Annotated in this window: 104 protein-coding genes, 1 other RNA gene and 1 pseudogene (1 of these 106 running past the window's edge); 53 read left to right on the top strand and 53 right to left on the bottom strand. The window is 63.3% G+C overall.

Features of this window, described 5'->3' with window-relative positions; all coding sequences use genetic code 11:
* Window positions 1-855: the start of a DNA gyrase subunit A gene (gene gyrA / locus BTM36_RS05475; RefSeq protein ID WP_077235494.1), read on the bottom strand. The gene continues 1791 nt to the left of window position 1, outside the view; only the first 855 of its 2646 coding nucleotides appear in the window; the start codon lies at window positions 853-855; its stop codon lies beyond the left edge, outside the window.
* A gap of 774 nt (window positions 856-1629) precedes the next feature.
* On the opposite strand from gyrA, the gene ompA reads away from it, so the two are divergent.
* The 12 genes from ompA (at window position 1630) to BTM36_RS05420 (ending at window position 12471) form a co-directional block, all read left to right on the top strand.
* Window positions 1630-2244: an outer membrane protein OmpA gene (ompA, locus tag BTM36_RS05470; RefSeq protein ID WP_006462111.1), complete on the top strand. Its 615-nt coding sequence runs from the start codon at window positions 1630-1632 to the stop codon at window positions 2242-2244.
* Between the two features lie 145 nt (window positions 2245-2389).
* On the top strand, window positions 2390-3115 hold the full coding sequence (gene ubiG, locus BTM36_RS05465) for a bifunctional 2-polyprenyl-6-hydroxyphenol methylase/3-demethylubiquinol 3-O-methyltransferase UbiG (RefSeq protein WP_006462110.1): 726 nt from the start codon (window positions 2390-2392) through the stop codon (window positions 3113-3115).
* Between the two features lie 66 nt (window positions 3116-3181).
* On the top strand, window positions 3182-3838 hold the full coding sequence (locus tag BTM36_RS05460; RefSeq protein WP_006462109.1) for an HAD family hydrolase: 657 nt from the start codon (window positions 3182-3184) through the stop codon (window positions 3836-3838).
* Between the two features lie 212 nt (window positions 3839-4050).
* Window positions 4051-6003 carry a DUF748 domain-containing protein gene (locus BTM36_RS29420; protein ID WP_306460530.1) on the top strand — a complete coding sequence of 651 codons (1953 nt, stop codon included), beginning with the start codon at window positions 4051-4053 and terminating at the stop codon, window positions 6001-6003.
* Window positions 5949-7472, top strand: coding sequence for a DUF748 domain-containing protein (locus BTM36_RS29415; protein WP_306460529.1), 1524 nt, complete (start codon window positions 5949-5951; stop codon window positions 7470-7472). The genes BTM36_RS29420 and BTM36_RS29415 overlap by 55 nt, the downstream gene beginning before the upstream one ends.
* Window positions 7473-7661: 189 nt before the next feature.
* Window positions 7662-8042: a transfer-messenger RNA gene (gene ssrA / locus BTM36_RS05450) on the top strand.
* Between the two features lie 225 nt (window positions 8043-8267).
* A complete protein-coding gene (locus BTM36_RS05445; RefSeq protein ID WP_077235493.1) occupies window positions 8268-8474 on the top strand; it encodes a helix-turn-helix domain-containing protein in 207 nt (68 codons plus the stop codon).
* Window positions 8475-8683: 209 nt separating this feature from the next.
* Entirely contained in the window at window positions 8684-8812 is a 129-nt protein-coding gene (locus BTM36_RS29250) for a hypothetical protein (protein WP_256385234.1), read from the top strand.
* 56 nt (window positions 8813-8868) lie between these two features.
* Window positions 8869-9099 (top strand): hypothetical protein, encoded by a 231-nt coding sequence (locus BTM36_RS05435; RefSeq protein ID WP_139347083.1) that lies wholly within the window; start codon window positions 8869-8871, stop codon window positions 9097-9099.
* Window positions 9100-9144: 45 nt separating this feature from the next.
* Window positions 9145-10320: an AAA family ATPase gene (locus tag BTM36_RS05430; RefSeq protein ID WP_077235491.1), complete on the top strand. Its 1176-nt coding sequence runs from the start codon at window positions 9145-9147 to the stop codon at window positions 10318-10320.
* Entirely contained in the window at window positions 10313-11014 is a 702-nt protein-coding gene (locus tag BTM36_RS05425; RefSeq protein WP_077235490.1) for a hypothetical protein, read from the top strand. Before BTM36_RS05430 ends, BTM36_RS05425 begins: the two co-directional genes overlap by 8 nt.
* On the top strand, window positions 11011-12471 hold the full coding sequence (locus tag BTM36_RS05420; RefSeq protein ID WP_077235489.1) for a class I SAM-dependent DNA methyltransferase: 1461 nt from the start codon (window positions 11011-11013) through the stop codon (window positions 12469-12471). The genes BTM36_RS05425 and BTM36_RS05420 overlap by 4 nt, the downstream gene beginning before the upstream one ends.
* A 398-nt stretch (window positions 12472-12869) precedes the next feature.
* Here the strand turns inward: BTM36_RS05420 and BTM36_RS05415 are convergent, their stop codons facing one another.
* Both BTM36_RS05415 and BTM36_RS05410 read right to left on the bottom strand, forming a co-directional pair.
* Window positions 12870-14369 (bottom strand): FAD-binding oxidoreductase, encoded by a 1500-nt coding sequence (locus BTM36_RS05415; protein ID WP_077235488.1) that lies wholly within the window; start codon window positions 14367-14369, stop codon window positions 12870-12872.
* Between the two features lie 249 nt (window positions 14370-14618).
* Window positions 14619-15533, bottom strand: a complete 915-nt coding sequence (locus BTM36_RS05410) for a LysR family transcriptional regulator (protein ID WP_077235487.1) — start codon at window positions 15531-15533, stop codon at window positions 14619-14621.
* A 119-nt stretch (window positions 15534-15652) separates the two neighbouring features.
* Between BTM36_RS05410 and BTM36_RS05405 the strand changes: the two genes are divergently transcribed.
* A complete protein-coding gene (locus tag BTM36_RS05405; RefSeq protein WP_077235486.1) occupies window positions 15653-16426 on the top strand; it encodes an SDR family oxidoreductase in 774 nt (257 codons plus the stop codon).
* 8 nt (window positions 16427-16434) lie between these two features.
* Here BTM36_RS05405 and BTM36_RS05400 read toward each other — a convergent pair whose 3' ends face one another.
* From BTM36_RS05400 to BTM36_RS05390, 3 genes are read right to left on the bottom strand one after another with little or no spacing between them, the layout of a single operon-like run.
* Window positions 16435-16743 carry a Dabb family protein gene (locus BTM36_RS05400; protein WP_039874383.1) on the bottom strand — a complete coding sequence of 103 codons (309 nt, stop codon included), beginning with the start codon at window positions 16741-16743 and terminating at the stop codon, window positions 16435-16437.
* 1 nt (window position 16744) lies between these two features.
* A complete protein-coding gene (locus tag BTM36_RS05395; protein WP_077235485.1) occupies window positions 16745-17812 on the bottom strand; it encodes a maleylacetate reductase in 1068 nt (355 codons plus the stop codon).
* A 12-nt stretch (window positions 17813-17824) separates the two neighbouring features.
* A complete protein-coding gene (locus BTM36_RS05390; protein ID WP_077235484.1) occupies window positions 17825-18691 on the bottom strand; it encodes an intradiol ring-cleavage dioxygenase in 867 nt (288 codons plus the stop codon).
* Window positions 18692-18820: 129 nt separating this feature from the next.
* Between BTM36_RS05390 and BTM36_RS05385 the strand changes: the two genes are divergently transcribed.
* The 17 genes from BTM36_RS05385 to BTM36_RS05305 all read left to right on the top strand — a co-directional run bounded on the left by BTM36_RS05385 (window position 18821) and on the right by BTM36_RS05305 (window position 43738).
* Window positions 18821-19738, top strand: coding sequence for a LysR family transcriptional regulator (locus tag BTM36_RS05385; protein WP_077235483.1), 918 nt, complete (start codon window positions 18821-18823; stop codon window positions 19736-19738).
* Window positions 19739-19882: 144 nt separating this feature from the next.
* Entirely contained in the window at window positions 19883-20485 is a 603-nt protein-coding gene (locus BTM36_RS05380; RefSeq protein WP_077235482.1) for a chalcone isomerase family protein, read from the top strand.
* A gap of 50 nt (window positions 20486-20535) precedes the next feature.
* A complete protein-coding gene (locus BTM36_RS05375) occupies window positions 20536-21726 on the top strand; it encodes an MFS transporter (protein WP_139347087.1) in 1191 nt (396 codons plus the stop codon).
* Between the two features lie 9 nt (window positions 21727-21735).
* Window positions 21736-23298: a cryptochrome/photolyase family protein gene (locus tag BTM36_RS05370; RefSeq protein ID WP_077235480.1), complete on the top strand. Its 1563-nt coding sequence runs from the start codon at window positions 21736-21738 to the stop codon at window positions 23296-23298.
* Window positions 23299-23534: 236 nt separating this feature from the next.
* Window positions 23535-24170, top strand: coding sequence for a response regulator (locus BTM36_RS05365; protein ID WP_006462088.1), 636 nt, complete (start codon window positions 23535-23537; stop codon window positions 24168-24170).
* A 53-nt stretch (window positions 24171-24223) separates the two neighbouring features.
* Window positions 24224-25870 (top strand): ATP-binding protein, encoded by a 1647-nt coding sequence (locus tag BTM36_RS05360; protein ID WP_006462087.1) that lies wholly within the window; start codon window positions 24224-24226, stop codon window positions 25868-25870.
* A gap of 15 nt (window positions 25871-25885) precedes the next feature.
* Complete coding sequence (locus BTM36_RS05355; protein ID WP_077235479.1) at window positions 25886-26281, top strand: Hpt domain-containing protein; 396 nt, start codon at window positions 25886-25888, stop codon at window positions 26279-26281.
* 47 nt (window positions 26282-26328) lie between these two features.
* Window positions 26329-28647, top strand: a complete 2319-nt coding sequence (locus BTM36_RS05350; RefSeq protein WP_139347081.1) for an ATP-binding protein — start codon at window positions 26329-26331, stop codon at window positions 28645-28647.
* 114 nt (window positions 28648-28761) lie between these two features.
* A complete protein-coding gene (locus tag BTM36_RS05345; protein ID WP_077235477.1) occupies window positions 28762-30498 on the top strand; it encodes a methyl-accepting chemotaxis protein in 1737 nt (578 codons plus the stop codon).
* A 15-nt stretch (window positions 30499-30513) separates the two neighbouring features.
* Window positions 30514-31476, top strand: coding sequence for a chemotaxis protein (locus BTM36_RS05340; RefSeq protein WP_077235476.1), 963 nt, complete (start codon window positions 30514-30516; stop codon window positions 31474-31476).
* A gap of 316 nt (window positions 31477-31792) precedes the next feature.
* Window positions 31793-32230: a bacteriohemerythrin gene (locus BTM36_RS05335; RefSeq protein WP_006462082.1), complete on the top strand. Its 438-nt coding sequence runs from the start codon at window positions 31793-31795 to the stop codon at window positions 32228-32230.
* Window positions 32231-32692: 462 nt separating this feature from the next.
* On the top strand, window positions 32693-34360 hold the full coding sequence (locus BTM36_RS05330; RefSeq protein WP_077235475.1) for a PAS domain-containing methyl-accepting chemotaxis protein: 1668 nt from the start codon (window positions 32693-32695) through the stop codon (window positions 34358-34360).
* Window positions 34361-34417: 57 nt separating this feature from the next.
* Window positions 34418-35845 (top strand): ATP-binding protein, encoded by a 1428-nt coding sequence (locus BTM36_RS05325; RefSeq protein WP_254426933.1) that lies wholly within the window; start codon window positions 34418-34420, stop codon window positions 35843-35845.
* Window positions 35842-37188 carry an HD domain-containing phosphohydrolase gene (locus BTM36_RS05320; RefSeq protein ID WP_077235474.1) on the top strand — a complete coding sequence of 449 codons (1347 nt, stop codon included), beginning with the start codon at window positions 35842-35844 and terminating at the stop codon, window positions 37186-37188. The genes BTM36_RS05325 and BTM36_RS05320 overlap by 4 nt, the downstream gene beginning before the upstream one ends.
* 191 nt (window positions 37189-37379) lie before the next feature.
* Entirely contained in the window at window positions 37380-41885 is a 4506-nt protein-coding gene (locus tag BTM36_RS05315) for a CHASE domain-containing protein (protein WP_254426932.1), read from the top strand.
* A complete protein-coding gene (locus tag BTM36_RS05310) occupies window positions 41882-42844 on the top strand; it encodes a diguanylate cyclase (RefSeq protein ID WP_077235472.1) in 963 nt (320 codons plus the stop codon). The genes BTM36_RS05315 and BTM36_RS05310 overlap by 4 nt, the downstream gene beginning before the upstream one ends.
* 264 nt (window positions 42845-43108) lie before the next feature.
* The gene (locus BTM36_RS05305; RefSeq protein ID WP_077235471.1) at window positions 43109-43738 is read left to right on the top strand and encodes a response regulator transcription factor; all 630 of its coding nucleotides are present in this window, start codon (window positions 43109-43111) and stop codon (window positions 43736-43738) included.
* 32 nt (window positions 43739-43770) lie between these two features.
* Here the strand turns inward: BTM36_RS05305 and BTM36_RS05300 are convergent, their stop codons facing one another.
* The 6 genes from BTM36_RS05300 to BTM36_RS05275 all read right to left on the bottom strand — a co-directional run bounded on the left by BTM36_RS05300 (window position 43771) and on the right by BTM36_RS05275 (window position 49141).
* Window positions 43771-44493, bottom strand: coding sequence for a GGDEF domain-containing protein (locus BTM36_RS05300; protein WP_077235470.1), 723 nt, complete (start codon window positions 44491-44493; stop codon window positions 43771-43773).
* Entirely contained in the window at window positions 44493-44882 is a 390-nt protein-coding gene (locus tag BTM36_RS05295) for a DUF1987 domain-containing protein (protein WP_077235469.1), read from the bottom strand. Before BTM36_RS05295 ends, BTM36_RS05300 begins: the two co-directional genes overlap by 1 nt.
* A gap of 44 nt (window positions 44883-44926) precedes the next feature.
* On the bottom strand, window positions 44927-45490 hold the full coding sequence (locus BTM36_RS05290) for a SiaB family protein kinase (protein ID WP_006462073.1): 564 nt from the start codon (window positions 45488-45490) through the stop codon (window positions 44927-44929).
* The gene (locus BTM36_RS05285) at window positions 45487-46767 is read right to left on the bottom strand and encodes a SpoIIE family protein phosphatase (RefSeq protein WP_077235468.1); all 1281 of its coding nucleotides are present in this window, start codon (window positions 46765-46767) and stop codon (window positions 45487-45489) included. Before BTM36_RS05285 ends, BTM36_RS05290 begins: the two co-directional genes overlap by 4 nt.
* A 122-nt stretch (window positions 46768-46889) precedes the next feature.
* Window positions 46890-48518: a rhodanese homology domain-containing protein gene (locus tag BTM36_RS05280; protein WP_077235467.1), complete on the bottom strand. Its 1629-nt coding sequence runs from the start codon at window positions 48516-48518 to the stop codon at window positions 46890-46892.
* Window positions 48515-49141 (bottom strand): cysteine dioxygenase, encoded by a 627-nt coding sequence (locus BTM36_RS05275; protein ID WP_077235466.1) that lies wholly within the window; start codon window positions 49139-49141, stop codon window positions 48515-48517. The genes BTM36_RS05280 and BTM36_RS05275 overlap by 4 nt, the downstream gene beginning before the upstream one ends.
* A gap of 264 nt (window positions 49142-49405) precedes the next feature.
* On the opposite strand from BTM36_RS05275, the gene BTM36_RS05270 reads away from it, so the two are divergent.
* Together BTM36_RS05270 and BTM36_RS05265 are read left to right on the top strand one after the other, a co-directional pair.
* The gene (locus BTM36_RS05270) at window positions 49406-50266 is read left to right on the top strand and encodes an SDR family oxidoreductase (protein ID WP_077235465.1); all 861 of its coding nucleotides are present in this window, start codon (window positions 49406-49408) and stop codon (window positions 50264-50266) included.
* 129 nt (window positions 50267-50395) lie between these two features.
* Window positions 50396-50755 (top strand): PleD family two-component system response regulator, encoded by a 360-nt coding sequence (locus tag BTM36_RS05265; protein ID WP_077235464.1) that lies wholly within the window; start codon window positions 50396-50398, stop codon window positions 50753-50755.
* On the opposite strand, the gene BTM36_RS05260 is transcribed toward BTM36_RS05265, so the two are convergent.
* From BTM36_RS05260 to BTM36_RS05230, 7 genes are all read right to left on the bottom strand, one after another.
* Window positions 50748-53228 carry a hypothetical protein gene (locus BTM36_RS05260; protein WP_077235463.1) on the bottom strand — a complete coding sequence of 827 codons (2481 nt, stop codon included), beginning with the start codon at window positions 53226-53228 and terminating at the stop codon, window positions 50748-50750. The genes BTM36_RS05265 and BTM36_RS05260 overlap by 8 nt on opposite strands.
* Window positions 53228-54499: a DUF3142 domain-containing protein gene (locus BTM36_RS05255; RefSeq protein WP_254426931.1), complete on the bottom strand. Its 1272-nt coding sequence runs from the start codon at window positions 54497-54499 to the stop codon at window positions 53228-53230. The genes BTM36_RS05260 and BTM36_RS05255 overlap by 1 nt, the downstream gene beginning before the upstream one ends.
* A 120-nt stretch (window positions 54500-54619) precedes the next feature.
* On the bottom strand, window positions 54620-55930 hold the full coding sequence (locus tag BTM36_RS05250) for an MFS transporter (protein WP_006462064.1): 1311 nt from the start codon (window positions 55928-55930) through the stop codon (window positions 54620-54622).
* Between the two features lie 420 nt (window positions 55931-56350).
* Window positions 56351-57061 carry a response regulator transcription factor gene (locus BTM36_RS05245; RefSeq protein ID WP_039874370.1) on the bottom strand — a complete coding sequence of 237 codons (711 nt, stop codon included), beginning with the start codon at window positions 57059-57061 and terminating at the stop codon, window positions 56351-56353.
* A 166-nt stretch (window positions 57062-57227) separates the two neighbouring features.
* A complete protein-coding gene (locus BTM36_RS05240) occupies window positions 57228-57638 on the bottom strand; it encodes a response regulator (protein ID WP_077235462.1) in 411 nt (136 codons plus the stop codon).
* Window positions 57639-57899: 261 nt separating this feature from the next.
* The gene (locus BTM36_RS05235) at window positions 57900-58295 is read right to left on the bottom strand and encodes a response regulator (protein WP_039874365.1); all 396 of its coding nucleotides are present in this window, start codon (window positions 58293-58295) and stop codon (window positions 57900-57902) included.
* A gap of 2 nt (window positions 58296-58297) precedes the next feature.
* Window positions 58298-59773: an ATPase domain-containing protein gene (locus tag BTM36_RS05230; protein ID WP_077235461.1), complete on the bottom strand. Its 1476-nt coding sequence runs from the start codon at window positions 59771-59773 to the stop codon at window positions 58298-58300.
* Window positions 59774-59967: 194 nt separating this feature from the next.
* Between BTM36_RS05230 and BTM36_RS05225 the strand changes: the two genes are divergently transcribed.
* Window positions 59968-60396, top strand: coding sequence for a hypothetical protein (locus BTM36_RS05225; RefSeq protein ID WP_077235460.1), 429 nt, complete (start codon window positions 59968-59970; stop codon window positions 60394-60396).
* 106 nt (window positions 60397-60502) lie between these two features.
* Here the strand turns inward: BTM36_RS05225 and nfsB are convergent, their stop codons facing one another.
* Entirely contained in the window at window positions 60503-61156 is a 654-nt protein-coding gene (gene nfsB / locus BTM36_RS05220) for an oxygen-insensitive NAD(P)H nitroreductase (protein ID WP_077235459.1), read from the bottom strand.
* Between the two features lie 188 nt (window positions 61157-61344).
* Between nfsB and BTM36_RS05215 the strand changes: the two genes are divergently transcribed.
* On the top strand, window positions 61345-62250 hold the full coding sequence (locus tag BTM36_RS05215; RefSeq protein WP_006462057.1) for a LysR family transcriptional regulator: 906 nt from the start codon (window positions 61345-61347) through the stop codon (window positions 62248-62250).
* 20 nt (window positions 62251-62270) lie between these two features.
* Here the strand turns inward: BTM36_RS05215 and BTM36_RS05210 are convergent, their stop codons facing one another.
* The gene (locus BTM36_RS05210; protein ID WP_077235458.1) at window positions 62271-63227 is read right to left on the bottom strand and encodes a DMT family transporter; all 957 of its coding nucleotides are present in this window, start codon (window positions 63225-63227) and stop codon (window positions 62271-62273) included.
* Window positions 63228-63273: 46 nt separating this feature from the next.
* Here BTM36_RS05210 and BTM36_RS27675 point away from each other — a divergent pair, with 46 nt between their 5' ends.
* Window positions 63274-63534: a hypothetical protein gene (locus BTM36_RS27675; protein ID WP_139347080.1), complete on the top strand. Its 261-nt coding sequence runs from the start codon at window positions 63274-63276 to the stop codon at window positions 63532-63534.
* Here the strand turns inward: BTM36_RS27675 and BTM36_RS05205 are convergent.
* Window positions 63524-65128, bottom strand: a complete 1605-nt coding sequence (locus tag BTM36_RS05205; RefSeq protein ID WP_077235457.1) for a methyl-accepting chemotaxis protein — start codon at window positions 65126-65128, stop codon at window positions 63524-63526. The two genes, BTM36_RS27675 and BTM36_RS05205, sit on opposite strands and share 11 nt — an antisense overlap.
* A 303-nt stretch (window positions 65129-65431) precedes the next feature.
* Between BTM36_RS05205 and BTM36_RS05200 the strand changes: the two genes are divergently transcribed.
* The 4 genes from BTM36_RS05200 (at window position 65432) to BTM36_RS05185 (ending at window position 68319) form a co-directional block, all read left to right on the top strand.
* Complete coding sequence (locus tag BTM36_RS05200; RefSeq protein ID WP_077235456.1) at window positions 65432-66223, top strand: enoyl-CoA hydratase; 792 nt, start codon at window positions 65432-65434, stop codon at window positions 66221-66223.
* A 117-nt stretch (window positions 66224-66340) separates the two neighbouring features.
* Window positions 66341-67207 carry a TorF family putative porin gene (locus BTM36_RS05195; protein WP_006462053.1) on the top strand — a complete coding sequence of 289 codons (867 nt, stop codon included), beginning with the start codon at window positions 66341-66343 and terminating at the stop codon, window positions 67205-67207.
* Window positions 67208-67239: 32 nt separating this feature from the next.
* Window positions 67240-67647, top strand: a complete 408-nt coding sequence (locus BTM36_RS05190) for a hypothetical protein (protein ID WP_077235455.1) — start codon at window positions 67240-67242, stop codon at window positions 67645-67647.
* 99 nt (window positions 67648-67746) lie between these two features.
* Entirely contained in the window at window positions 67747-68319 is a 573-nt protein-coding gene (locus BTM36_RS05185) for a hypothetical protein (protein ID WP_077235454.1), read from the top strand.
* A gap of 18 nt (window positions 68320-68337) precedes the next feature.
* Here BTM36_RS05185 and BTM36_RS05180 read toward each other — a convergent pair whose 3' ends face one another.
* The 7 genes from BTM36_RS05180 to BTM36_RS05150 all read right to left on the bottom strand — a co-directional run bounded on the left by BTM36_RS05180 (window position 68338) and on the right by BTM36_RS05150 (window position 79107).
* Window positions 68338-69048, bottom strand: coding sequence for a response regulator (locus BTM36_RS05180; RefSeq protein ID WP_077235453.1), 711 nt, complete (start codon window positions 69046-69048; stop codon window positions 68338-68340).
* Window positions 69049-69056: 8 nt separating this feature from the next.
* Window positions 69057-71822: a sensor histidine kinase KdpD gene (locus BTM36_RS05175; RefSeq protein ID WP_077235452.1), complete on the bottom strand. Its 2766-nt coding sequence runs from the start codon at window positions 71820-71822 to the stop codon at window positions 69057-69059.
* A 91-nt stretch (window positions 71823-71913) separates the two neighbouring features.
* Window positions 71914-72525 carry a potassium-transporting ATPase subunit KdpC gene (gene kdpC / locus BTM36_RS05170; protein ID WP_077235451.1) on the bottom strand — a complete coding sequence of 204 codons (612 nt, stop codon included), beginning with the start codon at window positions 72523-72525 and terminating at the stop codon, window positions 71914-71916.
* A gap of 29 nt (window positions 72526-72554) precedes the next feature.
* The gene (gene kdpB, locus BTM36_RS05165) at window positions 72555-74657 is read right to left on the bottom strand and encodes a potassium-transporting ATPase subunit KdpB (RefSeq protein ID WP_254426947.1); all 2103 of its coding nucleotides are present in this window, start codon (window positions 74655-74657) and stop codon (window positions 72555-72557) included.
* Between the two features lie 157 nt (window positions 74658-74814).
* The gene (kdpA, locus tag BTM36_RS05160; protein ID WP_077235449.1) at window positions 74815-76596 is read right to left on the bottom strand and encodes a potassium-transporting ATPase subunit KdpA; all 1782 of its coding nucleotides are present in this window, start codon (window positions 76594-76596) and stop codon (window positions 74815-74817) included.
* A 1-nt stretch (window position 76597) separates the two neighbouring features.
* On the bottom strand, window positions 76598-76687 hold the full coding sequence (gene kdpF / locus BTM36_RS05155) for a K(+)-transporting ATPase subunit F (RefSeq protein ID WP_017452361.1): 90 nt from the start codon (window positions 76685-76687) through the stop codon (window positions 76598-76600).
* Window positions 76688-77025: 338 nt separating this feature from the next.
* A complete protein-coding gene (locus BTM36_RS05150; RefSeq protein ID WP_368730704.1) occupies window positions 77026-79107 on the bottom strand; it encodes a diguanylate cyclase in 2082 nt (693 codons plus the stop codon).
* Here BTM36_RS05150 and BTM36_RS28570 point away from each other — a divergent pair.
* Window positions 79097-79384 carry a hypothetical protein gene (locus BTM36_RS28570; protein WP_174616811.1) on the top strand — a complete coding sequence of 96 codons (288 nt, stop codon included), beginning with the start codon at window positions 79097-79099 and terminating at the stop codon, window positions 79382-79384. The genes BTM36_RS05150 and BTM36_RS28570 overlap by 11 nt on opposite strands.
* 96 nt (window positions 79385-79480) lie before the next feature.
* Here BTM36_RS28570 and BTM36_RS05145 read toward each other — a convergent pair whose 3' ends face one another.
* The 5 genes from BTM36_RS05145 to BTM36_RS05125 all read right to left on the bottom strand — a co-directional run bounded on the left by BTM36_RS05145 (window position 79481) and on the right by BTM36_RS05125 (window position 86302).
* The gene (locus BTM36_RS05145) at window positions 79481-81064 is read right to left on the bottom strand and encodes a gamma-glutamyltransferase family protein (RefSeq protein ID WP_077235448.1); all 1584 of its coding nucleotides are present in this window, start codon (window positions 81062-81064) and stop codon (window positions 79481-79483) included.
* Between the two features lie 71 nt (window positions 81065-81135).
* A complete protein-coding gene (gene hpxZ, locus BTM36_RS05140; RefSeq protein ID WP_077235447.1) occupies window positions 81136-81549 on the bottom strand; it encodes an oxalurate catabolism protein HpxZ in 414 nt (137 codons plus the stop codon).
* Window positions 81550-81567: 18 nt separating this feature from the next.
* Window positions 81568-84174, bottom strand: a complete 2607-nt coding sequence (locus BTM36_RS05135; RefSeq protein WP_077235446.1) for a branched-chain amino acid ABC transporter ATP-binding protein/permease — start codon at window positions 84172-84174, stop codon at window positions 81568-81570.
* The gene (locus tag BTM36_RS05130; RefSeq protein ID WP_077235445.1) at window positions 84171-85049 is read right to left on the bottom strand and encodes a branched-chain amino acid ABC transporter permease; all 879 of its coding nucleotides are present in this window, start codon (window positions 85047-85049) and stop codon (window positions 84171-84173) included. Before BTM36_RS05130 ends, BTM36_RS05135 begins: the two co-directional genes overlap by 4 nt.
* Window positions 85050-85117: 68 nt before the next feature.
* Window positions 85118-86302, bottom strand: coding sequence for an ABC transporter substrate-binding protein (locus BTM36_RS05125; RefSeq protein WP_077235444.1), 1185 nt, complete (start codon window positions 86300-86302; stop codon window positions 85118-85120).
* 211 nt (window positions 86303-86513) lie between these two features.
* Here BTM36_RS05125 and BTM36_RS05120 point away from each other — a divergent pair, with 211 nt between their 5' ends.
* Genes BTM36_RS05120 through BTM36_RS05105 form a run of 4 tightly spaced genes read left to right on the top strand, consistent with a single transcriptional unit; the run spans window position 86514 to window position 90068 of the window.
* Window positions 86514-86945 (top strand): hypothetical protein, encoded by a 432-nt coding sequence (locus BTM36_RS05120; RefSeq protein ID WP_077235443.1) that lies wholly within the window; start codon window positions 86514-86516, stop codon window positions 86943-86945.
* Between the two features lie 10 nt (window positions 86946-86955).
* Entirely contained in the window at window positions 86956-87924 is a 969-nt protein-coding gene (locus tag BTM36_RS05115) for a polysaccharide deacetylase family protein (protein ID WP_254426930.1), read from the top strand.
* Window positions 87925-87951: 27 nt separating this feature from the next.
* Window positions 87952-89205 carry an amidase gene (locus BTM36_RS05110; protein WP_077235442.1) on the top strand — a complete coding sequence of 418 codons (1254 nt, stop codon included), beginning with the start codon at window positions 87952-87954 and terminating at the stop codon, window positions 89203-89205.
* 32 nt (window positions 89206-89237) lie between these two features.
* Window positions 89238-90068: a GntR family transcriptional regulator gene (locus BTM36_RS05105; protein WP_077235441.1), complete on the top strand. Its 831-nt coding sequence runs from the start codon at window positions 89238-89240 to the stop codon at window positions 90066-90068.
* 77 nt (window positions 90069-90145) lie between these two features.
* On the opposite strand, the gene BTM36_RS05100 is transcribed toward BTM36_RS05105, so the two are convergent.
* The 4 genes from BTM36_RS05100 to BTM36_RS05085 form a co-directional block, all read right to left on the bottom strand.
* The gene (locus BTM36_RS05100) at window positions 90146-91156 is read right to left on the bottom strand and encodes an LLM class flavin-dependent oxidoreductase (RefSeq protein ID WP_077235440.1); all 1011 of its coding nucleotides are present in this window, start codon (window positions 91154-91156) and stop codon (window positions 90146-90148) included.
* Between the two features lie 91 nt (window positions 91157-91247).
* Complete coding sequence (locus BTM36_RS05095) at window positions 91248-92276, bottom strand: NADP-dependent oxidoreductase (RefSeq protein WP_077235439.1); 1029 nt, start codon at window positions 92274-92276, stop codon at window positions 91248-91250.
* A 65-nt stretch (window positions 92277-92341) separates the two neighbouring features.
* Complete coding sequence (locus BTM36_RS05090; protein ID WP_006462032.1) at window positions 92342-92941, bottom strand: TetR/AcrR family transcriptional regulator; 600 nt, start codon at window positions 92939-92941, stop codon at window positions 92342-92344.
* A 58-nt stretch (window positions 92942-92999) separates the two neighbouring features.
* Window positions 93000-94262 (bottom strand): MFS transporter, encoded by a 1263-nt coding sequence (locus tag BTM36_RS05085; protein WP_077235438.1) that lies wholly within the window; start codon window positions 94260-94262, stop codon window positions 93000-93002.
* 101 nt (window positions 94263-94363) lie between these two features.
* Here BTM36_RS05085 and BTM36_RS05080 point away from each other — a divergent pair, with 101 nt between their 5' ends.
* Window positions 94364-95356, top strand: coding sequence for a GlxA family transcriptional regulator (locus BTM36_RS05080; RefSeq protein WP_077235437.1), 993 nt, complete (start codon window positions 94364-94366; stop codon window positions 95354-95356).
* Here BTM36_RS05080 and BTM36_RS05075 read toward each other — a convergent pair.
* Window positions 95328-96491, bottom strand: coding sequence for a metallophosphoesterase (locus BTM36_RS05075; protein WP_077235436.1), 1164 nt, complete (start codon window positions 96489-96491; stop codon window positions 95328-95330). The two genes, BTM36_RS05080 and BTM36_RS05075, sit on opposite strands and share 29 nt — an antisense overlap.
* Before the next feature lie 9 nt (window positions 96492-96500).
* On the opposite strand from BTM36_RS05075, the gene BTM36_RS27670 reads away from it, so the two are divergent.
* On the top strand, window positions 96501-96812 hold the full coding sequence (locus BTM36_RS27670) for a hypothetical protein (protein ID WP_139347079.1): 312 nt from the start codon (window positions 96501-96503) through the stop codon (window positions 96810-96812).
* Window positions 96809-97351 carry a hypothetical protein gene (locus BTM36_RS05070; RefSeq protein ID WP_006462028.1) on the top strand — a complete coding sequence of 181 codons (543 nt, stop codon included), beginning with the start codon at window positions 96809-96811 and terminating at the stop codon, window positions 97349-97351. Before BTM36_RS27670 ends, BTM36_RS05070 begins: the two co-directional genes overlap by 4 nt.
* Before the next feature lie 99 nt (window positions 97352-97450).
* Here BTM36_RS05070 and ppk2 read toward each other — a convergent pair whose 3' ends face one another.
* Window positions 97451-98362: a polyphosphate kinase 2 gene (gene ppk2 / locus BTM36_RS05065; RefSeq protein WP_006462027.1), complete on the bottom strand. Its 912-nt coding sequence runs from the start codon at window positions 98360-98362 to the stop codon at window positions 97451-97453.
* 233 nt (window positions 98363-98595) lie between these two features.
* On the opposite strand from ppk2, the gene BTM36_RS05060 reads away from it, so the two are divergent.
* Window positions 98596-99540 carry a LysR substrate-binding domain-containing protein gene (locus BTM36_RS05060; RefSeq protein WP_006462026.1) on the top strand — a complete coding sequence of 315 codons (945 nt, stop codon included), beginning with the start codon at window positions 98596-98598 and terminating at the stop codon, window positions 99538-99540.
* On the opposite strand, the gene BTM36_RS05055 is transcribed toward BTM36_RS05060, so the two are convergent.
* The 6 genes from BTM36_RS05055 to ugpB all read right to left on the bottom strand — a co-directional run bounded on the left by BTM36_RS05055 (window position 99537) and on the right by ugpB (window position 104649).
* Window positions 99537-99896 (bottom strand): DUF86 domain-containing protein, encoded by a 360-nt coding sequence (locus BTM36_RS05055; RefSeq protein ID WP_006462025.1) that lies wholly within the window; start codon window positions 99894-99896, stop codon window positions 99537-99539. The two genes, BTM36_RS05060 and BTM36_RS05055, sit on opposite strands and share 4 nt — an antisense overlap.
* Window positions 99893-100183 carry a nucleotidyltransferase family protein gene (locus tag BTM36_RS05050; RefSeq protein WP_077235435.1) on the bottom strand — a complete coding sequence of 97 codons (291 nt, stop codon included), beginning with the start codon at window positions 100181-100183 and terminating at the stop codon, window positions 99893-99895. Before BTM36_RS05050 ends, BTM36_RS05055 begins: the two co-directional genes overlap by 4 nt.
* Before the next feature lie 86 nt (window positions 100184-100269).
* Window positions 100270-101364 carry a sn-glycerol-3-phosphate import ATP-binding protein UgpC gene (locus tag BTM36_RS05045; RefSeq protein WP_077235434.1) on the bottom strand — a complete coding sequence of 365 codons (1095 nt, stop codon included), beginning with the start codon at window positions 101362-101364 and terminating at the stop codon, window positions 100270-100272.
* Between the two features lie 40 nt (window positions 101365-101404).
* Complete coding sequence (ugpE, locus tag BTM36_RS05040; protein ID WP_077235433.1) at window positions 101405-102256, bottom strand: sn-glycerol-3-phosphate ABC transporter permease UgpE; 852 nt, start codon at window positions 102254-102256, stop codon at window positions 101405-101407.
* 52 nt (window positions 102257-102308) lie between these two features.
* Window positions 102309-103193, bottom strand: coding sequence for a sn-glycerol-3-phosphate ABC transporter permease UgpA (gene ugpA / locus BTM36_RS05035; RefSeq protein WP_006462021.1), 885 nt, complete (start codon window positions 103191-103193; stop codon window positions 102309-102311).
* Between the two features lie 142 nt (window positions 103194-103335).
* Window positions 103336-104649: a sn-glycerol-3-phosphate ABC transporter substrate-binding protein UgpB gene (gene ugpB / locus BTM36_RS05030; protein WP_006462020.1), complete on the bottom strand. Its 1314-nt coding sequence runs from the start codon at window positions 104647-104649 to the stop codon at window positions 103336-103338.
* A gap of 253 nt (window positions 104650-104902) precedes the next feature.
* Here ugpB and ubiA point away from each other — a divergent pair, with 253 nt between their 5' ends.
* Window positions 104903-105757 carry a 4-hydroxybenzoate octaprenyltransferase gene (ubiA, locus tag BTM36_RS05025; RefSeq protein ID WP_006462019.1) on the top strand — a complete coding sequence of 285 codons (855 nt, stop codon included), beginning with the start codon at window positions 104903-104905 and terminating at the stop codon, window positions 105755-105757.
* Between the two features lie 37 nt (window positions 105758-105794).
* On the top strand, window positions 105795-106454 hold the full coding sequence (locus tag BTM36_RS05020; RefSeq protein ID WP_077235432.1) for a thiopurine S-methyltransferase: 660 nt from the start codon (window positions 105795-105797) through the stop codon (window positions 106452-106454).
* Window positions 106455-106470: 16 nt separating this feature from the next.
* Here BTM36_RS05020 and BTM36_RS05015 read toward each other — a convergent pair whose 3' ends face one another.
* The 4 genes from BTM36_RS05015 to BTM36_RS05000 form a co-directional block, all read right to left on the bottom strand.
* Window positions 106471-106698 (bottom strand): hypothetical protein, encoded by a 228-nt coding sequence (locus tag BTM36_RS05015; protein ID WP_077235431.1) that lies wholly within the window; start codon window positions 106696-106698, stop codon window positions 106471-106473.
* Window positions 106699-106746: 48 nt separating this feature from the next.
* Window positions 106747-107484 carry a peptidoglycan DD-metalloendopeptidase family protein gene (locus BTM36_RS05010; RefSeq protein ID WP_077235430.1) on the bottom strand — a complete coding sequence of 246 codons (738 nt, stop codon included), beginning with the start codon at window positions 107482-107484 and terminating at the stop codon, window positions 106747-106749.
* Entirely contained in the window at window positions 107484-108296 is an 813-nt protein-coding gene (gene proC, locus BTM36_RS05005; protein WP_006462011.1) for a pyrroline-5-carboxylate reductase, read from the bottom strand. The genes BTM36_RS05010 and proC overlap by 1 nt, the downstream gene beginning before the upstream one ends.
* A 73-nt stretch (window positions 108297-108369) precedes the next feature.
* Entirely contained in the window at window positions 108370-109071 is a 702-nt protein-coding gene (locus BTM36_RS05000) for a YggS family pyridoxal phosphate-dependent enzyme (protein ID WP_077235429.1), read from the bottom strand.
* A 73-nt stretch (window positions 109072-109144) separates the two neighbouring features.
* On the opposite strand from BTM36_RS05000, the gene BTM36_RS04995 reads away from it, so the two are divergent.
* Together BTM36_RS04995 and BTM36_RS04990 are read left to right on the top strand one after the other, a co-directional pair.
* Window positions 109145-110167, top strand: a complete 1023-nt coding sequence (locus BTM36_RS04995) for a type IV pilus twitching motility protein PilT (RefSeq protein WP_077235428.1) — start codon at window positions 109145-109147, stop codon at window positions 110165-110167.
* Window positions 110168-110239: 72 nt separating this feature from the next.
* A complete protein-coding gene (locus BTM36_RS04990; protein ID WP_077235427.1) occupies window positions 110240-110725 on the top strand; it encodes a glutathione peroxidase in 486 nt (161 codons plus the stop codon).
* A gap of 7 nt (window positions 110726-110732) precedes the next feature.
* Here BTM36_RS04990 and BTM36_RS04985 read toward each other — a convergent pair whose 3' ends face one another.
* Both BTM36_RS04985 and BTM36_RS04980 read right to left on the bottom strand, forming a co-directional pair.
* A complete protein-coding gene (locus tag BTM36_RS04985; protein ID WP_254426929.1) occupies window positions 110733-111653 on the bottom strand; it encodes a phosphate/phosphite/phosphonate ABC transporter substrate-binding protein in 921 nt (306 codons plus the stop codon).
* Window positions 111650-113935: an EAL domain-containing protein gene (locus BTM36_RS04980; protein WP_077235593.1), complete on the bottom strand. Its 2286-nt coding sequence runs from the start codon at window positions 113933-113935 to the stop codon at window positions 111650-111652. Before BTM36_RS04980 ends, BTM36_RS04985 begins: the two co-directional genes overlap by 4 nt.
* Before the next feature lie 417 nt (window positions 113936-114352).
* Between BTM36_RS04980 and BTM36_RS04975 the strand changes: the two genes are divergently transcribed.
* A complete protein-coding gene (locus BTM36_RS04975) occupies window positions 114353-115057 on the top strand; it encodes a hypothetical protein (protein ID WP_139347078.1) in 705 nt (234 codons plus the stop codon).
* Between the two features lie 85 nt (window positions 115058-115142).
* Here BTM36_RS04975 and BTM36_RS04970 read toward each other — a convergent pair.
* Window positions 115143-115343: pseudogene (locus tag BTM36_RS04970) on the bottom strand (ketol-acid reductoisomerase); the annotation flags it as partial.

Genomic DNA, 115343 nt, shown 5'->3' with positions numbered 1-115343 from the left:
CTTCTTGTCGCGCACCAGCTCGGCGATACGTTCCAGCAAGGCCTTCTTGTTGACCTGGTAGGGCAGCTCATCGACGATGATGGCGATACGACCTTCGCGGCCATACTCCTCGAAGTGGGTCTTGGCGCGCATGACCACGCGGCCACGCCCGGTGCGATAACCGTCGCGCACGCCGGATACGCCGTAGATGATGCCGCCGGTGGGGAAGTCAGGCGCCGGCACCAGTTCGATCAGTTCATCGATGGTGCAATGCTCGTTGGCCAGCAGGTGCAGCGCGCCGTTGATCACCTCGGTGATGTTGTGCGGCGGGATGTTGGTGGCCATGCCCACGGCGATGCCGGAGGAGCCGTTGACCAGCAGGTTGGGGATCCGGGTCGGCAGGACCGAAGGTTCCTTTTCCTTGCCGTCGTAGTTGGGCACGAAATCGACGGTTTCCTTCTCGATGTCGGCCAGCAATTCGTTGGAGATCTTGTCCAGGCGGCACTCGGTGTAACGCATCGCCGCAGCGCCGTCGCCGTCGATGGAACCGAAGTTGCCCTGGCCGTCGACCAGGGTATAGCGCAGCGAGAAGTCCTGGGCCATGCGCACCAGGGTGTCATAGATCGAAGCGTCACCGTGCGGGTGATACTTGCCCATCACTTCACCGACCACGCGCGCGCACTTCACGAAGGGACGGTTCCAGACGTTGTTCATCTCGTGCATCGCGTACAGCACGCGGCGGTGCACCGGCTTCAAGCCATCGCGCACGTCCGGCAGTGCCCGACCCACGATCACGCTCATGGCGTAATCGAGGTAACTCTTGCGCATCTCTTCTTCGAGGGAAATGGGGATGGTTTCTTTAGCGAATTGATCCATTGGAGAGTCGAAAGATGTTTCCCGGCCAGAAAATCCTGCCGGGCGGGCGTGGCCCTTGGACTGATCAGAACAGTGGATTCTAGCACGCCAGGAGGGTCAAAAGCCCTTCAACCGCCCTCAAAACGCCTCCAACGGCGCGCTTCACCGCCCGCCAGGGAAGTGAAGCAAATTTCAGATGCCCGCCGCACAGCCGCTCCCAGCCTGCGAGAGCGGCTGGCCTTGTGGTCGCACTCGCTATATATATTAGTGGCGGCATCCGGCAGCCAGGCCGTTGACGCACCAGGTTGGGGAGATGGGAACGGAAGCATTGCCAGAAGGCATTGTTTTCCTTGCGCTGGCCTGCCTGATGCCCAAATAACAAGCGCCAAAAACTTTCTCGAGATCATTCCCGTGCCCCGGCACAGAAAATTGATCCACATCGCCGTCGACAATGCCTCGGAGAAAATGACAACTACTTGCCGAGACGAAAATGCGCGAACTGTATGAAAAATAAGGATTTTCTAGAAAAAATCGGGGTTTTTCAGGCTCAGATGGAACAAAAACGGCTCAAAAATATCCCGTTGCGAAGAAACAACACAGTCCCAAAAACGTTGTCTGGACCAATTGGCAAGCATCGCTCAAGGGCAATCCGTGTGGCAGAATGGCGGCTAAGTTCATTACTAGCCCCATGGAACAAGGGCCTGTGACGACCTGAACACATGATATTATTCATTTTTTGATGTCGTAATCTTGTAGCGCAGTTTATCTGCGGATATCTCACCCGAGAGGAGAAACATGAACAAATTAGCAAAACTCGTCTTCGCTGCTGCGTCCGCAGCCATCGCACTGTCTGCCACCGCTCAGGAAACCAAGGACATCAAGGTTCGTCCCGGCAGCCTGTACCTGCAAGATGGCCGTGACGTCGTGACCCGCAGCGGTTACGGTCTGTGCTGGCAAACCGCTTACGTGAACGGTCCGTGCGAAGAACCGCCGGCACCGGCTCCGGTTGCCGCTGCTGCTCCTGCTCCGGCTCCGGCTCCTGTCGCTGCTCCGACCTCGGAAAAGGTCACCTACGCTGCTGACGCATTCTTCGACTTCGACAAGGCAACCCTGAAGCCGGCTGGCAAGGCCAAGCTGGACGAACTGGTTGGTAACCTGAAGGCCATCAACCTGGAAGTCATCATCGCCGTCGGCCACACCGACTCGATCGGCTCCGTCGCCTACAACCAGAAGCTGTCGGTTCGCCGCGCTGAGTCCGTCAAGGCCTACCTGGTTTCGAAGGGCGTTGAAGCCAACCGCGTCTACACCGAAGGTAAGGGCAAGTCGCAACCGGTCGCTGACAACAAGACCGCTGCTGGCCGCGCCAAGAACCGTCGTGTGGAAATCGAAGTTGTGGGTACCCGCAAGTAATCGATTGACGCTACAAGGCTCAATGAACCCCGCTTCGGCGGGGTTTTTTTATTGCTGCGGCATTTGCGCGTCAGCCCCTTTTTGCCGCATCACTTGATCTGCCGCCGCCAACCGGGACTGTCCGTTTGGGCTATCATTAGGCCCCATGAACACGACCAATGCGACCAACGCGACCATGAACGCCGATCCCCAAGAGATCCAGAAATTCAGTGAACTGGCCCATCGCTGGTGGGACCCGGGTTCCGAATTCCGTCCGCTGCACGAAATCAACCCGCTGCGCCTGGAGTGGATCAATGCCCGCGCTCCGCTGGCCGGCAAGAAAGTCATCGACATCGGCTGTGGTGGCGGCATCCTGGCCGAATCCATGGCCATCAAGGGCGCCGACGTCACCGGCATCGACCTCTCCGACAAGGCCTTGAAAGTGGCCGACCTGCACAGCATGGAATCAGGCGTACAGGTGCGCTACGAGAAAATCGCCGCCGAAGACATGGCCGCACGCGAAGCCGGCCAGTACGACGTGGTGACCTGCATGGAAATGCTGGAACACGTACCCGATCCGGCCGCCATCGTGCGCGCCGCCGCCACCCTGGCCAAGCCGGGCGGCAAGCTGTTCTTCTCCACGCTCAACCGCAACATGAAGTCCTACCTGATGGCCATCATCGGCGCCGAATACGTCCTGCGCCTGCTCCCCAAGGGCACGCACGATTACGCCAAGTTCATCACCCCGGCCGAACTGGCCCGCTACACCCGCGAGGCCGACCTGCAGATCGACGCCTTCAAGGGCATGGGCTACAACCCGTTGACCAAGATCTACTCCCTCAACGAAGACACCAGCGTCAACTACCTGGTCGCCTGTACCAAGCTGGCCTGATCCGCCATCGCGCCGCAGCGCCCTGCTGCGGCCGCTCCTCTCCACCGCCATCACAGACAAGACCCCATGCCATTACGCCCTCCGCGCGCAATCCTGTTCGACCTTGACGGCACCCTCGCCGATACCGCGCCCGACCTTGCGGCGGCCGCCAATTTCCTGCGCCAGGAGCGCGGCCTGGACGATGCGCCCTATGAGCAGCTTCGCCCGGTCGCCTCGGCCGGTGCACGCGGCCTGATCGGGGCAGCGCTCGGCATCCATCCCGAGCACGACGAATATGAAGCGCTGCGCGTGCGCTTCCTGGATCGCTACGAAGCCAACATGAGCCAGCACAGCCGCCTGTTCGATGGCATCCCCGAACTGCTGGCACAGCTGGAATCGCGCCAGATCGCCTGGGGCATCGTCACCAACAAGGCTGCGCGCTTCACCGACGTGCTAGCCCCGCAGATCGGCCTGGGCCACGCTGCCTGCATCGTCTCCGGCGATACCACCCCGCACCCCAAGCCCCACCCCGCACCGCTGCTGGAAGCCGCACGGCGCCTGCAACTGGCGCCCGAGGATTGCTGGTACGTCGGCGACGACCTGCGCGACATCCAGGCTGGCCGGGCCGCCAGCATGCCCACCATCGCCGCGGCCTGGGGCTACTGCGGCCACAGCGAGCCCACCGGATGGGATGCCGATGCCCTGCTGCACGCCCCGCTGCAGATCCTCACCCTCCTCTCCTGATCCGCCAGCGGCGCCCAGCGGAAACTTTGGCGCCGCTTTCCCCTCCTAGCCTGCGCCAGCCTCACGTGTCACAGTGACGACGCCTCGCATTAGAATGACGGCAGACAGGCTCACCGCCGACACATCACAATCAGAACCGGCCTCCCTTGCAAGGATTGCAGCCATTGCAGCCAATGCAGCCGACGGGCCGGCACCGACAAGGGAAAACCGCAATGACCAAGCCGGGCACCGCCTCTTTCACCCAGCACCCCGCATGGCAGCGTCTGCGCCGCCCCCTCAGATGGCTGGGCTGGATCCTGGTCGTCCTGCTGGTGCTGGCCGCCCTCAGCTGGGCCGCCCTGCCGGCGCTGGTGCGCAAGATCGCCGTCGATCAGACCCAGGCCCAGATCGGCCGCAAGCTCTCTATCGGCGAGATCAGCTTCAATCCCTTCCGGCTGGCGCTGCGGGCCTCCGATATCACGCTCTTCGAAGCCGACGGCAAGAGTGCCTTCTTCAGCGCCCAATCATTGCTGGTGGACGCCTCCTCGGCCTCACTGCTACGCATGGCACCGGTACTGGATGAGATCAAGCTGACCACTCCGCAACTGCATGTCATCCGCCTGGACGCCAATGGCAGCGGCCACTACAACTTCTCCGACATCCTCGACCGTCTGGCTGCACAGCCCAAGAGCGAAGGCCAGGCCCGCTTCTCGCTGGCCAACGTGCAATTGCAGGATGGCGCAATCCACTTCGAAGACAAGGTTAGCGGCAAAAACATCGACATCGCCGCCCTACAACTCGGCCTGCCCTTCATCTCCAACCTGCCCGGCAACATCGACAGTTTCGTGCAGCCGCAACTTGCCGCCACCATCAACGGCACGCCGCTGCACCTGAAGGGTCGCAGCAAACCCTTCACCTCGTCGCAGGAATCGGCATTCGCCATCGACATCGACCAGCTGGACCTGGTCAGCTACCTACCCTTCGTCCCCGCCGAACTGCCCCTGGCCGTCCAGAGCGCCAAACTCACCACCAGGCTGGACCTGGGCTTCAGTCGCAAGGAAGACAAGCCCACTGTGACCCTGGCCGGTGATATCCGGATCGATGACATTTCCTTGCAGGACAAGGCCAAGGCCCCGCTGCTCAAGGCCAAGTCACTGGCCGTGCAGCTCGGACAATTCGACCTGCTGGCCGCCAGCGGCGAGATCAGCCAGGTCAGCCTGGAACAGCCGCAAGTCTGGGTCGACATGAATGCCCGCGGCGAAATCAACTGGTTGCGCGCCCTCGGCAGCGGTACCAGCAACAGCAAGGCGCCGGCCAAACCGGGCGCCACGCCAGCGCAGGCCAGCACACCGGCACCGGCGACTCCGGCTGCACCGGCGACACCCGCACCAGCGGCCCCGATCGTCCTGCAACAACTGAAAGTAAACGGCGGCGACATCCACTGGCGTGACCAGGCCAACGCCAGCCCGGCGCAGGACATCAAGCTCTCCAAACTGGAGCTCAATGCCACCGGCCTGTCGACCGCCGTCGATGCCAAGCCCGCCCAACTGAACCTGTCGGTGACGGAAAACGGTCACGGCACGCTGGCCTTCGACGGTCAGGTCCAGCCGCTCAAGGCGCAGGTCAATGGCCAGCTCAAGATGGAACGCATCGACCTTGCCGCCTACCGCAACTACCTGGCGCGCAGCCCCGTCACCGACATCGCCGGCAAGCTCTCCGGTAACTCCACCCTGCAACTGCGCGATGGGCACATCAAGCTCGACGACACCAGCGTGGACCTGGCCGACCTGCGCCTGACGCCGCCCGGCAAGGGCGCCCAGCCGATCAGCCTGCAGTCCCTGTCATTGCAGGCGAAAAATCTCAGCGACACGCTGGACCAGCCCATCCCCTTCAAGCTGCAGGCACGCTTCGACAAAGCCGGCGGTGCCGAACTGAGCGGCCAGGCTGCGCCCCACCTGAAGCAGCTGGACCTCGACCTGGACGTCAAGGACCTGCCCATCACGCCCTTCCAGCACTACTTCACCAATGTCCTCAACGTGACCTTCAGTAGCGGCCTGGTCAGCGCCAAGGGCAAGCTGGCCGTCACGCCGCCGCTGGAGACAAGGGCGAGGCTGCCGTCACCAACCTGCGCATGCAGGACAAGGTCACCTCCACCGACTTCCTGCGCTGGCGTACCCTGGCCGTGAGTGGCATCCAGGCCAAACTGGGGGGACGCACGCAAGTGGCGCTGGAGAAGATTACCCTGTCCAACTTCTACGCCCGCGCCATCCTCTCCGACAAGGGCCGCCTGAACCTGCAGGACATCGTCGTGGCCGACGCCCAGGAACAGGGCTCGATCACCGACGACAGCAAGAAGGACACCAAGGAGGCCAAGCCCGGCAACGCGGGCAACACCGGCAGCTCCCGCAAGACCACCTCCACCGCCCCGGTAACCACGCCGGCCGCCTCCGCTGATGCCCCCATCGTACGCATCGGTCAGGTGGTCCTGGAAGGCGGCAACATCAACTACACCGACAACTTCGTCAAACCCAACTACACCGCCAACATGACTGGCCTGGCCGGCACCATCGGCCAGATCTCCTCGGAGAAACCGCAGCCCGCTCCCGTCAACATCAGCGGCAAGATCGACAACGATGCCCCGCTGCAGATTTCCGGCTCGCTCAATCCCTTGTTCAAGCCTATGTACCTGGATCTCAAGGCCAGCGCCAACGGCGTGCAACTGCCGCGCCTGACACCGTACTCCGCCAAGTATGCCGGCTATCCGATCACCAAGGGCAAGCTGTCCATGGACGTGCAATACAAGATCGAGAACGACAAGCTGGTCGCCCAGAACGACCTGCGCATCGAACAGCTGACCTTCGGCGAACGCGTGGACAGCCCCGACGCCACCAAGCTGCCGGTCATGCTGGCGGTATCGCTGCTCAAGGACCGTGACGGCAATATCAATCTCAACCTGCCGATCTCAGGCTCGCTCTCCGACCCCGAGTTCTCGGTCGGCGGCATCATCGTACGGGTCTTCGTGAATCTGATCGTCAAGGCCGTCACCTCGCCCTTTGCCCTCATCGGATCGATGTTCCGTGCCGACGAGCACATCGGCGAACTACGCTATATCGAGTTCGCGCCGGGCTCTTCCGAGGTCACCGACGAGGTCCGCAAGAAGCTCGATGCGCTGGGCTATGTCCTGCACGAACGCCCCGGCATCAAGCTCGACATCACCGGCCGCGTCGATCCTCAGGTCGATGACCAGGGCCTGCGCCAGGAAGCCCTGGAACGCAAGATGCGCGGCCTGAAACGCGCCGACCTGATCGCCCGCGAAGGCCAGCCCTCCGGCCCGGTGCGCATCAGCCCGGCCGAGCGCGGCAAGTATCTGGAGCGCGTCTACAAGGACAGCAAGTTCGACAAGCCGCGCAACATGATCGGGTTGTCCAAGTCCTTACCGCCGGAAGAGATGGAAAAGATGATCCTGGAACATACCGAGGTCACCCAGGATGATCTGCGCAATCTGGCCCAGCGTCGTGCCGACCAGGTGCGCAATTACCTGCAGGAGCAAAGCGTGATCGACCCGGCGCGCATCTTCCTGATCGCCCCACGGCTGGACGGCACCGGCATTCCAGCCAAGGAGCCCAAGGCGCGGGTGGAACTGACGATCCAGTGATTGGATGAATGAACGGATGAATGGATGAACGGAATGGACCCCGGACCTTGAAAAGCCCGGCCACGCCCATACAACAAGGAGTAGGTTATAATTTACCTCCCGCCGAAAAGCGGGCGCCTCTCTAGCGGGAGGCAAGCGTAATACGCAGGTTCAAGCGCCCAGCTGGATTTGCGAAGCTTCAACACTCACGGGGCCGACTTGGTTTCGACAGGGGTTGCAAAGCGGAACAGGGCATGCCGAGGACTGGTTACCTCGTTAATCCATCCGGAACTGCTTAAATGCAAACGACGAATCTTACGCTCTCGCAGCGTAAATCGCACCTAGAAACCTAAGAAACTTCTAGCTCTACAGCACTTCTTCCCTGGGGTGTGCTGGCAACAGCGGTAGAGTCATTTACAGGGAATCGTGGCGTATCGGGTTACTTGATACGTCATTAAATCCAAGGTAACTCGTCCTGTCGAAGCGTGTGCGTCCGCGTCGCCAGGATCAAAACCAATTGACTGCACTACGCATGTAGAACTGTCTGTAGAGTGCTTCTGGACGCGGGTTCGATTCCCGCCGGCTCCACCAATACAAAGCCCCGGCTCGTCCGGGGCTTTTTTGTGTTTTATGTAGATCGTACCCAATATTCGTTGATTAGCTCCTACGCTCATAACAACGCTCCACTAAAAGACCTGCTCAACGGAAAATCGAGCCTGATAGGTCAAAGCGTCTCAGCGTGGCAGCCGCTATCCTGTCTGATAGACTTGCGACGATTTAAAACGACTTTGACGCTTCAAGCTAAACACCAATGCCATCAACTCCGAACCGTGGGTCACTGCCATCGATGTTGCCCGATATTTGGGCGTAGTGAAGGAAGCCGTCTGCCGCTGGCGCGAGCAGAAAGGCCTGCCCGTGCTCAAGATCGGGCGGCTTTGGAAATGCCAGTTTTCTAATGTAGATCAATGGGTACATGCAGGCGGCGCCGATGATGAGATCCAAAACGCGAGAGACCAAAATTGAATCCACCAGGGGAACGGATCAACAATCGCTGGCGGCGCAGTGGGGCCATGACATGGAAATGCTATCGGACGACGTGTGCAATATCTGCGATCGATAGCCGATAGAACCTGGGCCGTACAGCGGCTCTGGGCCAATCAATCAAAAGCTTCTATCGACCGAGAGCAGTAAAGAGGGGCGATAGACCTGAGCTCAGTGAGAGGGGAACTCATATGACACCAGAAACCAAAGCACGTCAGCAGATCGACCTGAAACTGGAACAAGCCGGCTGGGTTGTACAAGACATGAAGCAACTCAACCTCGGCGCAGCGGTGGGTGTAGCGGTGCGCGAATACCCGTAGCTCTACCTTCGGTCGACGAGCAGATCGAGATTATTAGTGTGCTAAAGGCGCAGTTAGTGGCAACGGACGAACAAGGCCAGACAATCGATATCTCCCTCAAACAAACTACTGCCCAACGTCAAAATATCCTGCGCGCCGCTTTTACTGGCGAATTAGTACCGCAAGACCCAGCCGACGAACCTGCTAGCCTGCTACTGGAACGCATCCGTGCCGAGCGGACTGCGCAGGTGTTAGGGAAAAAGCCGCGTGGTCGGAAGACTAAGGATATGCATGAAACAAGCATTTAACCCACTACAACTAGAGTTCATCCCAGCCCTCATCAGGAGTACACCATGATTCGATCAATCCAAATTGATGGTTTCAAGTCCATTGTTTCGCAAACCATTGAACTGGGGCGTGTGAACTGCTTCATCGGAGCCAATGGTGTGGGCAAAAGCAATGTGCTGGAAGCTATCGGCGTTTTGAGCGCCGCGGCGAGCGGCAAAGCAGATGACGAATCGTTGTTACGTCGCGGTGTGCGACCGGGCGTTCCCCGTTTGTACAAAACGTCGTTCGAATCCGCCAAAGTACCGGTGCATATCGGCATTCAAGCGCAAAGCGAAGGCGCAAGCTATCGCGTTTCCTTGCTCAATCCTTTGGAAAACCCAGAGCCTGCTTGGTCATTCAAAACCGAGCGACTAACTGCGGGCGCGGAGGAAATCGTCTCGGATGGCGTACGAAATAGGCGCAACCTGACACCCACCGCTGGACTGGCTGCGCTGAAACTGGTTGAAGTGCCGGTTGATAGCCCTGCAGCCATATTGATGCAGACGTTGCAAACGTTCGCGATTTACTCGCCCAACACTCCGACGCTGCGTGCCATGGTCAGTGACCCGCAATCTCGCAACCCTCTGGGCCTGTCTGGTGGAAGCTTGGCGGAAGCTTTTGCTGAGTTTCGCAAAACCATCCTCGATCATGACGAAGACTTGCTGGATGACATCTTTGAATTGATGGACTGGGTTGCCGACATTCAGACTACAACCTCTGCGGGCGCCTTGCTCTCACCATCCGTTGCCCGTACCAAAGATGTGTTGAAATTCACCGACCGCTTTATGCGAAAGAGCCGCAACACGCTGACGGCCTACGATGCCAGCGAAGGGGCGTTGTATGTGTTGTTCTGCGCCATCTTGTGCCTATCGCCGCATGCGCCAAAGATGTTGGCCATTGACAACCTCGATCAGGCTCTGAATCCGCGCTTGGTTGCACGTCTGACTGCCAAGTTAGCAGGATGGCTGGCGCGTGCAGATTCATCCCGGCAATTGCTGTTTACGGCGCATAACCCCGCTGTGCTGGATGGACTGAATTTGAGCGACTCAGAAGTCAGGTTGTTTGCTGTTGAGCGCAACAGTGAAGGCCACACGGTTATCCGCCGTATTGAACTCAGTGAGGAATTGCTGAGGATGAACGCCAATTATCCGCTTTCGCGCCTGTGGTTAATGGGTAACCTGGGGGCTATGCCGAATGTCTGATCCTAGGATTGCCTTGATTTCCGAAGGCCCCACCGATTTCATCATCATTGAAGCTGCCCTTAAGTCCGTTCTGCAGCGACCGTTTGTGCTCACTCAACTGCAGCCGGAACCTACTCGCCCGGAAATGGGTGGTGGCTGGGGCGGTGTATTCAAGTGGTGTCAGGAGTTCCGCTTGCGCGGAGCAGCTAGCATCGAAACGGATGCCACGCTGTCGGTATTTGATTTGGTAATCATCCATCTGGATGCAGATGTTGCAGGCAGGCAGTATGCAGACTGTGGTCCCGCAGTAGAGCAAGCAGCGGCTAACCTACAAGCATTACCGTGCGACCGACCGTGCCCGCCCCCCGTGGATACGGTGGCCGCATTGGAAATGGTGCTACTGAGTTGGCTGGGCATTGCCGCAGCCGGACCAAAGAGCTTGCTTTGCATCCCCTCCAAAGCCAGCGATGCCTGGTTGGCTGCGGCCGCACTGCCTAGCGAACATGTCTTGCTGACTGGTTTGGAATGCCGTCTCGATCTTGAAAGGGCTTTGTCGCAATTGCCCAAAGGGCAAAAGATCAAGAAATCGGTTCGTGAATACAGGTCGCGCGCCGAGGCTATCACCCAGAAATGGCAGCAAGTAAAAGACCATTGCACGCAAGCCTGCGTGTTTGAACAACGCATTCAACCAATTGCACAGGCGCTTTCCCCATGAACACGAATACCCTCGTCCAGAAAGTCTGGAATTTTTGCCACACCTTGCGCGACGATGGCGTGGGCTATGGCGATTACCTCGAACAGCTCACCTACCTGCTCTTTCTGAAGCTGGCGCACGAATACGCGCAAGAGCCCTACAACCGTGATACTCACATCCCAAAAGGCTTTGACTGGTCCAGCCTGACATCCAAGGTTGGCGAACCACTTGAGGCGCAATACCTCGCCACGCTACACAAGCTGGGCAACGAGCCGGGCATGCTGGGCGCAATCTTTTTCAAGGCCCAGAACAAGATTCAGGACCCAGCCAAGCTCTCACGTCTATTGCAGTTGATTGATGCCGAAAGCTGGATCAGCCTGGACGCGGACACCAAGGGCGATCTGTACGAAGGTTTGCTGCAGAAGAATGCCGAAGACACCAAGAGTGGCGCAGGCCAGTATTTCACGCCACGGGCGTTGATCGAAGCCATGGTTGCCTGCGTGCGACCCGAACCCATGAAAACGATTGCCGATCCTGCCTGCGGTACGGGCGGTTTTTTCTTGGGTGCCTATAACTGGCTGACGCGCCCGGATGCCAAGCTGAACAAGCGCCAGAAAGAATTCCTGCGCTACCAAACCTTCTTCGGCAATGAAATCGTGCCTAACACCCGCCGCATGTGCTTGATGAACCTGTTCCTGCACAACATTGGCGAATTGGAAGGTGAACCCTCTATTGATCGCTCTGATGCCCTGATCTCCGAGCCCAAGCGCAAAGTGGATTACGTGCTGGCCAACCCGCCATTTGGCAAGAAGAGCAGCATGACCATCACCAATGAAGAAGGTGAGGAAGACAAGGAGGCGCTGACCTACGAGCGGCAGGACTTCTGGGAAACCACGTCGAACAAGCAGCTCAACTTCCTGCAACACATCGTCAGCATGCTCAAGGTGGATGGCAAAGCGGCCGTGGTGTTACCTGACAATGTGCTCTTTGAAGGCGGCGCAGGCGAAAAGATCCGACGTAAGTTGCTGGAGAACTGCGATGTGCACACGGTGCTGCGTTTACCTACGGGCATCTTCTACGCACAGGGCGTAAAGGCCAACGTGGTGTTCTTCGATGCCAAACCCAAGGACGGAAAAATCCACACCAAGGGTATTTGGTTCTACGATTTGCGCACCAACAAGCATTTCACGTTGAAGACGCGCACGCTCAAGTTAGACGATCTGCAGGATTTCATCACCTGCTACAACCCGGAAAATCGCCACAAGCGCGTGGCTACCGAACGGTTCAAGTTCTTCAATTATGAGGAATTGATGGCACGCGACAAGGGCAGTCTGGACATCTTCTGGCTCAAGGACGACAGCCTGGACAACCTCGACGATCTACCGCCGCCGGACGTTTTGCAGCAGGAGATCATTGAGCATCTGGAAGCAGCATTGGCATCGTTCCGGGATGTAGCGGCGGGCCTGCGGAGCAGCTGAATCTTTTGGGTGCTGCACGCGTTGGAACTATCCAGAAATTCAGGATGGCTGGCACCAGTCAGCAGCTAACCGCGCCCATATTCATTTGCTAAGGAGGTTGATCGGCACTCGATCAACCATTCGTCACCATACACATTTTCAGCTCATCTCAAGCACATTAAAAACCCTTATCAGTCAAACACTTAGGGAATTTTTCATTGCAAAACCACAGACCCCTTGCCGCTGCCGACCGACCTCACGAATCCTCCACATCCTGAAATCACGCCGCATACTGTTGGTGAAATGACCCAGCGAAACCAGCTCACCTTAAGCAGCTAAGGCTAAAGCCACAGCTGGTGTCTTTGACCTGCGTCGGCAGCTCGTCTCTAGTTCTGAACTGTCCAACTTCCGGGAGCAGGTCATACAAACGGTATGCTTTGCTCGAACGTGAACAGCTTCTCGGGATCGTACTTTCTCTTCACCCGCATCAGTCGTGTCAGATTGCCGCCGTAATAGGCCTTGGCCCAGTGGGGCAGGTTCCGGCTGGGGAAATTCACGTAGGACTGCGGCAGCATATAGCACTGCATGTCCTCGAAGTAAGCGGCCAGCCATGCCTGTTGCCGGCGCACCGTGTCAGGATGATCGATCGGCGCCCAGGCACTCTCCATCTCGAAGATGTAATTGGCATTGCGGTGCACATACGCGGTGGCGTCCGCCGCCACCTCCCTGACCTTGCCGCCGATGGCGAACAGGATGCCCATGTTCTGCGGCAGCAGCGAGCCGCCGGGCCATTTCATCATCCAGCGCAGCATGGTTTCCAGCGCTTCCGGCGGCAGCTTGTCGGCGACGTAGCTCGAACGCAGATCGTACATGCCATTCGGATCATCGGTGATGAGGTAGTCGCGTGCTTGCCAGTAGCTCATCTGGCGGATGTCCTGCTTGATCGGTTTGACCATACTGAGCGCCGGTGCCAGCACTTCCAGCGCCTTTTCGCGCGGACCGAAGAACTGGCCCAAGGTGGTCACCAGCAGCTGGTCGCGCTTCGGATACGCACCTGGCGCGCTGGGATAGGCCTTGGTGCGGGTGGAGATATGCTGCGCGTGCTCGTTCTGGATCGCCTGCAGGGCAAGCAGCAATTCGACCTGCTTCTCGCCCGGCCACACGATGTTGAAGATGGTCACATCGTCCTTGACCTCATGCAATTCGAAGCTGAATGCGGTGTTGACGCCAAAGTTGCCGCCACCCCCGCCGCGCAGCGCCCAGAACAGGTCGCTGTAATCGCCGCCGGCATCGGCGGAGACCTGCTTGCCGCTGGCCAGCACCAGGTCGGTCTGCACCAGGCTGTCGCAGGTCAGGCCCGCGTGGGTCGCGGAAAAACCCCAGCCACCGCCCAGCACCAGGCCGCTGGCGCCCACAGTCGGGCAACGACCTGAGGGGATTGCGAAATTGGTACCGCTGAAAGCGTCGGCCATATCCTGATTGCAGGCACCGGCCTGGATGTAGCCACGGTTCTTGTCGAGGTCGTACCACACCTTGTTCATCGCCTTGACGTCGATCAGCAAGCCCCGGGTGGTGGAGAATCCAGCGTAGTTGTGGCCGCCCGAGCGGATCGCAAACGGCTCGCGATGGTCGGCCGCCCAGCGCAGACACAGCTGGACGTCATGCGCGTCGGCGCACATCGCCACGGCGCGCGGCAGGATGTCGGCATAGCGGGCATTGTTGGGTGCAGCGGCCATTGCATAGCCCATTTCACCCGGGAAGATCAGACGGCCGTGCATGCTGCTGCGCAGGGCTCGCAGGTTTCTGGGGGAATGCAGCGCGGGCGCGGCGAGCAGCGCCGAAGGAACACTTCCCGCATACAGCAATGCCGCCCCGGCCTGCAAAAATTTGCGACGCGGCAGGTTTTCGAAGTAACTCATTCTTCCCCCCAAGTGAATTTTTTCAGCAACGTATTGATAACGTCTTGGCGAACGATTCTAACTCAGCAATATGTCGTCACAGAAACGCCCGCTCGGATGCGGGAGGAAAGCGGCAGCGCCGGAATATCCAGGCTGGATGCTGGCCACGCAAAGTGCTGACCGCCTGGGTCCGGTGGATCTCTGGGGCGAAGCTCTGCACTCCTGAGGCAGCGGACGCAGCTCTTCCGTGCAATCCTTCAGCGCGGCCTTTCAGCGCCTGGGCGAGGTCAGGACCGTGGACATGTACTCCAGCGCAAAGTCCACGAAGGTCCTGGCCCGCAGCGGCAGGTTGCGCCGCGCCGGATAGACCACGTGCGCCGGCAGCGTGCTGGCTTCCCACTTCGGTAGCAGTCGCACCAGCCGGCCGGAGACCAGATCCTCCTCGACCAGCCAGGTCGGCAACGCCGCCACGCCGAGGTCCATGCGCGCTGCTTCGCGCAGGCTGGTCACGCCTTCGGATTGCAGCAGCGGGCGTACCTGCAGGCGACTTTCTTCCCCGTCCCGATACAGCGTTACCTCGCGCGTACCGCCAAAGGTAGCGGACGAGAGGATCACCCACGGCCATTCCTGCAGGTCTTCCGGACGACGGCAGCGGCGGTGTGCCGCCACCAGCCCGGGCGACGCCACCACATGACGGCGGATCTGTCCCAGGGAGCGCGCCACCACCCGGTCGTCGGTCAGCTCGCCAGCGATGATGCCAACGTCGCAGCCCTCCTCGATCATGTGCAGCGGACGGTTCGAATAGGCCAGTTCCATCGTCACGCCGGGGTGGGCGTGGATGAAACTGCTGATGAGACGACTCACCACGGTCTGCCCGAAGTCGATGGTGGAAAACACCCGGATGTTGCCCTGCAGTCCGCCCTGTTCCAGCCTCAGTCGTTGCTGGGCTTCATCGGCCAGTTCGATGATGGCACGGGCATCATGCAGGAAGCGCTGGCCGGTCTCGGTCAGGCTCATGCGATGGGTATCGCGCCTGAGCAGCTCGGCACCGCACTGCTGTTCCAATGCACTCAACTGCCGGCTCAGGGTCGGCTGGGCCATCTGCAGCGACCGTGCAGCCGCGGAGATGCTGCCGCATTCGACGATGGCAACGAAGCTGCGCAACAGGAGCAGATCATCGAACATGGCTATGCAATAAGTGGATAAGCGATATGTCGATTATACGACTACAGCAGAAGCGATCCCGGTGAGATGATTCTTCCATGCCGTTCCGTCCCAATGACTTTCCATTCAGGAGAAAAACCATGACCAGTATCGCCAATACCGCTTCCGGCTCCCGTTCCAGCAACAAGGTCGCCATCGTCACCGGCGCATCACGTGGCATCGGGGCGGCCATCGCCAGGCGCCTGGCGGCCGACGGCATCGCCGTCATCATCAACTATGCCGGTCGCAAGGCCGACGCAGACGCGGTCGTGGCCGGGATCGAAGCCGCCGGCGGACGGGCTGCCGCCGTCCAGGCCGATGTCGCCGTACCGGCCCAGGTGGCCGCCATGGTTGATCAGGCTTGCACGCTTTTCGGTGGCGTCGACTTCCTGGTCAATAACGCCGGCATCATCCAGCCCGGCCTGACCATGCTGGCCGACACCGATGACGAGCTCTTCGACCGCTTGATCGCCATCAACCTCAAGGGAAGCTTCAACACCATGCGCATCGCCGCCAAACGGCTACGCGACGGTGGCCGCATCGTCAACTTTTCCAGCAGCGTGAAGGCCCTGGCGTTGCCCGGCTATTCGGTCTATGCCGGCACCAAGGCGGCGGTGGAGGCCATGACCAACATCTTCGCCAAGGAACTGCGCGGACGCGGCATCACCGTCAATGCCGTGGCGCCGGGACCGACCGCCACCGATCTCTTCCTCAAGGACAAGACCGAGGCCCAGATCGAACACCTGGCCAAGCTGCCGCCGCTGGAACGCCTGGCGCAGCCGGACGATATCGCCGAGGTGGTGGCCTTCCTGGTCAGCCCGGCCGGCGGCTGGATCAACGGCCAGACCATCCGCGCCAATGGCGGCATGGTCTGAGCCCACGCTCAGCGCACCGGATAATCCACCTGATGCCGCGCGATGCGCAGGCTGCCCAGTTGCTGGCGCACGGCCAGGTGGGCGGGATGGTCGGCATAGGCACGCAAGGCCTCGGCACTGTCGAATTCAGTGACCAGCACCACGTCACAGGCGTAATCGACGCCACTGACGTCGGTGCCGACCTCCAGATGGCGCAGGCCGGGAATGCGGCCGGCCAGCCCTTCGAAGGCTTGCCTGACCTGTTCGACATTGGCCAGATGCGGCGCGCTACCGCGCTCGCCCTGGATGTCCCACATCACGATGTGCCGAACTGCCATCTCAGTTCCCCGCACCCGGTGCATGGCCATGCCAGGCATTTTCCAGCAAGGCGCGCAAGGCAGCCCGCTCCAGCGGACGTGGATTGGCGTAGGCATTCTGCAAGGCGATATCGGTGCAGCGATCAAGCTCTTCATGGGGCATGCCCAGCTCGCGCAGCGACAACGGCGCCTGCAGCGCGCGCGCCAGCGCATGCACGCCCTGTGCCGCGTCCTCGCTACCGAGGGCGCGGGCGATGCGCTGCATGGCTTGCGGCGCGGCGGGCGCATTGTAGGCCAGTGCATGCGGCAGGATCACGGTGTGGGTCTCGGCATGCGGCAGGTTGTAGCTGCCGCCCAGCGTGTGGCACAGCTTGTGATGCAGCGACATGCCGACATTGCCCAGCACCGTCCCGCACAGCCAGGCGCCGTACAGGCATTGGCTGCGGGCGTCCAGGTCATCGGCGCGCAGGACGATCTGCGGCAGCCCTTCGGCCAGGGCGCGGATACCCTCCTCGGCCAGCATCGACATGATGGGATTGGCATCGGGCGCGTACAAACCCTCGGCCGCATGCGCCATGGCATTGATGCCGCTGGTGACCGACAAGGGCAGCGGCAGGCCCAGGCTCAACTCGGGATCGTAGATCACCGTGCGCGGCAAGACGCGCACATCGCGCCCGGTCTTCTTGAGGCCGGCTTCGGTGATGCCGTAGATCGGCGTCATCTCGCTGCCGGCATAGGTGGTCGGGATGGCCAGGATGGGCAAATCCGATTCCAGCGCGATGGCCTTGCCCAGGCCCATGGTGGAACCGCCGCCGATGGCGATGGCGCAGTCGGCCTCCAGTTCGCGGGCGACTTCGCGGGCGTGGCGCGCGGTCTCGATGGGCACATGCATGACGGCCTGGTCGAAGATGCCGGCGCAGCGCTCGCCGATCAGCGCGGCCACGCGTTCGGCCTCGGCACGCTGGCCCGGGGTGCACAGCACCAGCGCGCGGCGGGCGCCCAACTGCTCGGTTTCGCGGACCAGATGTTGCAGGCTGCCGGCGCCGAAGATCACACGGGCGGCAGCGCTGGTGTAGGTAAAGGCTTGCATGGCGGTCTCGGTTCAGTTGCGCTGGGGATTGAGGATGAAATCATAGTGCAGCGTGTAGAAGGGCTGCTCGCAATGGCTGCCATCGGGGGCGATGCCCGCTTCATGGCGCGGCCAGTCGGCAATCAGCGTGGAACGCACGCCGAACACGGCATCCGAGTCCAGGTAGTGGTCGCCACGGCGGAACACGTGGGTGATCAATGTTTCATAGCCCTCGGCCCGGATGCGAAAGTGCAGGTGGGCCGGACGCCACGGATGCCGCCCCAGCTTGTCCAGCATCCGCCCTACCGGGCCATCATGCGGGATCGGATAGGAGTTGGCCAGGATGCTGCGGAAATGGAAGTGCCCCTGGGCGTCGGTCTGCAGGGTGCCACGGGCTTGCAGCTGGTCCAGGTCGGGATACTGCACGTCGTAGAAGCCATCCTCGTCGGCCTGCCAGACTTCCAGCGTGGCATGGGCCAGCGGCTGCCCATCCAGTCCGCGCACACTGCCACTGACAAAGCAGGGCTCGCCCCGTGCGCCGTTGGCGATGTCGGCACCCAGTTCGTAGCGCGGTGAATTCTCGACATGGAAAGGACCGAACACCGTGGCCTCGGTGCAACCGGCGGGCTTGTGGTTCTGCTGCGCCATCACCAGCGTGGACAGGCCCAGGGTGTCGGAGAGGAGGATGAATTCCTGGCGCTTGTCGGAACACATCTGGCCGGTCTCGGTGAGAAACCGGATGCCCTCGAACCATTCTTCCTCGGTCAGCTTGACCTCGCGGGCGAAGGCGTGCAGGTGCTGCACCAGGCTGGTCATGATCTGCCGCAGGCGCTCGTCGGGCATGCCTGCATGGCGGGCCAGCACGGCCTGGGTGATGGTGTCTTCGTTCAGGTTGAGCATGGTCTCCTCGCTTATTTTGGGTGGATCGTCCGGATTTTTCCGCTGGGCGTTAATATAGGCCGGTTTTTTGGAGGGATATATGCCGGAAGTGGAAAACTGTTTTCCACCCGGCCATGACGGGAGACCCGGGTGGACCGCTGGAGCCAATTCGAACTCTTCGTGCAGGTAGCCGAGCTGGGCAGCCTGTCGCGTGCGGCAGAGGTGCTGGGCATGTCCAATGCCGCGGCCAGCCGCAGCCTGGCGGCGCTGGAAGAACGCCTGGGTGCACGCCTGGTGGAGCGCAGCACGCGCCGCCTGGGGCTGAGCCAGACCGGCGAAGCCTTCTACCGCCAATGCAAGGCGGCCCTGGTGCAGATGAAGGAGGCCGAGGAACTGGTCAACGCCAATAGCGTGGCGCCCAGCGGCATGCTGCGGGTGACCTCCTCGCTGTCGTTCTGCATGAAGCACATCAGCCCCATCCTGCCGCGCTTTCACCGGCTCTATCCGGACATCACGCTGGACCTGGTGGCGGCCAATCGCTATGTCGACCTGCTCGACAGTGGCATCGATGTGGCCATCCGCACCCGCGAGTTCGAACCGGACTCCAACATCGCCGTGCGCCGCCTGGCCTCGACCCGCCGCATCCTGGCCGCCGCTCCGGGTTACCTGGCCGCACGTGGCGTACCGCGCACGCTGGAGGACCTGGCCACGCACGACCTGCTGGTCTACAGCCATGCCAACCAGCCCAACAGCCTGCGCTTTCACCACCGTCAGGCCGGCGAACGCACGCTGGAGATCAGCGCCCTGATGCAATCCAACGACGGCCAGATCATCCGGGCCGCCGCGCTGGAGGGGCTGGGCATCCTGATCCAGCCCAATTACATCATCTACGACGACGTCGTCGCCGGCCGGCTGGTGCCGGTGCTGGATGACTGGGACCTGCCGCGCCTGACCATCAATATCGCCTACCAGGGGCGCAAGCACCTGCCGGCCAAGGTCCGGGTGTTCATCGATTTCCTGGTCCAGCACTTCGAGGAGATGGACTACGAGCGCAAATGGACGCGCTGAACGGTCTGGCTCGAACACTATAATACCGATTGGTAAATAAAAAATACCGAGTAGTAGCGTTCGCCTTTCTTTGGTAGTAATCTAGCGAGCATGTGAAGCGCCGCGCATTGGTGCACCCGACCTTCGCCCTGAGGAATGACCCGCATGTCCATCGCTACCGCCCTGTTCACCCTGTTTGCCTCCCTGTCTTCGTCTTACCGGCGGCGCCTGATGACAGGCATCGCTCTCGGCCTGCAACTCTCCCTGGCCGGGACCGCCTTCGCGCAGGCCGCTCCGCAAGCCACCCCACCCTGGCGCGAAGTGCTGCCGCAGGCGCAGACAGTGGGCAGCGGCACCATGCGCTGGCTGGGCCTGCGCATCTATGACGCCACCCTGTGGGCGCCGCAGCGCCCGCTGGACGACAACCAGCCTTTCGCGCTGCAACTGGATTACAAGGTCGGCATCAGCCGCGACCGGCTGGCCAATACCTCCATCGACGAAATCCAGCGCATGAGTCCGGCGCCGATCCCCGGCCCCACGCTGGCGCGCTGGAAGAGCGAGCTCAGCCGCGCCTTCGTCGATGTCGCCGATGGCGATGAACTGGTGGGCGTCTATCTGCCCCGACGTGGCATGCGGCTCTATGACAGGAACAAGCTGCTGGCCGAGATCGCCGATCCCGAACTGGCACGCGCCTTCTTCAATATCTGGCTCGGCCAGCCCAGCCGTGACGACAGCCTGCGACGCCGCCTGCTGGGGGAAACGCCTTGAGTGCAGGCACCGCCCGCCTGCCCGGGCGCTGGCACGACCCGGCCTACGGTATGCTGGGCGCACCGCTGGCGATGGCGGCGCTGCCGCTGTTCGTACAGCTGCCGGCGTATTACGCCAGCCATGTCGGCGTGGCACTGGCCCCGCTGGGGTGGGTCTTGTTCGCCGCACGCCTGCTGGACATGCTGCAGGACCCGCTCTTCGGTCATCTGCTGGATCACTCGGCGCAACGCCAGAAGCGCTGGATGGGCCTGGCCGCGCTGGTGCTGGCACTGGCTTTCGTCTGCCTGTGGAATCCTCCCGCCACGCCCCAGGCCGCCATGCCCTGGCTGGTCGGCATGCTGGTGTTGGCCTATGGCGCGCACAGCATGCTGAGCATCGCCTACCTGTCATGGGGCTCGCGCCTGCCTGACGATGGTCTGCGCGCCGTGGCCTGGCGCGAGGCAGCCGGGTTGGTCGGGGTGATCGTTGCCAGCGTGGTGCCGGTGGGCATCCTGGCCGCCGACCCGGCGCAGGTAACGGCCCGTCTCAATATGTATTGCCTGTTCTTTGCCGCCGTGCTGGGCGTGGCGCTAGTGCTGTTGCTGCGCCAGCCGGCGCCGCCCACCGTGGCAGCCGGGCAGCCGTGGCGACAGGCGCTGACCAGCCTGTGGGCCAATCGCGCCTTCCGCGCCCTGTTGCCCCCCTATCTGCTCAATGCCCTGTCGGCTGCCATTCCGGCCACGCTGGCGCTGTTCTTCATCGAAGATCAATTGCAGGAGAAGGCCCTCGCCGGCCTGTTCCTGGCCGCCTATTTCGGCGCGGCCGCGCTGGGCCTGCCGCTGTGGAGTGCGCTGGCGCGCAAGGTCGGCGCGGTGGCCTGCTGGCGCCTGGCCATGCTGCTATCGACCGCGGGCTTCATCGGCGCGGCGTGGCTGGGGCCGGGCGATCGCCTAGCCTTCCTTGCCGTGTGCCTGGCCACCGGTGCCGCACTGGGCGCCGACCTGCTGCTGCCGCCGGTCTTGCTGGCGCGGGTCGTCACCGGGCGCGGCTCGGTGGGCGCGGCCTTTGGCATCCTCACCATGCTGGGCAAGCTGGCGCTGGCCCTGGCCGGCATCGCGCTCCCCATCCTGTCGGCCCTGGATTACCACCCTGGCCAGGGCCCCGGCACCAGCCTGCCCCTGGTCTATGCCGCCCTGCCCTGCCTGCTCAAGCTCTGCGCCTTCGTGGCACTGAGCCGCTATGGGCGCAGGCATCCTTTTTGACGCATCAGCATGAAGAAGAAAGACACGTCCTCGTCGCATCCGGCCCGCACTCTGCGCCTGGTCCTGGGTGACCAGCTCAACCCGCTGCACTCCTGGTTCGATGCCGTCGATCCCGAGGTGGTCTACGTGCTCATGGAAGTCCGTTCGGAAACCGACTACGTGCTGCACCACGCGCAGAAGATCCTGGCCATCTTCGCCGCCATGCGTGCCTTTGCCGCGCGCCTGCGCGCCGACGGCCACCGGGTCCGCTACATCAGCCTGGACGATGCCAGCAACCGCCAGTCGCTGCCGGCCAACCTCTCGGCCTTGATAGCCCACTACCAGGCCCAGGAGGTGCAATGGCAGGCGCCGGATGAATGGCGGGTCGACCAGACCTTGCAACAATGGGCCGAGGGCCAGGCGCTGCCGGCGACTGTGGTCGATACCGAGCACTTCCTCACCGCCCGCCATGAACTGCCGCGCCTCTTCGCCGGGCGCAAGCAATGGCTGATGGAGCACTTCTACCGGCAGATGCGCCGCCGCTTCGAACTGCTGCTTGATGCGGCCGGCCAGCCCGAGGGCGGTCAATGGAATTTCGACCACGACAATCGCAAGCGCTGGCCCGGTACTCCGCCCGAACCGGAAGACTGGCGCGCACCGCACGACCACGGCGCGCTATGGCAGATGCTGCAGCAACAGGGCGTGGCCAGCTTCGGCGAGCCGCAGGCCAAGCAGTTGCGCTGGCCACTGGATCGCGACGAAGCCCTGCAGCACCTGGAGCATTTCATCACCCGCGTGCTGCCCTGCTTCGGCGACTATGAAGACGCGATGAGCAGCCGGGCCCAGCGCCTGTTCCACTCGCTGCTGTCGTTCGCGCTCAACGTCAAGATGCTGCAGCCGCTGGAGGTGGTCCGTCGCGCCGAGCAGGCCTATCGCGATGGCGATGCGCCGCTGGCGGCGGTGGAGGGCTTCATCCGCCAGATCATCGGCTGGCGCGAATACGTGCGGGGCATCTACTGGTCTCAGATGCCCGGCTATGACGAACGCAATGCCCTGGCACACCGGCTGCCGCTGCCGGCCTGGTTCTGGACCGGCCAGACCCGCATGCGCTGCCTGCAGCACGCCATCGGCCAGTCGTTGCAGACGGCACATGCGCATCACATCCAGCGCCTGATGGTCATCGGCAACTTCGCCCTGCTGGCCGGACTGGACCCCAAGGAACTGCACCACTGGTACCTGGGCATCTACATCGATGCCTTCGAATGGGTGGAACTGCCCAACACCCTGGGCATGAGCCAATGGGCCGACGGCGGCATCATCGCCACCAAGCCCTATGTCAGCAGCGCCGCCTATATCGGGCGCATGAGCGACTATTGCCAGGGCTGCGCCTACGATCCCAAGCAGAAGACCGGCGAGGACGCCTGCCCCTTCAATGCCTTGTACTGGGATTTTTTCCTGCGCCACCGTTCCACCTTCGGCAACAACCCCCGCATGGGCATGGCCTACCAGCAACTCAAGAAGATGGACCAGGCCGATATCACCCGCCTGCAGGAACAGGCCGCCACCCTGCGCGCTCGCCTGGACAGTCTCTAGGGCTGGCACGGGGCATCGTCGGCGGAAACTCCCGCCGGCCGATAACTTCTGCTGGATTGCCCAAAAGCAGGCAAAATACACAAAATCTGACGAACTCACGAAATTCCCTGCCTGATGCGGTCGTCGAAACTGACTGCGCGGCAAGACTGTTGCTTTTCGTCGAAAACCGATTATACCGAATTCAAATTTTATCTAACGAATTTGATTTATTTGTGTAATATACCAATAATGGATTTATGAAAACCGCAAAGACAATCAGCTCCGAGGTCTGCACCACGCAGGAAGCGGCCCATATCCTGGGCATTTCGGTGTCCTCCGTTCAGCAACTGGTCGAGGCCGGCATCATCGAAGCCTGGAAGACCAAGGGCGGTCACCGTCGCATTCCGCTGGCTGCCGTGCATGCCTACAAGGCCACGCCGGGTAGCTCCGGCGACGCTGCCGAGTACAGTCGCAACGCGCCGGCACCGCGCCCTGGCAATGGCCGCACCGCCGTACTGGTGATCGAGGACAACCGCCTGCAACGCGAGCTGTATGCAAGCGCGCTCGGTTCCTGGGGGCTGCCGCTGGATCTGGTCTATTGCGACAACGGTTACAAGGCATTGCTGGAGATCGCGCGCAGCAAACCCGACGTGGTGCTGGCCGATATCGTGATGGAAGGCATGGACGGCTACGAAGTGGTCAAGACCATCCTCAACGATCCACAGCTGCGCGATGTGAGCATCGCCATCGTCAGCAGCCTGGATCAGGACGAGATGGCGCAGCGTGGCGGTATTCCGGCAGGGGTGGTGTTCTTCCCCAAACCGGTCAATTTTGATGAATTACGCGGCTACATGCGGGCCTGTTGTGCACGCAGGGAGCGCGAGTCCCGCTAGGGACTACCACTGGAAAGGCCAGCAGCGCCATGGATGACCGGAAAACCTCTCTCTTGCCCCTCCGGTTTGCGCGCATCGATCTGCGCCTGGCGCTGGGGCTGTTTTCCCTGCTGCTGATCTGCGGTCTGTGGCTTGGAGCGCTCAAGGAGCTGCAGAGCAGCCGCGAAAACCACCTGCAGGACGCCCGTCGCGATGCCCAGTCGCTCTCGCGGCTGTTCCTGGAACATGCCTACCGCACCATCGAAGCAGCCGACCAGGCTGCCGTCTACCTGCGTTACCGCTATGGTGAACGCGGCCCGGCACTGGACCTGGCCAACGAGATCGACAATGGCCTGGTGGCACGCAACGTCTACAACCTCTTCACCATCGTCGACCGCAACGGTGACGTGGTGCTCTCCAGCAAGCCCTTCACACCCCTGAACCTGTCCGACCGCGAACACATCCAGGTTCACATGCATGGCGGTGAAGACAAGCTTTTCATCAGTACCCCGGTACTGGGCCGCGTCTCCAAGAAATGGTCGCTGCAGCTCACGCGACGCATCAACCGCCCCGACGGCGGCTTCGGCGGCGTGGTGGTGGTCTCGATGGACCCGCAATACTTCACCAGCCTGTACCACCAGATCGATGTCGGCCATCACGGCGTGATCACCCTGGTCGGTGCCGATGGCGTGGCACGGGTGCGCCGCACCGGCGACATGGACGCCATGGGCGAGCAGGTGCGCGGCGGCAAGGTCTACGCTGCCATGCTGGCCCAGGGCAGCGGCGTGGTGGAAGCCGCCAGCCGGGTCGACGGCCGCGAGCGCATCTACGCCTTCCAGAAGTTGCGCGACTACCCGCTCTACGCCTCGGTGGGCATCGACATCGAAGAACGCCTGGCCCCCTACTACCGCGAACGCAACCGTACCCTCACGCTGGCGACCCTGATCACGCTGGCGGTGCTGGTATTCAATGCGGTACTGATCTGGATGGCCGGCTCGCTGCAACGCAGCCGCCAGGACGCCATGCAGGCCAACCAGGCCAAGTCGCGCTTCCTGTCCAACATGTCGCATGAGTTCCGCACCCCGCTCAACGGCGTGCTCGGCTATTCGGACGCCTTGCGCGAGGAGCTGGGGGAGTCGCCCCTGGCGCAGTACGCCACGGCCATCCACGACAGTGGTAATCGCCTGCTGGACCTGGTCAATGCCATCCTGGAGGTGACCGAACTGGAAGACCGCCGCGTAACCGTTCACATGGCACCGGAAAACCTGCGCGAACTGGTCGGGCAGGCTATCGCCCGCCACTATGCGGCTGCCCGCGACAAGGGTGTGCTGCTGGAATGCCGCATTGCAGACGACGTCCCGCAGCTGCTGGTATGCGACCAGCGCAAGGTGCTGCGCGTGCTGGAAAACCTGATCGGCAACGCCGTACGCTATACCGACACAGGCCGCATCATGGTCGAGGTCGAGCGCAGTGCCGCCGACCAGCTCGACATCCATATCAAAGACACCGGCATCGGCATTCCACCCGCGCAACTGGAGACCATCTTCGAGAAGTTCACCCAGGCCGACGACAGCGTGCGCCGTTCAAGGGATGGCGCCGGTCTCGGACTGACCATTGCCCAGCGTCTGGTAACGCTCATGGGGGGCAAACTCGTGTTACAGTCCAAACAACATCAGGGATCGACTTTCAGCTTCACATTGCCAATAGAAGAGCCGAAATAAAACGGCGGCAAAGAAATGAAAACACAGGGGGGAACCGTGCATCCGGGCCAGTCAGCGAGCGACTATCTTCATATCGATCCCAGCGATCTGCTGGAGGCCGTAGGCGGCGATGCGCGCACCGTCGCGGCGCTGGCACGTACCTTCCTCGACAGTGCACCTGACATCTTTTCGCGACTGGAACAGGCGACCCTGGCCGGCAATGCCGACGCCGCCCGCCACGAGAGCCACACCCTCAAGGGCATGTGCGCCCTGTTCAACGCCCGTGTACTGACCGCCCTGCTGCTGCAGACCGAACAGGCCGGCCGCCAGGGCCAGACGCCACGCCCCGAAGAACTGGTGCAACTGCAGGTCAGCTTCGGGCTGGTACTGGATGAGATCCGGCGCTACGCCCACGCGCCCATGTCTGCCTGAATCAGGCCTGCATCCACGTCCACCCACGCCGTACCTGCCTGCACGACATGAGCCAGCCCCTGCCTGCCCCCCGCACCGCGCCGCTGCGGCCCCGCATCCGCCGCTCCGCGGTCACGCTGGGCGTACTGCTGCTGGGCCTGCTGATGACCACCCTCATCGTCTCAGGCGCATTGCTGTATCGGGCCAGTCTCAACGACTGGCGCAACGATCTGTCCACCCTCTCCACCGTGCTGGCAGAAAGCACGGCCCAGACCATGTCCTCGGCGCGTCTGGTGATCGACAGCATCCAGTACGACATCGAAGTGGCCAACATCGATGATGAGCTGCAACTCCGCCAGCATGTTGGCAGTGCCGATTTTTCGCAGGCGCTGCGCGAGAAGATCCGCGGACTGCCCTTCATTTCCGGCGTCGGCATCAGCAACGCCGACGGTCGCATCATCGCGCTCTCGCGTGTCCATCCGGCGCCTCCGCTGGACCTGAGCGACCGCGACTACTATCTGCACCACAGCAAATCGGCCTCGACCGAAGATTTCCTCGGAGAAACCGTCAATTCACGTGCCGCCGGCGTGCCGACCTTCTACCTGAGCCGGCGCATCAATGATCGCCAGGGGCGCATGCTGGCCATCGTGGTGGTGGCCCTGCCCTGCACCTTCTTTGAAGACTTCTTCAGTGCCGTCACCAAGGACAAGCCGTTTTCCATCCTGCTCTCGCGCCAGGATGAAAAAGCCCTGATCAGCACCGCCCTGGTCCACGCCACTGATGCCGAGCGCGACATCACGCCGCTGGCTGAACTGCATCCGCAACGACCTTCCAACCAGGATGGCCGCGCCCCCTACTATTTCATGCAGCAGCATTGGCTGGGCATACACCGGCCGGTGCGCAATGCGCCGATGTTTCTGGAGATCGGCGTCACCGACAAGGTCTATTTCGGCGAATGGCTGGAATCCATGTACCCGCTCATGCTGGTGGCGGCCATCAGCCTGGTCGGCCTGATCGGTGGTTTCGCCGTGGCCTTGCGCCAGGCCCAGCGCCGCGAGCAGGACGCCTTGCTGGCCATGCAGTTGAAGGAAGAAGCCGACCAGGCCAACGAGGCCAAGTCACGCTTTCTGGCCATGGTCAGCCATGAAATCCGCACACCCATGAATGGCATCCTGGGCCTGTCCGAACTGCTGATGGAATCGGGCCTGTCCAGCAAACAGCGCCACTATGCCGACAGCATCCACAATGCCAGCAGCGGCCTGGTGCGCATCATCAACGACATCCTGGACTTTTCCAAGATCGAATCCGGCAAGCTGGACCTGGAAGAGGTGGCCTTCCATCCGGCCCGCCTGGCGCGCGATGTGGCCGAGCTGTATCGCCCGTCGATCCACAACCGGGAGGTGGAGTTCGACCTGCGCATCGACTGCGACGAAAGCCTGTGCCTGGTGGGCGATCCCTCGCGCCTGAAACAGGTGCTGGGCAACCTGCTGAGCAACGCCATCAAGTTCACCCCGGCCGGGCACGTGCGCCTGAGCATGTCGGCACGAAAGGAAGAATCGGGGCTCAACCGCTGGCGGCTGTTCTTTGCCGTTGCCGACAGCGGCATCGGCATCACACCGGAAGCCCTGGCGCAACTGTTCCAGCCATTCACCCAGGCCGACAACACGATCTCGCGCCGCTTCGGGGGCACCGGGCTGGGCCTGGCAATCAGCAAGAATCTGGTGGAATTGATGGGTGGAAAGATCGCCTGCCAGAGCGTACCGGGCCAGTCGACCCGCTTCAGCTTCGATATCCTCTGCGCCGAAGGCGCGCAGCCGCTGCCCGGCGCCGGCTCACTCTCGCCATCCCCGGTACTGACGGCTTCTACCGTGCAAGCGGAGCAAGCGCCGGCCGCGTCACTCAGTGCGCAGAGCCCGGTGCAGGAGGCGCCCTCCCCCGGCGCCCCTGCCAGCCTCCCCTCGACGGTGATGAACGGCGCCCGCATCCTGGTGGCCGAAGATACCGACATCAACCGCCAGCTCCTGCGCATCCTGCTGGCGCGTCGTGGCTGTGTCCTGCAGGAAGTGGAAAACGGTTTGCTGGCGGTCGACGCCATACGCCACGGCCAGTACGACCTGGTGCTCATGGACTGCATGATGCCTGTCATGGATGGCTACCAGGCCACCGCCGAAATCCGTGCCATCGAACAGGCCCAGGCTCGCCCGCGCACCCCCATCGTCGCCCTTACGGCCAGCGCCATCGAAGGTGATCGCCAGCGCTGCCTGGACGCCGGCATGGACGATTACCTCAGCAAGCCCTTCACCCAGGTGGGCTTGATGAATACCGTCGAAAAATGGCTGCAGCAAAACCCCCACGCTGGAAAATCCCCGAATCAGGAAAATCCCTAAGAAAATAAAACAACTGCTTAATTTGTTTTATTTGATTTATTTGCTTTTCCTCCCTATGATGGTCCCTGAGCGCACTCACACATCCGAATAGCGCACCTATCAGGAGTTGTCATCATGAAATGGTTCTACGATCTGAAAATCGCCCACAAGCTCAACGCTGCCTTTCTGGTGGTGCTGGTGTTCATCGTAGGGCTGGGCGGCTTCGCCATTGCACAACTGGGGCAGGTCAACCAGAGTTCCACCGACATCGCCCGCAACTGGCTGCCCAGCATGAGCACGCTGTCCAAGATCAGCCTGGCACTGGCCCGCTCGCGCAGCTTCGACATGCAGCAGCTGCTGGCCGACGACAAGAAGGAAGAGCAGGCCTCACGTGAGCGCGCCGACAAGCAGATGGCCATGCTGATGAAGGAAGTGACGGAATACGGCAAGCTGGTTTCCGAGCCCCGTGAAAAGGAGCTGTATCCGGAAATCCAGCGCAACGTAGCCGAATACAAACAACTGCATGACCGCATTTCCGCCCTGTTCCAGGACGGCCAGAAACAGGCCGGACACGCCCTGCTCAACAGCGCCTCCACCCCGGTCTATCGCAAGCTGCAGGAGCAAATCAGCGAACTCTCCGAAGTCAACAGCAAGGGGGCTGCCGTCTCCGATGCCACTGCCACCCAGGTCTATGAACAGGCACGTCTGGCCATCATCGTCCTGGTCGTTGCATGCATCACCTTGTCGATGATTCTCTCTTGGTGGATCGCCCGTCTGGTGGCCCGTCCGCTGACCAATGCGGTCGCCATTGCCCGCCAGGTGGCCGAAGGTGACCTGACCGCCGACATCCCCAGCGCCCATCGCGACGAGACCGGCCAGCTGCTGGACGCGCTCAAGCAGATGAACGGCAACCTCCTGAACATCGTGCGTGAAGTGCGCCAGGGTACCGACACCATCTCTACTGCCTCGGCCGAGATCGCGACCGGCAACATGGACCTGTCCTCCCGCACCGAACAACAGGCCGGCGCGCTCGAAGAAACCGCCTCGGCCATGGAAGAACTGACCTCCACCGTGCGCCAGAACTCCGACAACGCCCGCCAGGCCAACCAGCTTGCCGTGTCCGCATCCGAGATCGCCCAGAGTGGCGGCCAGGTGGTCGGCAAGGTGGTCGATACCATGGGCGCCATCAACGAATCCTCGCGCAAGATCGTCGACATCATCGGCGTGATCGACGGCATCGCCTTCCAGACCAACATCCTGGCCCTGAACGCCGCCGTGGAAGCTGCCCGTGCCGGTGAACAGGGACGCGGCTTCGCAGTGGTGGCCTCGGAAGTGCGTTCGCTGGCCCAGCGCAGCGCTGCCGCTGCCCATGAAATCAAGGGTCTCATCGACGACTCCGTGACCAAGGTGGACACTGGCAGCAAGCTGGTCCACGAAGCCGGCCAGACCATGAACGAGGTGGTCGCCAGCGTCAAGCGCGTCTCCGACATCGTGGCCGAGATCACCGCCGCCGGCGCCGAGCAGTCGCAAGGGATCGAACAGATCAACAATGCCGTGGTGCAGATGGACGAAAACACCCAGCAGAATGCCGCCCTGGTGGAACAGGCCGCTGCCGCCGCCAAGGCCCTGCAGGAACAGGCGACACGACTGAGCCAGACCGTTGGCGTGTTCCGCCTCGACAGCAGCCATGTGCCGGTGCCCATGATGCAGACCGCAGCCGCACCGGTAGTGCGCGACATCACCCCGGCGCGCCCGGCGGTGGCCCAGGCCCGCGCCCGCAGCATCGCCCAGCCGGCTGCACTGACCCGCCCGGCCGCTACCAAGAGCAACCATGACCACGCCGCCGACAACGGCGACTGGGAACAATTCTGATCCCCGAGGACGACAATGGACGCCTTTCAAAAAGAAATCGACGAACGCACCAACCTGACCTCCAGCAACAAGTTCGAACTGCTGCTGTTCCGTCTGGGAACCCCTGATGGTTCCACCGACAAGCCGGGTGAGCTGTATGGCATCAACGTCTTCAAGATCCGCGAGATCGTTCCCATGATGGACATCACCGCTGCGGCCGGCATGCGCTCGCCGATGCTGGGGATGGTCAACATCCGCGGACAGGTGATGTCGGTGGTGGACCTGCCGGCGGTGGCCGGTTGCAAGGCTGGTCATGGCATGAACATCCTGCTGATCACCGAATTCGCCCGCCATACCCAGGCTTTTGCGGTGGAGTCGGTGGAAGAGATCGTACGCCTGGACTGGAGCCAGGTACTGCCAGCCGATTCGCATTCGCCGGGCAGCCTGGTGACCAGCATCGCCCGCCTTGATTCGGCGCTCGATGGCGGCCGGCTGGTCCAGGTGCTGGACGTGGAACATATCCTGAACATGGTCTCGCCGGTGAAGGAACAGCTGCAGAGCCCGTCGCCGGGCAGCAACGAGTTCCGGCTCAAGCCTGGCTCGGTGATCCTGGCCGCCGACGATTCGCGCATGGCGCGTGCCCTGATCGAGCAATGCCTGAAGGACCTGAACCTGCCCTACGTGATGACTACCGATGGCCTCCAGGCCTGGAAGAAACTTCAGGAACTGTCGCAAGCAGCTGAACAGGAAGGCAAGCCGCTGACCGACAAGGTCGCCATGGTGCTGACCGACCTCGAAATGCCGGAAATGGATGGCTTCACCCTGACACGCAAGATCAAGGCCTCGGACCGATACAAGCAATTGCCGGTGGTGATCCACTCCTCGCTGACCGGTTCAGCCAACGAAGACCATGTGCGTTCGGTGGGCGCCGATGGTTATGTCGCCAAGTTTTCCCCGCCCGAACTGGCAGCAATGCTGCGCAAGGTGCTGCCCCCCTGACGGCACCTACTGCAGAGCCAATGACGGCGCTTTTTACAAGCGCGCGGCCGCCCTCCGGGGTGGCTGACTGAAGCAAGCCGGACGCCACCTTCACGGGTGGCGTCCGGCTTTGTGCCATGCACTTTCCGGCGCCGCCAATCCCGACAGCTTTGCGCTATCTCAAAATAATTCGAGACGAAGCTTCTAGAATCAGAAGTGAGCGTTCTTCCGGTTAGCGAGCACCGATCAGCAACAAACGGCACCGCGCCGTTGCCGGCAACCCGGACGCCTCCGCCCCGACCCGCGACCGGTCGCACCCTGCTGCTGGAGGCTGGTCATGCCCCATACCGCCGATCCCACCCCGACCATCGACGCCGGCTTGCATCGCCAAGCCATCCCTGCCTTGCTCACCGACATGGATGCCGAGCACCGCCAGGTGCTGGAAGGCATTGCCGCACTCGCGGCCTTGCCCGCGGACCGCTTTGCCAGTGCCTATGCGGCGCTGGTTGCCGAGATCGAAGCCGGCTTTCGCCAGGAAGAAAACATGATGGAAGCCATCGGCTATCGCGAGATCCGCGCCCACCGGCGCGACCATGCCGAGCTGCTGGCGCTGATGCACCGCTTGCGCCCCTACCTGGACGATGGCAATGCGCCGCTGGCCGATATCGTGATGGCGATGATCCCGGCCATGCTGGTAAGGCACATGGCCAGCCTGGACCAGGAATTGGCGCTGGCCTTGCGGCAGCATGCGTCAGGCGCAGACGCGGAGCACTGAAGCAACACGCCTGCGCGGGCTTGTTTCGTCCGCACTGCAATGCAGGTTCCGTCCGGGGTCGGGCATTGGACAGCATGCGCCCCCCCTGCCTTGCCCTGCCAGCCTGGAGCGGGTAATCGATCGCGCCGGTAAGGGAGGGCGGAAGGATGGCGAGCCCGGTACATCTCCCATCGCCTGACAAGCACAAATAAATAAATCAAATTAATCATTTAAGCGTCGGAGATACTTTTCTCCCGGACGGCTGGAAATCGGCATCACAACCCAGGCAGCGCCACTATTATCCTTATATTTCACATACTTAGAAACATCCCCCACAAAACTCATCAGGTCTTTTCTTTCCAACAACTACGTTGGACGTGCGCAACGAATTCATTATTTATGTCTCGAATAAATCGTTTTTTAAACGATCTAAATGAATTTGTGTTTTAATGATTCCATCAACCAACTTCCCTGGAGTCGATCATGCGCCTGAACCTGCCCGTAACCCAACAGGAACGCGACATCGACGCCCATGCATCGATCGTTTCCAAGACCGATACCAAGGGACGCATCACCTACGTCAATCCGACCTTCATCGCCGTCAGCGGCTTTACCGAAGAAGAGCTGATCGGCGCGCCGCAAAACATCGTGCGCCATCCGGACATGCCGGAGCTGGCCTTCGCTGACTTGTGGAGCACGCTCAAGTCCGGCCTGCCCTGGACTGGCCTGGTCAAGAACCGCTGCAAGAACGGCGACTTCTACTGGGTCAAGGCCAACGTCACCCCGATCTGGGAGCGCGGCGTCTGCAGCGGCTACATGTCGGTGCGTACCAAGCCCAGTCGTGCCGAAGTCAATGCCGCCGAGGGGGCCTACAAGGAACTGAAGAAAGAAAGTGCTCGCATCGCCGTGTATCGCGGCGAGGTGGTACCGACCGGATTGCGCGGCGCAGTGCAACGCGCGGCGCGGGTATCGCTCAAGACCCGGCTGGACCTCGGGCTGGGGGTGGCCGCCGTGGGCGTAGGCGCACTGGCCTTCCTCAATGCGCAATGTCTGGATCACGCCAGCAGCCTGCCGACCCTGGCTGCCTCCGGCGTTGCCCTGGCCAGCCTGGCGCTGCTGCGCATGACACTGGCCTCGCGCATCTTCACACCGCTGCGGCAGGCGGTCGCACAATCGCGCCGGGTCGCCGGTGGCGATCTCTCGGCCAACGATCTGCAGGCACGTCGCGATGAAATGGGGGCCCTGCTGCAGGCAATGGAACAGATGCGTGTGAACCTGGTGGCATCGGTGGGCGACGTGCGTCGCAGTGGCGTACACATGGCCCAGGCCACCAGCGAGATCGCGCGTGGCAACATGGACCTGTCCTCGCGCACCGAATCGCAGGCCAGCAGTCTGGAAGAGACCGCCGCCAGCATGGAGGAACTGGCCTCCACCGTCACCCAGAACAGCGAAAACGCGCGCCAGGCCAACCGTCTGGTGGAAGAAGCGCTGGTCACCACCCGCACCGGCGAAGCCTCGATCAGGCACATCAACGAGACCATGGATGCGATCAACAAGAGCGCCGACCAGATCAAGCAGATCACCGGGCTGATTGATGGCATCGCCTTCCAGACCAATATCCTGGCACTCAACGCCGCCGTGGAAGCCGCGCGTGCCGGTGAACAGGGTCGCGGCTTCGCCGTCGTGGCCGGCGAGGTGCGCACCCTGGCGCAGCGTTCGACCCAGGCCACCAAGGAAATCAAGGCCCTCATCGATGAATCGTCGCAGCGCGTCGGCGCCGGCGTGAAGCTGGCCGACGAGATGCGCGACACCATGGACGGCATCATGCGTTCGGTGACGCAGGCCGCCACTGCAGTGGCAGAGATCACGGCCGCTTCCGGCGAACAGCAGACCGGTATCCAGCAAGTCAATGAAGCGGTGGTGATGATGGACGAAGTCACCCAGCGCAATGCCGCACTGGTGGAGGAAGCCGCAGCGGCCGCCGCCAGCCTGGAAGAATCGACCCAGCAAATGATCCAGGCGATCAGCGTATTCAATCTGGATGCTGCCGTGGGGAGTGCGCCGGGCGCTGCTTCCGGCATGACGCGGTCCCAGCCGGACCTGTCGCAACGCGGTACAGCCAAGGCTCTGGCGATGCATCGCACCGTCTAACGATACGGGGCAGACCTCCGCCCCCTGCTGCGGAGGCTACGATGAGGGGAGGCCATCATGGGACATTGCGATGCCCTGGTGTCCAGGCAATTGAGCAGTCCGCACCTGGACGACAGTACGATCGGTGACGCCCCCGACATGCGTGCCCTGCTCAAGGATAACGCACGTTACCGCCACATCATCGGCAACACACCGGCCATCATCTACAGCAGCGTTCCCTCGGGCGACTTCCGGCTCACCTTCGTCAGCGAGAATGCTTCGCGCGTGCTGGGCTACGAGCCACAGGAGATGCTGGACGATTCCAATTTCTGGTTCAACCACATCCATCCCGACGATACGGCAGCCATCTTCTCCAGCCTAGCCATGCTGTTCGTAGAAGACCAGAAGATCTACGAATACCGCTTCCGCGCCAGCGATGGCCGCTATCTCTGGATGCACGACACCCTGCGCCTGATCCGCGACCCGGCGGGCAAGCCGCTGGAGGTGATCGGCCTGATGACCGACATCAGCGGCCGCAAGGAAATGGAAGACACCCTGCAACGCCAGGCCGAGGAACAAGGCAAGCTGATCGAACAGCTGGGCATGGCCCAGGCGCAACTGATGCAGTCCGAAAAACTGGCCTCCATCGGCCAGTTGGCCGCCGGTGTGGCACACGAGATCAACAACCCGATCGGCTTTGTGTCCGCCAACCTCAATACCTTGGGCAACTACGTGGCAACCCTGCTGGAAGGCATCAAGCTCTACCAGTGCGTACTCGGCGGCGCCCTGCCGGCCAGCGTGGCGCAGTCCGAGCTGCAGGCCTTCGAAGACCGGGCCGACCTGCAATACCTCAGTCAGGACGTCACCGAACTGCTCAGTGAATCCAATGAAGGCTTGCAGCGGGTCAAGAACATCGTGCAATCGCTCAAGGATTTTTCGCGCACCGGCGAGAGCAACTGGCAGATGGCCGACCTGCATCGCGGCCTGGATAGCACGCTCAACATCGCCAACAACGAATTGAAGTACAAGGTGACGGTCGTCAAACAGTACGGTGAACTACCCATGGTCAGGTGCCTGGCCTCGGAACTGAATCAGGTCTTCATGAACCTGCTGGTCAACGCGGCCCAGGCCATCAGCGACAAGGGCGTGGTCACGCTACGCACCGAGCGCTGTGGCGATCGGGTCGCCATCAGCATCAGTGACACCGGCCATGGTATCGCACCGGAACACATCAACCGCATCTTCGAACCCTTCTTCACTACCAAGCCGGTCGGCAGCGGGACCGGCCTGGGCTTGTCGCTGTCCTACGGCATCATCAAGAAGCATGGCGGTGACATCCGCGTCTGCAGCGCACCGGGCAGAGGCACCACCTTCCGGATCGAATTACCGATTGATCCCGCACGCGTCACGGAAAAGACAGAAGCGACAGCAACACCAGTGGCAAAGGAAGCGATTGAGACAGTTGAAGCGACTGAAGCGCCAGCAAAAAGAGGAGAAGCATCATGAGCGCCATCCATAGCCAGGAAATCCAGACCGTCCAACAAGCCGATCCCTTTACCCTGCCGCCGCCCTGCATCCTGTTGGTGGATGATGAGCAGAGCATCCTCTCGGCCTTGAAGCGCAGCTTCCGTCCGCAGGGTTACCAGCTGCTCACCGCCACCAGCGCCGAGGCCGCACTGGAAGTCATGGCCAGCGCCGACGTCGACCTGGTCATCTCCGACATGCGCATGCCGGGCATGAGCGGTGCTCAATTCCTGGCCCAGGTGCGGCGCCAGTGGCCGGCCACCATGCGCATCCTGCTGACCGGCTATTCCGAGATCGGCAGCACCATTTCGGCCATCAACGATGGTGGCATCCACCATTACCTCGCCAAGCCCTGGGACGATCGCGAACTGCTGATGATCGTGGCGCACGCGCTGGAAGAGCAGCAACTGCGCAAGCAGAAGATGGCGCTGGAACGCAAGGTCCACGAACAGAACCTGCAACTGGCCGACTTCAACCGCCAGCTGGAGCGGCAGGTGCAGGCACGCACCGAGGAATTGCGGCAGACCGTGATGTTCCTGGAAAGCGCCCAGGAAGAAGAGCACAAGTCTTTCCTCTCCATGCTGCATGTCTTCTCCGACATCAGCGAACTGCGCGCTGGTCTGGCCAGCGGTCAGTCGGCCCGGGTGGCGCGCTGGTGCGAACAGCTCGCACTGCGCATGGGCATGACGGCACATCACGCGAGGGACACCATGATGGCCGGCATGTTGCATGGCATCGGCAAGCTGGGCCTGTCCGAAGATCTGGTACGCAAGCCGATCGAGAAGATGAGCAGCGAGGAGTTGCAGCGCTTCCTCTGGCACCCGGTGAAAGGGCAGATGCTCTTGACGCCCATCCCCAGCCTGGCCGAGACCGGCGAGATCATCCGTCATCAACACGAACGCCATGACGGCCGGGGCGTACCGGAAAGCCTGTCGGGCGACGCGATCCCCCTGGGTTCGCGCATCCTGGCGGTGGTACGCGACTTCGAGGGCTTGTGCAATGGCGGCATCACCAGCCAGAACACGACACCGGAAAAGGCACTGGCAATGCTGCGCACACATGCCGGCCATCGCTACGACCCGCTGGTGGTGGAGGCCTTCGTCACCATGATCGAAGAACAGCGGCTGATGCTGGAACAGCAGACCCGCCTGCTGGCACCGCAGGAACTGCGGGTCGGCATGAAGCTGGCCGAAGACCTGCGTACACGCTCCGGGGTGTTGCTGCTGAACAAGGAGCATGTGCTGGACGAAGCCATCCTGACCCGGCTGCGTCGCTTCGAGCAGATCGAGGAGATGCCGCTGAAAGCAAGGATCCTGCTGCATTGAGGCGCGCACCTGAGTCACACACCGATTGATCCCGGCTGGCCTGTATGGCCAGACCGGGAATTTCCTGATTGTCCACCGGACTGCCTGCTGGTGGAATCAGCACATCCTGGCGCACTGCGCCGGCTCACGTGGGGGTACGTGGGCTTGTTTCATTGATGATCATGCATTCCAACAAGAAAGACCTGTCGAAAATGACCAGAGTCACGCGCAATACCTGGATTTTCCTGCTGATTGCCCTGGGCCTGCTGCTGGCCGGGGTGGCCGGCCTGTCCCATCTGAATCATCAGGAGGTACGCAGCAGTCTGGCCATGGACAGCCGCTGGATCAGGGACGACATCGAGTCCCTGCTGCGCCGCTATGAACACGGCCTGCGCGGCACGCGTGGTGCCATCCTCGCCATCGGTCCGGGCGAACTGAATCGCGAGCGTCTGCTGCGCTATATGGACAGCCGCGACCTGGCCCAGGAATTCCCCTGGGCCGGTGGCTTCGGCTTCATCCGGTATGTACCGATGGAGCAGCGCGCGGACTATGAAAGGAAGGTCGCTGAGCATCATCAACTATTCCCCTCCGTCATCCAGTTGAGCCCCAACCCGGGCGAGCTCTACGTCATCGAACAGATCGAACCGATCGGCCCCAATCGCGAGGCGCTGGGCCTGGATATCGCCTCCTCCCAGGAACGCCGCTCGGCAGCCGACCACGCCATGCTGACCGGCCGTGCCGAACTGACCATGCCGATCCAGCTGGTGCAGAAGCAAGGGTCAGGTGCCAACGCCTACCTGTTCCTGCTGCCGATCTATGCCGGTTCGGTGACACCTGCGACCATGGAACAGCGACGCGAGCAGATCGTCGGATGGGCCTATGCCCCGCTGTCGGTGCAGGACATCCTGTCCGAGCTGAGCCGCCGCTGGAACATGCATTCACTGGAAATCCTGATCGAGGATGTGGCCAGCGATCAACCGCCGGTGGAACTGTTCCGCAGCGCAGGTTACAACCAGCTCGATGATGTGGTCAGCCTGGACACGGCGGTGCCGCTCTATGGCCGCGCCTGGAGACTGGTAATCCGCGCTTCGCCCGAATACAGCCAGACGCACCAGTTCATCAGCGACCGCGCCATGCTGCTTTCCTGCGGCACGCTGCTGGCCCTGATCGTTGTCATCGCCCTGGCCTACCAGGTCTTTTCCAGCCGCGAACAGAAGCTGCAGGAAGCCCGTGCGCTGCTGGCGGCTGTGGTCGACAGTTCTCCCGATGCCATCGTGACCACCGATGCCCGGGGCCTGATCAGTTCCTGGAACAAGGGGGCAAGCGATTATCTGCACCTGCCGGAAAGCCGCGCGCTGGGGAGCAGTCTGTCCGATCACGCCACCCTGCGCGAACTGGATGAGCGCGGTGGTGCGCCGGAAGTCGCAACGATGTCCGAGCAGGCAACGACGGCGCAGGTCATCAGCCTGCCGGGCGATCCGATACGCTATGCCTCTGCGCTGCTGTTCCCGTTGCGCGACCTCGCGGGACGGCCGATCGGCAAGGCCTTCATGCTGCGCGATATCACCCGCGAGAAGCGCATCGAACGCCAGCTGCATCGCATCAACGAAGAACTGGAGCTGACCGTCCAGCAGCGCACCCATGCGCTGCACCAGGCCAAGACCATGCTGCAGACGGTGCTCAACGTCATGCCTTCGCTGGTGGGCTACTGGGACAAGCATCTGATCAACCGTTTCGCCAATGCCTCCTACGAACGGGTGTTCCATCGTTCGCCGGGCGAGATCAATGGCATGTACATGCCCGACCTGGTGGGCAACGACCTGTTCGAAAAGGCGCTGCCCCATATCGAGGCGGTGCTCGCTGGAGAAAAGCAGACCTTCGAGCGTACCTTCGATGATCCCTCACTGGGGATGAAGCATGTACTGACCACCTACATCCCCGACATCTCGGATCAGGGCGAGGTGATCGGCTTCTATGTGGTGGCGCACGACGTCACCGAGATTACCCATAACCGCAACCAGCTATGGGAAGCGCTGGAACAGAACCAGTCGCTGCTGGACCAGGTGCAGGAAACCAATGCCCTGCTCAACAACGTGCTGGGCTCGGCCACCGGGGTGGCGATCATCGCGACTGCGCCGGACGGCATGATCACCCTGTTCAACCGCGGCGCCGAGCAGATGCTGGGCTACCGTGCCGAAGAAGTGATCGGCCAGCTGAACGAAGAGGCCTTCTCCGGCCAGCGTGTGGCGCCCCCCGCCTCACCGCAGAACGGAGAGACCGACCAGGCCGTGGCCGACCTGCCCTACCGCCGCAAGGATGGCGCAACGCTCCCGGTGGCGCGCCAGCAGACCGCGATGCTGGATCACCGCCAGCGTCATCTCGGCTATCTCTACATCGCCATGGACATGCGTCTGCAACGCAAGCAGGAGGCCGAACTGGCAGCCGCCCGCGACCAGTTGATGCTGGCTGCGGAAGTGGCCAAGCTGGGGGTATGGGTGTGGGACATGCAGAGTGATTCCTTCGAGTTCAATCGTCGGATCGCCGAGATCTACGGCATTGGCAACGGCATCGGTACCCAGACCACCACCTACGAAGCCTGGCGCCGCCGCGTGCATCCGGACGACGTTGTCTATGTGGAAAATGCGCTGCAGGCGGCCCTGACAGGCAGCGGGGAATTCGAACCGGTGTTTCGCGTGGTGCGCGAAGACGGCGGCATCCGCTACGTACAGGCGCGCGCCCATGTGGACCGCGATGGCATGGGGTCGGCGGTACGGGTGATCGGCATCAACCTGGACATCACGCAACGCATCGAATTCGAGAACAACCTGGTCGATGCGCGACTGAAGGCGGAACAGGCCAACTCGGCCAAAAGCCTGTTCCTGGCCAGCGTGAGCCACGAGATCCGCACGCCCATGAACGGGGTACTGGGGATGATCCAGCTGCTGCAGCGGACCCAGCCGCTACCGGGCCAGCGTGACTACCTGGAGAAGGCGGAGATCTCGGCCAAGTCGCTGCTGAACCTGCTCAACGACCTGCTCGATTTTTCCAAGATGGATGTGCAGCAATTGCAGCTGGAGCTGCAGGCCTTCGATCTCGATCATTTCCGCCACGACCTCGTCGCGGTGCTGGCCGGTTCGCCGCCCCAGGAGGGGGTCAGCCTGAATATCGAACTCGATCCCGCATTGCCGCAGCGCGTGGTGGGCGATGCCTACCGCCTGCATCAGGTACTGGTCAACCTGATCGGCAATGCGCTCAAGTTTACGCACCTGGGCCGCATCGATGTGCGCTTGCAGAAGCTCGCTGCATCCAGCGCACAGCAACTGAACCTGAGGGTGGAGGTCAAGGACACCGGCATCGGCATCGCTGCCGAACGGCTGGAGGACATCTTCGATGCCTTCACCCAGGCCGAGGCCTCGACCACCCGCCGCTACGGTGGTACGGGTCTGGGTCTGGCCATCAGCCGCCATCTGGTGCAACTGATGGGCGGCCAGCTGCAGGTCAGCAGCGAGCCGGGGCGGGGCAGCCGTTTCTGGTTCGATCTGCAATTGCCGGTGGAAGATGCAACACCGCTGTCGGAGGCGCGGCCGGACACTGCATCCGTAACGATGGAAAGTGGCGACGCGGCATCGGCCCCGTCGCGCGAACTGGAAGGTGTGCAGATCCTGCTGGTGGAAGACAACGCTGTCAATCGCCAGGTCGCCAGCGGCCTGCTGGCGCTTTCTGGTGCGCAGGTTACCTGCGCCGACAACGGCAGCACGGGCGTGGCCATCGCCAGCGACCCGGCGCGCCATTTCGACCTGATCCTGATGGACTTGCAGATGCCGGGCATCGACGGCATGGAGGCCACCCGCCGCATCCGGCGCCAGCACGATCTGCGCGGCATTCCCATCCTGGCCATGACGGCCAATGCATCGCCGGAGGACAAGCGGCGTTGCATCCAGGCGGGCATGGCCGGGCATATCGCCAAGCCCATCGATGTCACCACGCTGATCCCCACTCTGCTGTCACACCTGGGCCATGACCGATCGTCAACGGCAACAGTGTCGATGACGGAAACTGCCACCGATGCCATCACCGATGCGCCCTGCTCGCGCCAGGGCGTGGACAGTTACCAGACGGTGATGCGGCGATTCCGTCAGGCCAGCGATATCTACCGATTCACCCTGGATACCGCGGGAGCAGAGCTGGAGCGTCTCCTGGCGCAATACCGGGAGGCCCTGGAAGAAGGCGCGCTGCCCGCCATCGGTGCGGCCAGTCATGCCATCAAGGGCCTGAGCGCCACCATCGGTGCCTGCGGTCTGGCGGCCTATTTCGGCACCGTCGAAGCGCACAGCGCACAAGCGGCGTCCGTCGAGACCGATGCGCTGCTGGAGCGCTGGCGCCAGGAGTGCGCCCCCAGCCAGCGCGACGCCCAACTGGTCCTGCAGCAATTGCTGATGCAGGCCATGCAGGGGGCGCCGGCTCTGCCGGCCAGCGACACCGAAGCCGCGCCACTGGTGACGCCAGCGCCACAGGCTTCCGATTTTCCTGATAGGCAGCGCCTGCATGACTTGTTATCGTCGAGCAACCTGGAAGCACTCGACCTGGCCGAGTCCATCAGCAAGCGGCACGGACTGACGCAGCACGTCTGGCACCAGCAGTTGTGGGAGCTGATCGAACGACTCGACTTCGCGTCGGCGCTGAGCCATCTCGATCAACATTTTGGAGAAGCAAGTTGAAACGCATCCTGGAAGAACTTTCGTCGCTGCGTGGCAGCCGGGCGCGGGTGCTGCTCTGCGACGACCAGCCGATCAATATCCGCCTGGCCAATGCGCTGCTCAAGGGTGACTACGACATCTACATGGCCACCAGCGGTATGCAGGCCATCGAACAGTGCGAAAAGGTGCAGCCGGACCTGATCCTGATGGACGTCAACATGCCCGGCCTGAATGGTTACGAAACCTGCGAACGGCTCAAGCAGAACACCGCTACGCTGGGTATTCCGGTGATCTTCCTGACCGGCCTCAACAGCGAGGAGGACGAGGCCCGTGGCTTCGATGTCGGTGGCGTCGATTTCATCAGCAAGCCGATCCACGGCACGGTACTGAAAGCGCGTGTACTGACGCACCTGACCCTGAAGCTGCAATCCGATTTCTATCGCAACATTGCGGTGACCGATTCGCTCACGGGCTTGTTCAACCGTCGCAAGTTCGATAGCGAACTGGCCGAGAAATGGGAACTCTGCAAACGCTCCGGCCAGGCGATCTCTCTGCTGATGATCGACATCGATTACTTCAAGCGCTACAACGATCACTACGGCCACCAGGCCGGCGATCAATGCCTGGCCGAAGTGGCGCACGCCATCCGCAGCAACTTCCATCGCAGCTATGACTGCGTGGCACGCTATGGGGGTGAAGAGTTCGCCTGCATCCTGCCGATGGCGGGGAGCGAACAAGCCATCAGGCTGGCCGAGAATGTCTGCCAGTCGGTGGCGCGGTTGAATTTGCCCCATGCGCGTTCCGAGGTGGGACCGCATGTCACGCTCAGTATCGGCGTGGCGTCGATCACGGCACCCGATCCCGGTAGCTCGCCGGCGGGGCTGATTGCGCTGGCTGACCAGAACCTTTACCAGGCCAAGGCGCACGGTCGGGCACAGGTGTATGCAGAAGTGGAAATCGCGCAAGGGACAAGCGCCTGAAAGTGTCAATTAGCCACGCCGGCAAGTCTCTTATATGCCACGCTATGTGGCCTCTTGTCGAAAAAAATTGAGATTCTTCTCGAAGAAATTCGAAGTATTACGCCAGAAATTTTCCATCCTATCGACTAAATTCGACGGCACGGTGAAACTGCAGTTTTTCTTCCCGCATGTCCTCGTTCAGTGGCGCAAACGGTGCCGCGGCGAGGAAGTCGGTGAAGCCCTTTATCCCGTTTGATGCGTCCATATCGGTCAAGGAAGAAAAACATGGCAAATACAAATCTTGCTCATATCGTTGGTGGTGACGATTCCCTCGGTGGCCCGCTGGGTCGCATGCTGGAGGCCGCCGGCTTCCACGTGGCACACCATCCCTCTGCAGACGAATTCCTGCAGGAGCCGACCGCCCCACCCGGCGGCACGGTGCTGGAAGTCCACATGCAGGATGTCGACGCACCACAATTGCGTTCGCTGCTGGGTGAACGACAGCTCGGCATGCCGCTGATCGTGATCACCTCGCAGGCCCAGCGTCCGGCAGAAGGAAATGAACCGCGACCCACCGCCATTCGCGACACCCGAGGCACGCTGCAGCAGGAGGATAACCGCAGCCAGCCGATGCTGCACCAGCAGCTGGTAGCCGCTTTCCGCGGTGCGCTGATGCCCTTCGATGAATCCGGTCCGCAGATGCAGCAGCGGCAGGAACACCACCAGCGCCTGAAGACGCTCACCCGTCGCGAGCGCGAAGTGCTGGAGCGCCTGGTAAAGGGTCGCCTGAACAAGCAGATCGCCGCCGAACTGGGCACCTCGGAACGGACGGTGAAGGCCCATCGGCAGCAGGTGATGCGCAAGATGCACGCCGGTTCGCTGGCCGAACTGGTGACGGCGATGACCCGCTACTGATTCACCTGGCGCCGCCTGGCAGGGCGGCAGCCTCAGCCGGTGACGGTATCCTCGGATTCCACCCGATTGCGGCCGCCGCGCTTGGCTTGATACAAGGCCTGATCGGCGCGTGCATAGGCCTCTTCGAAATCGCTGCCGGCGGCAGCCCAGGCCACACCGAAACTGGACGTCACCGCCCGTTCCGGCAAACACTGAAAGCGTTCCCCCGCAATCACCTGCCGGATCTTTCCGGCGAATATCACCGCCTGCTCCAGCGCCATCCCGGCCAGCAGGATGGTGAACTCCTCCCCACCCACCCGTCCGACCACACCTGTCCCCGCCAGCGTGCTGCGCAGGCGGCCGACCAGTTCCCGGATCACGGCGTCGCCGGTCGGATGCCCGAATTCATCGTTGATGCGCTTGAAGAAATCGATATCCAGCACCACCAGTGACATCGCCGATTTTTCCAGGATCTGGTGAGCTCGCTCGAACACCGCACCCCGGTTGAGCGCGCCGGTCAGGTTGTCGTGCCTGGCCTTGTAGTCGAGCTCATCGCTCAGTTGCTTCAGGCGCGCATTGAGCTGATTGAGCTCGCGCTCGGTGCGGTCACTGCGCGAGATCAGGCGACGGCTCTGCCGCATCAGCTGACCATAGTGCTGTACCAGCTCCTCCAGCGCTGCCCGATGGGCGGCCGGCTCGGCGCCGGCATCGGCCAGCACGGCATTGGCGCGGCTCAGGGCCTGGGCTTCCGCTTCGAAAAGGTCGACCTCGTCCATCAGCTCTGTACCGCGTGATCGTGGAAGACCAGCGCGGAAAAGTCTTCCTGCAATTCCTGGCCAAACTCGAAGATGGTGTCGTCTTCCTCATCGTGGTACCAGTTCAGGACCACCTCGGTGCCGTCCTCGGCCTTCTCGTTCAAGGCATCGAACAGGGAAAACAACATCTTGGTGCTGGAACTGTTGAAGTAGGCCAGGGCCACATTGACGGTGATGGTGCCGCCGCCCTCGTCGTCGGCGAGGAAGCGGCGCAGCGTGGTGATGATCTCGCCCCAGAACTGGGCGGCATTCTCGGGATAGGATTCGCCCTTCAGCGAAAGCATGCGCTGGTCGAAGCGGAAGTCCACTTCGGGAGAGCTGGCGCTGGCGGCGATGAATAAATTGTCCATGATGTCGTGTGTCCGGATACCGGCGGGCCTGGATCAGGCTCGCCTCAGATGGTGGCCCTCAGGTAGAAGGTCTGGTCGCCATTTTCCTCGGGCGCGGAGAATTCGAAATCCAGCGGCGCGCTGGCATCGCGCGCGACCGTCAGGAAGCCCAGACCCGCACCCTTGCTGTCGGGCGGTGTTTCAGAACGCAGCATTTCCTTGTAGGCCAGCTTGATCTCGTCATTGGTCAGCGAGCGCAGATGTTCCAGTTTCGTGCGTAGCTTGCCGGCCATGTCGGCATCGACCGGATTGGCGCAGTGCAGGAAATAGCGGCCATCGGTCTGGGTGATGAAGACCGCGCCATGGCGCATCGGCGGCTCGGTGACCTTGCCTTCCTTCTCATGCAGGTCGGCCGAATAGTGGACGATATTCTGTGCCATCTCGATGAAGGAGGAGAACAGCTTGCGGCGCGTCTGTGCCAGGGCGCCAGTATGCTCGGCGCGCAGCTTCACGGCCTCGGCCATGGCGGCGATGATGGTCTGGGAAAAATAGCCGACGTAGTAAAAGACGATGTCGCGTCGCGCGACATAGCTGTGGAACTCCGCCCACTCCTGCTGGATACCGTTCATGCGTGTGTTCCGTGTTGACTGTCTTGAGTGAAGGAGGCGCCCAGGCGAGCGCCGAAGAAACAGATATCGTCGCGGCGGCGCTGCGTTCCCTGGTAATGCGCGTGAACGTCCATCACCACCCGCGCCAGTTCCGGCATGCGCAGGCTGCCGCTGCCATGCTCCAGCAACGTGCGGCGCAGGCGCTGCTTGCCGAAGGCAATGTGCTTGGGTCCACCGATCTGGTCGATCACGCCGTCGGTGCAGACGAAGACCATCGCCCCCGGTTCGAGCTGCAGACTATGGTTGTCCCACTGCATGTCATCGGGGGTATCGACATAGCCCAGGCCGACGCGCTTGCCTTCCACCGTGGCCACATCAGTGCCATCCGCAGACAGCACGAACAGCGCCATCTTGGCGTGGGCACTGGTGAGAGTACGGCTGGCGCGGTCGAACCAGAAGAAGCAGGCATCCATGCCATCATCGGATTCCGAGGCCTTGCCGGAGTCGCCATGCTGGCCCAGCACCCGCTTCATGCTGCGGTTGACCTCGCGCATCAGGCGCGCCGGGTCGTGCGGGCCATGCAGTTCCAGCGCCTGCTTTAGCGAGGAAGATGCGATCAGGGTCAGGAAGGCGCCCGGCACGCCATGCCCGGTGCAATCGGCCACGGCGGCAAACCAGCCATCCGCATGGCTTTCGAAATGGTAGAAGTCACCTCCGACCACATCGCGTGGTTCCCACACCAGGCAGGCGTCGTCCAGTGCCTGGGTCATGGCCGCACGCGAGGCGCTGAGCATGGCACGCTGGATCACGCTGGCGTAGTCGATGCTCTGCATCACCTGGCGGTTCTTTTCTTCCTGCATGGCCACCAGTTCGCGCATCAGCGCCAGACCGGCACCCAGCCCCGCCAGCCGGCCCTGGTCGACGATCAGGAAGCCATCGGCCAGGGTCTTGTCGCCCGAGGCCACGGCCAGCGCGCCCAGGGTCTCGATGGGCGTGTCGGCTTCGACGATGAGGGGGTCCTTGTCCATGAACGCGATGCAGCTCTTGCGCTCGTACAGCTCGCGGTGATACGGCTTGGACATCTGGGACATGAAGATATGACGGCTGATGAGCCCGATCGGCCGCTGCTGCTCCACCACCGGCAGGCTCACCAGCTCCTTGTGCTGACCGAAGATGTCCAGCACGGCTGCATTGTTCTCATCGAACTGGACGACCGGCACCTGTACCGCCAGCGCTCCCGCTGTCGGTTGGAACAACTTGCTCCCCATGGCCGGAGTCAGACTGAAATGGCTTTCCACCGTACACGCCCGCGTAGTGATTTCTGGATTGACCGCGGATCATATTTCATTCCTGTGACAACAATGTGACCGCGTCGCCGATGGGCGACAACGCGACATTTAAACAGAACGGTACGTCTTGCTCAAATCACGAAAAACCCGTGCGTCCCATCCCTGCCCAACTGCTCCACCAGCCCGAACTCCCAGTCGAGGTAGGCCTGCATGGCAGTGGCGGCATTGTCGGTACCTTCATAGGGACGGCGATAGCGATCGATGCGGGGCGAGAGCAGATGCTGCTCGCCACTCTCCAGAGGCAGGCCGGCCTGCGCCCACGCGGCGTTGCCCCCCTCCAGCAGATAGACCGGCTGCGACACCAGCGCCTGCAGATCGGCAACGGCAAACTGCGCCAGCAAGGCGCTCCCGCAGGTAAGCACGAAGCGTGTGGCCGCCGGGAAGCGACGTGACACGGCGGCGATCTCCGAGCGCAGCACGAACCATGCACCCGGAATATGCCCCGCCACGTAACGGGCGCTCAGAGCAACGTCGATGACGACGGTGCCACCGTGCGCGCTGGCTGCGTCATCCGCATCCAGCCAGCTCTTCAACTGCTGCGGACCAATGCGCTGCTGCGGCGTAACGGCAGCCACCGGCAGCGCGCGCGGCGCCTCACCGCTGACGGCGAAGTCAGCCGGCGTCGCGCCCTCCACGACATACACTTCCCATCCCATCTGGGCCAGCCAGGAGGCGGTCATGTCGGCGCGTACGCCATCATCGTCGGCCAGCACGATGCGCGCTCCGCGAACCGGCGCGTTCATCTCGGTCTCCTGCACCAGCTGGCCACCGGGCGCCGAGAGGAAATCCGGCAGATGCCCTTCCCGGTACTGCTCGGGCGTGCGGACATCGAATCGATAGACAGTGCGACCCGGCTGCACCAGGGTGTCCAGCGCGGCGAACGCGATGCGCTTCACCCCGGCCCGGTCGGCCACGCTGCGAGCCTGGCGACGCGACTGTTGCTGCTGGCCGACCTCGACCTGTTGCGGGAAACGACGCGCCTGCCCGTGCTCAAGCTGCTGACCGGCCAGCGTCCAGCCGATGGTGCCGTTACGCAGCGCATGCACGCGATTGGGAATGCCCGCATTGACCAGCGACTGGGTCCCGATGATGCTGCGCGTGCGACCGGCGCAATTGACGATCACACGCGTCTTCGGGTCCGGGGCGATGGCCGGCAGGCGCAGCACCAGTTCGGCGCCGGGTACGCTGATGGAGCCGGGGATGTTCATGTTCTGGTATTCATCGAAGCGGCGGGCATCGACCACCACCACGTCCTCCCCGCTGTCGAGCAAGGCCTTGACCTCTTCGGCGGAGAGCGACGGGGTATGGCGTTGCGACTCCACCAGTTCGCCGAAGGCCTTGCTGGGCACGTTCACGTCCTGGAACAGCTCGCCCCCGGCCTCGCGCCAGCCGCGCACGCCGCCGGCCAGTACGCCCACGCGGGTATAACCCAGGGTGCGCAAGCGCAGCGCGGCACGCACGGCCAGCCCTTCGCCGTCATCCAGCGTGACGATGCGCACGTCACGGCGCGGCAGGCGGCTACAAGCGTTCAGTTCCAGATGGGAGTACGGGAAATTGGCAGCAAACAGCGGATGCGCTTGCGCATGCGGTGCTTCTTCGCGCACGTCGAGCAGGGCGATCTCTTCGCGGGCCAATAGCGCGGCACGCACCTCGGCGTAGCTGATGACAGGGATGGAAGCAGCGGCGTGGTCTTGAGTCATGAGGAAGCTTGTTCGATGGAGAGGTCCCAGATATTGGGCAAGGTGGAATTGGAATAGCCGGAGATGAACGGCACGCGCCGTCCATCCGGGTGATACACGGAACGCCGGACCGCGCCGATATTGGCGCCATAGACATGGATGCTGATCGACACCTGGTCGGCAAAGGCATTGCTGACCTGATGCACGTCGTGCAGTTCGGGATGATCGGGCGCCACCGCCTCCACCTGTCCGGCCTGCAACAGCGCGCGTTCGCCCACCGGCTGCAGCTGCCCGCGCTGCCAGCCAAAGGACTGCGCATGCTCGGCGCCGCGCAGCACGCCGATCAGTCCCCAGACGGTGTGGTCATGTATCGGCGTACGCTGCCCCGGCCCCCAGACGAAGCTGACGACAGAGAAGCGTTGGGCCGAATCGGCATGCAACAGGAATTGCTGGTAACGCTCGGGATGCGGCTGGGCATAGGCATCGGGCAACCAGTCATCGTGCGCCACCAGTTGGCGCAGCAAGGCGCCGCCCTGCTCCAGGATGATGGCCTGCCCAGGCTTGCCATCGAGCAGGCCGGCAAACCCGGTGATGAACTCGCGCAAGCGCCACAGCTGCTTGCCGGATGGATGGGGTGTTGCCATGTGTCCCTCTCTGTTTTCGCGGTGACCGGTCTGCGCCGGCTCAGACGCGCACTATAAATCATTTCCCGATATCCCGATGAGCCCGCCAGTGTGGCCATGCGACAGGCCAGGGTCAACGAAGCTGTACGCATATGGATATGCGCAGGCTCATCTTCAGGCTCTCCGTCATCGCCGTCGGTGCGCAGCCGCGTCCACATCGCGGCTTGGGCCTACAGACTGGCGGCGCGGCCCTTCTTACCATGAAGCGTCAATATGGAGGCAAGCATGAGCGATAGCAAACCCGCAGGCATTCCTGCCCAACACCAACCCCGGCAACCGGGTGACGAACAGCAGATGCAACCCCGCCCGCAAAGCGCACCGGCCGGCGAACCCGGACGACTGCTGGCGGGAAAGGTGGCCCTGATCACCGGCGGTGACAGTGGCATCGGCCGCGCTGTCGCCCTGGCCTATGCGCGGGAAGGGGCCAAGCTGGCCATCGTCTATCTGGATGAGGAAGAAGATGCACGGAGGACCCAGCAGGATGTCCAGGCACTGGACGCGCCCTGCCTGCTGCTGCCCGGCGATGTCGGGTCGCCCGAGTTCTGCCGCCGTGCCGTGCGTTCGGTGATGGATGCCTATGGCCGTCTGGATGTGCTGGTCAACAATGCGGCCCAGCAGTATCCGGCCGACAGCATCGAGCAGATCTCGCCTGAGCAGCTGGAGCATACCTTCCGCACCAACATCTTCTCGATGTTCTACATGGTCAAGGAAGCCATGCCCTTCCTCACCCGAGGCGCGCGCATCATCAATACCACTTCGGTGACGGCCTATCGTGGCAGCAAGCATCTGGTGGACTATGCCGCCACCAAGGGCGCGATCGTGGCCTTCACGCGCTCGCTGTCGCAACAGCTGGCGCCCGCCGGCATCCACGTCAACGCCGTGGCCCCAGGACCGATCTGGACCCCGCTGATCCCCTCCAGCTTCAGTGCGGAAGAAGTCGCCAGCTTCGGCAAGAACGTGCCACTGGGCCGCCCCGGGCAGCCGGACGAAGTGGCACCGGCGTACGTGTTCCTGGCCACCGAAGGCGCTTCGTACATGACCGGGCAGGTGCTGCATCCCAACGGGGGCGAGATCGTCAGTACCTGAGCCTGTTGCTGCGGCGAGCGCGGTAAGAGAACCTGAGGATGGGCGAGATGGCCTCAGGAAAACCCCGATGGCGACAGTGTTGCCATCGGGGCATGATGAGCTTGTCCACGACCATCGCGAGAGCCCCTCATGCACAAGACCGCCCTGATCGCCACTTCCCAACCCGAAGTCAGCCGCGCGCTGACCGAATGGCTGGCTATCAACGACATCGATATCCAGATCGCCGGCAGCGGCAACGATGCCATCGAGCACATCGCCCTGGACCGGCCCGACCTGGTGCTGGCCCAGCTGGCCATGGAAGGCATGAGCGGCCTGCGCCTGGCGCACTACCTCAAGGCACAGGACACGCTGGCCGATGTACCGGTGATCCTGCTCTGCCGCGATGAGCGGGAGATGGATCTGGTGAAGGGACAATGGCCTGCCTTCCTGTGCGCGGGATCCCTGAACCCGGCACTCATTTCCGAACTCAAGCGAGAACTGGTCAACTAATTCCTGTTTCCGCACTTCCGGCGCGGCGGCGGCGATGCCACTGCGCCACGCTCCATCCACCACCGACCACGATGGCCAGCAACAGCGCCGCGCTGAGCGCACGATGCTGGCTCACCCAATGCCGTGTACTGCGCCAGGCCTGTTGATACGGGAAGCGCGCCGCTGCGGCAAAGTCCGGTTCCACGCAGTGTTGCCCAAAGTCCGCTGAGAACGGCACGGCGGCACCCTGCCGCACATAGCGAAGATAAAGTTGCTCGGCACGCGGCTGGTCGTAATACACGAAATTCACACCCTGGCACAGCACCGCCGCGAAGGCTTGCGAGCGCGGCGGCAGTTCGTCGGCCGCCTTCATGGCGTAGCCCGCTGCGATGTCGCGGTAGTGGAAGCGCTTGTAGGGCTTGGCTTCACTGGCGGCATAGCGCTGGCGCTCACCCTCGGTCACCAGCGGCCCGGGCAGGTCGGCCTGGGCACGCGCCTGGGGCGTGGTCGGAAGCGGTTTGTTCTCGTCGCCATACGGGGCTGCAGCACGTCCGGCGCCCCAGGGATAGCTGCCGCCATAGACGGCGAAGTCCGGCCCCTGTTCGTATCCCATGATCTCCATGCCCTGGCGCCGCGCAATCACGGCTGCCTCGTACCAGCCCTGGGCGCGACTGTTGGCGCGCCAGGCATGCTGCCCGCGCTCCAGCGCCTGGCCATAGTCGCGTGCCTTGGCGCGTACCCGCCAGGTCACCGGCAGTTCCTTGCCGTTGTCGTCGTAGCTGCTGTCGACGAAACGCTCGTCGCGTTCATCGGGGAAGTAGGCCAGTGATGCTTCCACCCTGCCCTCGCGCACCAGACGGCGCGCCAACAGTTGGCGCAGACGGTCTTCCACCGTGACCGCCGACAGGCCCACCGCGACCCAGCGCAGGGACTGCCGGCCGGGTTCCTGCTGCGCCGCTGCCTTGGCGACCGCTTCCGGTGACGGCATGGGCGAAGCCGGGGCGTGGGCGTCCACATAGGTCTTCAATTCGTCGGTGGTCAGCACCCGCTCTGCGACGTAGGCGAGATCGTTGTAGTAGTCGGTGTAAGCGGCAAATCCATTGCCGCCGGCCTGCGCAGTCTGGCGAGCGGCGCGGTGGAATTGCGCCAGCGCTTCCACGTACTGGCCGCGTGAGAGCGTCAGCACCCCCTGCTCGCCGACCAGCAGATTGGCATTGCCCGGTTCGACGCTGGCATCGTTACGCGGGAATCCCTGCGCGGCACGGGCATAGGCTTGCGCTGCGCCGTCATTGTCGCCCTGGCGCAGCGCCAGCTTGGCGCGTACCCACCAGGACAGCGCCGACTCCTGCCGGCCGGCCAGCGAGGCCGCGAGGTCATACCGACCGGTGCGATAGGCCAGTGCAGCCACGCGATCGGCCCCGGCGATCTTTTCCAGACCACGCCGGCGCAGGGCGTCGACCAGGTTCACCAGCACCGGATTGGGCTGGATGCGGCTGCCGCGGGCGGCATCGGCATACCCGGAGGAGCCGCTACCGGCTGCGCCCGGGTCGTAGTCACTACCGGCCATCTGCGGGCCTTCGCTGACATCGCCCACGCGCGCCAGCGCATAGGCCACCAGCAGCTTCTGGGCGACCGCATCATCGATGAGCGCCATGGTGATCGCCGGGCGCGCCAGGCTCCACGCGGCCAGCGCCTGCAGCGAGGAGGGTGCGCTATAGGAGCCGCGCGCGGCCTGCTCCGCGTACAACCGGATGGCCTGCTTCAGATCGGCCGGCGGGATGCTCTCGCCACAGTTGCGGCCCTCGTTGAAATCGGACCAGTTGCAGGCGCCCGCCGCGCCGACCAGCAACAGCCTCGCCTGTTCGCCATAACTGGCCACCGCCAGCCCCAGCGGATCGGGCGCGCCCGCTGCCGCCAGGGTACGGGCCTTGTCGAAATTGGCGATGGCCTGTGCCCGCTGGCCTTGCATGGCATGCAGGCGACCCAGCATGTAGGCCGCCCACACGGCACGCTCGCTGGCCTGCGCCGGCGGCAAGGCCAGCACGGCCTCGAAGCGCTGGCGTGCCGGTTCCAGCGCGTTGCGACGGAAGTCCTCTGCGCCGGCAGTGTAGAGCCGGATCGCAGGCGGCAGCGCAGCACCGGCGGCATAGGCGGCCTCACCATCGGAGGCGGCGCGCATGGCCTGCAGCGCGGCCCATTGCGTGGCGTCCAGTTGCCCCTTCTCCAGCATGCGCAGCGAACGCGGATCATCGGGACTGCCACTGGCCTGCTCGTAGCCACTGCCCTCGTCGGCCTGCAGCCGGTCGGTCGCAGTCACCAGATGAGCGGTCTCCCAGGTGAAGGAATTGGCGGGAGTGTTGCGCAGGCTGCCGGCACGGTTGTCCAGCAGCTCCAGCGGGAAGTCCGGGCCACAGGCCACTACCGTGGCCGCGCCCAGGACCAGCAGTGCGCTCAGTGCGCAGGCAATGCGGACGGCCGGGTTGGTTCGTTTCATCAGGATCCCATTTCCAGTGTGATATCCGGGGCGGCCGCATCGTCGCAGCGCAACCACCCGATGGTGCGGCTGGCACCGGCGCGTAGCAGGCCAGCCTGGCTCAGGCGCAGGTAACGTCCCTGCGCATCGTTTTCCAGCGTGTAGCCATTGATGCCGTCAGCGGTGCAGGTGTTCCCGGCCGGTCCGGCCGGTGACGGATATCCCTGGCGCACCCGTATGCGCAGCGGCAAGGGGGCGTCGGCATTGCCGGCATTGTCCAGGCGGATGTCGCGTGCAGGCTGGCCCGGCTGGGCGGCCACCAGTTGCACCGCCAGACCTTCCTTGAGCGGCTTGCGCTGCAGGACGGCGATCCAGGTCGACAGGCTCCAGGCGCGACGATCGTCTCCGGTCGGCAGGCGGAACCAGACGATGCCGGCCAGGCCCGCCGGTGGCGCTTTTTCCAACTGCGTGACGAAGCGCGCCATGGTGCGTGGCTCGGCCATGAGCTCCTGCGCCACGCCACCGACCAGCAGCGCCGACTCGCTCTCGACGGCGGCGATCCTGCCCTGCCCGTTCCAGACCACCCGCGATCCATAGGCCGGCAAGGCCACGTGCCAGGGACGACGGGTGCGCTGGGCATATTGCTGCATCCAGTCCTGGGCACGCTCGGCATCGAACAGGCCCAGGCGTGGGTCCTGCACCGCATGCACCTGCAACGTGGATGCATCGGCCACGGCCAGCAGATCGGCCAGGCGCGGGCTGGCCAGCCAGGTGGGCAAGGCGGTCACGGTCAGGTCCAGCGGGGCGATGCGCGTCTTGAGGCTGCGCAGGAAGGCGGTGTATTCGGGCAGGCGCGCGGTGGCGCAGTCATAGTCGATTTCCAGCGCGGCCGGCTGCAATCCGCGCTGGCGCCAGGCGTCGACCAGTTCCAGCAGATGGGTCTGGATGGCGGCACCATCGAAGCGCGCCAACTGGCCATTGATACGCACCGTCATCAGCAGCGGCCGACCGGTAGCGGCCAGCAGGGCGGCATCGGGCTGGATGTCGACCCAGCCGCCGGAGGCCCCCAGCTCGGCGGCCAGCACATGCCAGCGCGCCACATGGGCATTGGAGGCAGACAGGGCATTGCGCAGCGCGGGCGTCCACTGGCGCTGCCAGACATAGACATCCTGGGCCAGCCCGACCTCGGTGGCGGGATGGCGAGAACAGGAGGCCAGCAGCACGGTCAGCACGAGCCAGGTGAACAGGCCGGTGGAGAGGCGCCAGCCGGCGCAACGGAGCAAAGGAGGCATGGTCGACGGATCGGGGACGGCCAGAGGTGCCGGCATTGTACGCGAGCCATCCACAAAAACGACCAGGCCCGGTGCCTTGCGGTCACCGGGCCTGGTGGCGTCAGGATGTCGAAGTGCGGATCAGGCGCGATAGCCCTTGCTGCTCATCGGCACGAAGGCCAGCAGCACGCCCAGGATGGACAGACCGATCACGTACAGCGCCGGGCCTTGCGGGTCAGCCTTGATCCACAGCGAGATCAGCACCGGGGTCAGGCCACCGAAGATGGCATAGGCCATGTTGTAGGCGAAGGACAGGCCGGTGAAGCGCACCGCCGGCGGGAAGGCGCGGGTCGAGACGATCGGGGTCAGCGAGATGCTGCCCACGAACAGGCCCACCAGCGCATAGCCCCAGATCAGCGATTCGGGCGAACCCGGCAGCTGGCCGTAGAACCACCAGGTGGACAAACCCAGTCCGCCCCAGCCGATGATCATGCTGGCCCGGGTGCCGATGCGGTCGCACAGCCAGCCGATGGCCAGGCAGCCGATGGTCAGCATCAGGGTACCGGCGCAGTTGGCCTGCATCACCAGCTTGGCTGGCAGGTGATGCACGGTCTGCAGGTAGGACGGGGTCATCAGGATCACCACCACCACGGCGCCCGACAGGCACCAGGTCATGCCGGCGGTCAGCATGCTGGCGGCGCGATGTTCGCGCAGGACGGTCTTGAGCGGCAGTTCGGTGGATTGCTTGCGGCGCGCGGCCAGTTCACGGAACACCGGCGTTTCTTCCAGGTAGCGACGCAGGTAGACCGACACCAGGCCGAACACGCCGCCCAGGATGAAGGGGATGCGCCAGGCGTAACCCGCCACCTCGGCCGGTGCATAGACGCTGTTGATGAAGATGCCCATCAGCGAACCCAGCAGGATGCCGCCGGTGATGCCGGCAGTCAGCGAGCCGACGCCGAAGCTGTAGCGATTGGCCGGGACGTGCTCGGCCACGAACACCCAGGCGCCGGGCATCTCACCGCCGATGGCCGCACCCTGCAGGGTGCGCATCAACAGCAGCAGGATGGGCGCGGCCACGCCGATGCTGGCATAGGTCGGCAACAGGCCGATCACCAGCGTGGGCACGGCCATCAGGAAGATCGACAGCGTGAACATGCGCTTGCGGCCGATCACGTCGCCGTAGTGGGCGATGATGATGCCGCCCACCGGACGCGCCAGGTAGCCCGCGGCGAAGATGCCGAAGGTCTGCAGCATGCGCAGCCATTCCGGCATGTCAGCCGGGAAGAACAGCTTGCCGACGACGGCGGCAAAGAACACGTAAATCACGAAGTCGTAGAACTCCAGCGTGCCGCCCAGGGCCGACAGGCCCAGGGTGCGATAGTCGGAGGAAGTGAGGGGGCGATGCTGGGACTCGTTCAAGGCCCCGGTAAATTCAGCGGAAGTGGTCATGATGGTTCACTAACGGCAAAGCAGACATCCGGCGCGACTCCGCCGCTGCACGACGTGCATGGGAATGGCGCAGCGGGCCGGGTGGCCTGCTTCATCTTTTCGGTCGGGTGGTCGCAGACGGCATGTCTGCGCAGGACAGATTCAGCAAAAAACGTAGAGTAGAGATATACGATTTAGCGTCGAAACTGACTTAATGATACCCGAAAGCGGCAAAACTTTCGCGACGCAGCATTTCTTGCCGTGACTGGAAAGCTGCGCAGCATCGGCAGCGGTGGCACGTTGGGAGCGCTGCAGAAGGCAAAAAGCCCGCATTGCAATATATTCGCAATGCGAGCTTCAAATATGAACGTGCTGGCAGGCGGTTCGCCCGCAAAAGCAGGTGGTACCGGCACTGTTGCGAGCCGGCCACCGATAGGCAGGTCAGGATTCCAGCACGATATCGACCGACGAACTGCGACGCAGCATCAGGAAGCCTTCGCCGTAGATGTTGCGGATCTGCATGGGCGACTCCGGCAACGAGCGCAATTTCTGCCGCACACGGTAGATCAGTGCGTCGATGCGGTGGGCATCGTACTCTTCCCCGCCGGAGCGCAGCAGGTCGAACAGCTGGCCATGCGACACCGGATAATTCGGACTCTGCAGCAGAGCCGCCAGGGCGGTGCTCTCCTTGTCGGTGAATTGCAGAGCCACCGCCCCATTGCTGGAGAGGCGCCCCGAGCGGCGATGGAAGGCCCAGGTCTCCGACTGCGGCGAACTCTGGTGCGGCGCCGTCTTCATGCGGCGCGCCAGGGCCGTCAGGGTGGCCGAGACTTCGTCCAGCTTGACCGGCTTGGCCAGGGTGTAGTCGGCGCCGTCGCTCATGCAGCGCACCCGTTCTTCGCTGCGACTGGCAGCGGTCAACACGATGATGCCCATGGACGGGAAATGCTGGCGCAGCGAAGCCAGTTCGGGCATCAGGCTACCGTCAGGCAGACCGACGTCGGATAACAGGATGTCGGGCTGGCGGCTCCTGAGGATATCCCGCGCCTGTGCCAATGCGGAACAGACCGAGATTTCATATCCCAACTCCCCCACGTGCGCGCTCAGCGAATTGCGCCACTCAAGATCGCTTTCAACAATTAATACTTTCATACTCTAGCGTTCCGGATGAAAACTGTTTTTATGACTTCCGGAGCATCCCCCGCGTACTGTTCCGTACGTGCATCCGGGCCTACCTGCAGGCAGGGAGATGCTTTCCATAATCACAACGTTATACAGAAAATATCTGCGCATAAAATCATAAAAACTCGCAGATCCCTCAGCCCTGAAAACTCCGCTGCGCCTGGCTTTGCGCGCTTTGGCGCAGCAGCCCGGTGACGGTTCCAAGGAGGTGGTCGACCGAGCAAGGCTTGAGAAGAAAGGCAGCAATGGTGGGAATGCGGGCACTGGCTGCAGGCAGGTGCGCACTGATCAACACCACCGGGATATGGCCGTAGCGCTCATGCGACTTGATATAGCGCGCCAGCTCCATGCCATCCATGCGCGGCATGCGCAGATCGGTCAGTACCAGCGCCGGCGTATCGGCCTGCATCACGGCCATGGCTTCCACCCCGTCGGCCGCCGCCAAGACCTTCAATCCCCCTTGGCGCAGCAGCTCGCACAGCATTTCGCGCGAGTCCGCATGGTCTTCGACGACCAGTACGGTCATTTGCTTGTCGCTGGTTGCCACAACATCCCTCCTGTCCTTCATCCCGCACACGATGTCACGGTGACTTGTTGTGACTGATGGTGATGGTTGGCGATGAATCGGGATATCAGGAAATTCCTGAAACTCTCGACAACATTGCCGCCTGGCCACGCGGACAGTGCGACGAGGCGCCCCCTGCACGGACTGCGGGCAGGGGTAAAAACGACGAAGTGAAGGAACGCAAAAGAGACGCCGACCCGCGCCCGGCCAAGCTCGGCCGTAGGGCGGGCAGTCCGAGGGGGATCAGGGAGAGGAAGGCAGCAGGCGCTGGATTTCTTCCAGCAGGCGGTCGAAGAAGACGGGCTTGCGCAGGAACAGGTTGTGACTGGATTGCGACAGATCGTGACGCTCCGGCGCCCCGCTGCACAGGATGACCGGCAAGTTCTGTCCGCCAGGCAAGGCGCGCAGCGCGGCGCACAGCTCCAGCCCATTCATGACCGGCATCATGCAATCCGAGATGACCAGGTCTGGCCATTCCTGCTGCGCTTTGACCAGCGCATCGGCGCCATGCTGAGCCGTCACCACCCGGAATCCATGCAGCTCCAGCAGCATGGAATAGGTATCGGTGATATCGATCTCATCGTCGACGATCAACAGTAGCGGCAATGCCGCCGTTGGTGCGGATGACACGCCGGACATGGTCAACGTCCATCCGCAACCGGCGCGGTAGAGGGGGAGACCAGGCCATCGATCTCAATGCCGGCATCCGAAATGTTCATCAGCCGGCTGGCGCCGTCATAGCCGTTTTCGCGCAGTTTCATCACTGAAATCTGGCGACGGCTGACATCGTGCTGGACCACGTACTCCAGCAACATCATGTTTTCATACAGCTGCGACGAGCTGGGATCGACCTGGGGCCGGGATTCGCGGAAATACGGCAGTTGCTCGGTGATGAAGGTGGTCACGCCCCGCGCCCGCAGTTCGTTGGTCAGCGCCACCAGGAAGGGCCGTACGCGCTGCTGCTGCACCACAATGCTGCGCAGGCCGTCGACGCCATCGATCAGCAGGCGTGTCACGCCACGGCTGGAGATGTTGTCCAGCATGCGCTTGGCCAGGTCATCGCACAGCATTTCCAGCGGCAGCTGCCACATCATCTGCAGGGCACCGCTCTCGATATGCTGTTCCATCGGCATGCCGGCCTTGCGGGCCTTGGCCAGCAGACGCTCGGGGGACTCGTAGAAACCGAGGATCAGGCACTGCTGGTCATCCTTCAGTCCCTGCTCGATGAAATGCAGGCCCATCAGGGTCTTGCCCACCCCGGGGCTGCCCAGCAGGCAGGTCAGGGAACCACTGACCACGCCACCGCCGATGCACTTGTCCCAGGAAGGGATACCCACGCTGACATAGCGGTCGGAGGTGCCCGGCACCTTGCCGGCGCGGGTGGCGGTGGCCTCGAAGCGCGGGAAGATCTCGACCCCGCTCTGGTTGATTTCGAAGACATGCTTGCCCAGCAGGTGATTGGCGCCGCGCAGCTTGAAGACCTTGATCTCGCGCACCAGCTGCATGCCCGACTCGTGCTGGCTCAGCTCGATGACACCGTCCACCAGGGTGTTCTCGGACTCGGGCATGTTGCCCTCCACCGGGGAAAGCAGGATGGTAGTGCAATTCATGGCGAAGACCAGGGCATTGAGCGAATGCATGAATTCCGAGAGATTCAGGTCCGAAGGCCCCGAATCGCGCACAGAACGGAAACCATCGATGATCAGCATGGCCGGACGATGGCGATTCAGTTCGGCACTGATCAGGCGCAACAGGCCACGCAAACCCTCGCTGGCCAGCGCGCCATAGCCGCTGAGCATCTGCATCTGCTCGCCGACCAGGCTTTCATCGAAGAAATCAAAATTGCTCACATGATTGAGCATCTTGGCGTGCGATTCGGCAATGAGCGTCAACAGCATCACCTTGTTGCCACCACGCGCCTGGGCAAAGCCCACCTGCGAGGCCAGCGTGGTCTTGCCGCTGCCGGCCAGCCCCTGGATCAGATACAGGCTGCCCGCTGGCAGACCGCCACCCAGGATCTCGTCAAACCCGGCAATCCCCGTGCTGATCAGGGCGACACGGCTGGGCCGGTGGCTCCCGGCGGGGGCGGATGAATGGGGCTGCTGGTGATCGCTCATGTGGATGGATGCTCGAATTTTTATTGTGCGAAGGATTAATGAGTTTTCACGCATTATACGTTCGCCCACGATATGACTAAGGTTGTCATACAGCCCAAAAGTTGCACCTTTGGGCAGGTAAACTTCCTGACATCGGCTTCAGCGAGACAATTGGCCGCCGATAATACCGGAATCGAATTCCTGGCGAGACGATCATGCAGATTGCAAGAACAACAACCACGGCAAGCACGACAAGCACTGGAGAGCTCGCATTACCGGCGGCTGCCGAACAGGCAGCGGCCAGCGACTCCGGGCATGACAGCGTGGCACTCAATGCCACCTCGACGGTGGTCAAGCTGTCCGGAGAGGCCAGGCAGCGCCTGGCCGAGGAGTTGCAGGGCAGCCTCACCGACCGGATCGGGACGGACGCGTCTTCGGCCCAGACGACCGCCAGACAGCGCAAGCTGATGGAAAAACTGCTCAGGCGCACTGCGCTGCTGAACATGGATGTGTTCAGCGCCTTGCGCGACAAGCTACGTGCGCAACTACAGCAAAAACCTCAAACTCCGTTGATCCAGCGCCAGGCCAACGACGAAAAGGCGAACCAGCAAAGGGAAGACAGCAAACCTGCCGGTCCGGCCTGATGAGGGAAAAAACGCCATTGCCCTCTCGGGAAATGGCGTTATGCACTGCGGCAATCATCAATCGGGCGCTGTACGGGCCGGCAGCGAACAGCTTGCCCCACGCAAATCAGAGTTCGGTGAAGACCGTCTCCGCTGCCAGGCGCGACTTCGGCAGCTTGGCGTTGAAATCGTCGGCACCGCTGTAGCCCAAGCCAACCAGGACCACGCTGGTGAAGCCCTGCGCGTGCAGGCCGAGTTCCTCGTCCAGCACCTTGGCATTGAAGCCTTCCATCGGCACCGCATCCACTTCCAGTTCGGCCGCGCCCAGCAGCAGCGTGCCCAGGGCGAGATAGACCTGCTTCTCCATCCAGTGCTGGGCATCCTTCAATTCATAGCGATGCAGATTGCTGTACGACAGGCGCGAGCCGCGCTGGCCGGCGCGCGCCTCGTCATTGACGAAACGGCCATCGGCCTGTTCCTTCTCCAGCAAAGCCTCCAGGTGCGTCTCACTGATGGCGGTGCGGGCGCACAACACCAGCACGTGGGAGGCATTGAGGATCTTGGGCAGGTTGTACGGATAGCCGGCCTCGGCCGCCTTGCCGATACGCGCCTTGGCCGCATCGGTCGACGCCAGTACAAAATGCCAGGGCTGGGAGTTCACCGACGACGGTGCCAGGCGCAGCAGTTCGCGCAGTTCGGCGATGATGGTCTCGGGGATCTTGCGGCTGGGATCGAAGGCCTTGGTGGAATGGCGCTTGCGGGCGGCGTGGAGCAGGCTCATGGGATTTCCTTGTGAACGGGTTGGCGAAGGTGTTGAAGAATGCGGAGGCATGCCTGTGGGAAGGCTGCTTGCATGACATCTTCCGGCAGGACGCACTTTCAAAAAAGTACGGCGCGGCAAAAACATTTTCAAAAAAAAATTGAAAGTAAAATAGCCGCCTGATCTCACCTCTGCCTTGACGCCCACCCATGATCCGCCTGGACGACCTCGCCATCTTCGTCTGCGCTGCCGACAATGGCAGCCTCTCCGCTGCTGCCCGCCAGCATGATGTCACGCCTGCCGTCGCCAGCGCCGCCATGAAGCGGCTGGAAGCCGAACTGGGCGCCCGCCTGCTGGCCCGCTCCACCCGCAGCCTGCGCCTCACCCCCGATGGCGAGCGCTACCTGCAATACGCCCGCAATGCCCTGGCCGAAGTCAATGCCGGGCGCGACGCGGTGGCCCATGGCCGGCGCATGGTGGGTGGCAATCTCTCGCTGTCGGTGCCCTCCGATTTCGGCCGCAACCTGATGTGCCGCTGGCTCGACGAATTCCAGGCACAGCATCCTGCGGTCAGTCTGCAGGTACGCATCAGCGACCGCGTGGCCGACATGTTCCGGCAACCGGTGGAGGTGGCCATCCGCTACAGTCCGCCCGACGATTCCAGCCTGGTCGCCCTGCCGCTGGCCCCGGAAAACCGGCGCGTGCTGTGCGCCTCGCCCGACTATCTGGCACGCCATGGACGCCCGCGCACGCCGGCCGACCTGCGCCAGCACAATTGCCTGCGCTACCTGCTGTCGGACATGCTGCATTCGCAGTGGACCTTCTTCAAGGACGGCACACCAATCCAGGTGCAGGTCAGCGGCGACCGCGTCTGCGACGATGGCGAGCTGGTCCACCGCTGGGCGGTCGATGGCCGTGGCCTGGCCTACAAGTCGCGCCTGGACGTGCTGGCCGACCTGCGCAGCGGCAAGCTGGAAGCGGTGATGGAAGATTATCTGGGCGAACCCTCGCCACTGGATCTGGTGTGTACCCATCGCATGAGCCTGTCACCGACGGTGCGGGCGCTGCGCGAACTGCTCGGCGAGCGCATCGCGCGTTATCTCGCCGACCGCTGAGGCGAGGTTCAGCCGTGGGTTCAGCCCTTGATGGCCAGGCGGCGCCAGCCCATGGCGGGCAGCGCCGGCAGCAACAGGCCCAGGCACAGCAGGCCCATGCCCAGCAACAGATCGGGGGAGAGACGCTCCCCGAAGATCAGCGACGACAGCGTCAGGCCCACCACCGGCACGCCCAGCATGCAGACCGACACCGTCACCGGCGACAGGCGCTGGGTCATCTGCAATACGATCAGGAAGGTCAGCGCGGTGGCCAGCGGACCGGTATAGGCGATCACGCCCCAGGAGTGCGGGTCGGCCAGGAAGGTCGGCGCACCATCGACCAGCGTCGCCAACACGCACAGCGGCACGGCCGCCACCAGCGTCTGCCAGGGCAGCAGGTCGAAGTCCAGCTTCACGCCCGGGGTCAGCTTGATCTGCAGGATGTTCATGGCCCACGACAGCGAGGCCGCGCCCAGCATCAGGTAGCCGATCATGCTGTGCAGGTCCGCATGCAGCAGCGCCGGCAGCACGATCACGGCAATCCCCACATAGCTGCAGACGGTGGCCAGCGATTGCCGGCCGTTCAGTTTGTGCTTCAATACCAGCGCGGCGCCCGGCACCACCCAGATCGAGGTGGCATAGGCGATCAGCGAAGCACGGCCCGGCATGACGAAATGCAAGGCACCGGTCACCAGTGCCGTGAACAAGCCCATCTGCAGTACCCCCACCCCGATCACCACCGGCCACTCCTGGCGAGTGGGCAGGCGCAGCTTGCCGATGAGGGCAGCAATTGCGAAGCTGAGCAACGCCGCCGAGAGGAAACGGCTGGCCGCAAACCACAGCGGCGGAATGAACTGGCTGCCGAACTTCATCACCGGCCAGTTACCGCCCCAGATGCAGATCGCCAGTACCACACAGACCAGGAACAGCCGGCTCATGGCCGGTTGCCGGGCAGCTGTGGATCGGGTGGCATGTGGGGTGGCAATGGCAGTGGACATCTCGGACTCCAATGGGCAACAGGAGCGCCACCCTGCCCGACGGCCCATGAAAAAAGGCCGCCGGATGCATGTTGCAGCGCATCCAAACGGCCTTCATGGTAGAGAACAGACGGCAAAAAGTGCTGCCGTATTTGATCTGGAGAAACTAGGTTTACAGCATTTCCTGCTCCCATTTCCTGATTTTCAGATTAATTATTCGAACAAACCAAATCGGCGCAGCATGCACCACTTCGAACTGCGCCACCCCGGTTTGATCGCAAGGCCTGCGGTGCCGCAGCAGGCCACCACGGATTTCCTCAGCGCTTGACCACCAGCGAAGAGGAACGGGACGCCGCCACCGCACCGGCCTGGCGATCCAGCGTGAACACGCCCACCAGTCCCACCAGCTTGTCGGCCTGCTCCTGCAGGGACTGCGCCGCAGCGGCGGCCTGTTCCACCAGGGCCGCGTTCTGCTGGGTGGTCTCATCCATCTGGGTGATGGCCTCGCCCACCTGCTCGATGCCGGAGCTCTGCTCATGGCTGGCGGTTGCGATCTCATGCACCACGGTCGAGACGCCCTGGATGCTGGAGACCACCTGTTGCATGGTCTGCCCGGCCTGCTGCACCAGATGCGTCCCGGCGTCGACCTTGCCCACCGAGTCATCGATCAGTTGCTTGATTTCCTTGGCTGCCGCCGCCGAGCGTTGCGCCAGCGAACGCACCTCGGAAGCCACCACTGCAAAGCCACGTCCCTGCTCGCCGGCACGGGCCGCTTCCACGGCGGCGTTCAACGCCAGGATATTGGTCTGGAAGGCGATGCCATCGATCACACTGATGATGTCCACGATCTTGCGCGACGACTCATTGATGGAGGCCATGGTCTGCACCACCTGCCCCACCACCTCGCCACCCTGGATTGCCACCTTGGCCGCACCGGACGCCAGTTCGTTGGCGTGCTGGGCATTGGCTGCATTCTGCTTGACGGTGGAGGTCAGCTCTTCCATGGCCGAGGCGGTTTCTTCCAGTGAACCGGCCTGCTGCTCTGTGCGGTTGGACAGGTCCATGTTGCCGTTGGCGATCTCATCGACCGAAGTCTTGATGGACTCGGTCGCGCCCTTGATGCCGTGCACGGTATCGACCAGACGGTCGCGCGTGTAGGCCACGGCCGCCACCAGGCTGCGGTCGTCACCACCCATGGTACGGATGGTGCCGGTGAGGTCACCGGCGGCGATCTTGCGCGCCATCTCCGCCGCCTCGCTGGGTTCGCCGCCGATGGAGCGGAAGATGTTGCGCGAGACCAGGCCCGCTATCAGCGACAGGATCACACCCAGCACCACCAGCACCACCACCGCCTGGATCAGGGCACGACGGAAATCGGCCTCGATGTCGTCGGAATACACGCTACAGATCAGGTCCCAATTCCACGGCTTGAAGCGCTTGACGAAGCCCAGCTTGGGACTGGGCTTGTCACTGCCCGGCCGCGGCCACCAGTATTCCAGGTAGCCCTTGCCATCGGCCGAGGAGCCGGTCGCCGCAATCATCTTGTAGAGCGCATTGCCCTTGGCATCCTTGAAATCGATCATGTTGCGGCCATCGAGCTTGCCATTGATCGGGTGCATCACGATGACCGAATCGGCGGCCACGATGGTGGCGTAGCCATCACCGGTATAGCGCTGGTCGCGCACGCGTGCGATGGCGCCCTTTTGTGCCTCTTCGCGGGACAGCTTGCCGTCGGCTTCCAGCTTGGCGTAGCCGGCGATGGTGGTATAGGCCATCTCGGTGACGTCTTCCAGACCGCGTTGCCGTTCGGCAATCTGCAGGTCGCGGGTCTGGTAGGCATGCCAGATCGAAAGCACCAGCAGGGCGATCCAGGAGAACACCAGCGGAAGCCAGAGTTTTTTCTTCAGGGAGAGATTGTTCATGAGCGGAAAGAGGTGGCCGTGGTTGCACTGCGTTTGTGAGGTGATCGGGAAAGCCGAATGCCCACGCCACCCGCTGCCGGGACCCCGGCGCGACGTTCACTCCCCCATTCTCGTTTACGGCCGGCAATGTCCTCGGCTAAAGGGTGATTCCAGCGAAAGTCTGTATTTTTCATGACTATTTTTCAGTCCCGGCATAGTAATTCCCAGATAACAGGAGCGCCCCGCTACTGGATGACACACGCGGCCGACCATCCCTTCGATGACGCGCTACCATCCCACAACAATACTCAAGGAGACCCATGCATGACAGCTCACGAATCTATCCTGCTGCGGCAGGACCAGGATGGCATCACCACCCTCACCCTGAACCGCCCACAGCAATTCAACGCCCTTTCGGAAGCGATGCTCGATGCGCTACAGGGACAGCTGGACCAGCTCGCACGGGACGAGAACGTGCGCTGCGTGATCCTGGCTGCGCAAGGTCGCGCCTTCTGTGCCGGCCATGACCTGCGCGAAATGCGGGCCACGCCCGAGCAGGCCTACTACCAACAGCTGTTCGACCGTTGCAGCCGGCTGATGCAATCGCTGCGCGCACTCCCCGTGCCGGTCATCGCCAAGGTACAAGGCCTGGCCACTGCTGCCGGTTGCCAGCTGGTGGCCAGCTGTGACCTGGCGGTTGCGGCCGAGAGCGCCCGCTTTGCGGTATCGGGCATCAATGTCGGCTTGTTCTGTTCCACCCCGGCGGTCGCGCTGACGCGCAACCTGCCCATCAAGCGCGCTTTCGAAATGCTGGTCACCGGCAAGTTCATCGATGCCGCCACCGCGGCCCAGTGGGGCTTGATCAACCAGGCCGTCCCCGATACTGGACTGGACGCCGCCACGCTGGCGCTGGCGCACGAGATTTGCAGCAAGCCCGCCATCTCGATCCGGCGCGGCAAGGCCATGCTGTACCGACAGCAGATGATGGTCCTGCCGGATGCCTACGCCCACGCGGCTGAGGTCATGGCCTGCAACATCATGGATGCGCAGGCGATGGAAGGGATCGATGCGTTTCTGGAGAAGCGGGCGCCGCGCTGGCATGCCGGAGCCGACTGACGAGCGAGCGCCGCAGGCGGCATTTATCTGACGTTTACGATGCCCACGCAAAGTTTTACCCGGATTAAACGCCCACCCACCTAAGCTGCGTGCTCCTCAACCCGTGGAGCACCCAGCATGATTCGCCGTCACCAGGAACAACATCAACAACCCCAACCCGAATTGGTCCCGCTGGGCCAGCGCCGCCTGCGCCGCGCCCAACTGGCCGGCGTGGCCGGACTGGCGACCCTGGCCGCCAGCGTGCTGCTGGCCATCGCCGTCGTGACCCCGGCGCAAGCTGAAGAAAATGCCAATGCCACACCTGTGGCCGATACTTCCGCCCTGCACCTGACGGGCAACATCGGCGTGGTCAGCCAGTACGTCTTCCGTGGCACCACGCAGACCAACCAGAAGCCGGCCCTGCAGGGCGGCTTCGACCTCACGCATGACAACGGTCTCTACGCCGGCGTATGGCTGTCCAACATCAGCTGGATTTCGGATACGAACCCGGCCGCTTCGGCCAGCCTGGAAGCGGATATCTATGGCGGCTGGAAGCCGGTCCTGAGCGACTGGCTCAACGGCGACATCGGCGTGCTGCACTATGCCTATCCCGGCAGCTATCCCGATGGCATGACCCACCCCGACACCACCGAGCTCTATCTCGGGCTGGATGCCAAATGGATCGCCTTCAAGTATTCGTACAGCACCGGCAACACCTTCGGCAATGCCGACACTCGCGGCAGCAGCTACGCCGACCTGTCGCTCACGCATGAGCTCTTCGCCGGCATCACCGGGCTGGCCCACATCGGCCGCCAGCACTACACCGGCCCCAATGCCGCCAACCTGTCCTACACCGACTGGAAGCTGGGCATGAGCCGCGACTTCTCCGGCTATGTGCTGGGCCTGGCCTATACCGGCAGCAACGCACCCGATGCCGGCTACACCCTGCGCGGCAAGAACATCGGCCGCAATCAGTGGATCGCGTCGCTCAACAAGAGCTTCTGATCCCCCAACCATGCGCAAGGAGGAAGTCCATCATGCGTAGCCGTCTGCACTGGAAACGGGGCGAGGACCGCCTCCATCCGCTCTCGCCGCGCCACCTGTTCCTGCGTACCGCGCAGCGGCGGCGCTACCGCTGCATGCTGGTGGCGCTGCTGATCTTCCTGATATGCGCCGGCATGGCACCACTGACCCAGGCAGTGGCCCCTTATCGCGCTGAAGACGACTACGGCCCCTCGTCGCAGGCCCTGCAGCACCGCGAGGACTGTCGTCGCCAGATCGGCCAGGTAATGGCGGGGAAGATAGAAAGCGAGGATTTCGTGGCACGCAGCGATCGCGAATATTTCCGCTACGTGGTCCGCAAGGACCTGCGCGAAGTGATGTTCATCTGCGATGCGCGCAGCGGCGAAATCCGGCGCCAGATCGACCTATGGGGGGACCTTTAGGTTCACTTCCCGTCCCTGAGCGTGCGATGGACTGGACAAGTGGCGGGGCTGACGGCAAGATGCCGCATCCCCGCCGCTACTCTTTTCATCAGACTGCTCATGCAAGCCGATTACGCCACCATCCTGCAATGGATCTATCTGTTCAATTCACTGGCCCTGGCCCAGCTGGCCCTGAAGCAACTGGGGCGACGCCGCAAGGCGAGGCAGCTGGAACAGGGGTTTCGTGCTGCGCAGACCAGCGACTGGCGCGCTACCGCGCCTGACTTCCTGTTCGCCAGGCTGGGCAAGCCGCATGCGCAAGTGGAACAGGATGACGGCAGCACCCTGCAGCGCTGGCGTGGCGAGCGCCACTGGCTGGATGCGGTGTACCGCGACGGGCAATGCCAGAGCGTGGAGATTTCCGCGCACCAGGAAGAGAGCTTCCCCACCGTCAATACCTACTTCAACTGCGCCGTGCTGGCAGTGCTGGCCTGCGCCTGGAAATTCTCGGGCCTGGCCGATGCACCGGAGCTGCCGGTGGCCGCAGCGGCCAAGCAGTATCTGTCCAACTTCATCGTCTTCGTGGCGGGTGCCTGGCTGCTGTCCTTCGTGCTCAAGCGCCAGCGCATGCTGCTCAATCTCGGCTGCATCGCCATGGTGGTGCTGGCGCTGCCCTTGCTGAACTGGCCTTGATCGCCCTGACCGCAACGACTATTCAGCCACCACGTCGGCCAGCCGATAGCCCACGCCGATCTCGGTGAGGATGTGCACCGGCTGGGCGGCATCGCGCTCCAGCTTCTGGCGCAGGCGCTGCATGTAGATGCGCAGGTAATGTCCATCTTCCACGTGCGACGGTCCCCAGCCGGCCACCAGCAATTGGCGGTGCGTGATGACGCGCCCGGCATCGCGCAGCAGCGTGGCCAGCAGGCGATATTCGATCTGCGTCAGATGCAACGGCTCACCATTGCGCGTGACGCTGCGCGCCGGCAGATCCACCGCCACCTCCCCCATGCGGTAGCGACCGCTGGCCTGTCCCGTGGCGGAAGCACGCGCATGGCGGCGCAATTGCGCGCGCATGCGGGCCAGCAACTCGGGCATGCCGAAGGGCTTGACCAGATAATCGTCGGCCCCGGCGTCGAGCGCCTCCACCTTTTCGGACTCCTGGGTGCGGGCCGAGAGGATCACGATGGGCACGCTGCTCCAGTTGCGGATTTCGCTGACCACCTGCTTGCCGTCGCCATCGGGCAGGCCAAGATCGACGATGATCAGGTCGGGCTTGCGGGTACCGGCCTCGGTGATGCCTTCGCGGGCGGTACGGGCTTCGTGGACGATGAAACCTTCCTGTTCCAGCGCGCCCTTGACCAGTTTTCGGATGTGCGGGTCATCTTCGATGAAGACGATATTGCCTGCGTGTTCTTGCATGGTGTTCCTCATTCTTCGGGCAGGGCCGGCTGCGTTTCCACCGGCAGGGTAAAGCAGACGGTAGCCCCCTGCCCGGCTTCCTGCGGGGCGATCCAGATGCGGCCCTGGTGCGCCTCGATGATGGCGCGACAGATCGCCAGTCCCAGGCCCACGCCGGGGGTGCTGGACTCGTTGTCGCCACGGGTGAATTTCTCGAAGGCATGCTGCGTCATGGCCGGCGGGAAGCCGCGCCCCTGGTCGCTCACGCTGACCTTGAGCTGGCGGCTGCCATCGCTCTGCTCGACGTGGGCCGCGATGGTGATGGGACTGCCGGCGGGTGAGTACTTGATGGCGTTCTCCACCAGGTTGGCCAGTACCCGCTCCAGCAAGACCGCATCCACCCGCAACAAGGGCAGGTCGGCAGCGATGCGGGTCTCGACCTGTCGTCCTTCCAGCGCCTTGGCCAGCAGACGCAGCGCCGAGCCGGTCAATTCTTCCAGGGCATTCCATTGCCGGTTCAGCGTAACCACACCGGCCTGCAGCCGTGCCATGTCCAGCAGGTTGTTCATCAGCCCGACCATCTTCTGCGACTGCTCGCTGATGGTACGGGCCATGGCGCGAGCGTCGTCGTCCAGGCGGGCATTGGCGGCCAGGACGTCGGCACTGCCCACCAGCGAGGTCAACGGCGTGCGCAGGTCGTGCGAGATGGCCGACAGCAGCGAATTGCGCAGGCGTTCCGATTCCATGGTCACCAGCGCATCCTGGGCCACCTCGGCGTAGTGCAGGCGTTCGATGGCCATGGCGATCTGGGAACAGAAGATTTCCAGCATCTGCCGATTCTCAGGCAGCGCCAGCTGGGCGGCCGCCAACTGGCCTTCTTCCTCGCTGGCGGCGTCGATGGCAAAAGCCAGTACGCCACGGGTCCGCATGGTGGCCGTCAGCGGCAGGTACAGGGCTGCGGCCGAGGGTAAGGTGGCCGTGCCCTTGCCGGCCGCCTGTCCATTGTCATAGACCCACTGCGCCACGCCCGCATCCACGCTGTGCAACACATGCGCGCCACTACCTTCCTGCTCCGGCGCGGTCAGGCGCAACTGGTCGGCACTGTCCGGCAGGAAGAAGGCGATGCGCGCCCCGAACACCGCGGCCAGGTGACGGCGGCCGATTTCCAGTATCTGGTCCAGCGTGAGCAGGGCCGACAGTTCCTTGCCCAGCATGTAGAGATTGGCGGCCCGCGCCTCGCGCTGCATGGCCACGCTGGCCTGGCGCCGCAGGCGTGCCGTGAGCGAACTGATGAACAGCGACACCGCCAGCATCACCGCCAGGGTCAGCAGGTACTGGGCGTCGGACACCGTGATCGAAAAACGCGGATCGACGAAGAAGAAATCGAAGGAGATCACCGACAGCACCGACACCAGCGCCGACGCTGCCCGCCCATGGCGCATCGCCACCAGCATCACGCCCACCAGGTAGAGCATGATGACGTTGGCCGGATGCAGCTTGCCGTCCAAGAGGAAGGCCAGCGTCGTGGTGGCTGCGCAGCTGGCCACGGCCCACAGGGTGCCACGCGTGCGACGCCGCCGCGTGAGCAGGGCCTCGGCCGCGCTGGCCGCACTGTCGGTACCGTCACCGGCACGTCCCTCGGGCTGCTCCCGGGTGCGGCTGCGGGCGATGGTGTAGAGATCGATCTCGCCACCGGCCGCGGCGATACGTTGCGCCAGCGAACCACGCGGCCACTGCAGAAGGTGACGCAGACCGCGGCTCTGCTGGCCGATCACCAGCTTGCCGGCGTTGCGGCTGCGGGCAAACTGCAGCAGTGCGGCGGCCAGCTCTTCACCACTGATGCTGGCCGTTTCCGCACCCAGCGATTGCGCCAGTTTCAGATAGGCCACCACCCGCTCGCGGCTGGCCATGGCCTGGCGCTGGCGCGGCAGATCCACATGCACCGCCAGCCATTCGGCCTGCAGCTTGGCGGCCAGCCGGGCGCCTTCACGGATCAGGCGTTCTTCACCGACGCCGCTGCCGATGGCCACCACGATGCGCTCACGCGCCTGCCACAGCTGGGCGATGGAGCGGTCGGCGCGGTACTGGCGCATGTCGGCATCGACACGGTCGGCGGTGCGGCGCAGTGCAATTTCGCGCAGCGCGATGAGATTGCCCTTGCGGAAGAAGTTGCGGCCGGCCTTCTCGGCCTGTTGCGGCAGATAGACCTTGCCCTGCTGCAGCCGCGCCAGCAGTTCGTCGGGCGGGATATCGACCAGCTTGACGTCGTCGGCTTCGTCGAAGACATGGTCGGGCACGGTCTCGAAGACGCGGATGCCGGTGATCTGGCCCACCACGTCGTTGAGGCTTTCGATGTGCTGCACATTGAGGGTGGTGTAGACATCGATGCCGGCGCGCAGCAGTTCATCGATGTCCTGCCAGCGCTTGGCATGGCGCGAACCGGGGACATTGGAGTGCGCCAGTTCGTCCACCAGGATCACGCCGGGCCGGCGTTCCAGCGCGGCATCCAGGTCGAACTCGGGCAACTGGCGATTGCGGTAGGCCACCATGCGCATGGGCAGGCGCGCAATGCCGGCCAGTTGCGCCTCGGTCTCGGCACGGCCATGGGTTTCGACCACGCCGGCGATCACGTCCACGTCCTGGCCAGCCAGCGCCTGGGCGGCTTCCAGCATGGCAAAGGTCTTGCCGACACCGGCCGAGAATCCGAAGAATATCTTCAGGCGGCCGCGTGCCTGGCGCTCTTCGTCGCGCATCACGCGTTCCAGCAGGTCGTCGGGGTCGGGGCGTTGGTCCATGGCGGGTATTCGGGTTGCTGGCATTGTAGTGGCAAAAGGCCGGGGGCACGGCAAACGCGTGCCCCCGGCCTGACTTGCGCGGACGTCTGACCTACTTGGGATCGGCCTGGGCGCGCATTGGCGCGGCCACATCCAGGGCCAGGTTCAGCTTGAGCACATTGACGCGTGGTTCACCGAACAGCCCCCATTGCGGGGTCTCGCTATTGCCACGGATCAGCGCCCGCACCTGCTCCACGCTCACGCCACGTGCACGGGCCACGCGAGCGGCCTGGTAGTCGGCAGCGGCCGGGCTGATGTGCGGGTCCAGGCCACTGGCCGAGGCCGTCAGCAGGTCGATGGGGATGGCGCCGGTGTTACCGGGATCGGCTTCCTGCAGGGCCTTGGCGCGGTCTTCGGCGGCCTGCTTCAGGGCCGGATTGGTCGGGCCCAGGTTGCTGCCACCGGAGGCCATGCCGTTGTTGGGGAAGGTGCCCGAGGCCGAGGGGCGGCCCCAGAAATAGGCCGGGCTGCTGAAGTTCTGGCCGATCAGTTCGGAGCCGACCGGCTGTCCCTGGCGTTCGATCAGGCTGCCATTGGCCTGCTGCGGGAAGAAGGCCTGCGCCAGGCCGGTCACCAGCAGCGGGTAGAGGCCGCCCAGCAGCACGCCCAGCAGGATGAACAGCGTGATGGCCGGACGCAGGGGATGGGGAGTAGAGGTTTTCATGAGGCTTTCCTTGGAGCTAGGAGACAAGTTCATACCAGGCCGAAAGCGGCCAGCAGCATATCGATCAGCTTGATGCCCACGAACGGCACCAACAGACCACCCAGACCGTAGATCAGCAGGTTGCGACGGAGCAGCACGGCCGCGCCCAGGGCGCGATAACGCACTCCACGCAGGGCCAGCGGGATCAGGCCGACGATCACCAGCGCATTGAAGATCACGGCCGACATGATGGCCGAGTCGGGGCTGGCCAGATGCATCACGTTCAGCGCGCCCAGCTGCGGATAGGTCGCCACGAACATGGCGGGAATGATGGCGAAATACTTGGCCACGTCATTGGCGATGCTGAAGGTGGTCAGGCTGCCGCGCGTCATCAGCATCTGCTTGCCGATCTCGACGATCTCGATCAGCTTGGTCGGATTGGAGTCCAGATCGACCATGTTGCCGGCTTCCTTGGCCGCCTGGGTGCCGCTGTTCATGGCCACGGCGACGTCGGCCTGGGCCAGCGCCGGGGCGTCGTTGGTGCCGTCGCCGGTCATCGCCACCAGCTTGCCTTCGGCCTGGTGCTGGCGGATCAGCGCCAGCTTCTGCTCCGGCGTGGCCTCGGCCAGGAAGTCATCGACACCCGCTTCGGCAGCGATGGCAGCAGCGGTCAGGCGATTGTCACCGGTGATCATGATGGTCTTGATGCCCATGCGGCGCAGTTCGCCGAAACGTTCCTTGATGCCGCCCTTGACGATGTCCTTCAGCTCCACCGTGCCGAGGATGCGGATCGGCGCACCCTGGTTGACCACGGCCGCCTCGGCGTGCCATTCGATGACCACCAGCGGCGTACCGCCACGACGGGCGATGGCTTCCACATCGCTCTCCACCTGCGCCGGCAGGCGCTGGTCGGCCGAGCGCACCAGCTTGCGGATGGCATCGGCAGCACCCTTGCGGATGCGACGGCTGCCGATGTCGATGCCGGAGACCCGGGTCTGCGCCGAGAACGGAATGAATTCCGCGCCCAGGCCGGCCATCTCGCGTTCGCGCAGATTGAAGCGGTTCTTGGCCAGTACCACGATGCTGCGGCCTTCCGGCGTTTCATCGGCCAGCGAGGCCAGCTGGGCGACATCGGCCAGTTCGCGCTCGGCCACGCCCGGCGCCGGCATGAAGGCGGCGGCCTGGCGGTTGCCGAGGGTGATGGTGCCGGTCTTGTCCAGCAGCAGCACGTCGACGTCACCGGCGGCTTCCACGGCACGGCCGGAGGTGGCGATCACATTGGCCTGCATCATGCGGCTCATGCCGGCCACACCGATGGCCGAGAGCAGGCCGCCGATGGTGGTCGGGATCAGGCACACCAGCAGCGCCACCAGGGCCGTGACCGACACCGGCGCACCAGCACCGGCGGCGGTCACGGAAAAGATCGAGAACGGCAGCAGGGTCACCGTCACCAGCAGGAACACCAGCGTCAACGCCACCAGCAAGAGCGTGAGGGCCAGCTCATTGGGGGTCTTCTTGCGGCTGGCGCCTTCCACCATGGCAATCATGCGGTCCAGGAAAGCTTCGCCCGGATTGACCGAGACCCGCACCACGATCCAGTCCGACAGCACGCGCGTGCCGCCGGTGACGGCCGAAAAATCGCCGCCGGATTCGCGGATCACCGGTGCCGATTCGCCGGTGATGGCGCTCTCGTCCACGGTGGCCACGCCCTCGATGACGTCGCCGTCGGCCGGCACGGTATCGCCGGCTTCGATGAGGATCAGGTCGCCCTTGCGCAGGCTGTCGCCTTCCACCACTTCACACTGGCGGGCGGCGTTCGCAGTGCCTGCCACCGAGGCCGCATTGCGCAGCTTCTTGGCCGTCACGCTCTTCTTGACCCCGCGCAGGGCCGCGGCCTGGGCCTTGCTGCGGCCCTCGGCCAGGGCCTCGGCGAAGTTGGCGAAGAGGACCGTGAACCACAGCCAGGCGGCTACGGCACCGATGAAACCGGCCTGCGCCTCACCCTTGCCGACCAGCGCCTGGATGAACAGCAGCGTGGTCAGGATGCTACCGAGATAGACCACGAACATCACCGGATTGCGCCACTGCACGCGTGGCGACAGCTTGCGTACGGCATCGGCCAGGGCCGGCTTGACGATCTTCGGATCGAACATCCAGCGCGCGGTCTGCGCGGCGGACGGAATGGCATCGGCCTGCAGCTTGCTGGCAGCGGCCGGAGTATTGCTGGAAGGGGTAGTCATAGGTTTTCCGTTGCGGGTTGCTGCGCGGCGCGGGCCATCTACGCCCCTGCCGCGCAAGCCATCGATTCAATTACATCGCCATCATCTGCAGGTGTTCCACCACCGGACCCAGCGCCAGTGCCGGCACATAGGTCAGCGCACCCACCAGGATCACCGCGCCGATCAGCAGGGCCACGAACAGCGGACCGTGCGTGGGCAAGGTGCCGGACGTGGCCGCCAGGCGCTTCTTGCCGGCCAGCGAACCGGCCATGGCCAGCACCGGCACGATGATGCCGAAGCGGCCCAGCCAGGTGCAGAGGCCGGTCGTGATGTTGTAGTACGGCGTATTGGCCGAGAGCCCGGCAAAGGCGCTGCCGTTGTTGTTGGCCGCCGAGCTGAAGGCGTACAGGATTTCCGAGAAACCATGCGCACCGGGGTTGGCGATGCCGGCCAGGCCGCCCTCCACCATCACCGACAGGGCGGTGAAGATCAGCACCAGGGCCGGGGTCATGAGGATGGCGATCGACATCATCTTCATGTCGAACACGCCGATCTTCTTGCCCAGGTATTCGGGCGTACGGCCGATCATCAGGCCGGCGATGAACACCGCCAGCACCGCGAAGATGAGCATGCCGTACAGGCCCGAGCCGACGCCGCCGAACACCACCTCACCCAGTTGCATCTGCAGCATCGGCACCAGCCCGCCCAGTGGCGAGAGCGAGTCGTGCATGGCATTGACCGCACCGCAGGAAGCCGCCGTGGTGATGGAAGCGAACAGGGCCGAGGCCGGGATGCCGAAGCGGGTCTCCTTGCCTTCCATCATGCCGGGGCCGGAAGCGTGCAGCGACGCCAGCATGGGGTTGGTCTGCGATTCGCTGTACATCAGTACCAGCGTGAGCACCACGAACAGCAGTGTCATCGAGGCCAGGATGGCCCAGCCCTGGCGCCGGTCACCAACCAGCACGCCGAAGCTGGTACAGAGCGCGGCCGGAATGATGAGGATGGCCAGCATCTGCAGGAAGTTGGAGAGCGGAGTCGGGTTCTCGTAGGGGTGGGCCGAGTTGGCATTGAAGAAGCCACCGCCGTTGGTGCCGATCATCTTGATGGCCTCCTGCGAGGCCACCGGTCCCATCGGCAAGGTCTGCCGGTCGGTGCTCTGGGCATCGACCAGCGGTTCGCCCTTGGCATCCTTTAAAGGCTGGCCGGCAGCATCCAGTTTTGGCACGGTGTAGTGGGTCACTTCCAGCGTCTTCACTTCCTGGTAGGCGCGGAAGTTCTGGATGCTGCCCTGCTGCACCAGCACCAGGGCCAGCACCACCGACAGCGGCAGCAGCACATAGAGCGTGCTGCGGGTCAGGTCCACCCAGAAGTTGCCGATGCCCTTGCTGCTGTGGCGGGCAAAGCCGCGAATGAGCGCGAAGGCGATCGCAATGCCGGTGGCCGCCGAGAGGAAGTTCTGTACCGCCAGCGCCGCCATCTGGGTCAGGTAGCTCATGGTGGCTTCACCCGCATAGCCCTGCCAGTTGGTATTGGTAACGAAGCTCAACGCGGTGTTGAAGGACGAGTCGGGACTGATGGTGGGCAAGGCCTGCGGATTGAGCGGCAACCATTGCTGGAGGCGCTGCAGCAGGTACACCACGATCAGCCCGAGGAAGTTGAACAGCACCACGGCGATGGCGTACTGCTTCCAGTCCATGTCTTGCTCGCGGCTGATGCCACAGAGGCGATAGAAGACGCGTTCGACGCCACCGAAGAGGCGGTTCACGCGTGACTTTCCCTCCATCACGCGGGCCATGTACCAGCCCAGCGGCAGGGAGAGAATCAGCAGCACGGCCAGGTAGAGGCCGAGCTGGAGGTAGTTGTTGCTGTCCATGTCAGAAGTCCTCCGGCTTGATCAGCGCATAGACCAGGTACAGCAACAGGGCAATGGAAACGACCAGCCCCAGCAGATACATGAGGTTCATTTCTTCTCGCCTTCCTGCCGTTCCAGACGGCTGCACAGGGCGATGAATGCCCACATCGAGATGCCGCAGAGCAGCAGCATACCCACGTAGAGAAAATCCGTTTGCCACATTTCCCACTCCATTGTTGACGTTGTGTCCCGCCGCTCCGGGAACCGGAATCAGCGACAGTGGAACGATAGGGAAAGCGGCATTAAATCCGGGTAAATGTTTGGGGCGGGGGTGTAAACAAGACGTAAACGTGGGCAGGCAAGGTGATGACGTACGGCGGAGCGAGGTGGGGTCGGGCGAGAAGAGGTGACTTGCAGGAGAAAACAATAGCGGCCGGCAGCGCCGGCCGATCAGACGTCGGACACCTTGCCCAGTTCGACGCGGTTCTTGCCCAGGCGCTTGGCGGCGTACATGGCCTTGTCGGCCATGGCCAGGAGTTCTTCGGGGCCGACTTCGCCGTCCAGGTCGGGGTGATAGACCGCCACCCCGATACTGCTGGAGATGTTGACCGTGGAGTGGGTCAGCTGGAAGGGTTCGCGGATGGTATGGAGGACCTTCTCGGCCACCATCAGGGCGTCTTCCTGGGATTGCAGGTTTTCCAGGATCACCACGAACTCGTCGCCGGCCAGGCGCGCCACGGTATCGACGTCGCGCACCGATTGTTGCAGACGCCTCGCAAACTCGACCAGCAGTTCATCGCCGGCTTCGTGACCATAGCGGTCGTTGATGCCCTTGAAGCCATCCAGGTCCATGAAGAACAGCGCCAGCAGTTGATGGGCGCGGCGTGCGCGCATCATGCCCTCGGGCAGGCGGTCGCTGAAGGCGCGGCGATTGGGCAGGCTGGTCAGTACGTCGGTGAGGGCCAGTTCGCGCATCTGGTCGCGGAAGGCCAGCCGTTCGGTGATGTCGTGCAGGAAGGCGATGAACAGGTGGCCGCTCTGGCGCTTGACATGCCCGACCGTGATCTCGATGGGCAGTTCATGTCCATCGTGATGCAGGGCCTGCAGTTCGATGCGGTTGTTGATGACCACGCTGGTGCCATCTTCGAAGAACTTCTCCATGCCGCGATTGTGGGCGGCGCGCATGTCGGGCGGGATGATCAGTTCGGCCATGTCGCGCCCCATGGCCTGGTCACGTGGCCAGCCCAGCAGCAGTTCGGCCTGACGGTTCCATTCGACCACCCGACCGTGTTCGTCGGCGGCAATGAAGGCGTCCTGAGCGTTTTCCAGGATGGCGCGCAGTTCAGCGGCGCTTTCTTCCAGCTGGATCTGGTTGGCCTGTTGCTGGTCCAGCGCCTGCTGCAGGGCGGTGGCAGTCTCGTGCAGGCGGCTGGTGCGCTCGGCGACGCGATGCTCCAGGCTTTCATTGAGGGAGCGCACTTCGCGCAGATAGCTTTCTTCGCGGGCCACCATGTTGACCAGGGTGGAGGACAGCAGATGGATTTCGCGATAGCTGTCCACCCGCGGGATGGAGACGTCGGAGCGACCGGCGGCGCGTTGCTCCAGCGCTGCCGAGAGTGCGTTGATGGGCGCCACCAGGCGTCGCGTGAGCACATAGGCCAGGATCACCAGCACGGCCCCGGAGAGCGTGCCGACCACGATCACGCGTCGCTCCAGATCGCGGAAGGCGGCCAGCGCCACCGATTCGGGCTGGCGCACCAGCACGCTCCAGTTCAGTTTCATGCCGCCCTGCCGGCCGGTACGGGCGTAACCGGTGACATAACGCAGACCGTCGGGCCAGGTCTCCAGCAGCGAGCCGCCGGTACGCGAGGCGCGTGCGGCACGCAGGCTGGCGGTATCGATCTTGGTTTCTTCGAGATTGCGGGGACCGAGGATGACGGTGTCGTCATCGCGCACGATGATCACGTCGACGTCATAGCGGTTGCCGGTGGGGTCGAGCAGCTTGGCGGCGATATCGCGGGCCCAGCTCCAGGACAGCTGCATGCCCAGCACCCCCACCAGATGGCCATTTGCATCCTGCACGGGTGCGGAGAGGTCGACGAAACGCCAGGGATCGGACTGCGGCTGCAGCTTCTTGCTCAGGAGGAGTGCGGGATGGTAGTCGCCCGCGTATTCGCTTTTCCGGCCTTCCTGAAACCAGGGGCGCTCGGCCACGCTGACACCTTCAAGCAAGCCATTGGTAGCCGCCAGTACGGCACCATCGGGTTGCGCCAGGCCGATCCAGGCATAGTGCGGCACATTGGACTGCAGTTCGTTGAGCACCCGGCGCACGCGCGCTACGTCAGTCGCGGCGCGGATGGACGGGCGTTGCAACAGCAGGCGCAGATCGATTTCGCGTTCACTCATGCCGCGCTCAAGCGCGTCCTGCATCTGCCAGGCCAGCTGCTTCATGCGTGTTTCGGACTCCGAACGCGCATAACCGCGCGTGAACTGATCCACCAGAATCAGCACTGACACGGTCGTGATGAGCACGGTTATAACCACCCCCAGCGTAATCAGCGACGACAGATTCGGCGGAGATGGGGCGTTTTTCTTGTTCAATTCAGACAAAATGCTGCGATACGACTGGATGCATGACGGCTCCCCTGTGAACCGCTTGGGTATTTCGGCATCTTGCCAGAACAACTATGGTTTTTCATCGCATTTCCCGAAAAACTTCGAGAAAATTTTTACGCAGGAAAATACTCACCAATACTCCGCAGCGCTTCTCCCTCAAAGCGACATGACTGCAGACAAAAGCGCGCAATAGACAGCATTTCCCGACAGGCGGGAAATGCAAAAAGACAACGGATGGCGACGATCTGTGAGGATCGCGGCCATCCGTCGCGGGGTGGGGAATGGAGATTTACAGGCCGGCACACACGCCATCGGCGCGGGGATCGGTGGCGCCTTCGATGACGCCATCCGGATGCACGCAGACGGCGCCGGCGTGTCCCATCATGTCGGTGTATTCCTCCACCACCTGCACTTCGTGACCTGCCTGGCGCAGGGCGTCGATGGTAGCGGCCGGCACCCGGCCTTCGACCTTCAGGTTGGTGGAGACATCGCCCCAGGTCCGCCCCAGCAGCCAGCGCGGTGCGCTGACGGCGGCCTGCAGGTTCTGGCCGAAGAGCACATGACGGGTGAATACGGCGGCCTGGGTCTGCGGCTGCCCTTCCCCACCCATGGTGCCGTAGGCCAGGGTACGGCCATCCTCCAGACGCGCCAGCGAGGGATTGAGGGTATGGAACGGCAGCTTGCCGGGTTGCAGCTGGTTGGCGCCATCGTCCAGGGTGAAGCTGGCGCCACGGTTCTGCCAGACGATGCCGGTATCGGCCGGCACCACGCCGCTGCCGAATTCCCAGAAGATGCTCTGGATGTAGCTGACCACGCGGCCCTGCGCATCGGCCGCGCCCATCCAGATGGTGTCGCCGGGCTTGGCCGGATGCGGCCATGGCGCGGCCTGCTGCAGGTGGATCTGGCGGGCTTCCTGGTCCAGTGCATCGGCCAGCAGCCAGTGCGCCGCGTCCACGCTCATTTGGGCCGGGTCCGTGACATGCTTGTTGCGCAGGATGAAGGCGCGCTTGGTCGCTTCCACCAGGCCGTGGATATGGGCGAAGCCGTCGGCCTCGGTGATCCCCAGCCGGTCGAACAGGCCGATGATCATCAGCGCGGAAACGCCCTGCGTCGGCGGCGGCAGGTTGTAGACGCGGCCTGAGCGCAATTGCACCATCAACGGCTGCACGATCTGGGCGCGGAAGGCTTCCAGATCGGCACGACGTACCGGGCTGCCGGCCGCTTCCAGGCCCGCAGCCAGGGTGGCGGCGAGGTCGCCGCGATAGAAGTCGTCCAGCCCGGCTTCGGCCAGGCGCGACAGGCTGGCGGCCAGGGCTGGCTGTTTCAGCACCGTGCCCTGGGCCGGAATGCCGGCCGCGGCATAGGTGGCGGCGAAGCCAGGCTGATCCTTGAGTTCGGCCCACTTGTCGCGGGTGAGTTCATGTTGCGAACGGGTGATGGGGACCCCGGCCTGTGCGTGACGGATGGCGTCGGCCAAGAGCACCGGCAGCGGCAGAGCGCGGCCGAAGCGTTGCGCGTAATCGAGCGCGGCCGACCAGCCGCCCACGGCGCCGGCCACCGTCAGGGCCGCATGCGCGCCACGGGTGGGTACCGCGCTGTAGCCATGCCCGGCATAGAACGCCTTGGTCGCCAGACCCGCCGACGGTCCGCAGGCGCGGATGGCCACCGGCTCGCGACCGGGCTCGCTGATCAGCCAGAAGCCATCGCCGCCGATGCCGTTCATGTGCGGATAGACTACCGCGATGGCGGCCGCCGCAGCCACCATGGCTTCGACCGCATTGCCGCCTTCGCGCAGGATCTGCGCGCCGGCTTGGGCGGCCAGGTGATGAGGGGCGGTGACCATACCGCCCAGACAGGTCTTGCTATACAACATGGCTGACTCCTGAGGTTTTTATATTGGATGGGAAGGCAATGCGGCGATGATAACCGGGGACGGCGCAGCGTTCAGGCCGGTATCGTTTTCGGTGCATCCATCCAGGAAACATGCGCGGCGACGATGCGCCAGCCCTGCGGCAGGCGCAGCCAGGTATGGCTCTGGCGGCCGATGCGCGTTTCCCCCTCGCGGATGAACTCGGTATTGGCGACGGCATAGTCCTGACCGTAGGTGGTGATGACGGTCTGGCCCAGGGTGCGCATCAGGTTCTTCGGCGAGCGCCCCTGGCGAAAGGCGCGGATGGCCTCGGTCCCGACCAGGTTCTCGGTGGCGCCGTAGCGTACGGTATGCGGTCCATCGAGGAAGAGTTCATCCAGCACCTCGACCTGGTTGGTGGTCAGGGCTACTTCATAACGCTGGAAGGCATGGCGCACTTCGGCCACCACCTCCGGCAGGTTGATCTCGAACGGTTGTGTCGATTCCATGCTGATTCCTCTGTGTCCTCAGTGGGCGCCCAGATAGGCCTTGGCCAGGGCATCATTGGCGGCGATCTCGGCGGCCGTGCCCTGTGCCACCACGCGCCCGCCTTCGATCACATAGGCGCGGTCGGCCAGCGACAGCGCCAGGGCCGCCATCTGGTCCACCAGCACGATGGTCATGTTTTCGCGGCGCAACTGGTCCAGTGCCGCGAACAGTTCGGCGATCACCTTCGGCGCCAGTCCCAGAGATGGTTCATCCAGCAGCAGCACACGCGGACGCGACATCAGGCCACGGGCGATGGCCAGCATCTGCTGCTCGCCGCCAGAGAGCAGGCCGGCGCGATGATGCAGGCGCTCACGCAGGCGCGGGAAACGCCCCAGCATCTCCTCTACCCGCGCGTCCACATCCTGCGGATAGAGGAAGGCACCGAGGCGGATATTGTCCAGCACCGAGAGTTCAGGGAACACCTGCCGTCCCTCCGGCACCAGTACCACGCCATGGCGCACGATCTGCTCGGCGCGCAGGTGCATCAGGTTCACGCCACCGGCGTGGATGCCGCCTTCTACCGGACGATGCAAACCGGCCAATGCGCGCATCAGGGTGGACTTGCCGGCACCATTGGCGCCCAGCAGCGCAATCATCTCGCCCTGCCTGACCTGCAGGTTGATGCCATGCAGGACCGGTTCGGCGCCATAGCCTGTGACCAGCTCGCCCACGCCCAGCAATTCGCTGGCACCGGCCACTGCAGCGCGGGCCGCCGCCACCGGCTGCTGGCCGCCCTCGCCCAGGTAGGCCTTGCGCACGGCGGGGTCGTTCTGTACTTCCTGCGGGCTGCCGATGGCCAGGCGCTGGCCGGCGTCCAGGACCACGATGCGGCGCGAAATCTGCATCACCAATTCCATATCGTGCTCGACCACTACCACGCTGATGCCGGCCTCGGCGATGCGGGTCAGCAGTTGCGCCAGCAAGGTCTTGTCTTCGCGCGACAGGCCGGCAGCCGGTTCATCGAGCAACAGCACGTCGGGATCGGCGGCCAGCGCCCGGGCGATTTCCACGAGTCGACGGTCCACGTGGGCCAGATCGGCGCTGGGAATGTCGAGTGCACCGCGATAGCCGCAGAAGTCCAGCAGGCGGCGGCTGCGCTCGCGCACCGCGCCGGCCAGGAAGCCACGCGAGGACAGCAGGCCGCCCAGGCGACCACGGCCGCAGGCCAGCGCCACGTTGTCGGCCACCGACAGGCTGCCGAACAGTTGCGAAGTCTGGTAGGTACGGGCCACGCCATGACGGGCGATACGGAAGGCCGGCAGGCCGGCCAGTTCGGTATCGCCCAGCACGAAGCGACCGGCGCTGGGGCGATAGAAGCCGGAGAGCATGTTCAGCGCCGTGGTCTTGCCGGCGCCGTTGGGGCCGATCAGGCTGGTGACGGCGGCACCGGGCACCTCGAAGCCGAGATCGCTGACGGCACGCACGCCGCCGAAGACCATGGTGAGTCCGTCCGCGGACAAGGTGCGGCGCGTCCTCGACGGCAGCGCCGGCTGGGCCATGTCATCGTCCGGCGTAGCGGTGACGGAAGGTGCGAAGACGGCTGGCTTGCGCAGGCGCGCAGCGAGCTTGCCCAGCAGTCCCGTCACGCCATCCGGGGCGACCCACAGTACCAGCAGCAGCAAGGCACCGAAGAACAGGAGACGATAGTCTTCCAGGCTGGACAGCAGTTCCGGCAGCGCACCCACGATCACGGCACCGATCACCGGGCCAAGGATGGAACCGGAGCCCCCCAGCACCACCACCAGTACGAAGAGGATGGACTGCATGAAGCTGAAGGTGTCCGGCGTGACGAAGGTGGACAGCGGCGCGAAGAGCCCACCCGCCAGGCCGGCCAGTGCAGCCGACACCGCGAAGGCGACGGTCTTGATCACCAGCGGATTGAGACCGATGGATTCGGCCGCCGTCTCGCTGTCGCGCACGGCGCGCATAGCTGCGCCCCAGCTGCCGCGCGAGAGCCAGCAGTAGGCGGCCAGTACCACCGCCGCCGTTACCAGACCCAGCACGGCAATCGCGCGCTCGGCCTGCAAACCCATGAAGGATGGTGCGGCCAGACCCATGATGCCGTTCTGGCCACCGGTGAGGTCGCGCAGTTCGATGATGGCGTGCTGGATGATGAAGCTGAAGGCAATCGTGATCATGGCCAGGTAAGGCCCCTTCACGCGCAGTGCCGGCAGCGCCAACAGCATGCCCAGCGCACCCGCAACCACCGCTGCCAGTGGCCAGGCCAGCCAGAACGACAGCCCGGCCTTGGTGGTGAGGATGGCAACCGTATAGGCGCCCACTGCATAGAAGCCGACATGGCCGAAGGAGACCTGTCCGGTCAGGCCGATCAGGACGTTCAGACCGATGCCGACGATGGCCACCAGCGCAATGCCGGCCAGCACGAAGACGTAGTAGCTGTTGATCGAGAGCGCCAGCGTGATGGCGGCGATCAGGCCCAGCGCAGAAAACATCAGTGCGGCGGGCGTACCCAATCCGAGCTTGATGTTGGATGAGGAAGAAGGCTCGGCCGATGCTGCCGATGCTGGCGACGTGGAGCCCGTAGCCTGCGGACTGCGGGCAATGGAAGGGGGCAGACGATTCATACCTTTTTCACCTGTGCGCGGCCGAACAGGCCGTTGGGACGAATGGCCAGCACCACGATCACCAAAGCGAAGGTGATGATCTGGGTGTAACCGGAACCGAGGGTGGCCGTGATGAGAGCCTCGGCCATGCCGAACAGCAGGCCGGCGATCATCACGCCCCAGGCGCTGGTGATGCCACCGAGGATGGCCACCGCGAAGGCCTTCAGGCCGAACAGCGTACCCATGTCGGCATTGACGTTGAACAGCGGCGCGATCAGTACCCCGGCCACGCCGGCCAGCAGGGTCGAGAGCGCGAAGGCCACCGCGATGGCGCGGGTGATGGGAATGCCCATCAGGCGCGCCGCATCGCGGTTCTGCACCACCGCCAGCAGGGCCGTCCCCCAGCGGGTGCGACGCGAGACGGTATGCAGCAAGGCGGCCAGCGCCAGGCCGATGGCCGGGATCAGCAGGTGCAGCGGGTACACGCCCAGGCCCATGCCGCCCAGTTCGATGGACGACAGCGCCAGCGGCGAAGGCAGGCTGCGCGGCTCCTTGCCGAAGGTATGCATGACCAGGTTATCGAGCACGATGCCCAGCGCCACGGTGGACATCAGCCAGGCATTGGAGCCCTGGCGCGCGAAGGGGCGCACCGCCAGTATCTCCACCAACAATCCGTACAGCGCACAGGCTGCCAGGGCCAGCAGGATGGCCAGCCACATCGGCCAGCCCAGGGTCTGGGCGAAGGTGAAGCACAGCACGGCGCCCAGCATCATGGAGCTGCCCTGTGCAAAATTGACGGTGCCGGAAACGGCATACGTCATGTAGAAGCCGAGCGCCATCAGACCGTACATGCTCCCCAGTCCGAATCCGCTGATCAGTGCCGACAACAGCAACATCGTGTTCTCCTGGCGCCACCCGTGGCCCTGCACGGGCGAAAGGTGGCGCGTTTCTTTCCAAGTTTGCGTTACTGGCTCAGGCCGACCGGCAGGATGCGGTTGTCGATGAACTGCGCCCAGACATAGTCGTCGGCCTGCAGGGCGTCATGCACACCGGGGCTGAACGGCTTGACGTAGGTCTTGATCAGGCCTTCGTAGCGATCGATCTTGTAGAAGCCCTCGCGCACTGCATCGCCATTGGTGGAACCTGCCTTGGCGATGGCCAGCGCGGCCAGCTGCATGCCGTCATAGGCATTGGCCACGCCGACGGCGGGAGTGATGTCGTCCGGCCCCTTGATGGCGGGATACTTGGCCTTGAGCTCGGCCACCACCTTCTCGCCCACCGGGGAGAGCTTGCCGAAGAAGCTGAAGGTCTGGATGAAGTGGACGTTTTTGGCGTTTGGTCCGGCCAGTTCGGTGAAGCGGCCGCCGGCCGGTCCCCAGTGCGACACCACCGGCACCTTCCAGCCCATGCGATCAAGCGACTTGACCACCTGCGCCGAGGGACCGACGTTGCCCACCAGATACAGGGTATCGGCACCGGCGGCCTTGAGGCGGCTCAGTTGCGGCACCACGTCGACGTCGCTGGCTTCGAACTTCTCGATGCCGGCGGGCTTCATGCCCTTCTCGGCCAGTGCGGCGACGATGCCCTTCTCGTTGGACTCGCCCCAGGGATTGTTGACCAGGATCAGGCCGGCCTTGCTGCTCTTGAAGGTCTTTTGCGCATAGTTGAGCATGGCCTTGTCCACCAGCTCATCCACGGCCGAGACGCGGAAGGCGTAGTTGGGATTGGCGCCGTTCTTGGTCACACCGGTGCCCGCTGCCCAGGGACCGACGAAGGGGACTTTTTCCTGGTTGATGATGGGAACGATGGCCATCGACACCGGCGTATCGAGGCCGCCGAAGAGTACCGCCACCTTTTCCTTGAAGATCAGTTCGCGCGCCGCCACCACGCCCTTGGCGGGGTTGCCTTCGTCATCGCGGCGCACCAGTTCCAGCTTGCGGCCACCGAGCAGGCCGCCCTTGGCGTTGATCTCGTCGATGGCAATGCTCATGCCGCGGGTCAAGGCTTCGCCGGCCTGTGCGGACTGGCCCGACAGGGCGGTGACCAGACCGATCTTGATGGTGTCGGCGGCCAGCGCCAGCGGCGACAGTGCGGTGGCGACGGTGGCTGCTGCAGCGGCGATCAGGGTACGGCGCGTGAAACGGATCATGTGAATCCCTCCAGTAGGTTCCAGTAATTGAGTGAGTGCTCTGCCCGGCATGACTTATGCAAGGGCTATGCCAAGCAGCACCGTATCGCTTAATTATTGCCGACAATATTTATCTAATAGTCGCAGCATTTATTAGAGATTATTGCCACCGATAACCTATTTGAATTGCAGTCAATAACGCACAGATATTGTGCAGACCCTGGAGAAAATGATGCACGCCGCACCATCATCAAGCAGCCCCCTGACCTACGATCCTGCCGCGCTGGTAGATGAATACCTGCGTGTGCTGATGATTCCCGATCCGGTGGCGGCGCGCCGTTTCGTTTCGCCGGAGCTGAAAATCTGCTTTACCGGCGGGCGCGAGATGATCGATCCTGCACAATGTGCGGCCTTCAATGCCGGACGCTACGGCTGGGTCAAGAAGCGTTTCGAAGCGACCGAAGTGGTGACCGGTGCCACGCTGGAACAGGCCATCGTCTATAACCGCGGCACGCTGTACGGTGTCTGGCCCGATGGCGAGGCCTTCGAAGGCAACCGTTACGTCGACCGCTACGTGGTGCGCCACGGGCTGATCGTACAGATGGACGTGTGGAACGACAGCGCCGAACGCATGCTGGTGCGCGCCGGTCTGGCCGAACTCTGAGGGAGGACGCATGCAGACCACCATCCTGCCACCAGGCGCCGACGCTGCGCTGGGACAAGACGCCGGCCGCGATACCTACGGCGCCCTGCCCTCGCATGGCCGCTTCGGCTATTCGGCCATCCATCGCCGGCCGCACTATCGCTGGCCCAATGGCGCCCGACTGGCGGTCTACCTGGGCTTCAACATTGAGCACTTTGCCTTCGGCGAGGGCTTGGGGGCCAAGCTGGGACCGGTGTGCCCCGAACCGGATGTGCTCAACTACGCCTGGCGGGAATACGGCAACCGGGTCGGCGCCTGGCGTTGTCTCGAACTGTTCGAGCAACTGGGCTTGCCAGCCGGGGTGTTGATCAATACCGCACTTTACGATCACTGCCCCGAGCTGGTGGCGGCCTTTGTGGCGCGAGGGGATGAGTTGATCGGTCACGGCCACACCAACGCCCATCAGCAAGGCAGGCTGGACGAAGCGGCAGAAGCGGCGCTGCTGCGTCACTGCCGCGAGCGCATCGGTGCCGAGAGCGGGGTGGCCCCCACCGGCTGGCTTTCGCCCTGGATTTCGGAGAGCCTGGTCACGCCGGACCTGCTGCAGGAAACGGGATATCGCTACACCCTCAACTGGGCGCATGACGACCAGCCGGTACACATGCTCACGCGCAGCGGGGAGACGCTGTGGTCGATTCCCTATCCGCAGGAGTTGAACGACATTCCCATGATCGTGGCACGCCAGATGGACGGGCGCGATTTCTCCCGCATGATCGTGGACAACTTCGACGAGATGCTGGAGCAGTCGGTACAGCAACCGCTGGTGATGGGGATCGCCCTGCACCCCTATCTGGTGGGCCAGCCCTATCGTCTGCGCCATCTGCGCAGCGCCCTGCAACACCTGGCGGCCGCCCGCGACCGGGGAGAGATCTGGTTCACCACCCCCGGTGCCATCTGCGACCACGTCGCATCGCTGGAACAATTGCGCCAGCCTTTCTGAGGCCGGCATCCGTTTCTGGAGAATGAGTTGAATACTGCTTCAGGCATTGCACCTGCCATCACCAACACCAACGCCACCACCGCCTTCGACATCGATGACCACGTCGGCGCCTTCGTTGCGCATGGACGTTTCACCCTCGCCGGCACCGCCAGCGGTCCGCTGGCCGGGCTGCGCTTCGCGGCCAAGGACCTGTTCGACGTGGCCGGCCAGCCCACCGGCGCCGGCAATCCCGACTGGCTGCGCACACACCCCATCCCCCGGCGCAGCAATGCACTGGTCGATCAATTGCTGCAGGCCGGTGCCACGCTGGTCGGCAAGACCCTGACCGATGAGCTGGCCTACAGCATCCACGGTGACAACCACCACTACGGCACGCCGATCAACAGTGCCGCGCCGGAGCGCGTGCCGGGTGGCTCTTCCAGCGGTTCGGCGGCGGCCGTGGCGGCACGCTTGTGCGACTTCGCGCTGGGCACCGATACCGGCGGCTCGACCCGGGTGCCGGCCAGCTATTGCGGCGTGTGGGGCTTGCGCACCAGCTTCGGCCTGCTGTCCACGGCCAGCATGGCGCCGCTCTGCCCCAGCTTCGACACTGCCACCTGGCTGGCGCACGACCCCGAGGTCTTCGAGCGCGTCGGCCGGGCGCTGCTGCCGGGAACCGCCGATACGCCGCTGCGCAAGGTCTTGCTGCCGTTCGACATGCTGGAACTGGCCGATCCTGAATTCCACCCGGTCCTGCACCGGGTCTATGAGGGCCTGCGCAGCACCATGCCGGGCGAACACATGCGCCTGTCGGGCGCGGAGGGAGAGCTGGAAAGGTGGCGCCAGGCCTACGTCAGTGCCTCGGCCTACGACGCCTGGCAATGCCACGGTGACTGGATCAGCCAGACCCGGCCGCTGTTCGGCCCGGCCGTGCAGGCACGCTGGGACATGGCGCGTGAGACCAGCGCCGAGACCGCCCGCGCCGCACGGGAGAAACAGGACCTGGTACGTCATCGGGTGCGCACCTTGCTGGGGGCCGACGGGGTGGCGGTGATTCCCTCCGCATCCAGCGTGGCGCCGCTGCGCGATGCCAGCGCGGCCGAGATCGATCAGGTACGCGCACGCACCTTCCGGCTGACCTGTGTGGCTGGACTGGCGGGTCTGCCGCAGGTGAGCCTGCCCTTTACCAGCCCCGCCGGGCTGCCGATCGGCGTATCATTGCTGGGCCCGGCGGGCAGCGACCTGGCCCTGATCGGGCTGGCGACCCGCATCTGGCGCACGCTGCAAGGCGGCGCCGGCTGAGTTCCGGGCGCGAACCACCACTCGACAAGACGATGAGCGACACCTCTCCCCGCAAGACTGCCAAGCCCTCTTCCCGTACCCGCAAGCCTCCGGAGGTGAGCCCGGCACCGGCCCGACAGAGCCGCGCCGGCCGCCCCCGCGTGCGGCACGACGCGCTCACCGATGCCCCCGCACTGGTACTGGACGGCGAAGTGGGCGAGGACATCATCGCCCGCATCTACCAGACCGTTTTCGACAGTGTGATGAGCCAGCGCCTGACGCCGGGGACCAAGCTGCCGGAGGCGGCCCTGTGCGAGCTGTTCGGCGTGGGACGCACGGTGGTGCAGAAGGCCTTGCAGAAACTGGCACATGAACACATCGTGGAGTTGCGGCCCAATCGCGGGGCGGTGGTGGCCATGCCGACGCCGGAAGAGACACGCGAAATCTTCCAGGCGCGACGTGCACTGGAAGGCGCCATCATGCGCCTGGCGGTGCAGAACGCCACCCGCGCCGACCTGGCCAAGCTGCGCCGGCAACTGAAGGAAGAACACGAGGTCATGCACAGCTATGCGCAGACGCACTGGGCGCGGCTGGCGTCGTCCTTCCACATGCGGGTGGCCGAACTGTCGCGCAATGCCACGTTGCAACGCTACCTGAGCGAGTTGGTGTCACGCTGCTCGCTGATCGTGGCGCTGCATGAGCCGGCCGGCTATGCGGCCTGCGAGCATGACGAACACACCCATATCGTGGACCTGATCGAACGGGGCGATGCCGAGGGCGCGGTGGCGGCCATGGAAGCCCATCTGCTGTCGCTGGAAGAACATATCCACCTGGTCAGCGAGAAGAGCGGCAACAGCCTGGCACGGATGCTGGGGATGGAATAAGCCTTCGATTGAAAACGAGAAAAAAGGCGGCTGGGACGTGGTCCCTGCCGCCTTTTTTCCGTGGCGTTAGCACTGGACTAGATCGTCACATTTTCCTGCAGGGCGGCACGTGCCTCGGCAGCAATCTCGAAGGAATGCAGGCGCGCCGCATGATCGAAGATCTGCGCGGTAATGATCAGCTCATCGGGCGCATGTTCGTCGATGAAGGCCTGCAGGCCTTCCTGCACGGTGTCGCGGTCACCCACCACGGCACAGGCCAGCGAGCGCTCGACGTGCGCTTGCTCGCCCGGCTGCCAGAGCGCGTCGATGTCATCCACCGGCGGTCGCAACTGGCCGGGCGTACCACGGATCAGGTTCAGGAATTGCTGCTGCAGCGAGGTGAAGAGGCGCTCGGCTTCGCGCTGGGTATCGGCGGCGAAGACGTTCAGGGCCAGCATCACATAGGGTTTCTTGAGGGTGGCCGAGGGCTTGAAGCGCTCGCGATAGATCTGGATCGCCGACTTCATGAAGCCGGGGGCGAAGTGCGAGGCGAATGCAAACGGCAAACCCAGTTCGGCCGCCAGCTGGGCACTGAACATGCTGGAACCGAGCAACCAGATCGGTACCTTGAGACCGGCACCGGGGACGGCGCGCAGGGACTGGTAGTCAGACGGGTCGTCGAAATATTCCTGCAGTTCCTGCACGTCCTGCGGGAAGTTGTCGGCGGTATCCCCGCCCATGTGGCGGCGCAGGGCGCGCGCGGTGCGCTGGTCGGAACCGGGAGCGCGACCCAGGCCCAGGTCGATGCGACCGGGATAGAGTGACTCCAGGGTGCCGAACTGTTCGGCGATGACCAGCGGCGAGTGGTTGGGCAGCATGATGCCGCCGGAGCCGACGCGGATACTGCGGGTATGGGCGGCGACATGCGAGATCACCAGCGCGGTAGCGGCGCTGGCGATGCCGGGCATGTTGTGGTGTTCGGCCAGCCAGTAGCGCTTGTAGCCCAACGCTTCGGCGCGCTGCGCCAGTTCCTTGCTGTTGTTGAAGGCCTGGGCGGCGTTGCTGCCCTGGTTGATCGGGGATAGATCAAGAACGGAAAACGGAATCATGAATGGATCCTTGTGGGGGCAGCGGGATCGCCGCCGCACCGGTTGCCGGGGCATAGCCCCGGGATGAGCAGATGAGCCTGGGTGCGGCGCCTCAATCCAGCTTGACCACCAGCTTGCCGAAGTTCTTGCCCTGCAGCAGGCCCATGAAGGCCTCCGGCGCGTTTTCCAGGCCTTGCACCACGTCTTCGCGGTAGTGCAGCTTGCCTTCCTTGAGCCAGGTGCCGACTTCCTTCTGGAAGGCGGCATACAGGTCGGGACGGTTGACGTAGTAGTCGAAGATGATGAAACCCTGCACGCGGATGCGCTGGGTCAGCACACGACGCAGGAAGGGGGCGCTCTCGGTGGCCAGGGTAGCGCCGTTGTAGTGGGCGATCAGGCCGCACACCGGCACGCGGGCGTGGATGTTGAGCAGCGGGAAGACGGCGTCCAGCACGGCGCCGCCGACATTTTCGAAATACACATCGATGCCACGCGGGCAGGCGGCCTGCAGCTGCTGCGCGAAGTCGGCGGCGCGGTGGTCGATGCAGGCGTCAAAACCCAGTTCCTTGACCGCCGATTCACATTTCTGCGCACCGCCGGCGATACCGACCACGTGACAACCGCGCTGCTTGGCGATCTGCCCCACCAGCGAGCCGACGGCACCGGTGGCGGCCGCGACCACCACCGTTTCACCTGCACGCGGCTGGCCGATATCGATCAGGCCGGCATAGGCGGTGTAACCCGGCATGCCCAGCACACCCAGTGCATGCGAGGGATGGGCGAAATCGGCGGGCAGCTTGTTGACGCCGCTTCCGTCGGAGATGGCGTACTCCTGCCAGCCGGTATAGGCCATCACGCGCTCACCTTCCTTGAAATCGGGGTGACGGGAGGCCACCACGCTGGACACGACGCCACCGGTCATGACGCCGTCGATTTCCACCGGCGGGGCGTAGGAAGGGGCGTCGCTCATGCGGCCGCGCATGTAGGGGTCCAGCGACAGCCACTCGCCGCGCAACAGGATCTGCCCTTCCAGCAGTTCGGGGATGGCGACTTCTTCCAGGCGGAAGTTGTCGGGGCCGGGGGCACCGGTCGGACGCGAGGCGAGGACGATGCGGCGATTGGTCTTGGCAATCTGGGTCATGGGTATTCCTTTCAGTGTTCTGTTCAATCAAGGTGAGAGCACGACGTTCATGTTGCGCTATCGCGCTATTGCGGCGGCACCAGTACGCGCCGGGTCACCAGCATGGCGGCTTCCATCGGTCTGCGGTCACGGCTGAGCTTGGTCAGCAGGCTGGCACCCAGCCATTGCTGGTAGAGCATGGTGGCCGTGGCCAGCGGTGCGAGCACGGTGTGCAAGGACCCTTCGGCGATACCCTCTTCGATGCAGGTGGCAATGCGTTCGATGAAGCGCTGCGTGCCGGCGTGCAGGACCTGACGCATGTCTTCGGAAAGATCGGCCACCTCGGCCGAGAGCTTGACCACCAGGCAGCGTTGTTCCACTTCCTGGCAGCACTGGCTTTCCAGCCAGTAGCCCCAGTAGGTCAGCAGACGCTCGCGGGCGCTGCTGTCATGGCTGGATTGACCGAGGACCTGTTCCAGCCGGTCCAGGTAACCGGCCACATAGTGCTCGATCAGTTCGCGGCCGTATTGTTCCTTGGAACCGAAGTAGTGATAGAAGGAACCCTTGGGGATGTCGGCAGCGGCCAGGATTTCCGACAGGCCGACGCCGGAGAAGCCTTTTTGCGCAATGATTGCGCGGCCGGCCAGGAGGATGTTGCGTTTGTTTTCGCCATAGTTTTCTCGCATGACAACCATTCTAACGAAAAATTAGACCGGTCGTCTAATACCGGTCTTTTTCGATGATTCAGGCGGATCGCGTGGACGATGAAGGGGGCGGCGGGAACAGGAACCACACCAGCAGCGCCACTCCTGCCGTACCCAGCCACACTGCCGGCCAGCCCTGCCACTGCAGTAGCAGCGGCACGGCCTGGGCGCAGAGGAAGAAGACCAGAAACACGCAACTGTTGCCCAGCCCGAGGGCGGTGCCGACCTGGGCCGGACCGGCCACCACGGCAAGTTCGGTATAGGCCACGCCGTGCCAGGCCGATACCACCACGCCCGCCACCACCAGCACCAGCGAGAGCCAGAACAAGGACGTCGACATGGCATGGGAAGCGAGTCCGCCCAGCAGGGCGAACAGCGCGGCGCTGGCCAGCGCACAGGTCCGCAGATAGGCGCGCCGGCGGCCACGGCGATCGGTCCAGCGGCCACTGGCAATGCGGGCCACCGCCGCCCCCACCTGCACCAGGGTCAGCAGCACGCTGATCGCCAGCAGGCCCGCCTGACCGACTTCGTGCAGGAAGATTCCGCCAAAGCTGATCAGCGCCACCTGCGGCGCGCAGAGCAGGCCGATACCCAGGGCCAGCCGCCATACCAGCAGACGACGCAGTGCGGGCGCGGCTGGTGTGGTCGATGCGATCACATGCGGCATGACCGGCGGCTCGCGCAGCCACAGCAGGACCAGGGCGACACTGCCCAGGCAAGCCGCCATCAATGCGCCATAGACCGCGCCAAAGCCGGCATGGGCCGCCAGCGACGGCAGCACCAGTGCACCCGCGCCGCCACCCAGTGGCACGGCCGTCTGGCGGATGCTCATGGCCAGACCGCGCTCACCGTCAGCAAACCAGCCCATGATGGCGCGGCCGCTGGCGCCATTGACACTGCCGCCCAGCAGGCCGGCCAGCATCAGGCCGCCGCACAGCCAGCCATAGGCCGCAGTGCCGTGACCGGGCAATGCATTCAGGATCAACAGGCCGAGCGCGACGCTGCAGCCCAGCAGGCCCGCGAGCAGCACCTTCCGGTCGCCCAGGCGATCGGTCAGCAGACCCCAGGGTAATTCGCCCAATGCCACGCCCAGGCTCAACAGGCCCAGCACCCAGCCCAGTTGCGCATTGCTGAGCTGGTAATCGCTGCGCAGCACCAGCGAGGTCACGGGAATGCCGGAAAACACGGCGGCGAAGCTGGCATTGGCCGCCACTCCCGCGGCCAATACCTTCCAGCGATGCGGGGAGGCCACCTGGAGCGCGGTGACCGGGGACGTAGATGGAACGGCAGGGAGGGTTTTCATGATGGCTGGCACGGGTGGAGATGCGCTGCAGTGTGCCGTGCACGGCCATGGCTTGAATGTCATAATTCCGGCACTTCAGGCCATTTGAGGTTTTTTACACCATGTCCCCGCGTGATACCGCCTTCCTGATCTTCGCCGATTGCAGCATGCTCGACTTCACCGGCCCCCTGTCGGCCTTCGATGCGGCCAACCGGGTGACGGGTCGCTCGCTGTATCGGCTCACGCTCCATTCCGAGGCGGGCGGACTGATCCGCAGTTCGGCCGGGGCCATGATCCAGACCGAACGCATCGGCCGCACCAGCTTCGATACGCTGGTGGTGGCGGGCGGTGGCGCCCCTCGCGAAGGCCTGGTGTCGGCCGAACTGCGGCGCTACATCGTACGGGCGGCTGCGCGCTCGCGACGCATCGCCGGCGTCTGCACCGGGGCCTTCGTGCTGGCGGCGGCGGGCGTGCTGGATGGCAAGCGGGCCACCACGCACTGGCGCATGGCGGCCAAGCTGCAACAGATGCATCCGCAGGTGATGGTGGACAGCGACCGCATCTATTCGCGCGATGGCAGTGTGTGGACCTCGGCCGGCATTTCCGCCGGTATCGACCTGGCACTGGCGCTCATCGAGGACGATCACGGAGCCGAACTGGCGCGCTCGGTGGCACGCGAGCTAGTGGTGTATTACCGCCGGCCGGGCGGCCAGTCGCAGTTCTCGGCGCTGCAGGAAATCGATGGCGGTTCCGAGCGCATCCGGCGCGCCCTGGCCTATGCCCGCGAACATCTGCAGCACGAGTTGACGGTGGATGTGCTGGCCGAGGTGGCCTGCCTGAGCCGCCGCCAGTTCGACCGCAGCTTCGCGGCCGAGACCGGCCAGACGCCGGCACGCGCCATCGAGCAGATGCGGGCCGAGGCGGCGCGGCTACGTATCGAACAATCGCAGGACACCCTGGAGAGCATCGCCCGCGCTACCGGGTTCGGAGACGCAGACCGCATGCGCCGGGTCTGCCTGCGCCTGTTCGGTCAGCCACCGCAGGCCATGCGGCGGCTGGCACGGCAGGAAGACGCCGGGTCGGAGCTCAGCGCGCCGTCAGGCGTACCCGGGTGATCTCGGAGGGCGCCAGCAGGCGCTTGGGCGGGCCCCAGTAGCCGGTACCCCGGCTGACGTAGATCCACAGGCCCTGCAGGCGCTTGAGGCCGGCCACATAGGGCTGTTGCAGCGGGACGAAGAAATTCCAGGGGAAGAACTGGCCGCCATGGGTATGACCCGACAACTGCAGGTCGTAGCCTGCTGCTGCGGCCGCCGTGGCGCTGCGCGGCTGGTGCGCCAGCAGGATGCGTGGATGATGGGCGGGCGCATCGGCGATGGCCGCCTGCGGATCGCTGCGGTGAGCCGGATCGAAGTGATGGGCGGTGTAGTCGGTGACCCCGGCCAGGACCAGCCCGGCATCCTCGTGGCGCAGTACCACGTGTTCGTTCATCAGCACGGTCACGCCCAGGCGACGCACCTCGTCTATCCATTCATGGGCATTGGAGTAGTACTCGTGATTGCCGGTGACGAAGTAGGCGCCGTGACGGGCACGCAATTGCGCCAGCGGCGCGGTGTGCGGTGCCAGCTGGCGCACGCTGCCATCGACCAGATCACCGGTGATGGCCACCACGTCCGGCTGCAAGGCGTTGACCTTGTCCACGATGGCCTGCAGGTAAGGCGCCTTGATGGTGGGGCCGACATGGATGTCGCTGATCTGGACGATGGTGAAGCCCTCCAACGCGGGCGGCAGGTTGGCGATGGGCACATCGACCTCGACCACGGCAGCGGTGCGGCGTGCATTGAGATAGCCGATGACCGTGGCCGCGGCGGTCAGGGCCAGCACCAGCCAGGCGGTCAGTTCCACCATCTCCTGCCGCTGGATGGGAGACAGCGAGGCCGCCAGCCAGGGCAGCAGCGCCAGCGCGATGGCGCGCAGCAAGGTCAGCAGCAGGGCCGAGGAAAACGCCCCCATGGCCAGCATCCCGGCCCAGGCCAGACGGTCGGACCAGGCTTCGGAAAGCCCGCGCCGCTTCAGGTAGGGCGCCGCCAGGGCCACGGGCATGAGCAGGAAGGACAGTGTCAGCGCCGCCGCGCCCAGTGCTATCCAGCCGGGGTGGATACTCAGGGCAGGCAGCAATTGCCAGCCTATCCAGGCATGCAGGGCGGCCAGCAGGCCGAGGATGATGAAGACGGAGCTGATGCTACGGCGCATGAGGGGCCTTTGGGAGAGAAAGCGGGGGGCGGCATTTCTTGCCAGAAAGAAAATAGATGGCGGTGGGAGACATGCTTTTCAAGCAATTTCTGCGAAAAGCTGCATAAATTCTTTGGAAAACTACCCAAAATCCAGTTGATCTGGCATTCGACTGAAGAAAAAGTCAGCTTCGGTCATGCAAGAAGACGTGTGGAGGAGGATAATATTGCTTTCATCCCCCCGTTTTTAATTCGCGCGACCTTGGTGGCTTCGGCCACATCGATGCCAGACACACGACATCGACCGGAGGCCGCGCCTGCATCATTGGAAGAGTTATTTTGAGTTCAAGCAAAACCAAACGCTGGCATGGCAACGTCGAGGCGATCAAGGCCGAATTCCTCAACGGCGTGATCACCCAGATGACCTCCTACGGCGACCGTGTCCATTTCAGCATGTTCGGTTCGGTGCAAAAGCCCCACTACGAAGTGATCAACAGCTTCGACAAGAAGATGGCCTTCGATGGCAATCACCACCTGCACCGCGCCGAGGAAACCGAATTCGGTCCCGGCAACGTCACTCCCATCTTCACGCTGGACCAGATCAAGCGCATCGTCGCCACCGGCGGCAGCGGTACCCGCAGCACTCCGCGCGCAGCCCGTGCGGCGTCGGCCCGCAGTGCGGCCGGCAGTGCTCGTCCGACCACCGCCGCGGCCCGCGCCCGGGAAGCGGTGGATGGCGAAAAGTACGCCTACTTCAAGGCCAACCGCCACATGCTGCCCGACGAAATCAACCAGCATTCCGATGAGATCAGCAAGCTGATGCTCAATGGCATGTCGGCTGAACAGGCGTTTGGCGAAGTCATTTCCAAGTACTTCGACTAAACCGGGCAAGCCCCGCTCTGGCCACGCGCCGGCAGCACCAATGACAATGGCCGGAGACATCGTCTCCGGCCATTTTTCATGCGGGGTCCCGGGCAGGGATCAATAGTATTCCGGCACGATCATCGAATCCGGCACCGGGTGGCGCTCGTAGTCCTCGTGGCGCTCGCGCTCGGGCAGCTGGATCGGCGCATGCGGCACTTCGGCATAGGGCATCTGCTGCAGCAGGTGCTGGATGCAGTTCAGGCGTGCCTTCTTCTTGTCCACCGCCTGCACCACCCACCACGGTGCTTCCGGAATGTGGGTACGCTCCAGCATCACTTCCTTGGCCTTGGTGTATTCCTCCCAGCGGCGGCGTGACTCCAGATCCATGGGGCTGAGCTTCCACTGCTTGAGCGGATCATGGATGCGCGAGAGGAAGCGCAGGTGCTGCTCTTCATCGGTGATGGAGAACCAGTACTTGATGACCTGGATGCCGGCACGGGTGAGCATGCGTTCGAACTCAGGCACCGAGCGGAAGAATTCCTCGTACTGCTCGTCGGTACAGAAGCCCATCACCCGTTCCACGCCGGCGCGGTTGTACCAGCTGCGGTCGAACAGCACGATCTCGCCAGCGGCCGGCAGGTGCGAGACATAGCGCTGGAAATACCACTGCGTGCGTTCGCGGTCGTTGGGAGCCGGCAGCGCGGCCACGCGTGCCACGCGGGGGTTCAGGCGCTGGGTGATGCGCTTGATCACGCCACCCTTGCCGGCCGCGTCACGGCCTTCGAATACGATCACCACCTTGTGGCCGGTCTGCACCACCCAGTCCTGCAGCTTGACCAGCTCGCCCTGCAGGCGGAACAGTTCGCGGAAATACAGGCGGCGGTATTCCTTTTCCTCTTCGCCATGGGCGCTGGAGAACTCACCGGTGACCGGGTCCACGGTACGGTCTTCCAGTTCCAGTTCCATTTCTTCGTCGTAGCTGTCGGCCAGTTCGCGGTGGACGCGCTTGACCAGTTCTTCCTTATCCATTGTTTCCTCGTGTGCAAGATAAAGCGGCGAACGCGGCACTCCCCTTCGCCGGAAAAGTGCGTGACAACATACCTGTCCATTGTGACCAAGCCGTGACAGGACGATAACACCGGCACCCAGCCTCGCCAATGCCGCTCCCATCCTGCGCCCAGGGAGGACGGCCCGCCTTGCGCCGGCGCAGGTGGCCCATGCGAAAATACGCTATAGTCCCCAAAACGATTCGGCATAACAGCATGACACTTACAGAACTCAAATACATCGTGGCCGTCGCGCGCGAAAAGCATTTCGGCCATGCAGCAGAAGCTTGTTTCGTCGCCCAGCCCACGCTGTCGGTGGCCATCAAGAAGCTGGAAGACGAACTTGGGGTCGTGATCTTCGAGCGCGGCGGGACCGAGGTCTCGGTCACGCCGCTGGGAGCGCAGATCGTGGCGCAGGCCGAACGCGTACTGGAGCAGACGGCGGCCATCAAGGAGATCGCCAACCAGAACAAGGACCCGCTATCGGGCCCGCTGCGCCTGGGCATCATCTATACCATCGGCCCCTACCTGCTGCCCTCGCTGGTCAAGACCATGATCGAGCGCGTGCCGCAGATGCCGCTGATCCTGCAGGAGAATTTCACCACCCGCCTGATCGAACTGCTGCGCCAGGGCGAACTCGATGCGGCCATCATGGCCCTGCCCTTCCCCGAGCACGGTCTGAACGTGCTGCCGCTGTACGACGAGGAATTCATGGTCGCCCTGCCGCGTCAGCACAAGTGGGCCGAACGCAAGGAAATCGACGCCCGCGAACTCAAGACAGAAACCATGCTGCTGCTGGGCAATGGCCACTGCTTCCGCGACCAGGTGCTGGAAGTCTGTCCCGAGATGTCGCGCTTCTCCACCAATGGCGACGGCATCGCCCGCACCTTCGAGGGCTCGTCGCTGGAGACGATCCGCCACATGGTGTCGTCCGGCATCGGCGTGACCGTATTGCCGCGCGCCTCCATCCCCGATGCCAACACCCGCGACGGCATGGTGCGCTACGTCCCCTTCGTGGCGCCGGCTCCCTCGCGCCGCGTGGTGATCGCCTGGCGCAAGAGTTTCACCCGGCAGGCCGCCATTGATGCCGTGCATCAGGCGGTGCTGGCGTGCAATCTCAATGGGGTGCAGATGCTGACGGAAGAAACGACGATCAGCTAAGGGCCAACGTCTGCGACCAGCGGTGCAATCTGCGTGTGGAGTAACGGCAGATCACGTTGCACCGTCTTCCAGACGACTTCCACGTCCACCTTGTCGTAGCCGTGCGAGACACGATTTCGCATCGTGTACATGACCAGCCAGGGGATGTGGTCATGTCGTGCGGCGAATTCGGGATCAACCCGCAGAATGTTGTTGGCAGCCTCGCCGATGATTTCGATATTGCGGATGACGGCGTCCTGTACCAGTTCGTTGGCGAGGAACACCAGTTCATCCATTTCTGCCGTGTAGCGGTCGATCCGCTCGATGGCATGCAGGATATGGCCGAGATAGCTCGCCACCCGCCCGGCCTTGTTCATACCGGAATTGCCTCGGAAAGTATCTGCCTGCGCATTTCCTCGGGCAAGGCTCTGGGCGTCAGCACATCCACGGACACCCCCAGCAGATGCTGCAATTCCACCTGAATGGCAGCCACGTCCATGAGCGAAGTTTCTGGCGTGGGATCAATCAGGATGTCGAGATCGCTGCCCTCGGTATCCTGGCCGTGTGCAACGGAGCCGAATACCCTGGCATTGAGGGCATGATGAGACTCGACCACATGGCGAATCGCGACACGGTGGCTGGCCAGGGCTTCAGAAGGCTTCATATCAGGCTTTCCCGGAATCAGGTCCGGGTCATGATAGGGCAAGCCTGCCCATCAGGCAATAACGCACCTGGACCAGCATGGGCAAGTCAGCCGATGCGACGCGTACTCTGCACATCAAACCAATGCACGTCCGTCGCGCCGAATGACGCACCGATATGCTGACCGGTACTGACCGGCACATTCGCAGGACAGCGCAGCACCAGCGCCTGGCCGCCGCAGCGCGCATGCACCAGCAGCTCGGCCCCCAGCGCTTCCACCAGTTCCACCTCCAGCGAAAGCTGCGCGGCCGAGCCGTCGAGGATGGGCAGCAGGTGCTCCGGACGTACGCCGAGGATGCGTTCCTGGCCCGCGGCAGCGCTTGCCGGCTGCGGCAGGCGGATGGTATCGGCCTCATCACCCTTGCTGACCTCGAAGCCGGTGCCATCCGCGCTGACCCTGCCCTGCAGCAGGTTCATCGGCGGCGAACCGATGAAGCTGGCCACAAAAGTGGTGGCCGGGCGCGCATACACCTCGGCCGGCGTGCCGATCTGCTCGGCCACGCCACGGTTCATGACGATCATGCGCTGGCCCAGGGTCATCGCCTCGACCTGGTCGTGGGTGACATACAGGCTGGTGGTGCGCAGGCTGGCGTGCAGCTTCTGGATTTCCAGGCGCATCTGCACGCGCAGCTTGGCATCCAGGTTGGAGAGCGGCTCGTCGAAGAGGAACACTGCAGGTTTCCTCACGATGGCGCGGCCCATGGCCACGCGCTGGCGCTGGCCGCCGGAGAGCTGGCGCGGAGTGCGCTCCAGCAACGCGCCCAGTTCCAGGATGGCGGCAGCACGCTGCACGCGCTCGTCGATCTCGCTCTTGGACAGGCCCTGGATCTTCAGGCCGTAGGCCATGTTCTGGTACACCGTCATGTGCGGATAGAGCGCATAGTTCTGGAACACCATGGCGATGTCGCGCTCCTTGGGTTCCAGGTCATTGACCACGCGCTCGCCGATGACGATCTGGCCGCTGCTGATGTCTTCCAGGCCCGCGACCATGCGCAGCAGTGTCGACTTGCCGCAGCCGGACGGGCCGACCATGACGATGAATTCGCCGTCGGCGATCTCGGCATCGATGCCATGGATCACGTCGACCGCCTTGGGGCCATTGCCGTAGGTCTTGCGGACTTGCTTGAGGTGGATTGCTGCCATGATGGTAAGCGCCGTCAATGGGCGTCGTAAATGATATGAATTATTTCTCGGAATCAACCAGGCCCTTGACGAACCATTTCTGCATCACGACCACCACCAGGCCGGGCGGCAGCATGGCCAGGATCATGGTGGCCATCACGAGGTTCCATTCCACGGCCGAATCGCCGCCGGAAATCAGGGTCTTGATGCCGATGCCGATCGGATACATGCCGGGATCGGTGGCGATGATCAACGGCCACAGGTACTGGTTCCAGCCATAGATGAACATGATCACGAAGAGCGCGATCACGTTGGTGCGCGACAGGGGCCACAGCACGTCCTTGAGGAAACGCAAGGGGCCGGCGCCATCGATGCGCGCCGCCTCGGCCAGTTCGTCCGGCACCGTCAGGAAGAACTGGCGGAACAGGAAGGTCGCCGTGGCCGACGCAATGAGCGGTACGCTCAGGCCGGCATAGCTGTTGAGCATGCCCAGATCGGATACCACCTGGTAGGTCGGCGTGATGCGCACCTCTACCGGCAACATCAGGGTGACGAAGATCATCCAGAAGAACAGGCCTCGACCGGGGAAGCGGAAGTACACGATGGCAAAGGCCGACAGCATGGAAATGGAAATCTTGCCGATGGCGATGATGAGCGCAGTGGCCAGGCTCACCCACAGCATGTGCAGGACCGGCGGCGCCGTGACCTGCCCGGATGCGCCCTTGAACAGCACGGCGCTGTAGTTGTTGAGCAGCTCCCCGCCCGGCACCAGCGACAGCGGCGACAGGGCCGATTGCTCGGCGGTCTGGGTACTGGCCACGAAGGCCACGTAGAGCGGAAAGAACACGATCAGCACCCCCAGCACCAGTACCACATGGCTGAGGAAATCGAGGATGGGGCGACGTTCGATCATGCTGCCACCTCCTGGCGGACAATCTTCATGGTGTTCATGGTGGTGAAAGCGTTCATGCGTATTGGACCTTCTTCTCGACGTACTTGAACTGCACCACCGTCAGCAGGATCACCAGCGCCATCAGCACCACCGACTGTGCCGCAGAACTGCCCAGGTCGCCGCCCTTGAAGCCATCGGAAAACACCTTGTAGACCAGGATCTCGGTGTCCTTGCCGGGACCGCCGTGGGTGGTGGCATCGACGATGACGAAGGTATCGAAGAAGGCATAGACCACGTTGACCACGAACAGGAAGAAGGTGGTCGGCGAGATCAGCGGGAAGACGATGGTGAAGAAGCGCTTGACCGGACCGGCGCCATCGATGGCGGCCGCTTCGATGAGCGACTTCGGAATCGACTGCAGGCCAGCCAGGAAGAACAGGAAGTTATAGCTGATCTGCTTCCAGATGGCGGCGATCACGATCAGGATCATCGCGTGCGTGCCGTTGATCATGTAGTCCCAGGGCAAGCCCAGCCAGCTCAGTACGTGGGAGAGGATGCCCAGCGAGGGACTGAGCAGGAACATCCACAGCACGCCCACCACCACCGGTGAGACCGCATAGGGCCAGATCAGGAAGGTCTTGTAGATTGAGGCGCCGCGCCGTACACGGTCGGCGAAGACTGCCAGCAGCAGCGACACCGCCAGGCCGAAGAAAGCCACCAGCGCCGAGAAGACCGCCGTGGTCCGGAACGATTCGAGGTAGGTCGGATCGCCGAAGAGGGTCTTGAAGTTGTCGAGCCAGACGAATTCGGAATAGCCGCCGAAGGCATCCTGCAACAGCATGGACTGGTACAGCGCCTGCGCGGCGGGCCAGAAAAAGAACAGCAAGGTGATCACGATCTGCGGCGCCACCAGCAGATAGGGCAACCACTTAGAGGTGAATCGCGCGCGTTTTTCCACGATCGTTCCTGCCGGGTTCCCCGGCGTCAAAGAAGTTTGAATGACTGGAAATGGAAACCGGCGATGGGCCCCGTTGCCGGAGCGCCATCGCCGCTTCCGGCCCCTTCATGCCGGTAGGCATGCAGGGGCGGGACTGACGGAATTACTGGTTACCCTTGTTGGCCTTTTCGAAGCGGACCAACAGTTCGTCACCACGCTTGACGGCCGAATCCAGGGCTTCCTTGGGGCTCTTCTTGCCGGTCCAGACGTTTTCCAGTTCCTCATCGAACACGGTACGGACCTGGGCGTAGTTGCCCAGGCGCAGACCGCGCGACTTGTCGGTGGTCTTGACGATCATCTGCTTGACGGCCACGTCGGTACCCGGATTGCGCTCATAGAAGCCGGACTTCTTGGTCAGCTCGTAGGCGGCCTTGGTTACCGGCAGGTAGCCGGTATCCTGGTGCCACTTGGCGGCCACTTCCGGCTTGGACAGATAGCTGAAGAACTTGGCCACGCCCTTGTACTCGTCGCCCTTCTTGCCGTTCATCACCCACAGCGAAGCACCACCGATGACGGTGTTCTGGGGTGCGCCCTGCACATCGTTGTAGTACGGCAGGGTGGCCACGCCGAACTTGAACTTGGCGTTCTTGCGGATATCGGCGTAGGCCGAGGAGGAACCGGTGATGATGGCGCATTCGCCCGCGTTGAACTTGGCATTGGCCTCGTCCTTGCGGCCGGCGTAGGTGAAGTAGCCCTGCTTGGCCCAGTTAGACAGGTTCTCGATATGGCGCACGTGCAGCGGGCTATTCATCTTCAAGCGTGCATCCAGGCCGCCGAAGCCGTTGTTCTTGGACGCCAGCTCGACGTTATGCCAGGTTGAAAACGATTCCAAATGCACCCAGGATTGCCAGGTCGTGGTGTAGGCACAGGAGGCGCCGCTGGCCTTGATCTTGGCGGCCATGCCAACGAATTCCTGCCAGGTCACGGGCGGCTTTTCGGGATCCAGGCCAGCCTTGGCGAACATGTCCTTGTTGTAGAACATGATGGTGGTGGAGCTGTTGAAGGGGAAGGACATCATGCCCTTGGGGGTCGAGTAGTAACCCGCCACGGCCGGCACGTAGTCGTTCTGGTCGAACTTCTCGCCGGCCTGGTGCATCACCTCGTACACCGGCTTGACCGCACCCTTGGCGTAGATCATGGTGGCGGTGCCCACTTCGAACACCTGCAGGATGTCCGGTGCATTGCCGGCACGGTAGGCGGCGATCGCAGCCGACATCGATTCGTCGTAGGTCCCCTTGTAGACGGGCACGACCTTGTAGTCGCTCTGGCTCTTGTTGAAGTCGTCGGCCAGGGCATTGACACGCTCGCCCAGGGCGCCGGTCATGGAATGCCACCAGCTGATCTCGGTGGCAGCGAAGGCGGAGGAAGTGATCGTCGCCAGGACACCGGTCGCGATCAGTGTTTTCATCATGTTCATCAGAGGGGACCTCTCAAAAAAGGGGTTTTGATGCTAACAACGCTCCATGACAGCGGCGTTACATTAGCGGCCCTTGCCGGCCACTGCAAAGGAAAAATCTGCGGCTATGCAGCACAAAACCTGGAAATGTCTCAAAACGGATAGGCTGTTTTTATAAAATTTATGTTTGATGCAGCTCACCACCAAAAAAGCACGACAGTGCGCAAACAGCGAGGCGAATTATAATGCGGACTTTCGTTTTTGCGGACATCGAATGGACAGGTTAAGGCTATACGCGCTGCTGGTACGCGCCCACAAACCCATCGGCATCCTGCTCTTGCTGTGGCCCACGCTGATCGCCCTGTGGCTGGCGGCAGGCGGCCCGCCGGACTGGCGCATCCTGCTGATCTACGTACTGGGCACCGCGCTGATGCGTTCGGCCGGCTGCGCCATCAATGACTACGCCGACCGCGACTTCGACCGCCACGTCAAGCGCACCGAGCAGCGGCCGTTGACGTCCGGCAAGATCAAGTCCTGGGAAGCCCTGATGGTGGCAGGTGTGCTGGCGCTGCTGTCCTTCCTGCTGATCCTGCCGCTCAACACACTGACCCTGCAACTGTCGGTGGCGGCGGTGATCATTGCGGCCACCTATCCCTACTTCAAGCGTTTCTTCGCCATTCCCCAGGCCTACCTGGGCATTGCCTTCGGCTTCGGCATCCCGATGGGGTTCGCCACGGTCACCGGCACGGTGCCGCTGGCAGCGTGGGTGCTGCTGGTGGCCAACATCTTCTGGGCCGTGGCCTATGACACCGAATATGCGATGGTGGACCGGGACGACGACCTGAAGATCGGCATCAAGACCTCCGCCATCACCTTCGGCCGCCACGATGTGCTGGCCGTGATGCTGTGCTACGCCGTGGCGCTGGCGCTGGTGTGGGTGGTCGGCCTGCAATACGGATTGGGCCTGTGGTTCTCGGCCGGCATGCTGGTGGCCTGCGGCTTCGCGCTGTATCACTACACCCTGATCCGCGAACGTGACCGCATGCGCTGCTTCGCGGCCTTCAACAACAACAACTGGCTGGGCGCGGCGATCTTCGCCGGCGTCGCGCTGGATTACCTGATGCGCTGAAGCGGCATCGGGCGCCGATACGAAAACAGGAGACGACATGGAAGCGCAATTCTGGCTGGAACGCTGGCGCGAAGGCCGCACGCATTTTCATCAGGAGCGCGTGACGCCCCTGCTGCAGAAATACTGGCCGCAACTGGCCTTGCCGGCCGGGAGTACGGTGTTGGTGCCACTGTGCGGCAAGTCGCTGGACATGCTGTGGCTGGCCCAGCAGGGGCACCGGGTGCTGGGCGTGGAACTGTCGGAACTGGCCATCACCCAGTTCTTCAGCGAGAACCAGCTCACACCGGCGATCCATGAAAGCGCCCAGGGCCGGCACTACGTGGCCGGCAACATCGAGCTGGTGTGTGGCGATATCTTCCTGCTGGAAGACGCCACCCTGGCGGCCTGTGCCGGCGCCTACGACCGTGCCGCCCTGATCGCCCTGCCGCCGGAGATGCGGGCGCGTTATGTCGCCGAGATCTATGGCCGCCTGCCGGCACAGGCCCGCAGCCTGCTGATCACGCTGGAATACGACCAGCAGAAGATGGATGGCCCGCCCTTCTCGGTGGCGGAAGAAGAAGTACAACGGCTCTACGCGCCGCACAGCGAAGCCGTGGCAATCGACCGCCGGGATATCCTGGAGAAGGAACCGAAGTTCCTGGAGCGCGGATTGACGGCGCTGGATACGGTGGTCTATCGCTTGCAGCGTGAGGGCTGACGCCGCGCGGACCTGTCTACACCTCAGCAGTGGTTCGCACCACCGTCACCCGGCTGATGAGGAATTCGCCATCCACCACCACACGGAACGGCACGCCGGTCACGTTGAAGCCGGGGCCACCGTCATCGTCCCAGGCCTGGGCGATGGCATCGAACTCGCTTGGACTCATCTGCAGCATCTGCGCGCTGATGACGAAGGTCGCACCGGTCTTCTGTTTTCTGACGATGTCTTCGAGCTTGGCCATGGGGTTTCCTGATTTTTCCTGAATCTGTGGTGAGGTGCAGCGCGCCGGTCAGCGTGCCGGCAGCAAGGCCATCACGTTGACCGGCTTGCCGTTGCGGCGGATTTCGAAATACAGCTTCACCTTGTTGGTATCGCTGTTGCCCATGGTGGCGATCTGCTGGCCGCGCGTGACCATCTGGCCTTCCTTGACCGTGATGCTCTTGTTGTGGGCATACACCGACAGCAGTTGCGGCGTGTGCTTGATGATCACCATGTTGCCGTAGCCACGGATGCCGTGACCCGCATAGGTGACCTTGCCTGCGGCCGCAGCCACCACCGATTGTCCGTCGCTGCCGGTGATGTCGATGCCCTTTTTGTAGCTGTCCGCGCTGGGGGCGGACTTTCCCTGGGTGGGCCACATCCAGTCCAGCTTGGCGTCGGCCGGGGCCGGGGCATCGTCGTCGTCCTTGGTCGCGGGCTTGGTGGCCGGTCGGGCCGCCGGCTTGCGGGTCGGGCTTGAGGACGCCGCAGGACGGCTGCTCTGACCGGCGCCGGTGCGCGCCACCACGCCGGCCGGTGGGCGCACCAGGATGCGCTGCCCGACCTCGAGGTCATCCGGATTACGCAACTTGTTCCAGGCGCGCAGGTTGCCCGGGTTCTGGTCGAAGTCGCGGCCGATGCTGTAGAGGGTATCGCCGCGCTTGACGGTGTAATAGCCATCGCTGTCGGCCGTGGATGCGCAACCGCCCAGCAGCAAGACTCCCGCCAGCAGGGCCGGCAGGGCTCCAGAAGAAACCGCCCGTCTCATCAGGCCTTTCCGAATTCGTCGCCCAGCTCCTTGCTGCGCGTGGCCGCTGCCTGCAGGGCCTGGACGATGGCGCCCTTCACGCCGGATTGCTCCAGGCTGGTCAGCGCCGCATAGGTGGTTCCCCCCTTGGAGGTGACGCGCTCGCGCAGGGTCGCCACCGATTCATCGGAACGACGCGCCAGTTCGGTGGCGCCGGCAAAAGTCGCCTTGGCCAGTTGCAGACCATCTTCACGCGACAGGCCCAATTGGGCTGCGGCCTGCTCCATCGCTTCAAGGAAGTAGAACACATAGGCGGGGCCGCTGCCCGACACGGCGGTGACGGCATCGAGCTGCTCTTCACTGCCCAGCCACAAGGTCTCTCCCACCGCCTTGAGGATGGAATCGGCCTGTGCGCGCTGCAGCGTGGAAACCTGCGCATGCGGCACCACGCCGGAGATGCCCTGGCCTATCAGCGCCGGGGTATTGGGCATGGCGCGCACGATGGCCTGATGACCATCCAGCCAGCGCTCCATGTCGACAATGCGGATGCCGGCGGCAATCGAGACAATCAGTTGCGCACCGATGAAGGGCTTGAGTGTGGCGACCACCTCGCGCATCTGCTGCGGCTTGACTGCCAGCACCACCACGTCCACGCCGGTGATGGCGCCATCGATGGCCTGCGCGGTGGAGACGCCGAACTTGTCCGCCAGCGACTTGAGCGCATCGGCATTGAGGTCGACCACGTGGATGTCTTCTGCCGCCGCGACCTTGCCGACCAGTCCGCCGATCAAGGCCGCTGCCATATTGCCGCCGCCGATAAACGCTATCTTCACTTCCGCTCCTTGTGTCTCGTAGATGGTGTATCCGGTGTATCGCCGGAATGGATATTGTGCTGGTCCGGCCCGCTCATGCGTAATGCCGGGCCCCGAAAATGGCGCTGCCGATGCGCACGATGCTGGCCCCTTCGGCCACGGCAGCGTCGAGATCGGCCGACATGCCCATGGACAGCGTGTCCAGCGCCAGACCGTCGGCGCGCAACTGCTCGAACAGCCGGCGCACGGCGGCGAAGGCGGCCCGCTGCGCGGCCTGGTCTTCGCTGGGTGCCGGGATCGCCATCAGGCCGCGCAGGCGCAATCGGGGCAGGCGCGCCACCTCCACCGCGACTGCGGGCAGTTCCTGCGGCGTCAGGCCACTCTTGCTTTCTTCACCACTGATATTGACCTGCAGACAGATGTCCAGCGGTGCCAGTTCCGCAGGCCGCTGTTCGGACAGGCGCTGGGCGATCTTCAGGCGGTCCACCGAATGCACCCAGTCGAAGTGCTCGGCGATGGGCCGCGTCTTGTTGCTCTGGATGGGGCCGATGAAATGCCACTCCAGCATCACACCGGGCGCCAGGGCCGGCATGGCGGCCATCTTGTCCAGCGCTTCCTGCAAATAGTTTTCGCCGAAGGCCCGTTGCCCGGCCTGCACCGCTTCCAGCACGGCCTCAGGGCCGAAGGTCTTGGAGACGGCCAGCAATCGTACCGATGCCGGGTCACGTCCCGCTTTTTCGACGGCGCGGGCGATCTGTTGTTGCACCTGTTGCAAGTGTTGAGCGATTGACGACATAATCCGGGGCCGGAAGGGGCGAGCCTGCGGGGAAATAAACAGATTGATAGTGTGATCCTTGCCGGAATTATAAATGGACATTGCCACCCTACTGGCATTTGCCGTCAGAAATCAGGCCTCCGACCTGCATCTTTGCGCAGGCCTGCCCCCAGCGCTGCGGGTCCACGGCGCCATCCGTCGCATCAACCTCCAGCCCATCGATACTGCCCGTCTGCGGCAGTTGCTGCTGGAGTGGATGCCGCCGCCCTGCCAGCAGCGCTATGCCGAAGGCGGCGAATGCGACTTTGCCCTCGATCTGCCGACATTGGGACGTTTCCGCGTCCACGCCTTCCACCAGCAACGCGGCCCGGCCGCTGCCATCCGCCATCTCGGGCGCGAGCCCCCTGCCCTGGCTTCCCTAGCCGCGCCCCCGTTGTGCGCCGAACTGGCGCTGCGTCCACATGGCCTGGTGCTGGTCACGGGTGCCACCGGGGCCGGCAAGAGCACGACGCTGGCCGCCATGCTCCGTCACATCAACGAAGAGCGCGCGGTCCACATCCTGACCATCGAGGACCCCATCGAGTTCGTGCATGAACCACGCCGCGCACTGATCAGCCAGCGCGAAATCGGCACCCATACCGCCGATGTCGCACAGGCACTGCGTGCCGCCCTGCGCGAAGACCCGGACGTGCTGCTGGTTGGCGAACTGCGTGATGCCGACACCATCCGCCTGGCCCTGTGCGCCGCCGAGACCGGTCATCTGGTGCTGGGGACGCTGCACACCGCCTCAGCGGCGCGGACCATGGATCGCATGATCGATGCCTTCCCGGCCGTCGAACAGGAAGCCGTCCGCGGCATGCTGGCCGAATCGCTACAGGGCGTGATCGCGCAGACCCTGCTCCCCACCACCGACGGCAATGGCCGGGTAGCGGCCCACGAACTGCTGGTGGCGACCCCGGCCGTGCGCAACCTGATCCGCGAGGGACGCAGCGCGCAACTGCTCTCGGCAATGCAGTCGGGTGCGGCGCACGGGATGCAGACGCTGCAGGCCGGCCTGGCCCAGCTGCTCCAGCAGGGCCGTATCAGCGAGCGCACGGCACGGGAGCATATGCCATAGGCCCATGCAGCCAGCGATCTGGCGGTTTAGAATGGCGGCGACAAAATCACGGGAAATCCAAAGGACCAGCACATGACCACTCTCTACGATTTCCAGCCCCGGCTGGCAGACCAGACCACCTTCCCGCTGGAGCAACTGCGCGGCAAGGTGCTGCTCATCGTCAATACCGCCAGCAAATGCGGTTTCACACCGCAATACAACGGTCTGGAAGCGATCCACCGCCAGTTCCATGCGCGTGGTCTGGAAGTGATGGCCTTCCCCTGCAACCAGTTCGGCGCCCAGGAGCCAGGCAATGCCGATGAAATCGGCGCCTTCTGCGAAAAGAACTACGGCGTCAGCTTCCCGTTGTTCGCCAAGATCGATGTCAATGGCGAGCAAGCCGATCCTCTGTTCCAGTATCTCAAGAAGGAAGCACCCGGTCTCCTGGGTAGCAAGGCCATCAAGTGGAATTTCACCAAGTTCCTGGTGCGCCGCGACGGCGGCGTCTTCAAGCGCTATGCACCACAAACGCGTCCGGAGGAAATCGTCTCCGATATCGAAGCGCTCCTGGCCGAGTAAGTCGTCCTCACGGCAATTCGCGGATGATGCGGTAGTCGGCGTCGTGCACGGGCACGAAATGGGTAGCCCGCAAGCTATCCAGCGTGAGCTTGACCCGTAGCGAGTTCTTGTCCAGGAATACCGCGCGAATCTTGTTGCGGATGTCGGCGCACAGCTGCCCACGATAGACGAATGGGTCGAAAGGAATCGGGGCCGAGCGCCATAACACGCGCAGGTCACTCTTCCTGAGCCTGCCGTCGCTGATCATCCGGGAGAGATTGGTGCTGGCCACGAAAGCCGCATCGGCATGGTGGTTCAGTACCGCCATCACCGATTGCTCGTGGTTGCCCGCATAACCGACGCGGGAAAAATACCTGTCCAGCTGCAGCTTGTATTGACGCGCAAAAAGGTGCCGCGGAATCAGCGCGCCCGAAGTGCTGTCGGGATCGGCCAGCGCCAGCACCTTCCCGGCCAACGAGGCCACGCTGTCATACGGCCCCTGCGAGCGCGTCACCAGCAACGAGTAATACACCGACGACACGCCGCGCTGCACGGCGAAATTGGGTTCCATCTGTTCCATCGACGCAAATGGCGTGATCTGCGGGTCCCCCTTGTGGGCGGTCACGTACGAGGCCGGCCCCAGCCGCGCCACATCGACCGCGCCAGCGATCAGGCCTTCGATCACGCCACCGTAGGAAGTCGGGATCACCACATCGACCGGCATCTTCAAATGCTCCCGCAATTCATCGATCAGAGGATTGAGCGCAGTCTGCTGCTCGCTGTCCCGCCCCTGCGGCACGAAGGAAACGCGCAAGCGCTGCGGCCGCTCGCAGGCGCCCTTGGCCACGACCAGCGCAGGCGTCGCGGCGAGCGTAAAAAGTAGCGCCAGCGTGGCGCCCAACATGCGCATCGGCCGCTCTGTCGGCAGACCAGAGAAGAGCGTCTTCATGTGACCTCGAACCTGCCTTTCTGCAAGAGCGGCGCCAGTTGCGCCGCCGAGACCGGACGTTGCAGGTAAAAGCCTTGCACCTCATCGCAACCCATCAGTTTCAGGTGCATCAGCTGCTCCTTGGTTTCCACGCCTTCGGCTACCACCTTCAGCCCCAGGTTACGCGCCAGCGTGACGGTGGAGGCCACGATCATGCCGTCGCTGTTGTCATTGCGGATGTCGCGCACGAAGGAGCGATCGATCTTCAGCGCATACACAGGCAGCGCCTTGATGTGGCTGAGGCTGGAGTAGCCGGTGCCATAGTCGTCCAGGTAGATCTTCAAGCCCTCATCACGCAGTTTTTCCAGGGTCTGGCGCGCCTGCTCCAGGTCGGTGATGAAGCAGCTCTCGGTCACCTCGATCTCCAGCAGTTCGGCACTCAGGCCGTGGCGGCGCAAGGCATCGCGGAAGGTCTCGATCAGGCGCTCGTCATTCAACTGCTTGGCCGAGACATTGATCGCCACCGGCATCAACGGCAGACCATCGGCGCGCCATTGCGCCAGTTGCCGGCACACTGCCTCGATGATCCAGTGGCCCAGCGGCTGCACCAGATCGTGGGTCTCGGCCAGGCCGATGAATTCGCCAGGATAGATCAGGCCATGCTCCGGATGTTGCCAGCGGATCAGGGCTTCCATGCCGACCACCCGATAATCCTGCAGCGCCACCTTGGGCTGGTAGTGCAGGCAAAACTCGTTATCCCGAAGCGCCTGGCGGAAGCGTCCCAGCAGTTCCAGCCCGCGCACGGCGATGGCATTGAGCGAGGCATCGTAGAAACGATACAGGCCGCTACCGGCGCTCTTGGCGGTGTACATGGCCGAATCGGCGTTGGTCATCAGCGCCTCGATACTCTGCCCATCGCGCGGATAGAGCGCGATGCCGATGCTGGGTGCCGTCTCGACATCGCAGCCCAGCAGGTCGAGGTAGGGTGTACGCAGGGTGTCGACCAGCTTGTCGGCGATCTCCGCCACGATTTCCTCATTGCGGATTTCCGAGACCAGAACCACGAATTCATCTCCCCCCAGGCGCGCCACCAGATCGTATTCGCGCACGGCTGCACGCAGCCTCCGCGCCACCTCCTGGAGCAACGCGTCGCCCACGGCGTGGCCCAGGGTATCGTTGATCAGCTTGAACTTGTCGAGATCGAGGAAGAACAGCGCATACAGATTGCGACTGCGCCGGGCCCGCGACAATTCGGTCGCTGCCAGTTCATAGAACAGCATACGATTGGGAATGCCGGTCAGGTAATCGTGCGAGGCAAGCTGGTAGGCGCGGCTCTTTTCCTGTTCCAGCTGATGGATCAGCCCGCTCTTCTCCCGCTCCGAGTAGAGCAGCTTGTCATAGAGATAGCGGCGCCGGTGCGCCATGCTGATCAAGCCCCCCGACAAGGCCACCACCAGCAGCGAAATCAGGATCGCCTGCAGGTAATACTGGCGATGCGCCGGCCACAGCTTGCCCAGCAATACCTGCGGATCGCGGCTCACCACCACGGCCAGCGGATAGTGGGCCAGGCGCCGCTGCACGCCCACATGCTGCACCTGGTCACCCGGGCGCAAGGCGTGGATCAGGCCATCCCCCTTGCCGGTGAGCAGAAAGGTGGCGTAGTCCTGGCCGGCATAATTGGATCCACCGGAGAGGATGCCACCGGACAATTCCGCCAGTTGCAGGCCAGCCGCGTTGATGATCTCGATGCGGCTGGCGCCGTCCACACTCACTTCCTGGTAGGTCTTCAGGAAATAGCCCAGATCGAGGATGGCCGCGAAGAAGCCTTGCAGCGCGCCCTTGCCATCCTGCAAGGGAATCAATAGCGGCACGCGCCAACTGTAGCCCTCGCGGTCCATGGGGGGCTTGATGATCATGGCGCTCTGCTCGGACGTCGCCGTGAGCGAACTCATGTAGCCGGCGTTGATGAGCCGGCTCAGCTCCGGCTCGCTCTTCTGGCGCGACGACGAATAGACCAGCCGACCACGCGCATCGAACATGGCCACGCGCAGGTAGGCTGAATCGCCGTTGAACAGTGGATTGAAATAGGCCGACGATGATTGCTCGCCATTGAGCATCGATTGGCCGATGCGCGAGTACAGCAGGGTCTTGCCCAGCACCTCATCCAGGTTGGCCGAGACAATGGCGGCAACATTGCGGCTGTCTGCGATGGAGCCGGCGATGGCGAGCTGCTTTTCGTTCTCGATGCGGATGATGGTGAAGTACCACACCAGCGACAGCACGCCGGCGGCAAGCAGCACCAGCCCCGCCGACACGCCTCTGCCCGCGAGCAGTCTGGTCAGCATCCCTTTCGGCTCGAACGATAACGGCTTACGCAATCCCCACCCACTTGAACATGGCGCCGACCCGGCGGCGCTTGGCTAAACCCTTTTTGACTGGGTGAGGGTAATGGGGATTTATGTCAAGTTGATGACAAGCATCATTTCCACCTTGACCGGCGCCCGGACCGCACCCTGAAACCAAAATTCAAATAGACATTGCATTTCTGCTTAACCTGACTAAGCTGTCCTTGGGGATAAAACACGAACAAAAACCATGGGGGAACAATGCGCACACTGTCGCCATATCGGGGCCTTGGGGTCTTGCTCTGCTTGCCTTTCCTGAGTGCCTGCACGCATGTCTATCAACCATATTCGGTCCACTCGCTGAGTTCGCTGGATTTGTCCAAGACCTACGAAAACCTCAAGAGCAAGACCGGTACGTTGATTACCGAGCAAAAATGTTATGCCCCTCTGAGTGCAGCCGATCAAGCCACTCTAGGTAGCCTGTGCACGCAGCAGCGTAATCTAGCCGTCTCGGCACTGGTGATGACTTCCGCCGAGGAATGCCTGCGCTACCGACGTGGACTATACGGTACGGAAGCATCGTGGAATATTGCGCTGGGAACTACCACCAGCCTGTTTGCCGGTGCAGCCGCAGTCGCCGGCAGTGCACAGGGCAAGTCCATCCTCGGCGCGCTGGCGCTGTTCAGCAATTCCGAACGCTCATTGATCAACGAGACGGTCTACAAGCAGATGCTCGTGACCGCGGTTGATAAGAAGATCGTCGAGATGCGCGATACTAAAATGCTGGCGATCTATGGCTCCATGCAGGGTGATGTGAACGTCTATCCCATCTATCGGGCATTCGGGGATGTCATCGATCTCCACAACACCTGCTCCTTCGTGGACGGATTGCAGAAGGCACTGGAAGAAGGCACCCAGGGGACATCCGCACAACGCATCATGCGGCTCAAGCAGACCCTGCAAGGCTTGGTGGCCGAACGAGATGCCACCGTCGCCGCCGGCAAGACCGAGGATGCGGAAGCGATCAAGAAGCGGATAGAAGGTGTCAGGACTGAGTTGTCCGTGGAAGAGAAGAAATGAGATGGAGAGTAGTGAACAAGAGCTTCCTCCTGCCCGAAAGAAAAACGCCACGGCAAACCGTGGCGTTACTGGCGCAAACGGCAGATCAGTTCTTGCTTTGATCGACCAGCTTGTTGGCCTTGATCCAGGGCATCATGGCGCGCAGCTTCTCGCCCACGATTTCGATCTGGTGTTCGGCGTTGATGCGACGACGCGACATCAGGGTCGGCGCACCGGCCTTGTTTTCCAGGATGAAGCTCTTGGCGTATTCGCCGGTCTGGATGTCTTCCAGCACCTTCTTCATCGC

The organism is Herbaspirillum sp. VT-16-41, assembly GCF_001994935.1.
In the GTDB taxonomy this organism is placed as follows: domain Bacteria; phylum Pseudomonadota; class Gammaproteobacteria; order Burkholderiales; family Burkholderiaceae_D; genus Herbaspirillum; species Herbaspirillum frisingense.
The sequence above is the reverse complement of the archived record's forward strand: the minus strand, read 5'-3'. Positions and strand labels throughout refer to the sequence as shown.

Excerpts from the sequence above, each read along its gene's own strand:
- BTM36_RS05390 (WP_077235484.1), bottom strand. The coding sequence starts at position 18,691 with ATGCTCAACCTGAACGAAGACACCATCACCCAGGCCGTGCTGGCCCGC.
- BTM36_RS05125 (WP_077235444.1), bottom strand. The coding sequence starts at position 86,302 with ATGATCCGTTTCACGCGCCGTACCCTGATCGCCGCTGCAGCAGCCACC.
- BTM36_RS05230 (WP_077235461.1), bottom strand. The coding sequence starts at position 59,773 with ATGAGCGATCACCAGCAGCCCCATTCATCCGCCCCCGCCGGGAGCCAC.
- BTM36_RS05375 (WP_139347087.1), top strand. The coding sequence starts at position 20,536 with ATGCTGGGCGCACCGCTGGCGATGGCGGCGCTGCCGCTGTTCGTACAG.
- BTM36_RS05100 (WP_077235440.1), bottom strand. The coding sequence starts at position 91,156 with ATGATTCCGTTTTCCGTTCTTGATCTATCCCCGATCAACCAGGGCAGC.
- BTM36_RS05195 (WP_006462053.1), top strand. The coding sequence starts at position 66,341 with ATGATTCGCCGTCACCAGGAACAACATCAACAACCCCAACCCGAATTG.
- BTM36_RS05135 (WP_077235446.1), bottom strand. The coding sequence starts at position 84,174 with ATGAATCGTCTGCCCCCTTCCATTGCCCGCAGTCCGCAGGCTACGGGC.
- BTM36_RS05085 (WP_077235438.1), bottom strand. The coding sequence starts at position 94,262 with ATGAAAACCCTCCCTGCCGTTCCATCTACGTCCCCGGTCACCGCGCTC.
- kdpA (WP_077235449.1), bottom strand. The coding sequence starts at position 76,596 with ATGGACAGCAACAACTACCTCCAGCTCGGCCTCTACCTGGCCGTGCTG.
- BTM36_RS05235 (WP_039874365.1), bottom strand. The coding sequence starts at position 58,295 with ATGTCCGGCGTGTCATCCGCACCAACGGCGGCATTGCCGCTACTGTTG.
- BTM36_RS05120 (WP_077235443.1), top strand. The coding sequence starts at position 86,514 with ATGCACGCCGCACCATCATCAAGCAGCCCCCTGACCTACGATCCTGCC.
- BTM36_RS05250 (WP_006462064.1), bottom strand. The coding sequence starts at position 55,930 with ATGACCACTTCCGCTGAATTTACCGGGGCCTTGAACGAGTCCCAGCAT.
- BTM36_RS05270 (WP_077235465.1), top strand. The coding sequence starts at position 49,406 with ATGAGCGATAGCAAACCCGCAGGCATTCCTGCCCAACACCAACCCCGG.
- BTM36_RS05115 (WP_254426930.1), top strand. The coding sequence starts at position 86,956 with ATGCAGACCACCATCCTGCCACCAGGCGCCGACGCTGCGCTGGGACAA.
- BTM36_RS05405 (WP_077235486.1), top strand. The coding sequence starts at position 15,653 with ATGACCAGTATCGCCAATACCGCTTCCGGCTCCCGTTCCAGCAACAAG.
- hpxZ (WP_077235447.1), bottom strand. The coding sequence starts at position 81,549 with ATGGAATCGACACAACCGTTCGAGATCAACCTGCCGGAGGTGGTGGCC.
- BTM36_RS05295 (WP_077235469.1), bottom strand. The coding sequence starts at position 44,882 with ATGGACAATTTATTCATCGCCGCCAGCGCCAGCTCTCCCGAAGTGGAC.
- BTM36_RS05080 (WP_077235437.1), top strand. The coding sequence starts at position 94,364 with ATGTCCCCGCGTGATACCGCCTTCCTGATCTTCGCCGATTGCAGCATG.
- BTM36_RS05020 (WP_077235432.1), top strand. The coding sequence starts at position 105,795 with ATGGAAGCGCAATTCTGGCTGGAACGCTGGCGCGAAGGCCGCACGCAT.
- BTM36_RS05275 (WP_077235466.1), bottom strand. The coding sequence starts at position 49,141 with ATGGCAACACCCCATCCATCCGGCAAGCAGCTGTGGCGCTTGCGCGAG.
- BTM36_RS05420 (WP_077235489.1), top strand. The coding sequence starts at position 11,011 with ATGAACACGAATACCCTCGTCCAGAAAGTCTGGAATTTTTGCCACACC.
- BTM36_RS05345 (WP_077235477.1), top strand. The coding sequence starts at position 28,762 with ATGAAATGGTTCTACGATCTGAAAATCGCCCACAAGCTCAACGCTGCC.
- BTM36_RS05300 (WP_077235470.1), bottom strand. The coding sequence starts at position 44,493 with ATGGACGAGGTCGACCTTTTCGAAGCGGAAGCCCAGGCCCTGAGCCGC.
- BTM36_RS05045 (WP_077235434.1), bottom strand. The coding sequence starts at position 101,364 with ATGGCAGCAATCCACCTCAAGCAAGTCCGCAAGACCTACGGCAATGGC.
- BTM36_RS05430 (WP_077235491.1), top strand. The coding sequence starts at position 9,145 with ATGATTCGATCAATCCAAATTGATGGTTTCAAGTCCATTGTTTCGCAA.
- BTM36_RS05400 (WP_039874383.1), bottom strand. The coding sequence starts at position 16,743 with ATGGCAGTTCGGCACATCGTGATGTGGGACATCCAGGGCGAGCGCGGT.
- BTM36_RS05175 (WP_077235452.1), bottom strand. The coding sequence starts at position 71,822 with ATGGACCAACGCCCCGACCCCGACGACCTGCTGGAACGCGTGATGCGC.
- ompA (WP_006462111.1), top strand. The coding sequence starts at position 1,630 with ATGAACAAATTAGCAAAACTCGTCTTCGCTGCTGCGTCCGCAGCCATC.
- BTM36_RS05355 (WP_077235479.1), top strand. The coding sequence starts at position 25,886 with ATGAAAACACAGGGGGGAACCGTGCATCCGGGCCAGTCAGCGAGCGAC.
- BTM36_RS05075 (WP_077235436.1), bottom strand. The coding sequence starts at position 96,491 with ATGCGCCGTAGCATCAGCTCCGTCTTCATCATCCTCGGCCTGCTGGCC.
- BTM36_RS05335 (WP_006462082.1), top strand. The coding sequence starts at position 31,793 with ATGCCCCATACCGCCGATCCCACCCCGACCATCGACGCCGGCTTGCAT.
- BTM36_RS29250 (WP_256385234.1), top strand. The coding sequence starts at position 8,684 with ATGACACCAGAAACCAAAGCACGTCAGCAGATCGACCTGAAACTGGAA.
- BTM36_RS05290 (WP_006462073.1), bottom strand. The coding sequence starts at position 45,490 with ATGAACGGTATCCAGCAGGAGTGGGCGGAGTTCCACAGCTATGTCGCG.
- BTM36_RS05320 (WP_077235474.1), top strand. The coding sequence starts at position 35,842 with ATGAGCGCCATCCATAGCCAGGAAATCCAGACCGTCCAACAAGCCGAT.
- nfsB (WP_077235459.1), bottom strand. The coding sequence starts at position 61,156 with ATGAGCCTGCTCCACGCCGCCCGCAAGCGCCATTCCACCAAGGCCTTC.
- BTM36_RS05380 (WP_077235482.1), top strand. The coding sequence starts at position 19,883 with ATGTCCATCGCTACCGCCCTGTTCACCCTGTTTGCCTCCCTGTCTTCG.
- ubiG (WP_006462110.1), top strand. The coding sequence starts at position 2,390 with ATGAACACGACCAATGCGACCAACGCGACCATGAACGCCGATCCCCAA.
- BTM36_RS05340 (WP_077235476.1), top strand. The coding sequence starts at position 30,514 with ATGGACGCCTTTCAAAAAGAAATCGACGAACGCACCAACCTGACCTCC.
- BTM36_RS05090 (WP_006462032.1), bottom strand. The coding sequence starts at position 92,941 with ATGCGAGAAAACTATGGCGAAAACAAACGCAACATCCTCCTGGCCGGC.
- ubiA (WP_006462019.1), top strand. The coding sequence starts at position 104,903 with ATGGACAGGTTAAGGCTATACGCGCTGCTGGTACGCGCCCACAAACCC.
- kdpB (WP_254426947.1), bottom strand. The coding sequence starts at position 74,657 with ATGTTCGATCCGAAGATCGTCAAGCCGGCCCTGGCCGATGCCGTACGC.
- ugpE (WP_077235433.1), bottom strand. The coding sequence starts at position 102,256 with ATGATCGAACGTCGCCCCATCCTCGATTTCCTCAGCCATGTGGTACTG.
- ppk2 (WP_006462027.1), bottom strand. The coding sequence starts at position 98,362 with ATGGATAAGGAAGAACTGGTCAAGCGCGTCCACCGCGAACTGGCCGAC.
- BTM36_RS05200 (WP_077235456.1), top strand. The coding sequence starts at position 65,432 with ATGACAGCTCACGAATCTATCCTGCTGCGGCAGGACCAGGATGGCATC.
- BTM36_RS05260 (WP_077235463.1), bottom strand. The coding sequence starts at position 53,228 with ATGAAACGAACCAACCCGGCCGTCCGCATTGCCTGCGCACTGAGCGCA.
- BTM36_RS05050 (WP_077235435.1), bottom strand. The coding sequence starts at position 100,183 with ATGAAGCCTTCTGAAGCCCTGGCCAGCCACCGTGTCGCGATTCGCCAT.
- BTM36_RS05415 (WP_077235488.1), bottom strand. The coding sequence starts at position 14,369 with ATGAGTTACTTCGAAAACCTGCCGCGTCGCAAATTTTTGCAGGCCGGG.
- BTM36_RS29420 (WP_306460530.1), top strand. The coding sequence starts at position 4,051 with ATGACCAAGCCGGGCACCGCCTCTTTCACCCAGCACCCCGCATGGCAG.
- BTM36_RS05185 (WP_077235454.1), top strand. The coding sequence starts at position 67,747 with ATGCAAGCCGATTACGCCACCATCCTGCAATGGATCTATCTGTTCAAT.
- BTM36_RS05225 (WP_077235460.1), top strand. The coding sequence starts at position 59,968 with ATGCAGATTGCAAGAACAACAACCACGGCAAGCACGACAAGCACTGGA.
- BTM36_RS05305 (WP_077235471.1), top strand. The coding sequence starts at position 43,109 with ATGGCAAATACAAATCTTGCTCATATCGTTGGTGGTGACGATTCCCTC.
- BTM36_RS05095 (WP_077235439.1), bottom strand. The coding sequence starts at position 92,276 with ATGACCCAGATTGCCAAGACCAATCGCCGCATCGTCCTCGCCTCGCGT.
- BTM36_RS05210 (WP_077235458.1), bottom strand. The coding sequence starts at position 63,227 with ATGTCCACTGCCATTGCCACCCCACATGCCACCCGATCCACAGCTGCC.
- BTM36_RS05330 (WP_077235475.1), top strand. The coding sequence starts at position 32,693 with ATGCGCCTGAACCTGCCCGTAACCCAACAGGAACGCGACATCGACGCC.
- kdpC (WP_077235451.1), bottom strand. The coding sequence starts at position 72,525 with ATGAAAACCTCTACTCCCCATCCCCTGCGTCCGGCCATCACGCTGTTC.
- BTM36_RS27675 (WP_139347080.1), top strand. The coding sequence starts at position 63,274 with ATGAAAAAAGGCCGCCGGATGCATGTTGCAGCGCATCCAAACGGCCTT.
- BTM36_RS29415 (WP_306460529.1), top strand. The coding sequence starts at position 5,949 with ATGCAGGACAAGGTCACCTCCACCGACTTCCTGCGCTGGCGTACCCTG.
- BTM36_RS05205 (WP_077235457.1), bottom strand. The coding sequence starts at position 65,128 with ATGAACAATCTCTCCCTGAAGAAAAAACTCTGGCTTCCGCTGGTGTTC.
- BTM36_RS05315 (WP_254426932.1), top strand. The coding sequence starts at position 37,380 with ATGACCAGAGTCACGCGCAATACCTGGATTTTCCTGCTGATTGCCCTG.
- BTM36_RS05145 (WP_077235448.1), bottom strand. The coding sequence starts at position 81,064 with ATGTTGTATAGCAAGACCTGTCTGGGCGGTATGGTCACCGCCCCTCAT.
- BTM36_RS04985 (WP_254426929.1), bottom strand. The coding sequence starts at position 111,653 with ATGAAGACGCTCTTCTCTGGTCTGCCGACAGAGCGGCCGATGCGCATG.
- ugpB (WP_006462020.1), bottom strand. The coding sequence starts at position 104,649 with ATGAACATGATGAAAACACTGATCGCGACCGGTGTCCTGGCGACGATC.
- BTM36_RS05190 (WP_077235455.1), top strand. The coding sequence starts at position 67,240 with ATGCGTAGCCGTCTGCACTGGAAACGGGGCGAGGACCGCCTCCATCCG.
- BTM36_RS05130 (WP_077235445.1), bottom strand. The coding sequence starts at position 85,049 with ATGTTGCTGTTGTCGGCACTGATCAGCGGATTCGGACTGGGGAGCATG.
- BTM36_RS04995 (WP_077235428.1), top strand. The coding sequence starts at position 109,145 with ATGGACATTGCCACCCTACTGGCATTTGCCGTCAGAAATCAGGCCTCC.
- BTM36_RS05280 (WP_077235467.1), bottom strand. The coding sequence starts at position 48,518 with ATGACTCAAGACCACGCCGCTGCTTCCATCCCTGTCATCAGCTACGCC.
- BTM36_RS05370 (WP_077235480.1), top strand. The coding sequence starts at position 21,736 with ATGAAGAAGAAAGACACGTCCTCGTCGCATCCGGCCCGCACTCTGCGC.
- BTM36_RS05245 (WP_039874370.1), bottom strand. The coding sequence starts at position 57,061 with ATGAAAGTATTAATTGTTGAAAGCGATCTTGAGTGGCGCAATTCGCTG.
- BTM36_RS05365 (WP_006462088.1), top strand. The coding sequence starts at position 23,535 with ATGAAAACCGCAAAGACAATCAGCTCCGAGGTCTGCACCACGCAGGAA.
- BTM36_RS05180 (WP_077235453.1), bottom strand. The coding sequence starts at position 69,048 with ATGCAAGAACACGCAGGCAATATCGTCTTCATCGAAGATGACCCGCAC.
- BTM36_RS05410 (WP_077235487.1), bottom strand. The coding sequence starts at position 15,533 with ATGTTCGATGATCTGCTCCTGTTGCGCAGCTTCGTTGCCATCGTCGAA.
- BTM36_RS05350 (WP_139347081.1), top strand. The coding sequence starts at position 26,329 with ATGAGCCAGCCCCTGCCTGCCCCCCGCACCGCGCCGCTGCGGCCCCGC.
- BTM36_RS05215 (WP_006462057.1), top strand. The coding sequence starts at position 61,345 with ATGATCCGCCTGGACGACCTCGCCATCTTCGTCTGCGCTGCCGACAAT.
- BTM36_RS05325 (WP_254426933.1), top strand. The coding sequence starts at position 34,418 with ATGGGACATTGCGATGCCCTGGTGTCCAGGCAATTGAGCAGTCCGCAC.
- BTM36_RS05060 (WP_006462026.1), top strand. The coding sequence starts at position 98,596 with ATGACACTTACAGAACTCAAATACATCGTGGCCGTCGCGCGCGAAAAG.
- BTM36_RS05265 (WP_077235464.1), top strand. The coding sequence starts at position 50,396 with ATGCACAAGACCGCCCTGATCGCCACTTCCCAACCCGAAGTCAGCCGC.
- BTM36_RS05255 (WP_254426931.1), bottom strand. The coding sequence starts at position 54,499 with ATGCCTCCTTTGCTCCGTTGCGCCGGCTGGCGCCTCTCCACCGGCCTG.
- BTM36_RS05015 (WP_077235431.1), bottom strand. The coding sequence starts at position 106,698 with ATGGCCAAGCTCGAAGACATCGTCAGAAAACAGAAGACCGGTGCGACC.
- BTM36_RS05460 (WP_006462109.1), top strand. The coding sequence starts at position 3,182 with ATGCCATTACGCCCTCCGCGCGCAATCCTGTTCGACCTTGACGGCACC.
- BTM36_RS05055 (WP_006462025.1), bottom strand. The coding sequence starts at position 99,896 with ATGAACAAGGCCGGGCGGGTGGCGAGCTATCTCGGCCATATCCTGCAT.
- BTM36_RS05105 (WP_077235441.1), top strand. The coding sequence starts at position 89,238 with ATGAGCGACACCTCTCCCCGCAAGACTGCCAAGCCCTCTTCCCGTACC.
- BTM36_RS05000 (WP_077235429.1), bottom strand. The coding sequence starts at position 109,071 with ATGTCGTCAATCGCTCAACACTTGCAACAGGTGCAACAACAGATCGCC.
- BTM36_RS05395 (WP_077235485.1), bottom strand. The coding sequence starts at position 17,812 with ATGCAAGCCTTTACCTACACCAGCGCTGCCGCCCGTGTGATCTTCGGC.
- kdpF (WP_017452361.1), bottom strand. The coding sequence starts at position 76,687 with ATGAACCTCATGTATCTGCTGGGGCTGGTCGTTTCCATTGCCCTGTTG.
- BTM36_RS04990 (WP_077235427.1), top strand. The coding sequence starts at position 110,240 with ATGACCACTCTCTACGATTTCCAGCCCCGGCTGGCAGACCAGACCACC.
- BTM36_RS05010 (WP_077235430.1), bottom strand. The coding sequence starts at position 107,484 with ATGAGACGGGCGGTTTCTTCTGGAGCCCTGCCGGCCCTGCTGGCGGGA.
- BTM36_RS05425 (WP_077235490.1), top strand. The coding sequence starts at position 10,313 with ATGTCTGATCCTAGGATTGCCTTGATTTCCGAAGGCCCCACCGATTTC.